The 111,573-nt window shown below is 70.7% G+C and carries 102 protein-coding genes, 5 tRNA genes, 1 other RNA gene and 4 pseudogenes (1 of these 112 cut by a window edge); 56 read left to right on the top strand and 56 right to left on the bottom strand.

Annotated features, from left to right (window positions below; translation table 11 throughout):
• Together ACZ4TV_RS05625 and ACZ4TV_RS05620 are read right to left on the bottom strand one after the other, a co-directional pair.
• Positions 1-673, bottom strand: the start of a protein-coding gene (locus ACZ4TV_RS05625; RefSeq protein WP_468131450.1) for a metallophosphoesterase. Its footprint begins 695 nt before the window's first position; 673 of the gene's 1,368 nt are visible here — the first part of the coding sequence; the start codon lies at positions 671-673; its stop codon lies off the left edge, out of view.
• Positions 674-889: 216 nt separating this feature from the next.
• Entirely contained in the window at positions 890-2,005 is a 1,116-nt protein-coding gene (locus ACZ4TV_RS05620; protein ID WP_030028209.1) for a LacI family DNA-binding transcriptional regulator, read from the bottom strand.
• A 361-nt stretch (positions 2,006-2,366) separates the two neighbouring features.
• On the opposite strand from ACZ4TV_RS05620, the gene hisC reads away from it, so the two are divergent.
• Positions 2,367-3,446 carry a histidinol-phosphate transaminase gene (gene hisC / locus ACZ4TV_RS05615; RefSeq protein ID WP_468131007.1) on the top strand — a complete coding sequence of 360 codons (1,080 nt, stop codon included), beginning with the start codon at positions 2,367-2,369 and terminating at the stop codon, positions 3,444-3,446.
• Between the two features lie 72 nt (positions 3,447-3,518).
• Here the strand turns inward: hisC and ACZ4TV_RS05610 are convergent, their stop codons facing one another.
• Positions 3,519-3,887, bottom strand: coding sequence for a cyclophilin-like fold protein (locus ACZ4TV_RS05610; protein ID WP_468131005.1), 369 nt, complete (start codon positions 3,885-3,887; stop codon positions 3,519-3,521).
• Positions 3,888-4,077: 190 nt separating this feature from the next.
• Here ACZ4TV_RS05610 and ACZ4TV_RS05605 point away from each other — a divergent pair, with 190 nt between their 5' ends.
• The 4 genes from ACZ4TV_RS05605 (at position 4,078) to ACZ4TV_RS05590 (ending at position 12,005) form a co-directional block, all read left to right on the top strand.
• Positions 4,078-5,583, top strand: a complete 1,506-nt coding sequence (locus ACZ4TV_RS05605) for a cytochrome ubiquinol oxidase subunit I (RefSeq protein ID WP_468131003.1) — start codon at positions 4,078-4,080, stop codon at positions 5,581-5,583.
• A gap of 18 nt (positions 5,584-5,601) precedes the next feature.
• Entirely contained in the window at positions 5,602-6,603 is a 1,002-nt protein-coding gene (gene cydB, locus ACZ4TV_RS05600) for a cytochrome d ubiquinol oxidase subunit II (RefSeq protein ID WP_468131001.1), read from the top strand.
• Positions 6,604-6,683: 80 nt separating this feature from the next.
• Complete coding sequence (gene cydD, locus ACZ4TV_RS05595) at positions 6,684-10,220, top strand: thiol reductant ABC exporter subunit CydD (RefSeq protein WP_468130999.1); 3,537 nt, start codon at positions 6,684-6,686, stop codon at positions 10,218-10,220.
• Between the two features lie 72 nt (positions 10,221-10,292).
• On the top strand, positions 10,293-12,005 hold the full coding sequence (locus ACZ4TV_RS05590; protein ID WP_468131448.1) for a sensor histidine kinase: 1,713 nt from the start codon (positions 10,293-10,295) through the stop codon (positions 12,003-12,005).
• 50 nt (positions 12,006-12,055) lie between these two features.
• Here the strand turns inward: ACZ4TV_RS05590 and ACZ4TV_RS05585 are convergent, their stop codons facing one another.
• Positions 12,056-12,943: a Cof-type HAD-IIB family hydrolase gene (locus ACZ4TV_RS05585; protein WP_468131446.1), complete on the bottom strand. Its 888-nt coding sequence runs from the start codon at positions 12,941-12,943 to the stop codon at positions 12,056-12,058.
• A gap of 107 nt (positions 12,944-13,050) precedes the next feature.
• Between ACZ4TV_RS05585 and ACZ4TV_RS05580 the strand changes: the two genes are divergently transcribed.
• Complete coding sequence (locus ACZ4TV_RS05580; RefSeq protein WP_468130997.1) at positions 13,051-13,956, top strand: LLM class flavin-dependent oxidoreductase; 906 nt, start codon at positions 13,051-13,053, stop codon at positions 13,954-13,956.
• Between the two features lie 84 nt (positions 13,957-14,040).
• Here ACZ4TV_RS05580 and ACZ4TV_RS05575 read toward each other — a convergent pair whose 3' ends face one another.
• The 3 genes from ACZ4TV_RS05575 to ACZ4TV_RS05565 all read right to left on the bottom strand — a co-directional run bounded on the left by ACZ4TV_RS05575 (position 14,041) and on the right by ACZ4TV_RS05565 (position 19,601).
• On the bottom strand, positions 14,041-17,064 hold the full coding sequence (locus tag ACZ4TV_RS05575; protein ID WP_468130995.1) for a tetratricopeptide repeat protein: 3,024 nt from the start codon (positions 17,062-17,064) through the stop codon (positions 14,041-14,043).
• Positions 17,061-18,917, bottom strand: coding sequence for an HSP90 family protein (locus tag ACZ4TV_RS05570; RefSeq protein ID WP_468130993.1), 1,857 nt, complete (start codon positions 18,915-18,917; stop codon positions 17,061-17,063). Before ACZ4TV_RS05570 ends, ACZ4TV_RS05575 begins: the two co-directional genes overlap by 4 nt.
• A 144-nt stretch (positions 18,918-19,061) precedes the next feature.
• Positions 19,062-19,601, bottom strand: coding sequence for an RNA 2'-phosphotransferase (locus ACZ4TV_RS05565; protein ID WP_468130991.1), 540 nt, complete (start codon positions 19,599-19,601; stop codon positions 19,062-19,064).
• A gap of 131 nt (positions 19,602-19,732) precedes the next feature.
• On the opposite strand from ACZ4TV_RS05565, the gene ACZ4TV_RS05560 reads away from it, so the two are divergent.
• The gene (locus ACZ4TV_RS05560; protein ID WP_468130989.1) at positions 19,733-20,530 is read left to right on the top strand and encodes an aquaporin; all 798 of its coding nucleotides are present in this window, start codon (positions 19,733-19,735) and stop codon (positions 20,528-20,530) included.
• A 133-nt stretch (positions 20,531-20,663) separates the two neighbouring features.
• On the opposite strand, the gene ACZ4TV_RS05555 is transcribed toward ACZ4TV_RS05560, so the two are convergent.
• From ACZ4TV_RS05555 to ACZ4TV_RS05540, 4 genes are read right to left on the bottom strand one after another with little or no spacing between them, the layout of a single operon-like run.
• On the bottom strand, positions 20,664-21,596 hold the full coding sequence (locus ACZ4TV_RS05555; RefSeq protein WP_468130987.1) for a MerR family transcriptional regulator: 933 nt from the start codon (positions 21,594-21,596) through the stop codon (positions 20,664-20,666).
• A 10-nt stretch (positions 21,597-21,606) separates the two neighbouring features.
• The gene (locus ACZ4TV_RS05550) at positions 21,607-22,512 is read right to left on the bottom strand and encodes a metal-dependent hydrolase (protein WP_468130985.1); all 906 of its coding nucleotides are present in this window, start codon (positions 22,510-22,512) and stop codon (positions 21,607-21,609) included.
• Positions 22,509-24,308: an SDR family oxidoreductase gene (locus tag ACZ4TV_RS05545; RefSeq protein ID WP_468130983.1), complete on the bottom strand. Its 1,800-nt coding sequence runs from the start codon at positions 24,306-24,308 to the stop codon at positions 22,509-22,511. Before ACZ4TV_RS05545 ends, ACZ4TV_RS05550 begins: the two co-directional genes overlap by 4 nt.
• Positions 24,305-25,174 carry a M24 family metallopeptidase gene (locus ACZ4TV_RS05540; protein WP_468130981.1) on the bottom strand — a complete coding sequence of 290 codons (870 nt, stop codon included), beginning with the start codon at positions 25,172-25,174 and terminating at the stop codon, positions 24,305-24,307. The genes ACZ4TV_RS05545 and ACZ4TV_RS05540 overlap by 4 nt, the downstream gene beginning before the upstream one ends.
• A gap of 216 nt (positions 25,175-25,390) precedes the next feature.
• Here ACZ4TV_RS05540 and ACZ4TV_RS05535 point away from each other — a divergent pair, with 216 nt between their 5' ends.
• The 5 genes from ACZ4TV_RS05535 to ACZ4TV_RS05515 all read left to right on the top strand — a co-directional run bounded on the left by ACZ4TV_RS05535 (position 25,391) and on the right by ACZ4TV_RS05515 (position 29,634).
• Entirely contained in the window at positions 25,391-26,380 is a 990-nt protein-coding gene (locus ACZ4TV_RS05535; RefSeq protein ID WP_468130979.1) for an ABC transporter ATP-binding protein, read from the top strand.
• Positions 26,370-27,257 (top strand): ABC transporter permease subunit, encoded by an 888-nt coding sequence (locus ACZ4TV_RS05530; RefSeq protein WP_468130977.1) that lies wholly within the window; start codon positions 26,370-26,372, stop codon positions 27,255-27,257. The genes ACZ4TV_RS05535 and ACZ4TV_RS05530 overlap by 11 nt, the downstream gene beginning before the upstream one ends.
• A complete protein-coding gene (locus tag ACZ4TV_RS05525) occupies positions 27,254-28,165 on the top strand; it encodes an ABC transporter ATP-binding protein (RefSeq protein ID WP_468130975.1) in 912 nt (303 codons plus the stop codon). The genes ACZ4TV_RS05530 and ACZ4TV_RS05525 overlap by 4 nt, the downstream gene beginning before the upstream one ends.
• Before the next feature lie 15 nt (positions 28,166-28,180).
• Complete coding sequence (locus tag ACZ4TV_RS05520) at positions 28,181-28,900, top strand: ABC transporter permease (protein ID WP_468130973.1); 720 nt, start codon at positions 28,181-28,183, stop codon at positions 28,898-28,900.
• A gap of 83 nt (positions 28,901-28,983) precedes the next feature.
• Positions 28,984-29,634: a rhomboid-like protein gene (locus ACZ4TV_RS05515; RefSeq protein WP_468130971.1), complete on the top strand. Its 651-nt coding sequence runs from the start codon at positions 28,984-28,986 to the stop codon at positions 29,632-29,634.
• Positions 29,635-29,786: 152 nt separating this feature from the next.
• Here the strand turns inward: ACZ4TV_RS05515 and ACZ4TV_RS05510 are convergent, their stop codons facing one another.
• The 9 genes from ACZ4TV_RS05510 to ACZ4TV_RS05470 all read right to left on the bottom strand — a co-directional run bounded on the left by ACZ4TV_RS05510 (position 29,787) and on the right by ACZ4TV_RS05470 (position 39,548).
• Positions 29,787-30,599 carry an HAD family hydrolase gene (locus ACZ4TV_RS05510; RefSeq protein ID WP_468130969.1) on the bottom strand — a complete coding sequence of 271 codons (813 nt, stop codon included), beginning with the start codon at positions 30,597-30,599 and terminating at the stop codon, positions 29,787-29,789.
• Positions 30,596-31,873 (bottom strand): serine--tRNA ligase, encoded by a 1,278-nt coding sequence (gene serS, locus ACZ4TV_RS05505; protein WP_468130967.1) that lies wholly within the window; start codon positions 31,871-31,873, stop codon positions 30,596-30,598. Before serS ends, ACZ4TV_RS05510 begins: the two co-directional genes overlap by 4 nt.
• A 526-nt stretch (positions 31,874-32,399) precedes the next feature.
• Positions 32,400-33,335 carry a prephenate dehydratase gene (pheA, locus tag ACZ4TV_RS05500; protein WP_468130965.1) on the bottom strand — a complete coding sequence of 312 codons (936 nt, stop codon included), beginning with the start codon at positions 33,333-33,335 and terminating at the stop codon, positions 32,400-32,402.
• A 42-nt stretch (positions 33,336-33,377) separates the two neighbouring features.
• Positions 33,378-34,736: an iron uptake transporter deferrochelatase/peroxidase subunit gene (efeB, locus tag ACZ4TV_RS05495; RefSeq protein ID WP_468130963.1), complete on the bottom strand. Its 1,359-nt coding sequence runs from the start codon at positions 34,734-34,736 to the stop codon at positions 33,378-33,380.
• Positions 34,661-36,652, bottom strand: coding sequence for a copper resistance CopC/CopD family protein (locus ACZ4TV_RS05490; RefSeq protein WP_468130961.1), 1,992 nt, complete (start codon positions 36,650-36,652; stop codon positions 34,661-34,663). Before ACZ4TV_RS05490 ends, efeB begins: the two co-directional genes overlap by 76 nt.
• A 22-nt stretch (positions 36,653-36,674) precedes the next feature.
• Positions 36,675-37,154 carry a copper chaperone PCu(A)C gene (locus ACZ4TV_RS05485; protein ID WP_468130959.1) on the bottom strand — a complete coding sequence of 160 codons (480 nt, stop codon included), beginning with the start codon at positions 37,152-37,154 and terminating at the stop codon, positions 36,675-36,677.
• Complete coding sequence (locus ACZ4TV_RS05480; RefSeq protein ID WP_468130957.1) at positions 37,151-37,804, bottom strand: SCO family protein; 654 nt, start codon at positions 37,802-37,804, stop codon at positions 37,151-37,153. The genes ACZ4TV_RS05485 and ACZ4TV_RS05480 overlap by 4 nt, the downstream gene beginning before the upstream one ends.
• A gap of 68 nt (positions 37,805-37,872) precedes the next feature.
• The gene (locus ACZ4TV_RS05475; RefSeq protein ID WP_468130955.1) at positions 37,873-38,595 is read right to left on the bottom strand and encodes a YcnI family copper-binding membrane protein; all 723 of its coding nucleotides are present in this window, start codon (positions 38,593-38,595) and stop codon (positions 37,873-37,875) included.
• A 110-nt stretch (positions 38,596-38,705) separates the two neighbouring features.
• Positions 38,706-39,548: a hypothetical protein gene (locus ACZ4TV_RS05470; protein WP_468130953.1), complete on the bottom strand. Its 843-nt coding sequence runs from the start codon at positions 39,546-39,548 to the stop codon at positions 38,706-38,708.
• A 266-nt stretch (positions 39,549-39,814) separates the two neighbouring features.
• Here ACZ4TV_RS05470 and ACZ4TV_RS05465 point away from each other — a divergent pair, with 266 nt between their 5' ends.
• A complete protein-coding gene (locus tag ACZ4TV_RS05465; protein ID WP_468130951.1) occupies positions 39,815-40,258 on the top strand; it encodes an ATP-binding protein in 444 nt (147 codons plus the stop codon).
• A 114-nt stretch (positions 40,259-40,372) separates the two neighbouring features.
• Here ACZ4TV_RS05465 and ACZ4TV_RS05460 read toward each other — a convergent pair whose 3' ends face one another.
• Complete coding sequence (locus ACZ4TV_RS05460; RefSeq protein ID WP_468130949.1) at positions 40,373-41,839, bottom strand: aminopeptidase P family protein; 1,467 nt, start codon at positions 41,837-41,839, stop codon at positions 40,373-40,375.
• A gap of 138 nt (positions 41,840-41,977) precedes the next feature.
• Positions 41,978-43,531 (bottom strand): PP2C family protein-serine/threonine phosphatase, encoded by a 1,554-nt coding sequence (locus ACZ4TV_RS05455; RefSeq protein WP_468130947.1) that lies wholly within the window; start codon positions 43,529-43,531, stop codon positions 41,978-41,980.
• Between the two features lie 394 nt (positions 43,532-43,925).
• Here ACZ4TV_RS05455 and ACZ4TV_RS05450 point away from each other — a divergent pair, with 394 nt between their 5' ends.
• Positions 43,926-44,678, top strand: coding sequence for a bifunctional DNA primase/polymerase (locus ACZ4TV_RS05450; RefSeq protein WP_468130945.1), 753 nt, complete (start codon positions 43,926-43,928; stop codon positions 44,676-44,678).
• Between the two features lie 110 nt (positions 44,679-44,788).
• Positions 44,789-45,364, top strand: coding sequence for a hypothetical protein (locus ACZ4TV_RS05445; RefSeq protein WP_468130943.1), 576 nt, complete (start codon positions 44,789-44,791; stop codon positions 45,362-45,364).
• Between the two features lie 180 nt (positions 45,365-45,544).
• On the opposite strand, the gene ACZ4TV_RS05440 is transcribed toward ACZ4TV_RS05445, so the two are convergent.
• From ACZ4TV_RS05440 to ACZ4TV_RS05430, 3 genes and pseudogenes are all read right to left on the bottom strand, one after another.
• The gene (locus tag ACZ4TV_RS05440) at positions 45,545-46,519 is read right to left on the bottom strand and encodes a DUF5926 family protein (protein ID WP_468130941.1); all 975 of its coding nucleotides are present in this window, start codon (positions 46,517-46,519) and stop codon (positions 45,545-45,547) included.
• 166 nt (positions 46,520-46,685) lie between these two features.
• Positions 46,686-47,287, bottom strand: a pseudogene (locus tag ACZ4TV_RS05435) (ATP-binding protein).
• 85 nt (positions 47,288-47,372) lie between these two features.
• Positions 47,373-48,161 (bottom strand): glycerophosphodiester phosphodiesterase, encoded by a 789-nt coding sequence (locus ACZ4TV_RS05430; protein ID WP_468131444.1) that lies wholly within the window; start codon positions 48,159-48,161, stop codon positions 47,373-47,375.
• Between the two features lie 240 nt (positions 48,162-48,401).
• Here ACZ4TV_RS05430 and ACZ4TV_RS05425 point away from each other — a divergent pair, with 240 nt between their 5' ends.
• The 8 genes from ACZ4TV_RS05425 (at position 48,402) to ACZ4TV_RS05390 (ending at position 56,022) form a co-directional block, all read left to right on the top strand.
• Complete coding sequence (locus tag ACZ4TV_RS05425) at positions 48,402-49,964, top strand: S1C family serine protease (protein ID WP_468130939.1); 1,563 nt, start codon at positions 48,402-48,404, stop codon at positions 49,962-49,964.
• Between the two features lie 89 nt (positions 49,965-50,053).
• Complete coding sequence (locus ACZ4TV_RS05420) at positions 50,054-50,959, top strand: LysR family transcriptional regulator (protein ID WP_468130937.1); 906 nt, start codon at positions 50,054-50,056, stop codon at positions 50,957-50,959.
• Between the two features lie 79 nt (positions 50,960-51,038).
• On the top strand, positions 51,039-51,587 hold the full coding sequence (locus ACZ4TV_RS05415; protein ID WP_468130935.1) for a cysteine dioxygenase family protein: 549 nt from the start codon (positions 51,039-51,041) through the stop codon (positions 51,585-51,587).
• On the top strand, positions 51,587-52,633 hold the full coding sequence (locus ACZ4TV_RS05410; protein ID WP_468130933.1) for a YeiH family protein: 1,047 nt from the start codon (positions 51,587-51,589) through the stop codon (positions 52,631-52,633). The genes ACZ4TV_RS05415 and ACZ4TV_RS05410 overlap by 1 nt, the downstream gene beginning before the upstream one ends.
• Positions 52,634-52,843: 210 nt before the next feature.
• The gene (locus tag ACZ4TV_RS05405) at positions 52,844-53,791 is read left to right on the top strand and encodes a trypsin-like serine peptidase (RefSeq protein ID WP_468130931.1); all 948 of its coding nucleotides are present in this window, start codon (positions 52,844-52,846) and stop codon (positions 53,789-53,791) included.
• A gap of 50 nt (positions 53,792-53,841) precedes the next feature.
• Positions 53,842-53,926, top strand: a tRNA-Ser gene (locus ACZ4TV_RS05400).
• A 137-nt stretch (positions 53,927-54,063) separates the two neighbouring features.
• Entirely contained in the window at positions 54,064-54,237 is a 174-nt protein-coding gene (locus ACZ4TV_RS05395; protein ID WP_468130929.1) for a hypothetical protein, read from the top strand.
• A 567-nt stretch (positions 54,238-54,804) separates the two neighbouring features.
• Entirely contained in the window at positions 54,805-56,022 is a 1,218-nt protein-coding gene (locus ACZ4TV_RS05390; protein ID WP_468130927.1) for a helix-turn-helix domain-containing protein, read from the top strand.
• A gap of 129 nt (positions 56,023-56,151) precedes the next feature.
• Here the strand turns inward: ACZ4TV_RS05390 and ACZ4TV_RS05385 are convergent, their stop codons facing one another.
• Entirely contained in the window at positions 56,152-56,508 is a 357-nt protein-coding gene (locus ACZ4TV_RS05385) for a GntR family transcriptional regulator (protein WP_468130925.1), read from the bottom strand.
• Between the two features lie 163 nt (positions 56,509-56,671).
• On the opposite strand from ACZ4TV_RS05385, the gene ACZ4TV_RS05380 reads away from it, so the two are divergent.
• The 5 genes from ACZ4TV_RS05380 (at position 56,672) to ACZ4TV_RS05360 (ending at position 60,297) form a co-directional block, all read left to right on the top strand.
• On the top strand, positions 56,672-57,097 hold the full coding sequence (locus tag ACZ4TV_RS05380; protein ID WP_468130923.1) for a hypothetical protein: 426 nt from the start codon (positions 56,672-56,674) through the stop codon (positions 57,095-57,097).
• Positions 57,098-57,198: 101 nt separating this feature from the next.
• Positions 57,199-57,495 (top strand): XRE family transcriptional regulator, encoded by a 297-nt coding sequence (locus tag ACZ4TV_RS05375; protein WP_468130921.1) that lies wholly within the window; start codon positions 57,199-57,201, stop codon positions 57,493-57,495.
• The gene (gene repSA / locus ACZ4TV_RS05370; RefSeq protein ID WP_468130919.1) at positions 57,492-58,913 is read left to right on the top strand and encodes a replication initiator protein RepSA; all 1,422 of its coding nucleotides are present in this window, start codon (positions 57,492-57,494) and stop codon (positions 58,911-58,913) included. Before ACZ4TV_RS05375 ends, repSA begins: the two co-directional genes overlap by 4 nt.
• The gene (locus ACZ4TV_RS05365) at positions 58,913-59,128 is read left to right on the top strand and encodes a helix-turn-helix domain-containing protein (protein WP_468130917.1); all 216 of its coding nucleotides are present in this window, start codon (positions 58,913-58,915) and stop codon (positions 59,126-59,128) included. The genes repSA and ACZ4TV_RS05365 overlap by 1 nt, the downstream gene beginning before the upstream one ends.
• On the top strand, positions 59,128-60,297 hold the full coding sequence (locus ACZ4TV_RS05360) for a tyrosine-type recombinase/integrase (protein WP_468130915.1): 1,170 nt from the start codon (positions 59,128-59,130) through the stop codon (positions 60,295-60,297). Before ACZ4TV_RS05365 ends, ACZ4TV_RS05360 begins: the two co-directional genes overlap by 1 nt.
• A 359-nt stretch (positions 60,298-60,656) precedes the next feature.
• Here the strand turns inward: ACZ4TV_RS05360 and ACZ4TV_RS05355 are convergent, their stop codons facing one another.
• The 5 genes from ACZ4TV_RS05355 to ACZ4TV_RS05335 all read right to left on the bottom strand — a co-directional run bounded on the left by ACZ4TV_RS05355 (position 60,657) and on the right by ACZ4TV_RS05335 (position 64,248).
• Entirely contained in the window at positions 60,657-61,124 is a 468-nt protein-coding gene (locus ACZ4TV_RS05355; RefSeq protein WP_468130913.1) for a peptidase inhibitor family I36 protein, read from the bottom strand.
• Between the two features lie 293 nt (positions 61,125-61,417).
• Positions 61,418-62,425, bottom strand: a complete 1,008-nt coding sequence (locus ACZ4TV_RS05350; RefSeq protein ID WP_468130911.1) for a CU044_5270 family protein — start codon at positions 62,423-62,425, stop codon at positions 61,418-61,420.
• Positions 62,422-62,988, bottom strand: coding sequence for an RNA polymerase sigma factor (locus ACZ4TV_RS05345; protein ID WP_468130909.1), 567 nt, complete (start codon positions 62,986-62,988; stop codon positions 62,422-62,424). The genes ACZ4TV_RS05350 and ACZ4TV_RS05345 overlap by 4 nt, the downstream gene beginning before the upstream one ends.
• A 267-nt stretch (positions 62,989-63,255) precedes the next feature.
• Positions 63,256-63,717, bottom strand: coding sequence for an SCO4225 family membrane protein (locus ACZ4TV_RS05340; protein ID WP_468130907.1), 462 nt, complete (start codon positions 63,715-63,717; stop codon positions 63,256-63,258).
• Between the two features lie 192 nt (positions 63,718-63,909).
• The gene (locus tag ACZ4TV_RS05335) at positions 63,910-64,248 is read right to left on the bottom strand and encodes a hypothetical protein (protein ID WP_468130905.1); all 339 of its coding nucleotides are present in this window, start codon (positions 64,246-64,248) and stop codon (positions 63,910-63,912) included.
• A 166-nt stretch (positions 64,249-64,414) separates the two neighbouring features.
• Here ACZ4TV_RS05335 and ACZ4TV_RS05330 point away from each other — a divergent pair, with 166 nt between their 5' ends.
• From ACZ4TV_RS05330 to ACZ4TV_RS05290, 9 genes are all read left to right on the top strand, one after another.
• Positions 64,415-64,855, top strand: a complete 441-nt coding sequence (locus ACZ4TV_RS05330; protein WP_468130903.1) for a DUF6344 domain-containing protein — start codon at positions 64,415-64,417, stop codon at positions 64,853-64,855.
• Positions 64,856-65,338: 483 nt separating this feature from the next.
• Entirely contained in the window at positions 65,339-65,650 is a 312-nt protein-coding gene (locus ACZ4TV_RS05325) for a hypothetical protein (protein ID WP_468130901.1), read from the top strand.
• A 191-nt stretch (positions 65,651-65,841) separates the two neighbouring features.
• A complete protein-coding gene (locus ACZ4TV_RS05320; protein ID WP_468130899.1) occupies positions 65,842-66,993 on the top strand; it encodes an acyl-CoA dehydrogenase family protein in 1,152 nt (383 codons plus the stop codon).
• Positions 66,990-67,919 carry a bifunctional MaoC family dehydratase N-terminal/OB-fold nucleic acid binding domain-containing protein gene (locus ACZ4TV_RS05315; RefSeq protein WP_468130897.1) on the top strand — a complete coding sequence of 310 codons (930 nt, stop codon included), beginning with the start codon at positions 66,990-66,992 and terminating at the stop codon, positions 67,917-67,919. Before ACZ4TV_RS05320 ends, ACZ4TV_RS05315 begins: the two co-directional genes overlap by 4 nt.
• Positions 67,919-68,950 (top strand): acyl-CoA dehydrogenase family protein, encoded by a 1,032-nt coding sequence (locus tag ACZ4TV_RS05310; RefSeq protein ID WP_468130895.1) that lies wholly within the window; start codon positions 67,919-67,921, stop codon positions 68,948-68,950. The genes ACZ4TV_RS05315 and ACZ4TV_RS05310 overlap by 1 nt, the downstream gene beginning before the upstream one ends.
• On the top strand, positions 68,947-69,330 hold the full coding sequence (locus tag ACZ4TV_RS05305; protein ID WP_468130893.1) for a MaoC family dehydratase: 384 nt from the start codon (positions 68,947-68,949) through the stop codon (positions 69,328-69,330). The genes ACZ4TV_RS05310 and ACZ4TV_RS05305 overlap by 4 nt, the downstream gene beginning before the upstream one ends.
• Complete coding sequence (locus tag ACZ4TV_RS05300) at positions 69,327-70,493, top strand: lipid-transfer protein (protein WP_468130891.1); 1,167 nt, start codon at positions 69,327-69,329, stop codon at positions 70,491-70,493. The genes ACZ4TV_RS05305 and ACZ4TV_RS05300 overlap by 4 nt, the downstream gene beginning before the upstream one ends.
• 135 nt (positions 70,494-70,628) lie before the next feature.
• Positions 70,629-71,162, top strand: a complete 534-nt coding sequence (locus ACZ4TV_RS05295) for a SigE family RNA polymerase sigma factor (RefSeq protein ID WP_468130889.1) — start codon at positions 70,629-70,631, stop codon at positions 71,160-71,162.
• A gap of 172 nt (positions 71,163-71,334) precedes the next feature.
• Positions 71,335-72,984, top strand: a complete 1,650-nt coding sequence (locus tag ACZ4TV_RS05290; RefSeq protein WP_468130887.1) for a long-chain fatty acid--CoA ligase — start codon at positions 71,335-71,337, stop codon at positions 72,982-72,984.
• A gap of 13 nt (positions 72,985-72,997) precedes the next feature.
• On the opposite strand, the gene ACZ4TV_RS05285 is transcribed toward ACZ4TV_RS05290, so the two are convergent.
• The 3 genes from ACZ4TV_RS05285 to ACZ4TV_RS05275 all read right to left on the bottom strand — a co-directional run bounded on the left by ACZ4TV_RS05285 (position 72,998) and on the right by ACZ4TV_RS05275 (position 77,512).
• The gene (locus tag ACZ4TV_RS05285; RefSeq protein ID WP_468130885.1) at positions 72,998-73,573 is read right to left on the bottom strand and encodes an antibiotic biosynthesis monooxygenase; all 576 of its coding nucleotides are present in this window, start codon (positions 73,571-73,573) and stop codon (positions 72,998-73,000) included.
• Positions 73,574-73,586: 13 nt separating this feature from the next.
• Entirely contained in the window at positions 73,587-76,967 is a 3,381-nt protein-coding gene (locus ACZ4TV_RS05280) for a response regulator (protein WP_468130883.1), read from the bottom strand.
• A 119-nt stretch (positions 76,968-77,086) separates the two neighbouring features.
• Positions 77,087-77,512: an SSI family serine proteinase inhibitor gene (locus ACZ4TV_RS05275; protein WP_468130881.1), complete on the bottom strand. Its 426-nt coding sequence runs from the start codon at positions 77,510-77,512 to the stop codon at positions 77,087-77,089.
• 186 nt (positions 77,513-77,698) lie between these two features.
• On the opposite strand from ACZ4TV_RS05275, the gene ACZ4TV_RS05270 reads away from it, so the two are divergent.
• Both ACZ4TV_RS05270 and ACZ4TV_RS05265 read left to right on the top strand, forming a co-directional pair.
• Positions 77,699-77,789: transfer RNA gene (locus ACZ4TV_RS05270), tRNA-Ser, on the top strand.
• 218 nt (positions 77,790-78,007) lie between these two features.
• Positions 78,008-78,080: transfer RNA gene (locus ACZ4TV_RS05265), tRNA-Arg, on the top strand.
• A gap of 87 nt (positions 78,081-78,167) precedes the next feature.
• Here ACZ4TV_RS05265 and ACZ4TV_RS05260 read toward each other — a convergent pair.
• Positions 78,168-78,441, bottom strand: a pseudogene (locus ACZ4TV_RS05260) (site-specific integrase); the annotation flags it as partial.
• A gap of 980 nt (positions 78,442-79,421) precedes the next feature.
• Here ACZ4TV_RS05260 and ACZ4TV_RS05255 point away from each other — a divergent pair.
• Positions 79,422-79,787, top strand: coding sequence for a PH domain-containing protein (locus ACZ4TV_RS05255; RefSeq protein ID WP_468130879.1), 366 nt, complete (start codon positions 79,422-79,424; stop codon positions 79,785-79,787).
• Between the two features lie 17 nt (positions 79,788-79,804).
• Here the strand turns inward: ACZ4TV_RS05255 and ACZ4TV_RS05250 are convergent, their stop codons facing one another.
• On the bottom strand, positions 79,805-80,716 hold the full coding sequence (locus ACZ4TV_RS05250; RefSeq protein WP_468130877.1) for an SMP-30/gluconolactonase/LRE family protein: 912 nt from the start codon (positions 80,714-80,716) through the stop codon (positions 79,805-79,807).
• 107 nt (positions 80,717-80,823) lie between these two features.
• Here ACZ4TV_RS05250 and ACZ4TV_RS05245 point away from each other — a divergent pair, with 107 nt between their 5' ends.
• From ACZ4TV_RS05245 to ACZ4TV_RS05210, 8 genes are all read left to right on the top strand, one after another.
• Positions 80,824-81,258, top strand: coding sequence for an Lrp/AsnC family transcriptional regulator (locus tag ACZ4TV_RS05245; RefSeq protein WP_468130875.1), 435 nt, complete (start codon positions 80,824-80,826; stop codon positions 81,256-81,258).
• Positions 81,255-82,139, top strand: coding sequence for a DUF2797 domain-containing protein (locus ACZ4TV_RS05240; RefSeq protein ID WP_468130873.1), 885 nt, complete (start codon positions 81,255-81,257; stop codon positions 82,137-82,139). Before ACZ4TV_RS05245 ends, ACZ4TV_RS05240 begins: the two co-directional genes overlap by 4 nt.
• Positions 82,140-82,245: 106 nt before the next feature.
• Complete coding sequence (locus ACZ4TV_RS05235; RefSeq protein ID WP_468130871.1) at positions 82,246-82,584, top strand: antibiotic biosynthesis monooxygenase family protein; 339 nt, start codon at positions 82,246-82,248, stop codon at positions 82,582-82,584.
• Positions 82,568-83,449 carry an amidohydrolase family protein gene (locus ACZ4TV_RS05230; protein WP_468130869.1) on the top strand — a complete coding sequence of 294 codons (882 nt, stop codon included), beginning with the start codon at positions 82,568-82,570 and terminating at the stop codon, positions 83,447-83,449. Before ACZ4TV_RS05235 ends, ACZ4TV_RS05230 begins: the two co-directional genes overlap by 17 nt.
• Before the next feature lie 116 nt (positions 83,450-83,565).
• The gene (locus ACZ4TV_RS05225; protein WP_468130867.1) at positions 83,566-84,333 is read left to right on the top strand and encodes a response regulator transcription factor; all 768 of its coding nucleotides are present in this window, start codon (positions 83,566-83,568) and stop codon (positions 84,331-84,333) included.
• On the top strand, positions 84,333-85,877 hold the full coding sequence (locus tag ACZ4TV_RS05220; protein ID WP_468130865.1) for a sensor histidine kinase: 1,545 nt from the start codon (positions 84,333-84,335) through the stop codon (positions 85,875-85,877). The genes ACZ4TV_RS05225 and ACZ4TV_RS05220 overlap by 1 nt, the downstream gene beginning before the upstream one ends.
• 25 nt (positions 85,878-85,902) lie before the next feature.
• On the top strand, positions 85,903-87,264 hold the full coding sequence (locus tag ACZ4TV_RS05215) for a bifunctional glycosyltransferase family 2/GtrA family protein (RefSeq protein ID WP_468130863.1): 1,362 nt from the start codon (positions 85,903-85,905) through the stop codon (positions 87,262-87,264).
• Entirely contained in the window at positions 87,261-89,372 is a 2,112-nt protein-coding gene (locus tag ACZ4TV_RS05210; RefSeq protein ID WP_468130861.1) for an ArnT family glycosyltransferase, read from the top strand. The genes ACZ4TV_RS05215 and ACZ4TV_RS05210 overlap by 4 nt, the downstream gene beginning before the upstream one ends.
• A gap of 83 nt (positions 89,373-89,455) precedes the next feature.
• On the opposite strand, the pseudogene ACZ4TV_RS05205 reads toward ACZ4TV_RS05210, so the two are convergent.
• A pseudogene (locus tag ACZ4TV_RS05205) lies at positions 89,456-91,051 on the bottom strand (MDR family MFS transporter); the annotation flags it as partial.
• Positions 91,052-91,163: 112 nt separating this feature from the next.
• A complete protein-coding gene (locus tag ACZ4TV_RS05200) occupies positions 91,164-91,595 on the bottom strand; it encodes a MarR family winged helix-turn-helix transcriptional regulator (protein WP_468130859.1) in 432 nt (143 codons plus the stop codon).
• A 116-nt stretch (positions 91,596-91,711) separates the two neighbouring features.
• On the opposite strand from ACZ4TV_RS05200, the gene ACZ4TV_RS05195 reads away from it, so the two are divergent.
• Positions 91,712-91,951 carry a hypothetical protein gene (locus ACZ4TV_RS05195; RefSeq protein WP_468130857.1) on the top strand — a complete coding sequence of 80 codons (240 nt, stop codon included), beginning with the start codon at positions 91,712-91,714 and terminating at the stop codon, positions 91,949-91,951.
• A 25-nt stretch (positions 91,952-91,976) separates the two neighbouring features.
• Here ACZ4TV_RS05195 and ACZ4TV_RS05190 read toward each other — a convergent pair whose 3' ends face one another.
• The 10 genes from ACZ4TV_RS05190 to ACZ4TV_RS05145 form a co-directional block, all read right to left on the bottom strand.
• Positions 91,977-92,747 carry a hypothetical protein gene (locus tag ACZ4TV_RS05190; protein WP_468130855.1) on the bottom strand — a complete coding sequence of 257 codons (771 nt, stop codon included), beginning with the start codon at positions 92,745-92,747 and terminating at the stop codon, positions 91,977-91,979.
• Positions 92,748-92,797: 50 nt separating this feature from the next.
• Positions 92,798-93,640, bottom strand: coding sequence for an RNA polymerase sigma factor SigF (locus ACZ4TV_RS05185; RefSeq protein ID WP_468130853.1), 843 nt, complete (start codon positions 93,638-93,640; stop codon positions 92,798-92,800).
• A gap of 230 nt (positions 93,641-93,870) precedes the next feature.
• Positions 93,871-94,797, bottom strand: a complete 927-nt coding sequence (locus ACZ4TV_RS05180) for an RNA polymerase sigma factor SigF (RefSeq protein ID WP_468130851.1) — start codon at positions 94,795-94,797, stop codon at positions 93,871-93,873.
• Between the two features lie 228 nt (positions 94,798-95,025).
• Positions 95,026-95,187, bottom strand: a complete 162-nt coding sequence (locus tag ACZ4TV_RS05175; RefSeq protein ID WP_184791566.1) for a hypothetical protein — start codon at positions 95,185-95,187, stop codon at positions 95,026-95,028.
• Positions 95,188-95,534: 347 nt separating this feature from the next.
• The gene (locus tag ACZ4TV_RS05170; protein WP_468130849.1) at positions 95,535-95,825 is read right to left on the bottom strand and encodes a hypothetical protein; all 291 of its coding nucleotides are present in this window, start codon (positions 95,823-95,825) and stop codon (positions 95,535-95,537) included.
• Positions 95,826-95,946: 121 nt separating this feature from the next.
• Positions 95,947-96,031: transfer RNA gene (locus ACZ4TV_RS05165), tRNA-Ser, on the bottom strand.
• An 84-nt stretch (positions 96,032-96,115) separates the two neighbouring features.
• A complete protein-coding gene (gene tadA, locus ACZ4TV_RS05160; RefSeq protein WP_468130847.1) occupies positions 96,116-96,604 on the bottom strand; it encodes a tRNA adenosine(34) deaminase TadA in 489 nt (162 codons plus the stop codon).
• Positions 96,604-97,152, bottom strand: a complete 549-nt coding sequence (locus tag ACZ4TV_RS05155; RefSeq protein ID WP_468130845.1) for a tRNA adenosine deaminase-associated protein — start codon at positions 97,150-97,152, stop codon at positions 96,604-96,606. The genes tadA and ACZ4TV_RS05155 overlap by 1 nt, the downstream gene beginning before the upstream one ends.
• Positions 97,153-97,543: 391 nt before the next feature.
• Entirely contained in the window at positions 97,544-97,723 is a 180-nt protein-coding gene (locus tag ACZ4TV_RS05150; RefSeq protein WP_468130843.1) for a hypothetical protein, read from the bottom strand.
• Between the two features lie 82 nt (positions 97,724-97,805).
• Positions 97,806-98,747, bottom strand: coding sequence for a universal stress protein (locus ACZ4TV_RS05145; RefSeq protein ID WP_468130841.1), 942 nt, complete (start codon positions 98,745-98,747; stop codon positions 97,806-97,808).
• A 162-nt stretch (positions 98,748-98,909) separates the two neighbouring features.
• On the opposite strand from ACZ4TV_RS05145, the gene upp reads away from it, so the two are divergent.
• On the top strand, positions 98,910-99,545 hold the full coding sequence (gene upp / locus ACZ4TV_RS05140; protein WP_329381989.1) for a uracil phosphoribosyltransferase: 636 nt from the start codon (positions 98,910-98,912) through the stop codon (positions 99,543-99,545).
• Positions 99,546-99,552: 7 nt separating this feature from the next.
• Here the strand turns inward: upp and ACZ4TV_RS05135 are convergent, their stop codons facing one another.
• Both ACZ4TV_RS05135 and ACZ4TV_RS05130 read right to left on the bottom strand, forming a co-directional pair.
• Entirely contained in the window at positions 99,553-100,227 is a 675-nt protein-coding gene (locus ACZ4TV_RS05135; RefSeq protein WP_468130839.1) for a LytR C-terminal domain-containing protein, read from the bottom strand.
• Between the two features lie 92 nt (positions 100,228-100,319).
• The gene (locus ACZ4TV_RS05130) at positions 100,320-100,616 is read right to left on the bottom strand and encodes a type II toxin-antitoxin system VapB family antitoxin (protein WP_468130837.1); all 297 of its coding nucleotides are present in this window, start codon (positions 100,614-100,616) and stop codon (positions 100,320-100,322) included.
• 88 nt (positions 100,617-100,704) lie between these two features.
• On the opposite strand from ACZ4TV_RS05130, the gene ACZ4TV_RS05125 reads away from it, so the two are divergent.
• Both ACZ4TV_RS05125 and opcA read left to right on the top strand, forming a co-directional pair.
• Complete coding sequence (locus ACZ4TV_RS05125) at positions 100,705-102,393, top strand: helicase HerA-like domain-containing protein (protein WP_468130835.1); 1,689 nt, start codon at positions 100,705-100,707, stop codon at positions 102,391-102,393.
• Positions 102,394-102,413: 20 nt separating this feature from the next.
• Complete coding sequence (gene opcA / locus ACZ4TV_RS05120) at positions 102,414-103,346, top strand: glucose-6-phosphate dehydrogenase assembly protein OpcA (RefSeq protein WP_468130833.1); 933 nt, start codon at positions 102,414-102,416, stop codon at positions 103,344-103,346.
• On the opposite strand, the gene ACZ4TV_RS05115 is transcribed toward opcA, so the two are convergent.
• A complete protein-coding gene (locus tag ACZ4TV_RS05115; protein ID WP_468130831.1) occupies positions 103,295-103,768 on the bottom strand; it encodes a cupin domain-containing protein in 474 nt (157 codons plus the stop codon). The genes opcA and ACZ4TV_RS05115 overlap by 52 nt on opposite strands.
• A gap of 61 nt (positions 103,769-103,829) precedes the next feature.
• The gene (locus ACZ4TV_RS05110) at positions 103,830-104,453 is read right to left on the bottom strand and encodes an HhH-GPD-type base excision DNA repair protein (protein ID WP_468130829.1); all 624 of its coding nucleotides are present in this window, start codon (positions 104,451-104,453) and stop codon (positions 103,830-103,832) included.
• Positions 104,454-104,560: 107 nt separating this feature from the next.
• Between ACZ4TV_RS05110 and ACZ4TV_RS05105 the strand changes: the two genes are divergently transcribed.
• On the top strand, positions 104,561-105,373 hold the full coding sequence (locus ACZ4TV_RS05105; protein WP_468130827.1) for a VOC family protein: 813 nt from the start codon (positions 104,561-104,563) through the stop codon (positions 105,371-105,373).
• Positions 105,374-105,481: 108 nt separating this feature from the next.
• On the opposite strand, the gene ACZ4TV_RS05100 is transcribed toward ACZ4TV_RS05105, so the two are convergent.
• The gene (locus tag ACZ4TV_RS05100) at positions 105,482-106,057 is read right to left on the bottom strand and encodes a hypothetical protein (protein WP_468130825.1); all 576 of its coding nucleotides are present in this window, start codon (positions 106,055-106,057) and stop codon (positions 105,482-105,484) included.
• Between the two features lie 325 nt (positions 106,058-106,382).
• Between ACZ4TV_RS05100 and ACZ4TV_RS05095 the strand changes: the two are divergent.
• Positions 106,383-107,282: pseudogene (locus tag ACZ4TV_RS05095) on the top strand (tyrosine-type recombinase/integrase); the annotation flags it as partial.
• An 89-nt stretch (positions 107,283-107,371) separates the two neighbouring features.
• Here ACZ4TV_RS05095 and ACZ4TV_RS05090 read toward each other — a convergent pair.
• Positions 107,372-109,015, bottom strand: a complete 1,644-nt coding sequence (locus tag ACZ4TV_RS05090) for a hemopexin repeat-containing protein (RefSeq protein ID WP_468130823.1) — start codon at positions 109,013-109,015, stop codon at positions 107,372-107,374.
• Between the two features lie 252 nt (positions 109,016-109,267).
• On the opposite strand from ACZ4TV_RS05090, the gene ACZ4TV_RS05085 reads away from it, so the two are divergent.
• Positions 109,268-110,530, top strand: a complete 1,263-nt coding sequence (locus ACZ4TV_RS05085) for a competence protein CoiA family protein (RefSeq protein WP_468130821.1) — start codon at positions 109,268-109,270, stop codon at positions 110,528-110,530.
• A gap of 127 nt (positions 110,531-110,657) precedes the next feature.
• Here the strand turns inward: ACZ4TV_RS05085 and ACZ4TV_RS05080 are convergent, their stop codons facing one another.
• Together ACZ4TV_RS05080 and ACZ4TV_RS05075 are read right to left on the bottom strand one after the other, a co-directional pair.
• Positions 110,658-111,002, bottom strand: a complete 345-nt coding sequence (locus ACZ4TV_RS05080) for a hypothetical protein (protein ID WP_468130819.1) — start codon at positions 111,000-111,002, stop codon at positions 110,658-110,660.
• A gap of 265 nt (positions 111,003-111,267) precedes the next feature.
• Positions 111,268-111,352 (bottom strand) — tRNA-Ser (locus tag ACZ4TV_RS05075).
• Between the two features lie 107 nt (positions 111,353-111,459).
• On the opposite strand from ACZ4TV_RS05075, the gene ffs reads away from it, so the two are divergent.
• Positions 111,460-111,558, top strand: an RNA gene (gene ffs, locus ACZ4TV_RS05070) — signal recognition particle sRNA small type.
• Positions 111,559-111,573: the final 15 nt, after the last annotated feature.

Genomic DNA, 111,573 nt, shown 5'->3' with positions numbered 1-111,573 from the left:
CGAGGAACCAGAGCCGGGCGTTGCCGGCGGACCAGCGGCGTTCCGCGTCGATCAGGCCCTGGGCGTGGAGTTCGGTGACGAGCTCGTCGAGGTAGCCGTGGACGTCGCCGACGACGTAGAGCGGGCCGGGACCGGCGGCCGGGTCGTCCTGGGGGACGTACTGGACCTGGACCGTGTCGCCGGGGCCGCCGAGTGTGCCGCGGCCGATGACGGGCAGGTCCCGGTAGGTCGGGGTGTAGCCCTCGAGTTCGTCCGCCGCGGGGTCCTGGCTCATCGCGTGCACGGGTTCGACTTCGGGACGTCCGTCGGAACGTCCGTCACGTGGGTCCATGCGTGCGTCCGGGCGTCCGTCCGTATGTGCGTCCGTCCGTGTGTCCGTGCGTCCGTCCGTACGTGCCCGCGTGGGCGCGTCCGTACGTGCCTCGGTGCGCGCCTCGGGAAGCGGGGCCGGTGACGCGCCCGTCTGCGGCGCGTAGCCGGGCTGCGGGGGCACGGTCGGCGTGCCGTCGTCGTAGTACGCCGGGTACGCGCCGTACACGGGGGCCTCGCCGGGAAGCCCGGTGGATACGGCGTACGGGGCGGGTTCGGTGACTGGGACCCGGAAGTCCCGCAGCGTCTCCGTCCGCATCGCGGGTCCCTGACCGGCCCCCTGAGTCATCGACCCCTCCACCACCGTCGCGCTGCCGTACACCTGCGGACCCTCCTGACCTCCGGGGAGGAGGGTCCGTGATGTCGTGCGCCCATCATAGGAATGCGGCTCGCGCTCTGTGACGCACCAGGGGTGGTGAATCCTGTGCGGAGCCGATCGTTCCTGCCGCTTTCTCCCGATATCGGTGTTGCTGAAATCCTCGGCCGGCCCACTGAGCAGGCCGACCGGACGGTCTGGCGGTCAGTCCTGGGCCGGGGAACGGGGCGGGCTGACGGTCGTACGGGGCTGCCTGCGCTGTGACGAGGTGCGGATGATCAGCTCGGTCGGGACGACCTGTTCGACGGGGCGTCCGGTGTCCACTCCCTCGATCGCGTCGATGAGCAGCTGCACGACGGCGGTGCCGATGCGGCGCGGTTTGAGGGAGAGGGTGGTGATGGGCGGTTCGGTGTTGGCGTAGACGGTGGACTCGCTGCAGCACACGAGCAGCAGGTCCTCGGGGACGCGCAGGCCGTAGCGCCGGGCGGCGGCGAGCAGGTCGGTGCCGTTGGGGTCGAAGAGGCCGTAGACGGCGTCGGGCCGGTCGGGGCGGGCGAGGAGCCGGTCGGCGGCGACGGCGCCCGCGCACGGATCGTGGGCGGGGTAGGACTCGTAGACGGGGTCCTGGCCGACGCGCTCGCACCAGTTGAGGTAGGCGGTGGTGGAGAGCCGGGTGTAGGTGTCGGTGGTGGTGCCGGTCAGCAGCCCGATCCGGCGGGCGCCGGCGGCGGCGAGGTGGTCGAGCAGGCCGAGTACGGCGGCCTCGTGGTCGTTGTCGACCCAGGCGGTGACGGGGAGGGAGCCTGCGGGGCGGCCGTCGGAGACCACGGGAAGGCCTTGGCGGACCAGTTCGGTGACGACGGGATCGTGGTCGGAGGGGTCGATGACGACGGTGCCGTCGAGGGCGACGTTGGACCACACGTCGTGGCGGGAGGTGGCGGGGAGGATGACGAGGGCGTATCCGCGGGCGAGCGCGGCGGAGGTGGCGGCTCTGGCCATCTCGGCGAAGTAGGCGAATTCGGTGAAGGTGAAAGGTTCATCCCCGTACGTCGTCACGGTCAGGCCGATGAGGCCGGACTTGCCGGTACGGAGGGTGCGGGCGGCGGCCGACGGGCGGTAGCCCAGCCGGTCGGCCACTTCGCGAACGTGGCGGCGGGTGGCGTCCGGCAGCCGTCCCTTGCCATTGAGCGCGTCGGAGACGGTCGTGATGGAGACGCCCGCCGCGGCGGCCACGTCCCTGATGCCGGCCCGGCCCTGTCGGCCGGCGGCCCGCCGGGTGGTCTCGGTCCGGCTCACCTGATGCTTCCCTGCTGCTGTCATGGCGAGCCGATAGTAGGGCTCGGTGGGGTGGGTGGTCCGGGTGCATATGCACGCGTTGACAGGCACGATTCTGCACGGTTCGCCACCCCCAATGACCTTGGAAACGAAGGCAATTGATCGACCGGAGTGAGCGTGAAGCTTGTCGCCGGGTCCGGGCATGCCAAAACGGTGTGGTCTCGGGCCGGTCTCAACTCACCTGCACGAGGGATGCGCGCCACGGCGCAGGCCACCGGCGCGCGCATATATGCGCGCGCTCCCCCGCATTCCAGGCGCCCCCATTCTCGGAAGCGCGGAATCCTCATAAGGTGAGCAGTATTGAGTCGACGGCGACGTCGTACGGGACGGTCGAGGAGGACCTGCGGTGAGCGAGAAGAGCCCGAAGCTGCGCGCCGAGCTGGACGGCATTCCGACATACAAGCCCGGCAAGCCGGCTGCCGCGGGAGGGCCCGTCGCGTACAAGCTGTCCTCGAACGAGAACCCGTACCCGCCGCTGCACGGGGTGCTGGAGAGCGCGGTCGCGGCGGCCGGGAACTTCAACCGGTACCCCGACATGGCCTGCACCGGTCTCGTGAACGAGATCGCGGAGCGGTTCGGCGTGCCGGTCGAGCACGTGGCCACGGGCACCGGCTCGGTGGGTGTGGCGCAGTCGCTGATCCAGTCGACGGCCGGACCGGGCGACGAGGTCATCTACGCCTGGCGCTCCTTCGAGGCGTACCCGATCATCACGCAGATCTCGGGTGCGACGTCGGTGCGGGTGCCGCTGACCGAGGGCGATGTGCACGACCTGGACGCGATGGCCGAGGCGATCACGGACCGGACCCGGCTGATCTTCGTCTGCAACCCCAACAACCCCACCGGCACCGCCGTACGCCGCGCCGAGCTGGAGCGGTTCCTGGACCGGGTGCCCTCGGACGTCCTGGTGGTCCTGGACGAGGCGTACCGCGAGTTCGTGCGCGACGCGGACGTACCGGACGGCATCGAGCTGTACCGCAACCGTCCGAACGTCGCCGTGCTGCGTACGTTCTCCAAGGCGTACGGGCTCGCAGGGCTGCGGGTCGGCTTCGCGGTGGCGCACGAGCCGGTGGCCGCGGCGCTGCGCAAGACGGCGGTGCCCTTCGGTGTCAGCCAGCTCGCGCAGGACGCGGCGGTGGCCTCGCTGCGCGCCGAGGACGAGCTGATGGGGCGCGTCGGGGCGCTGGTGAGCGAGCGCGCGCGGGTCCACGAGACGCTGCTCGCTCAGGGCTGGACCGTGCCGGACACGCAGGCGAACTTCGTCTGGATGCGGCTGGGGGAGCGGACCGCCGAGTTCGCGGCGGCCTGCGAGAAGGCCGGTGTGATGGTCCGGCCCTTCGCGGGCGAGGGCCTGCGGGTCACGATCGGTGAGACCGAGGCGAACGACCTCTTCCTGCACACGGCGGAGGCGTTCTTCAAGGAGCTGTAGGCGGTCGCGAGCTGCCCCGTCTGCCGGAGCTGTCCTGCCGGCGGAACCGGACTGGAGTCGTCCGGACGGGCTTCAGGCGAGTTCCACGCGAATGGGATCGCCGTCGCGGATGGTGGACAGCAGGCGGGGGTCGCCGTCGAACGAGCCGAGCACGTTGCAGGGGCTCGCCAGGCGGCTCTCGCCTCCACGTGAGATGGGCGTGGGGCCGTAGGGCAGGGCGAGAGCGTCGCCCTCGGTCCAGAACGCGATCGTGCCGGGCTCGACGACCTGCTGCGCGTCGTGTTCCAGGGCCACCGAGACGCCGGTGTCGAAGTAGACCTCCTCGCCCCAGGTGTTGGCGGAGGCGGAGATCGGAAGGGCCTCGGTCAGCGCCTTGCTGGTCGGGGTCTCGTCCAGGGTTGCGGTGAGATGGCCCGCAGGCCAGGAGATTCGAATCTGCATGGGCAGTATTCAACAATCTGTTGAATTTCTTGGCTAGGGGTACCCCGCCTCGAAGGGCCGGGAACCGGTGCGCCATAATGCTTGTGAATGTGAACGCGTTCACAAGCGTGTACTGCTTCCTCCCGGTATGGAGGGAACCCGCCAGGCAGATTGCGGCTGTGACCCACGGCGACGACAAGGAGAAGACGACGTGGACCTAGCTTTGGCGCCGGAGACATTGGCGCGCTGGCAGTTCGGCATCACCACCGTCTACCACTTCCTCTTCGTTCCCCTGACGATCTCGCTCGCGGCCCTCACGGCCGGCCTGCAGACCGCATGGGTGCGCACCGAGAAGGAGAAGTACCTCAGGGCCACGAAGTTCTGGGGAAAGCTTTTCTTGATCAATATCGCGATGGGTGTCGTCACCGGCATCGTCCAGGAGTTCCAGTTCGGCATGAACTGGTCCGACTACTCGCGATTCGTCGGTGACGTCTTCGGCGCCCCCCTGGCGTTCGAGGCGCTGATCGCCTTCTTCTTCGAGTCGACCTTCATCGGCCTGTGGATCTTCGGCTGGGACAAGCTGCCGAAGAAGATCCACCTGGCGTGCATATGGATGGTGTCCCTCGGCACGGTCCTGTCCGCCTATTTCATCCTGGCGGCGAATTCCTGGATGCAGCACCCGGTCGGGTACCGCATGAATGAGGAGCGGGGACGGGCCGAGCTCACGGACTTCTGGCTCGTGCTCACCCAGAACACCGCGCTCACCCAGTTCTTCCACACCATCACGGCCGCCTTCCTGGTCGGCGGCGCGTTCATGGCGGGCATCGCCGCCTACCACCTGGCGCGCAAGAAGCACGTCCCCGTGATGCGGAGCTCGCTGCGCCTCGGCCTGATCGTCGTGATCATCGCCGGTATGGGCACGGCGATCAGCGGTGACCTGCTCGGCAAGGTGATGTACAAGCAGCAGCCCATGAAGATGGCCGCCGCCGAAGCCCTCTGGGACGGCGAGGCGCCCGCGCCCTTCTCCGTCTTCGCCTACGGAGACGTCGACAAGGGCCACAACAAGGTCGCGATAGAGATCCCCGGCCTGTTGTCCTTCCTGGCCAACGGCGACTTCACCTCCTTCGTCCCGGGCATCAACGACGTCAACAAGGCCGCGCAGGAGACGTACGGCCCGGGCGACTACCGGCCCAACATCGCCGTCGCCTACTGGGGCTTCCGCTGGATGATCGGCTTCGGCATGGCCTCCGTCGGCGTCGGAGCGCTGGGCCTGTGGCTGACCCGCAAGAGGTTCCTGCTGCCGGCAGGGCTGAGGACCGGGGAGGACGAGGTCCCGCACCTGGTCCTCTTCGCGAAGCCGCTGAGCCCCAAGTTCGGCAACCTGTACTGGATCGTCGCGCTCTGGACCATGGGCTTCCCGCTCATCGCCAGCTCCTGGGGCTGGATCTTCACCGAGATGGGCCGCCAGCCGTGGGTGGTCTACGGGGTGCTGCGCACCAGGGACGCGGTCTCGCCGCACGTCTCCCAGGCCGAGGTGCTCACCTCGATGATCGGCTTCACCCTTCTCTACGCCGTGCTCGCCGTCATCGAGGTCAAGCTCCTCGTCAAGTACGTCAAGGCCGGCCCGCCCGAGCTCACCGAGGCCGACCTGAACCCGCCCACGAAGATCGGCGGGGAAGACAAGAACCCCGACCGGCCGATGGCCTTCTCGTACTGAGGCCGAGGAGACCACACCATGCAACTCCACGACGTCTGGTTCGTACTCATCGCCGTCCTGTGGACCGGCTACTTCTTCCTGGAGGGCTTCGACTTCGGAGTCGGCGTACTGACCAAGCTGCTCGCCCGCGACCGCAAGGAGAAGCGGGTCCTGATCAACACGATCGGGCCCGTGTGGGACGGCAACGAGGTCTGGCTGCTCACGGCGGGCGGTGCGACCTTCGCCGCCTTCCCCGACTGGTACGCCACCCTCTTCTCCGGCTTCTACCTGCCGCTGCTGCTCATCCTGGTCTGCCTGATCATCCGCGGTGTCGCCTTCGAGTACCGGCACAAGCGTCCCGAGGACCGGTGGCAGACCAACTGGGAACACGCGATCTTCTGGACCTCGCTGCTCCCCGCGTTCCTGTGGGGCGTGGCCTTCGCCAACATCGTGCGCGGCGTGAAGATCGACCAGGACAAGGAGTACGTCGGCACCCTGCTCGACCTGCTCAACGTCTACTCGCTCCTCGGCGGACTGGTCACCCTCACCCTGTTCACCTTCCACGGCGCGGTCTTCACCTCGCTCAAGACCGTCGGTGACATCCGGGACCGCTCGCGGAAGCTGGCGACCCGGCTGGGTGCCGTCACCGCCGTGCTGGCACTGGTCTTCCTGATGTGGACCCAGGTCTCGCGCGGCGACGGGAAGAGCCTGATCGCGATGGCCGTCGCCGTGCTGGCACTGGTCGGGGCGCTCGGCTTCAACCTGGCGGGCCGCGAGGGATGGTCGTTCGCACTGTCCGGAGTCACCATCGCGGCGGCCGTCGCGATGCTCTTCCTGACGCTCTTCCCGAACGTCATGCCGTCCTCGCTGGACGATGCCTGGAACCTCACGGTCACCAACGCCTCGTCCAGCCCGTACACCCTGAAGATCATGACCTGGTGTGCGGGAGTGGCCACCCCGCTCGTCCTGCTCTACCAGGGCTGGACGTACTGGGTGTTCCGCAAGCGCATCGGGACGCAGCACATCGTCGATGTGCACTGAGTCGTGCACTGAGTCGTGCACTGAGTTCCGCCACGCCTGACCCGCCTGTCCGAGCGACCCTCCCCTGGGGGATGTTTCACGTGAAACCGATCGACCCGCGCCTGCTTCGGTACGCCCGTTCCACCCGCCTCTTCCTGGGGGCGGTGGTGGCCCTGGGGCTTGCCGGGGCGGGGCTGGTCGTCGGTCAGGCGATGCTGATCGCCGAGATCGTGGTCGGTGCCTTCGAGGAGGGGCTCGACGGCCAAGGGCTCCGGACGCCGCTGCTGCTGCTCGCGGCGGTGGCGCTCGGCCGCGGCATGGTCGCCTGGCTCACGGAGCTGGCCGCGCACCGAGCCAGCGCGGCGGTCAAGTCGGAACTGCGGCGCAGGCTGCTGGATCGGGCCGCGGAGCTCGGTCCCGGCAGGCTGACCGGGCAGCGGACCGGGTCGCTGGTGTCGCTGGCCACCCGGGGCGTGGACGCGCTCGACGACTACTTCTCCCGCTACCTGCCCCAACTGGGGCTCGCGGTGGTCGTGCCGGTGGCGGTGCTCGCCCGTATCGTCACCGAGGACTGGGTGTCGGCGGCCATCATCGTGGTCACGCTGCCGCTGATCCCCGTGTTCATGGTCCTCATCGGCATGGCCACCCAGTCCCGGATGGACCGCCAGTGGCGGCTGCTGTCCCGGCTCTCGGGGCACTTCCTCGACGTGGTGGCCGGCCTTCCCACGCTGAAGGTCTTCGGCCGCGCCAAGGCGCAGGCCGAGTCGATCCGCAAGATCACCGACGACTACCGGCGTGCGACGATGCGGACGCTGCGTATCGCCTTCCTCTCCTCCTTCGCGCTGGAGTTGCTGGCGACCCTGTCGGTGGCGCTGGTGGCCGTGACCATCGGCATGCGACTGGTCCACGGTGAACTGGACCTCTACACCGGACTGGTCATCCTGATCCTGGCTCCCGAGGCGTATCTGCCGTTGCGGCAGGTGGGGGCGCAGTACCACGCGGCCGCGGAAGGACTGGCGGCCGCGGAGGAGATCTTCGAGCTCCTGGAGACCCCCGCCGCGGGTCCGGCCGGTACGGCCGAGCTGCCGAGCGGCGCTCCCCTGCGGATCGAGATCGACGGGGTCGCCGTCCGTTACGAGGGCCGGGGCGAGGACTCTCCCGGGCCGGTCTCGCTGACGGTCGGTCCGGGGGAGTGCGTGGCCCTGACCGGCCCGAGCGGAGCGGGGAAGTCCACGCTGCTCCAGGTGCTGCTGGGGTTCGTGACGCCGACCGCGGGGCGGGTACGGATCGCGGGCGTGGACCTGGCCGAACTGTCACCGGCCCACTGGCGGGAGCGGATCGCGTGGGTGCCGCAGCGGCCGCACCTGTTCGCCGGGACCATCGCCGAGAACGTACGGCTGGCCCGCTCCGACGCCTCCGACACCGATGTGGCCGCGGCATTGAAGGACGCCGGTGCCTGGGAGTTCGTGGCCGCGCTGCCCGGCGGGGCGCAGACCCCGCTGGGCGAGGGAGGTGTCGGACTGTCCGCCGGGCAGCGCCAGCGCCTGGCCCTGGCCCGGGCGTTCCTGGCCGACCGGCCCGTGCTGCTGCTGGACGAGCCGACGGCGGCGCTCGACGGCGAGACCGAGGCGGGGATCGTGGACGCGGTCCGGCGGCTTTCCGCGGGACGGACGGTCCTGCTGGTCGTGCACCGGCCGGCGCTGCTCGCGATCGCCGACCGGGTCGTGGAGGTACGTCCTGCCGGACTGTCCCCCGCCGCTCCTTCCCTTCCCGCCGCTCCTTCCCTTCCCGCGGTACCGGATGTGCGCGTGGGGGGCTTCGCCTCCGGCCCCGCCGCCGGGGCACGCTCCGAGCCCGCCACGTCGTCGTGGACCGGTGCGGGGAAGGACCCGCTCGCCCGGGTACGCGCCGCCGCCACGGCGTGGCGAGGACGGTTCCGGCTCGGGCTGCTGCTGGGCGCGCTGGCCGTCGGTTGCAGCGTCGGCCTGATGGCCGTGTCCGGCTGGCTGATCTCGAGAGCCTCCGAACAGCCGCCCGTGCTCTATCTGATGGTCGCCGTCACCGCCACCCGCGCCTTCGGCATGGGCCGCGCCGTCCTCCGGTACGCCGAGCGGCTCGTCTCGCACGACGCCGTCCTGCGGATGCTCGCCGAGCTGCGGGTGTCCGTGTACCGGCGGCTGGAGCGCATCGCGCCCGCCGGGCTGCGCGAGCACCGGCGGGGGGACCTGCTGGCCCGGCTGGTGGCCGACGCCGACGCACTGCAGGACTACTGGCTGCGCTGGCTGCTGCCGGTCGGCACCGCGCTGCTCGTCGGAAGCGGCTCGGTCGCCTTCACCACCTGGCTGCTGCCCGAGGCCGGAGCGGCGCTCGCCGTCGGCCTGCTCGCCGCCGGCATCGGCGTGCCGCTGGTCAGCGGGGCCGGCGCCCGCCGTGCGGAGCGAAGGCTCGCCCCCGCCCGGGGCGAACTCGCCACTCGGGTGGCCGATCTGCTCACCGGCACCGCGGAGCTGACCGTGGCCGGTGCGCTGGAGGACCGCAAGGGCCGGGCGCGGGAGAGCGACGGCCTGCTGACGCGCATCGCCGCGCGGGGCGCCGCCGCGGGCGGGCTGGGCAGCGGGCTGTCCGCCCTCGTGTGCGGGCTCACCGTCGTGGCCGCCGCGGCCGTTGCGGCCGACGCGGTCCATGACGGACGGCTGACCGGGGTGGCCATGGCGGTCGCGGTCCTGACGCCCCTCGCCGCCTTCGAGGCGGTGAGCGGACTTCCGCTGGCCGTCCAGTACCGCCAGCGGGTGCGCCGTAGCGCCGAGCGGGTCTACGAGGTCATCGACGCGCCGGTCCCGGTCGCCGAGCCGGAGCGGGCCGCCGCTGCCCCGCCCTCTCCCTTCCCGCTGCGGCTGACGGGGCTCGCCGCCCGGTACCCCGGCCAGGATCGTGACGCGCTGCGCGGGCTGGACCTGACCCTGGAGGCCGGCCGCCGCATCGCCGTCGTCGGCCCCTCGGGCTCCGGCAAGACCACGCTGGCTCAGGTCCTGCTGCGGTTCCTGGATCCGAGCGAAGGCGCGTACACCCTGGGCGCGACCGACGCGCGCACGCTCGACAGCGACGACGTACGCGCGCTCGTCGGCCTGTGCGCCCAGGACGCGCACCTCTTCGACAGCTCGGTACGGGAGAACCTGCGCCTCGCCCGGACCGGGGCGAGCGAGGAGCAACTGCGGGACGCGCTGGCCGCGGCCCGGCTGCTGGAGTGGGCGGACGGCCTTCCCGACGGGCTGGACACGCTGGTCGGCGAACACGGCGAGCGCATTTCGGGCGGCCAGCGTCAGCGCCTGGCCCTGGCCCGGGCGCTGCTCGCGGACTTCCCTGTACTGGTCCTGGATGAGCCGGCCGAGCACCTGGACCTGGCCACGGCCGACGCCCTGACGGCGGACCTGCTGCACGCGACCGAGGGCCGGACCACCGTGCTGATCACCCACCGACTGGCCGGCCTGGAGGCGGTCGACGAGGTGCTCGTGCTGGATCGCGGCGAGGTCGTGCAGCGCGGTGCGTACGCGGAGCTGGCCGCCGCCGAGGGACCGCTGCGGCGGTTGCTGGAGCGCGAAAGGGAAACAGACGGAACTTTGGCCAACTTTCCCGTCTAATCAGGACTAACTAGTCTCAAGGGCATGCCAGTGCAGCAGTCGCAGGAATCGCCGGATCCCGTCCCCGGTCCCATGCCGGATCCGGCACCGGGCACGCCGGATCCGCTGGTGGCCGCCGGACAGGCCACAAGAAGCCTGCACGGCCTGTCCACCGAGCTCACGGCCCGGGTACCGCAACTGCTGGAGGCGATGAGGTCGGTCGGGACCGGCCTTGAGCTGCACTCGACGCTGGACCGCATCTGTGAGACCGCGGCCGAGCTGGCGGACGCCCGCTACGCGGCGATCGGCGTCGTCGACACGGAGGGCCGCGGGCTCTCGGATTTCGTCACGCACGGGATCAGTTCCGAGCTGGCCCGGAAGATCGGACACCGCCCGGACGGGAAGCGGGGCCTGCTCGGAGCGCTGATCTCGCACTCCGACACGGTACGGCTCGCCGATCTGACGAAGGATCCGCGCTCGGAGGGGTTTCCGGCGCACCACCCGCCCATGAAGACCTTCCTCGGTGTCCCGATCCGGGTGCAAGGGGAGATCTTCGGCAATCTGTACCTCGCCGAGAAGAACGACGGCGGCGAGTTCAACGACTACGACGTCCACATGGTCCGGGTACTGGCCACCGAGGCGGGCATCGCCATCGGCAATGCCCGGCTGTACGAGGCCGCCACTCAGCGCGAGCGGTGGATCGACGGCTCGGTGGCCGTGACCACCGCTCTGCTGTCCGGCGGGGACGCCGACGACGCGCTCGCGGTGGTGGCCGAGCAGGCCCGCCGCCTCGCCGACTCCTCCGCCGGGATCGTCATGCTGCCGGCGGAGGAGGGCGGGATGGAGATCGTCGCCGTCTCGGCCGAGCACCCGGCCACCACGCTCGGCATGGTGATCCCCGCCGAGAGCCCGGTGGTGGACAGGCTGCTCCTCGGCGAGCCGGTGTTCGTGGACGATGCCGCGTCGGATCCCCGCATGATCAGCAAGCTGACCAGCCAGTACGGCCCCTGCATGATGCTGCCCCTGCACAGCGGCGGGCGGGTGCTGGGCGCGCTGGTCACCCCCCGGGCTCGCGGCCGCCGCCCGTTCAGCGAGGCCGAGCGGACCCTGGCCACCCAGTTCGCGTCCCAGGCGGCGCTCGCCCTGATGATGGCCGAGGCCCAGCGTGACCGTGAGCGGCTCGCCGTCCTCGAGGACCGTGACCGGATCGCCCGCGACCTGCACGACCTGGTGATCCAGCGACTGTTCGCCACCGGGATGATGCTGGAGGGCGCCCAGCGCCGGTCCATCGTGCCCGAGGTCCGCGACGGTGTGGGCAAGGCCGTGGACGAACTGGACGTGACGATCCAGGAGATCCGCACGGCGATCTTCGCCCTTCAGCAGGGCCCGGCGGAAGCCCCGTCCGGCCTGCGCACCCGGGTGCTGCGGGAGATCAACATGGCCGCAGTACCCCTGGGCTTCAAGCCCGTGCCCCGCTTCCTCGGGCCCGTCGACACGGTCGTCGGTGAGCTGGTGGGCAAGAATCTGATCGCCGCGCTGCGTGAGGCCCTGTCCAATGCCTTCCGGCATGCCGAGGCGTCCCGGATCGAGGTGGTCGTGGACTGCACCGTCACGCTCGCCGACGGCCGGCCGGGGGTCCGGCTGGAGGTCGCCGACGACGGGGTGGGCATCCCCGAGGGCGGCCGGCGCAGCGGGCTGCGGAACCTGCGCCGACGGGCCGAGTCGCTGGGTGGCGCGAGCTCGTACGGCCCGGGCATCGGTGAGGACGGCAGCGGGACCACCCTGGTGTGGGAGGCCCCGCTCTAGCCAGGGGTATCCCGCAGATCAGGGCCGGATGGCCCTGGGGTACTTGCTGATCAGACCTGCCGCTGTGCGATGCGTTCGGCCAGGATGCGTTCGATGACGAGGGCGACCCCGTCCTCGTTGTTGGCGACCGTGCGGCCGGACGCGGCCGCGATCACATCCGGATGGGCGTTGCCCATCGCGTACGAGGTGCCCGCCCAGCTGAGCATCTCCACGTCGTTGGGCATGTCCCCGAAAGCGACGACCTCGGCGGGGGAGATGCCGCGCTCGGCGCAGCACAGTGCCAGCGTGCTCGCCTTGGAGACGCCATGCCCGCTGATCTCCAGCAGGGCGGTGGGACTGGAGCGGGTGATCGACGCGTGGTCGCCGGCGGCGGAGCGGGCCAGCGTCAGGAACTCGTCCGGGGAGAGCTCGGTGTGGTGCGCCAGCAGCTTGAGCACGGGTGCGCCAGCTCCGTCCGCGTCCTCGTGCAGCAGCTTCTCGGCGGTGGCGACCTTGGCAGCCGGATCCTTGAAGAACGGCGGGTACGTCGGCTCGTAGTTGATGCCGGTGGTGAGCTCGACCGCGAAGGAGGTGCCCGGCGCGGCGGCCCGCAGGGCATCGACGACGGTGAGTGCCGCGGCCCGGGGCAGGGACCTGACCAGGACAAACTCCCGTCCGGCGTGCAGGTCGACGACGGCCGCACCATTTGCGCAGATCGCGAGGCCGTGGCCGTGGACGTGGTCGCTGACCACGTCCATCCAGCGGGCCGGGCGTCCGGTGACGAAGAAGACCTCGATCCCGGCCTCCTCGGCGGCGGCGAGGGCGGCGATGGTGCGCGGCGAGACGGACTTGTCGTCGCGCAGCAGGGTGCCGTCGAGGTCGGTGGCGATGAGCCGTGGCGTGGGGGTTGGCCCGTCCGGGCACTGGGGAGCCGAGGTCACGGCTCCATCTTCGCCCATGGTCGGCGGCATCAGGACCATGGTCGGGAGCGGCTGTCAAAGTGGGCGATGTTTCACGTGAAACGGCGATGTTTCACGTAAACATCGGCTCACCGTAGGCTCGACGCATGAGTCTGCGTCTGAGCACGGTGATCCTTCCGGTACGTCGATGGAACGAGGGGGGCCGCGACCAGTGGCTCCGGGCTGAGCAGCTCGGATTCCACACCGCCTACACCTACGACCACCTGTCCTGGCGGACCTTCCGCGACGGCCCGTGGTTCGGTGCGCTGCCCACCCTGACCGCGGCGGCCACCGTCACCGAGCGGCTGCGCCTGGGCACGCTGGTCACCTCGCCGAACTTCCGCCACCCGGTGACCCTCGCCAAGGAGCTCATGACCCTGGACGACATCTCCGGAGGGCGGATCACCCTGGGCATCGGCGCCGGCGGCAACGGCTTCGACGCGACCGCGCTCGGCCAGGAGGCCTGGTCTCCGCGTGAGCGTGCCGACCGCTTCGCCGAGTTCGTGCCGCTGCTGGACCAGCTGCTGACCGAGGGCTCGGTGACCCACGAAGGCACCTTCTACTCCGCCGAGGAGGCCCGCACGATCCCCGGCTGTGTGCAGCGGTCGCGGCTGCCGTTCGCGGTCGCGGCGACCGGTCCGCGCGGCCTGCGGCTCGCCGCCCGGCACGGCCAGGCCTGGGTGACCACGGGTGACCCGAAGCTCTTCGAGGACGGCACGCCCGAGCAGTCCCTGGAGGCCATGCGCGGGCAGCTCGAACGGCTCGACAAGGCCCTCACGGAGGTCGGGCGGGACGCCGAGCCCATGGAGAAGATCCTGCTGACCGGCTTCACGCCCGAGGCCAACACCGTGCTGGAGTCCCTGGACGCGTTCGTCGACTTCGCCGGCCGCCACCGCGAGCTGGGCTTCACCGAGCTGGTGATCCACGCCCCGATCCCCGACTCGGATTTCGCCGCCGACGAGGCCGTCTTCGAGAAGATCGCCACCGAGGCCCTGGCCCAGCTCGACGGCTGAGCCGCCGGTCGTCTGAGCCGCCGGTCGTCTGACCCACCGGTCGCCGCCGCTTCCGGGAGGAAGCGGCGACGACCGACGCGGGCCCTACGGTGTCGTGTCGGTCAGCTGCGCGAGCAGCCGCTGCGCCGACGGCAGCAGCCAGTCGGGCGCGTCGCCCTCGGCCAGCGCCCGGGCCTCGTCGATCAGCGCGCAGACGCGCGCGGCGCCCGCGCCCACGTCGCCCCGCTCCTGTTCCGTCCAGGCCGCGTTGTTCAGGCACTGGAACCGGTCCCGCAGATGATCGGGGCCGAGATCGCCATAGGTCCGGGCGGCCCGGTCCCACAGCTCGATCTCCTCCAGGCGCAGCGCGTCCACCTCCGCGTGGCTCAACCGGGCGGAGTCGTGGACGTCCTCGTTCGTGTTGACGTACCGGTCGAGCACTTGCGCCAGCTGGTGCCAGGTTTGGGCGAGTTCGGACCGCAGCTCAGGAGCCCCGGGCTCCGCGGCCAGAGCGGCCGCCAGCACCTCGGCGGCCTCGTCCATCCGCGACCGGGCCCGCGTCACCCCCTCGGCGGTGACCTCCTCCCGCAGGCCCAGCCAGGCCAGGGAGCGCAGGACACGCACCTCGGCGACCGGGGCCCGGCCCGTCAGGCGGTGCAGCTCCAGGCCCCGCTCGTAGGCGGCGACCGCCTCCGCGGCCAGCCCCGCGTCGGCCAGGGTGTCGGCGGCCGACTGCGCGAGACTCGCCTGCGGGCGCGGATCCTCCCAGCCCCTGGTCACCTCCGCCGCCAGCAGGTACTGCTCTGCCGCCGCCCGGAGCTCGTTCAGCCCACGCAGCAGATCGCCCAGGAACTCCCGTACGAAGACCGCCTGCTGGTCGCCGTGCTCCAGCAGATCCGGCAGCGCCGACTGCAGCACCTCCGCTGCCTCGGCGGCCCGGCCCTCCCTCGCGTACGCCCGGGCCAGCAACAGCCGGGCCTGCGCACCGCCGTCGGCGCTGAGGCCGGCCCGGTCGAACCAGTGGGCTGCCGCCAGCGCGTGCGCCGCGGCCTCCGCCGCGGCGTCACCCCGTCGCAGCAGGATGTCGGCGAGGGTCAGCCGTACGGCGCCCTGCGCCTCGGCGTCGGTCAGTTCGGCCGCGTGCTCCCACGCGGACCGCGCCGCCTCCTCGGCTTCCTCGGGCCGGTCCAGGGACATCAGCACCCCGGCCCGCAGCACCAGCGGATCCACGGCCTGCCACGGCCGGCCCGCCGCCACGGCCCGCGCGGCGGATGCCGCCAGCAGGGGCACCGCCCGTTCGGGGTCTCCCTGTGTCAGGGCGACCCGGCCGAGCATCTCCTCGGCCTCTGCCACGAGGTCCGCCAGCGTGCCCTCGTAGGCCGATACGAAGGCGGTCAGCTCCGCGACGAGTTCGCCATGACCGTGGTCCTGGCCGTGGCCGTGGCCATGGCCATGGCCGTGGCCCTGCTCGTGCCCGTGGCCCTGCTCGTGCCCGTCCGCGCCGGCCGCTTCTTCGACCGAGCGCAGGTACGACTCGACGCGGATCGCCGACAGTTCCGCGAGCGCGATCCGCCGTGCCCGCAGCGGCTCGGCGCCGTCCAGTCCCTCCGCGGCCCGCAGGGCGACCCGGAGCAGTTCCCGGATCTCCGCGGGCGCGGCCCCGGACTGCGCGGCCACGCTGGCCAGCCGCAGTTCCGCGAGCGCGGCGCGCTCCGGCCTGCCGAGTGCCCGGTAGCCGTCCCGGACCGCGGTCAGCAGCTCCGGCGCCTCCTCGGCCCCGCGCCGCGCGGCTGCCATGGCCCGCTGGTCCGCGAGGTCGGCGAGGACCAGCGGATCGGGCTCCGGCTGCGCGTCCGCCCGTACGGCCACCTCGGCCCACAGCGCGTCCGCACCCGGATGCCCGAGGTCGCGGGCGTGCCGGGCCCGCTCCACCAGCTCGGTGAATCCGGTGGGCGCCACGACCGGCCCGGGCACGGCGGAGGCGGCTCCGCCCCTGACGGCCCCGCCCTGCGGCAGCTCCGCGGTACGCACCCCCAGCGGCAGGTCGTCCACCAGCGGTTCCCGGCCCACCCGCGCGAGGAACCGGTCCGAGACCCGGCTCGTACCGTTGCGCGCGTCGAACTGCCGGGCGATGTCGAGGCAGTCCGCGTACAGCACCTCGTACAGCTCGCGGACCGTGCGGGGGCTTCCGTCGTAGGGGACGGCCGGGATGTGGCCGTGTCCCAGCTCCTCCAGGCGGCGCAGCAGCACGAGGATGCCGCCGTGGAAGGCCAGCCGGTCGTCGAGATTGGCGAGCGGACCCACCTGGGCGGCGTGTTCGGCCAGGATCTCCAGGCCACGCGACTCGTTGCCGGTGAGCGCGCAGAACTCGATGTGCTTGCCGACCGAGGGCAGCAGGCTCTCGTTGCCGCGAGCCATGCGGTAGCCGCGCAGGTGGTTCGAGCGCGCCTCGTCGGCCCGGCCGAGCCGCAGCAGCGGCAGCAGCGAGGTGGCGAGTACCCGGTGCGGCTCTTCGGCGCAGGTCAGCTCCCCCGCGAGCACCGGCTGCCACAGCTCCAGGGCCTCGGCGTCTTCGCCCTGGAGCACGGCGTACTGGCCCTGGCCGTTGAGTTCGCAGGCCTGACAGTCGGTCATGTCGTCGCGTTCCGCGGCCAGCCAGCGCCGGAACGCCCGGTCGGCGCGCTCGTCCTCGCCGATCGCATGGGCGAGCCACAGCTCGGCCTCGCGCACGGGCCGCTCGCTGTAGCCCGCGATCCGGTAGCGGCGCTCCATCTCCTCCAGCCAGCCGACGGCCGATTCCAACGCAATCCCCGGCGAGTCGGAGATGGCCGTGGCCACCCACTTGAACTGCCAGAACAGCGAGTGCGCCTCCCATTCGGAGAAGGCGCCCGGGTCCTTGTCGTACTCCTGGAGCAGCCGGGCGAAGGGCACTAGGATCTTCGGTGACTCGGAGCTGTAGAGATAGGCGTTGATCAGGTTGTCCAGGGCCTCGCGGAACAGGGCCCGGTCACCGTTCGCCTCGGCGGCGCCGGCCAGGGCCTCGGCGTGCGCGTTGCGCGCGGCGCCGTTCGGTGATTCGCGGTTCTCGGCCAGGCCCCGCACGATCTCCTCGCGCGTCAGCGTCGTCACTTCTGGTCCTCCTGGGCGTCGCGGGCATCGGTGGAGTGCGTCGCCCATTCCAGGAGTCCGAGGAAGGCCCGGTTGAGCAGGGTGGAGTCGGCGGGGCGCAGGGGTCGCTGGGACATCAGCAGGGCCTGCCCGTACAGCGATTCGACGGCGGTGCCGGTCAGCGCCTCGTCGGGCAGGGCGGAGATCCGCCGGATCAGCGGGTTGTTGTGGTTGAGGACCAGACGGGCGCGGGGCGCGGAGCCCCGCAGCGCGCCGAGGATGCCGCTCCACAGGGAGTCGGCGCTCTCCAGCGCGGCGGTGCGGTCCCGCTCCTGGCGGGCCTGGCGGTCGTCGAGGTAGAGCGCGGGGACGGCGACGGGCTGGAAGGCGCGCAGCACCACGTCACAGCCCTGGGGTTCCAGTCGGGTGCGCGCGGTGGCCAGGAAGGGGGCGAGCTCGAGTTCGGCGGCGGTCGGCACCGGGTCGAGCCGCTCGGTGACGGCTCCGGCGTCCAGCTCGGTGACCTTGAGCTCCGGCCGTACGGCCGGCAGCAGGGCCAGCAGGTCCGCGTCGTAGGTGTAACCGGCGTTGATGACGCCGAGGCCGTGGGCCGCTGCGATCGGCGCGATCTGGCGGAACTCCTCGACGGTGCGGGTGAAGTGGATGTCCGTGTGGGCGGCCGCGAACTCCTGCAGGCTCATCGAGCCGTCGCTGGTCTCGAACGGCAGCCACGGCAGCATCAGCCCGAGCAGTTCGGAGTCGTGCCGGGCCATGGATTTCACACCGAGGTGGTGGACGCGCAGGAAGGCGGCCAGGCGGTCCGGTTCGCTCGCCGCGAGCTCGGCGAGCCAGCCGCGGACGCGGGCGCCGAGGGCGTCCCGTACGGCGGACAGGGTCTCGTCGTCGTACAGGTTCTCGCGCGAGGCGGTGGGCCGCAGGGTGTCCGTGTCGAGGACGGCGCGGACGAAGAACGCCCAGTCCGGCAGCAGGTTGTCGGCCCGGTCGGTCAGCAGCATGCCCTTGAGGTGGACGCGGTGTCCGGCCCGGTGGGCGGGGCTGGTCGGCTCGGGAAGGACGTACGCCACGCCGCGCACGCCGGCGACCGGCAGGTCGAGGTCGATGCTGTCCAGCGGGGTGAAGCCGAAGAGCTGCGCGCAGTGCCCGGCGAGCGCGGCGCGACGGGCGGCGGGGGTGGGAAAGGGCCGGTCCCACACGGCGGGCCGGTCGGTGACGGGGCGCGGCCCGCCGCCCTCGCCGTCGTCGAAGGTGATGGCGTACGGCAGCAGGGAGCCGTAGTCGCGGGCCAGCTGTTCGACCGTGGCCGGGACGGTCCATTCCGCGGCGCCCGGGCGGGCTTCCAGGACCACGGTGGTGCCGGGCTCCCGGCGTGCCTCGTGGGGCAGTTCGCGGACGGTGTAGGAACCGTCGTCCGTGGCCAGCCATTCGACGGGCGCCGCGTCGGGGTCGCGGGCGGAGCGGGTGACGACGCGGATCTGGCGGGCCACGACGAAGCACGCGAGCAGTCCGATGCCGAACTGGCCGAGGAATTCCCCACGGGTGGCCTCCAGGCCGCGGATCTCATCAGCGGTACCGCCGCCGCGTTTGGAGCTGCGGCCGATGGTGGCGAGGAGGGAGTGGGCCTCGGCGGCGGTCAGACCGATGCCGCTGTCCTCGATGGTGACCCGGCCGCCGGACGCCGAGAGCCGGATGCGGATCTCCGCCTCCGGGTCGAGGGCGTGGCGGGCGGTGACCGCGTCCACCGCGTTCTGCATGAGCTCGCGGACGTAGACGCGCGGGCTGGAGTAGAGGTGGTGGGAGAGGAGATCCACCAGGCCGCGCAGATCGACCTGGAAGCTGTGGGGTGTGGACGTCATAGGGCGTCACCTCGCGTACATGCACGGATGGTTCGGTGATCGCGAGGTCCCCCCTCACGGATCCCGGAGTGGGACACACATTAGGGGGATGGTCCGACAATCTCCGCGTGAATTCGGGCGCCCCTGACAGCACGCGGTGAAGCGCTACTGGAAGCGCAGGAACTGCGGCGGTACGGCGTCCACCAGCCATACCCCGTTGGCGCTGACCCGGAAGACGTGCCCGGCCGCACGCATCGCCCCGGCGTCCACGGCGAGCACGACCGGCCGGCCGCGTCGTGCGCCGACGCGGGTCGCGGTCTCCCGGTCGGGGGACAGGTGCACATGGTGGCGGGCCATCGGGCGCAGGCCCTCGGCGCGGATCGCGTCCAGGGCGGCGGCGACGGTGCCGTGGTAGAGGTACGTGGGTGGTTCGGCCTCCGGAAGGCCCAGATCCACGGCGACGGTGTGCCCCTGGCTGGCCCGGATGCGGGTGCCGTCGACGGCGAACCGCTGCTTGTCGTTGGCGGCGACCACGTGATCGAGCTCGGCGCGGCTGAAGCGGAAGCCGTGGGCGGCAGCCGCGTGCAGCAGGTCGTCGATCTCCACCCAGCCCTGCGGATCGAGCACCAGTCCGATCCGTTCCGGCTGGTGGCGCAGGTGTTTCGAGACGTACTTCGACACCTTCACGGCGCGTCTTTCATCCATGACCCCAGCGTGCCCGGTCGGGCGGTCGCGCGGCAGGGATTTTCGCGCTGCCCAGTGCTGGATGCCCTCTATCGCTATTCCAAGATGCGGAATATATTTTCCGCTGACACTTCTGTTCAGGGGGAGAAACCATGACAGCCCGTACCTCTCTTCCACGCCGTGCGGCTGCCGAGCTGATCGGTACCGCCGGTCTGCTCGTGGTCGTGATCGGCTCCGGACTCCAGGCCGCCGAGCTCAGCCGTGACACCGGCGTCGCCCTCATCGCCAACTCGTTCGCCTCGGCCATCGGCCTCGGGCTGATCATCACCCTCTTCGGGCCGCTGTCCGGCGCCCATCTCAACCCGGTGGTCACCCTCACCTCCTGGTGGGCCCGGCGCACCGGCGGCGAGGGGCTCGGCGGCCGGGAGGCGCTCGTCTACGCCGCGGCCCAGACCGCGGGGGCCATCGGCGGTGCCTGCCTCGCGGAGGCCATGTTCGGCCGGACCCCGGGGACCTTCGCCACCCAGGTGCGCGACGGCGGTCACCTGCTGATCGGCGAGGTGGTCGCCACCGCCGGTCTCGTCCTCGTGATCCAGGGCCTCGGGCGCATCGGGCGCCCCAGGCTCATCCCGGCGGCGGTGGCGGCCTACATCGCCGCCGCGATCTGGTTCACCTCGTCCGGCTCCTTCGCCAACCCGGCCGGCACCATCGGGCGCAGCTTCAGCGATTCCTTCACCGGCATAGCCCCGCAGTCGCTGCCCGGATTCGTCGCCGCCCAGCTGATCGGCGGGATCCTCGGCCTGGCCCTGGCCGCCTTCCTGTACGGGACCCGGGCCACCCGGACCGCGAAGCCCGAGCCGGTCGAGGTGACCCTCCCGGCGGCCCTGCCCGAGACCGGGCCGGTGGACGCGGCGAGCCCCGCCAAGGCGGCGTACGAGACCATTGGCTGAGACGCGGCCTCAGTTGCCCACAGGCGAGGGGTACTTGTCCACAGCCGTTTGGGTGGGTTTTGACGGCAAACGCGTGATCCGCCCTGTGGAACCTGTGGAATAAGCCCGACGGGACGGAGCCGGTCGCCCGGCGCTACCGATCGCCCCCGCGCCAGCGGTCGCCCCGGCGCGCCAGATCGTTCATCGTCCGGGCCTGGAGCTCCCGCTCCGTCGCGGCCCGGACGAACTCCGCCACGTTGTCGGCGCCCACCAGCTCCTGCACCGCCCGTACCGTCCCGGCCGGCAATGCCACCGTCGAGGCCCCCGCCGGCTGCGGTGCGCCGGCCGCCCCCAGGTGCCGCTGCAGATGCCGGGTCGCGAAGAGCCGCATCGCCCGCGCCAGCTCCGCGTCCACGGTCTGCTGGGCCAGCGGCCGCAGCCGCCGCACCATCGTCGCGGCCTCCGCCGCGTCCGCGTCCGTGGGCGGAACCTGGCCGAGGTAACGCGCGAAGACGTGCTCGGTGGTGAACTCCAGGAACCGCGAGGCGATGTGTTCCACCTGTCCGCGCAGTTCCCGCAGGTGCCCGGTGATCGCCGACAGCGGCACCCCGGCCGCGTACAGCTCGGCGGCCACCGCCAGCTCCTGCGGGGAGGGCACCAGGAACTGGTCCGGGCGCCCCGGGATCCGCTCCAGCACGCCCAGTTCGCACGCCTCGGTCACCGCGTCGTCGTCCGGCCGCCCGCCGAACCGTTCGTTCAGCTCCTCCCGGCTGATCCGGGCCGCCTCCTCGTCGGTCCACGGCCCGTGCACCTCGGCCACCAGTCCCAGTACGCCGCCCAGTCCGCGCCCTGCGTCCCAGGCCTCCAGCAGTTCCTTGATGGAGGCCAGCGTGTAGCCGCGGTCCAGCAGGTCCGCGATCTGGCGCAGTCGTGCCAGATGCGTGTCCCGGTAGACGTTGGAGCGGCCGCGCCGCTCCGGCTTCGGCAGCAGACCGCGGTCCTGGTACGCCCGGATCGTGCGCACCGTCGCCCCGCTGTGGTGCGCCAGATCCTCGATCCGGTACTCGGCTACCGCCTGATCGGACAATCCCGGCTCCCTACGACATCGCGGCTCGGCCGACCGCGCCCGCCGCGGCCCGGGCGGCAGGTGAAGCCGCGAGGTACTCGACCGCCCTGCGCAGCGAGCCCTCCTGCGAGGGATGGTACGACCGCCGGAAGTAGCGGGGTATGGCCGTGCCGAGCTCTCTCCACGTGGGCAGCAGTCCCTTGGCCACCGCCCGGTTGTGCGCGCGGAGCGAATAGCGCAGCCGGCCGCCCAGTTCCGGGTCGTTGCGTATGAGGTAGGAGGCTCCCCACACCCACAGCCACGCCAGCACGGGCGCGACCACGACCATCCCCTCGATGCGCCGCGCGTAGCGGGGCAGGCCGGCTCCCCCGCAGTGCTGGTACATGTCGAAGGCGACGGAGCGGTGCTCCACCTCCTCCGCGCCGTGCCAGCGCAACAGGTCCAGCATGATCCCGTCCGCCCCTGCCCGGTCGAGCCCCTCCGCGCGCAGCACCCAGTCCCCGAGGACCGCCGTGAACTGCTCGATCGCGGCGACCAGCGCGAGCCGGAAGCGCAGCCACTCCTGCGCCGTGACGGGCGCTCCGAAGGGCGGGCTCTCCCCGAGCAGCTTCTCGAAGAGGAAGTCCACGTACCTCGTGTACGCCTCCGTCGGCAGCCGCTGCTCGGCCAGGTGGTCCAGTACGTAGGAGTGCTGGACGCTGTGCGTGGCCTCCTGGCCCATGAACCCCTTGACGTCACTGCGCAGTCCGGGGTCCGTGACCAGCGGCAGACCCTCCTTGAAGACCTTCACGAACCATCGCTCCCCGGCGGGCAGCAGCAGGTGCAGCACGTTGATGACGTGGGTGGCGGTGGGCTCGTCCGGTATCCAGTGCAGCGGGGTGCTCTTCCAGTCGAAGGCCACCCGGCGCGGACTGATCGGGTACGAGGTCCCGCTCACAGCTTGGGCTCCAGCCTCGCGAGCCGCCGCAGGGTGCGCGGGGCGTAGCGGGACAGCCACAGCGCGCCCTTGGATTCCGGAGTCACCGGTACGACGGCCTCGTTGTGCACGACGGCCCGCAGGATCGCGTCCGCGACCTTCTCCGGCGGGAAGTTGCGCAGCCCGTACAGGCGTGAGGAGCGTTCCTGACGGCGCTTCTCCTCGGCCTCGTCCACCCCGGCGAAGCGCGAGGTGGTGGTGATGTTGGTGTTGACGATGCCGGGGCAGATCGCGGAGACACCGATCGACCTCGAGGCCAGTTCCGCGCGCAGGCACTCCGACAGCATCAGCACCGCGGCCTTCGACGTGCTGTAGGCGGGCAGGGTCCTGGAGGGCAGATAGGCCGCGGCGGAGGCGGTGTTGACGATGTGCCCGCCCTGGCCGCGCTCGGCCATCTGCTTCCCGAAGATGCGGCAGCCGTGGATGACGCCCCACAGATTGACGTCCAGGACCTTCTTCCAGTCCTCGGCACTGGTGTCGAGGAAGGCTCCGGACAGGCCGATCCCGGCGTTGTTGACCAGGACGTCCACGATCCCGTACTCGGCGGCGACCTTCGCCGCGAGCTTCTCCATCGCCTGCTCGTCGCTGACGTCCACGCACTCGGCCCAAGCCTCGGAGGCGCCGACGAGGCGGGCCATGTCGGCCGTGCGCGCCGCGCCTTCGGCGTCGCGGTCGACGGCCACCACCCGGGCCCCGGCCTCGGCGAAGGCGAAGGCGGTGGCCCGGCCGATGCCGCTGGCCGCGCCGGTGACCAGGACCAGCTGCCCGCCGAAGCGGTCGGCGTACCTGGCCGCGGCCTTGCGCTCCGGTACCCGAGTGGCCGGTTCCTCCCGGGCGGTGACGAACTCGGTGATCCAGGCGGCCAACTGGTCGGGCCGGGTCCGGGGAACCCAGTGCTTGGCGGGCAGGGTCCGCCGCAACAGGTCAGGGGCCCACCGCTCCAGGCCGTCGTAGAGCCGCTCGGACAAGAAGGCGTCCCCGGTCGGGGTGATCAGCTGCACCGGTACGTGGGCGTACGCGTCGGGGCGCGGCCGACGCAGCCGCGGCCGCACGTTGTCGCGGTAGAGCCAGGCGCCGTGCGCCGCGTCCGAAGGCAGCGAGGCCGTCGGGTAGGAGCCGGCCGGAACCTTCTCGACGCGCTGGAGGATCGCGGGCCACCGCTTGCCGAGCGGCCCGCGCCAGGCGAGCTCCGGCAGCACGGGGGTGTGCAGCATGTAGACGTACCAGGACTTGGCTCCCTGGCCGAGGAGCTGCGCCGCCGCGCGCGGGGTGGGCCGCGCCATCCGCTTCTTGATCCAGTGCCCGAAGTGGTCGAGGGAGGGTCCCGACATCGAGGTGAAGGAGGCGATCCGCCCCTCGGTGCGGCCGACCGTCGCGAACTCCCAGCCCTGTACGGAGCCCCAGTCGTGGCCGACCACATGCACGGGCCGGTCGGGGCTGACCGCGTCCGCCACCGCCAGGAAGTCGTCGGTCAGCTTCTCGAGGGTGAAGCCACCGCGCAGCGGCTGCGGCGCGGTGGAGCGCCCGTGGCCGCGTACGTCGTAGAGCACCACGTGGAAGCGAGCGGCGAGCCGCTCGGCGACCTCCGACCAGACCTCCTTGCTGTCCGGGTAGCCGTGCACCAGCAGCACGGTCGGGCGGTCCGCCTCGCCGAGCTCGACGACGCACAGCTCGATCCCTCCGGTGCTCACCCAGCGCTCGCGCGCACCCGCCAGCCCCGTCACTCCTGCTCCGCTCTTGCCGGTCATGGCGCTCATGCTGCCTTCTCCTCGGCCCAGCGCCGCACGTGCGGCAGGTCGTCGTCCAGCCAGAACGCGCTCTCCTCGGGGTCCCGGGAGTCGGTGACGACCAGGATCTCCTCGAACTTCGCGCCGGTGCCCCGGAATCCCAGATGTGGTTCCACCGCCCACAGGCCGGGCTGCGGCGGGTGGTCGGAGAAGTGGTACGGGCTCCACAGCGGGGACCAGCCCTCACGGTGTCCGTGCAGGGCGTCACTGGCCAGTCCCTTGAGGGCCTGGGTGCCGAATCCGAACGCGGTCGGGGACCAGCGCCGTTCCTTGACCCGGTCGATCTTGTGCGCGATCACGCCGAAGGGGTAGGCGCGGTGCCGGTTGGCGTACCCCTGCCGGTTCATCAGCCGCTCGACGTTCTCGTAGATCTCGCGCAGGGAGCGGCCCTCCCGCACCTGTTCCAGGATCAGCACGCGGTGCGCCTGAAGATCGGACATGAGCCGGTCCTGCACCGGATTCAGCCCGAGGCTGCCCGAGTAACCGATGTCGGCCGTGTAGCCCTTGAAGACCGGTGCCATGTCGAGGATGAAGGGCATCCCCGGCTCCAGCTTCCGGTTGGTCGGGAAGAACTGCAGCGGAATCCTGAAGTTCGCGAAGGCGGTGCGGTCCCCGAACCAGGCGAACGGCAGGTGGAACCAGTCGCGCACCCCACGCTCGCGCAGCCATGCGCGCTGCATGCGCGCGGCCTCGCGCTCGGTCACCCCCGGCCGCAGCTGGGCCGCGACGGCCTCGGCGCACTCGTACGCGAGGCGCTGTACCTCCCTGAAGCCGCTCAGATCGGCGCAGAGCCGTGCGGAGAGTCGCGCGGTGCGTTGCTTGGTGTCCCCAGCCATGTCAGCCGTCCATCCGTATAGCCGTACGCGCCCGTAACTTGACACTGATGAATGTGACAATGACCGGAGATCACGTCAAGGGTCGTGCACGGACCTGTGGACAAAGTTGTCGGGGCCACATCAGCCTCCAGTACGGGTATGTACGCCGGAAGGCTGAGACGGGATCCAGCTCCAGGTCTGACGTTTCGCGCGTGGCGCGCCACTAACGTCGAACCCGTGACTGTCATCGCGACCGAAAGCCTGAGCAAGCGGTACCCCCGAGTGACCGCCCTCGACCGGCTCTCCCTGGACATCGGGCCTGGTGTGACCGGCCTCGTGGGTGCCAACGGAGCCGGCAAGTCCACGCTGATCAAAATTCTGCTGGGACTGTCCCCCGCTACCGAGGGCAGCGCCGCCGTGCTCGGCCTCGACGTCCATACGCATGGCAGCGCCATCCGTGAACGCGTCGGCTACATGCCCGAGCACGACTGCCTGCCACCCGACGTCTCGGCCACCGAGTTCGTCGTCCACATGGCGCGCATGTCAGGGCTGCCGCCCACCGCGGCCCGTGAGCGCACCGCCGACACCCTGCGCCACGTCGGGCTGTACGAGGAGCGCTACCGCCCCATCGGCGGCTACTCCACCGGTATGAAGCAGCGCGTCAAACTCGCCCAGGCGCTCGTCCACGACCCCCAGCTGGTCCTCCTCGACGAACCGACCAACGGCCTGGACCCGGTCGGCCGTGACGAGATGCTCGGCCTGATCCGCCGCGTCTACACGGACTTCGGCATCTCCGTCCTCGTCACCTCCCACCTGCTCGGCGAGTTGGAGCGGACCTGCGACCACGTGGTGGTCGTCGACGGCGGCAAGCTGCTGCGCTCCAGCTCCACCAGCGACTTCACCCAGACCACCACGACCCTCGCGGTCGAGGTCACCGACTCCGACACCCACCCCGACGGCACCGCCGCCCTGCGCAAGGCGCTCAGCGAGGCGGGCGTCACCCTGCACGAGGGCGGGGAGCAGGGCCTGCCCGGCGCCGGCCACATCCTCCTCGTCGAGGCCACCGGCGAGCACACCTACGACACCGTCCGCGACACCGTCGCCGACCTGGGCATCGGCCTGGTCCGCATGGAACAGCGCCGCCACCACATCGCGGAGGTCTTCCGCGACGACGACCAGCCCTCCCACACCGTCCAGCAGAAGGGAGCCGGTTCCGATGGCGCCTGACACCTCGACCCAGATCCACAACATCGGCTACCGGTCCTACGACGGACCCCGGCTCGGCCGTGCCTACGCCCGCAAGTCGCTGTTCTCGCAGTCCCTGCGCGGCGCCTACGGACTCGGCCGGTCCGCCAAGTCCAAGGTCCTCCCGATGATCCTCTTCGCGGTGATGTGCGTCCCCGCGCTGATCATCGTCGCGATCGCCATCGCGGTGCCCGGCTCCACCGATCTGCCGATCAAGTACACGACGTACGCCCTGACCACCCAGGTGGTCATCGGCCTCTACCTCGCCTCCCAGGCGCCGCAATCCGTATCGCGGGACCTGCGCTTCAAGACGGTGCCGCTCTACTTCTCGCGGCCCATCGAACGCGTCGACTACGTCGTGGCCAAGTACGCGGCCATGGCCTCGGCCCTGTTCATCCTCACCGCGACCCCGCTCCTGATCATGTGGATCGGCGCGCTCCTGGCGAAGTTCGACTTCGCCGACCAGACCAAGGGATTCGGGCAGGGACTCGTGTCGGTTCTGCTGCTGTCGCTGCTCTTCGCAGGCCTCGGCCTGGTCATGGCCGCGCTCACCCCGCGCCGGGGGTTCGGCGTCGCCGCCATCATCGCGGTGCTCCTGATCCCCTACGGCGCGGTGACCGCGGTCCAGGGCATCGCCTACAGCACCGGGAACTCCGGAGCCATCGACTGGATGGGCCTGTTCTCCCCCATCACCCTGATCGACGGCATGCAGACCGCGTTCCTCAACGCCACCTCCGCCTTCCCCGGTGGCGAAGGCCCCTCGGCCGGTACCGGCTTCGTGTACCTGCTCGTCATCCTCGGCCTCATCGCCGGCTCCTACGCCGCCCTGATGGCCCGCTACCGGAAGGCCGGGCTGTGACCACCATCGACATCGACCACACCTCCCGCTGGTTCGGGAACGTCGTCGCCGTCAACGACGTGACCATGCGCATCGGCCCCGGCGTCACCGGACTGCTGGGCCCCAACGGAGCGGGCAAGTCCACCCTCATCAACATGATGGGCGGCTTCCTCGCCCCCTCCACAGGCACCGTCACCCTCGACGGCGCTCCGATCTGGCGCAACGAGCAGATCTACAAGCAGGTGGGCGTCGTTCCCGAGCGCGAGGCGATGTACGACTTCCTCACCGGCCGGGAGTTCGTCGTCGCGAACGCCGAGCTCCACGGCCTCGACGACGCGGCCGCCCAGCGGGCGCTCGCCACAGTCGAGATGGAGTACGCCCAGGACCGCAAGATCTCGACCTACTCCAAGGGCATGCGCCAGCGCGTGAAGATGGCGTCCGCCCTCGTCCACGAACCGTCCGTGCTGCTCCTGGACGAGCCGTTCAACGGTATGGACCCGCGCCAGCGCATGCAGCTGATGGACCTGCTGCGACGCATGGGCGACGAGGGGCGCACCGTCCTGTTCTCCTCCCACATCCTCGAGGAGGTCGAGCAGCTCGCCTCGCACATCGAGGTGGTCGTGGCCGGCCGGCACGCCGCTTCCGGCGACTTCCGCAAGATCCGCCGCCTGATGACGGACCGCCCGCACCGCTACCTCGTCCGCTCCTCCGACGACCGGGCCCTCGCCGCGGCCCTGATCGCCGACCCGTCCACCGCCGGCATCGAGGTGGACCTGAAGGAAGGCGCGCTGCGCATCCAGGCCGTCGACTTCGGCCGCTTCACGGAACTGCTGCCCCGCGTGGCCCGTGAGCACGGCATCCGACTGCTGACCGTCTCGCCTTCCGACGAGTCCCTCGAGTCGGTCTTCTCCTACCTCGTCGCGGCCTGAAAGGAGCTGGCACCCATGTACGACCCCACCGTTGCCCGGCTCACCTACCGGGCCCTGCTCGGCCGGCGCCGCGCGCTGATCCTCTTCGCGCTGCCCGCCCTGCTGATCGTCATCGCCCTCGCCGTCCGTGCCTTCGCCGGTGTGGACGACAAGGTCGCCGCAGACCTCCTCGGCGGCTTCGCCCTCGCCACCATGGTTCCGCTGATCGGCGTCATCGCCGGCACCGGCGCCATCGGTCCCGAGATCGACGACGGCTCCATCGTCTACCTGCTCGCCAAGCCGGTGAAGCGCCCGACGATCATCATGACCAAACTGATCGTGGCGATCGCCGTCACGATGGCCTTCTCGGCGATCCCCACCCTGATCGCCGGATTCATCCTCAACGGCAACGGTCAGCAGATCGCCGTCGCCTACACCATCGCCGCCCTCGTGGCCTCGATCGCCTACAGCGCGCTGTTCCTGCTGCTCGGCACCGTCAGCCGGCACGCGGTCGTCTTCGGCCTGGTCTACGCCCTGATCTGGGAATCGCTCTTCGGCAGCCTGGTCTCCGGCGCCAAGACCCTCAGCGTCCAGCAGTGGGCTCTGGCCCTCGCCGAGAAGGTCGCCGGGAACGGGTACGTCGACGCCACCGTCGGCCTGCCCACCGCGGCGGTCCTGCTCTGTGCGGTCACCGTCGGCGCCACCGTCTACGCAGGTCAGAAGCTGCGCCGCCTCACGCTGGCCGGCGAGGAGTAAGCCCGCCCCAGCGCTCCTTGAAGTCGTGCCCCGCCCGGCCCACCGGCCAGGCGGGGCACAGCTTTGCGCGTCATCATCGGTGCATGATCGAGCCCACCGAGCCGGAGCCGTCCAGGCCCTTGCGGTCCTGGATACGTTCCTCGCCCGGAACGCACATCTGGCTGCTGATCATCGCCGTTACGAGCCTCATCGTCGTGATCGCGCCCGATCGGATCGAGCACGTCCTGCTCCACCGCAACAGCAGCAATATTCACCAGCTCGACAAATATCCCGTCCGCGCGCTGCTCAGCAGCGCGTTCTGGATCGAGAACCCGGCCTCGCTCGCGCTGTACGCCGTGCTCTTCGAGCTGTTCCACGCCCCCGTCGAACGCTGGCTCGGCACCTTGCGCTGGCTCCTGATCGTGGCGAGCGCCCATGTCGTCGCCACCTTGGTCAGCCAGAAGGTCCTGCTGATGGCCATCCAGGACCACCGCGCCCCGCGCAGCATGACCCATGTCGTCGACATCGGCGTCAGCTACGGGCTCGCGGCCGCCATCGGCGTCCTCACCTACCGGCTTCCCCGGCCCTGGAGATGGATCTACCTGGTGGGAGCTGTCGCCTTCTTCGGGCTCCCCCTCGCCACCGGCGGCACGTTCACCGACCTCGGCCACGCCATCGCACTCGCCGTCGGCCTGCTCGCCTGGCCGCTCACCCGCCACCTTGTTTCACGTGAAACACCTGCTGGTTCCCCGTGAAACGACTCACGGCTGATGCGCGGAAATTCGCTGGTACGGGACTTCGGCCCGGGGCAGAGTGAGTCGTGCGGGGAGCAACAAAGGGTCCGGGGCAGCCACTTCGAGCGCGCCTTCTGGCGCGGGCTGCCCCGGACCCTCGTACGTCTGGCGTGTTACGCGGCGCCGAGCAGACGCTCCAGCACCACCGCGATGCCGTCCTCCTCGTTGGAGCTCGTCACCTCGTCGGCCACGGTCTTGAGCTCGGCATGGGCATTGGCCATCGCGACCCCGTGCGCGGCCCAGCCGAACATGGGGATGTCGTTGGGCATGTCACCGAAGGCGATCGTCTCCGCCGCCTTCACCCCCAGCCGGCGCGCCGCCAGCGACAGGCCGGTGGCCTTGGTCAGCCCGAGCGGCAGGATCTCGACGATGCCGGGGCCCGCCATCACGATGTCGACCAGGCTGCCCACGGTCTGCCGGGCCACCTGGACGAGCGCGTCCTCGTCCAGCTCGGGGTGCTGGATGTAGAGCTTGTTGAGCGGAGCCGTCCACACCGCGGCGGTGTCCTCCAGGTATATCGCCGGGAGGCCCTCCTGCCCCTGGTATCCGGGCCCGAACAGAACCTCGCCGTCCACTCCGTCCCGGCTGGCCGCGATGGCCAGCGGACCGACCTCGGCTTCCAGCTTCGACAGCGCCAGACCGGCCAGCTGCCGGTCCAGCGTCACCGAGGTCAGCAGACGGTGCGCACCCGCGTCGTAGACCTGCGCGCCCTGCCCGCAGACGGCGATCCCCTCGTAGCCGAGATCGTCCAGTATGTGCCGGGTCCAGGGCACGGCCCGGCCGGTGACGACGATGTGCGCCGCGCCCGCCGCGGTGGCCGCGACGAGCGCTTCACGGGTGCGTTCCGAGACGGTGCCGTCGCCACGCAGCAGCGTGCCGTCGAGATCGGTCGCGACGAGCTTGTACGGGAACGGGGCCGGGCTCACTTGGTGACCGGCTCCAGGACCTCGCGGCCGCCGAGGTAGGGACGGAGCACCGGCGGCACCCGCACCGAACCGTCGGCCAGCTGGTGGTTCTCGAGGATCGCGACGATCGTGCGCGGTACGGCGCACAGCGTGCCGTTCAGCGTGGACAGCGGCTGGGTCTTCTTGCCGTCGCGGTAGCGGATCGACAGACGGCGGGCCTGGAAGCTGTCGCAGTTCGAGGCGGAGGTCAGCTCGCGGTACTTGCCCTGGGTCGGGATCCACGCCTCGCAGTCGAACTTGCGCGAGGCGGAGGCGCCCAGGTCACCGGTGGCGACGTCGATCACCTGGAACGGCAGCTCCAGGCTGGTCAGCCACTGCTTCTCCCATTCCAGGAGCCGCTGGTGCTCGGCCTCGGCGTCCTCCGGCGCGACGTACGAGAACATCTCGACCTTGTCGAACTGGTGGACGCGGAAGATGCCGCGGGTGTCCTTGCCGTACGTACCGGCCTCGCGGCGGAAGCACGGGGAGAAGCCGGCGTACCGCAGCGGCAGCTTCTCACCGTCGATGATCTCGTCCATGTGGTACGCGGCCAGCGGGACCTCGGAGGTGCCGACCAGGTAGAAGTCGTCCTTCTCCAGGTGGTAGACGTTCTCCGCGGCCTGACCGAGGAAGCCGGTGCCCTCCATGGCGCGCGGGCGGACCAGCGCCGGGGTCAGCATCGGGATGAAGCCGGCCTCGGTGGCCTGGGCGATGGCCGCGTTGACCAGCGCCAGCTCCAGCAGGGCGCCCACACCGGTCAGGTAGTAGAAGCGCGAGCCCGAGACCTTGGCGCCGCGCTCGACGTCGATGGCGCCCAGCGATTCGCCGAGCTCCAGGTGGTCTTTGGGCTCGAAGCCCTCGGCGGCGAAATCGCGGATGGTGCCGTGCGTCTCCAGGACGGTGAAGTCTTCTTCGCCGCCGACCGGGACGTCCTCGTGGACGATGTTGCCGAGCTGGAGGAGCAGCTGCTTGGCAGCCTCGTCGGCCTCGTTCTGCTCGGCCTCGGCGGCCTTGACGTCCTGCTTCAGCTGCTCGGCCTTCTTCAGCAGCTCGGCCCGCTCCTCGGGGGAGGCCTTCGGGATGAGCTTGCCGAGCGACTTCTGCTCATTACGCAGTTCGTCGAAGCGCATGCCTGAGGACCTGCGGCGCTCGTCGGCGGAGAGCAGTGCGTCGACGAGTTCGACGTCCTCTCCACGGGCGCGCTGCGAGGCGCGGACACGGTCAGGGTCTTCACGGAGCAGCCGGAGGTCAATCACCCCTCCAGGCTACCGGGCTGGCGTTCCTGGGATCACACCGATATCACGCTGCGTGTCGCTATGTCCCAATTGCAACGAATGGATAAGTCTTGGCGGCTGACCGGAAGTGATCCCTCTTGACGCGTCAATAAAAGCGGTCCCATTCGCCGAAAAGGGGCACAATGCCGGGTCGCCGGGCAGGCCTGAGCAGGGCGGGAGAGAGTTCTTGTCCACAGGAATTGCCCGGGCCGGCAGCTTATCCACAGGCTGTGTGCTGCATCTGTGGATACAGGAATAGATCATTCCTGACCGCCGGATGGTCGAGGCGAATCAGGGTTCAAACCACCCTCACACACTCATTCGGGTGGGAATGACTCGCCCCAAAGAGTTGATCGGTGATGCGCGGGTGACACCGTTCACCTCCCGCTCCCCAGCGCGAAACCTGGGCCGCCCGACCGATTTGTCGACCTTGTCATGCCGTTCTGTCGACTTGTCCCCAGGTCCCCATCTCGCCCTGTGGATAACTCTGTGGACAGTGGACGACGCCCTACGCCCGGCCGTCGAGGCAGCGACCCAGCCAGTCGGAGGCGGCCGTGAAGTCCCCGTCGGAGGTGCCGGGCCGAGGCGCGCGGACATCACCCTGAGCGACACCGGCGCGCGGGTAGGACCCGAGGAAGCGGACCTGGGGGCAGGTCCGCTTGAGGCCCATGAGCGCCTCGCTGACCCGCCGGTCGGAGATGTGGCCCTCGGCGTCGACGGCGAAGCAGTAGTTGCCGATGCCCTGCCCGGTCGGACGGGACTGGATGAGCATCAGGTTGACGCCGCGGACCGCGAATTCCTGGAGGAGTTCAAGCAGCGCACCCGGGTGGTCGTCGCCGAGCCACAGCACGACGGAGGTCTTGTCGGCGCCGGTGGGCGCCGCCGGCCGCGCGGGGCGTCCCACCAGCACGAACCGGGTCTCGGCGTTCTCCGCGTCGTGGATCTCGGTGACCAGCGGGACGAGCCCGTAGGTCGCAGCCGCGAACTCGCCCGCGAAGGCGGCGTCGAAGCGGCCCTCCTGGACCAGCCGGGCGCCGTCGGCGTTCGAGGCGGCCGACTCCCATACCGCGTCGGGCAGGTTCGCGCGCAGCCAGTTGCGCACCTGGGGCTGGGCGACCGGGTGCCCGGTGACGGTCTTGACGTCCGACAGGGCGGTCCCGGGCCGCACGAGCAGCGCGAAGGCGATGGGCAGCAGCACCTCGCGGTAGATCATCAGCGGTTCGCCCGAGGCCAGCTCGTCGAGAGTGGCGGTGACCCCGCCCTCCACCGAGTTCTCGATCGGGACGAGGGCGGCCGCCGCCTCGCCGTTGCGCACGGCGTCCAGGGCGGCCGGGACCGACACCATCGGGACGAGCTCCCGGGTCGCGGCTTCCGGCAGGGTGCGCAGGGCGGCCTCGGTGAAAGTGCCCTCGGGACCGAGATACGTGAAGCGGGTGGCTGACATGCGATCAGCGTAATGCCGGGGTGCCGCCCACCGGGTTGCTGTTCATCCTTCGAGCAGCCTCTGGCCCACGTACTCACCGCTGCGGGGGCCGGGCGGAACCGCGTACAGGCCGCTGGACTCGTGGCGGATGAACTCCGACAGCGCGTCGCCGCGGTCGAGCTTGCGCTGAACGGGTACGAACCCACGCAGTGGATCGGCCTGCCAGCAGACGAAGAGGAGCCCGGCGTCGGGAGCGCCGTCGGGGCCTATGCCGTCGTGGAAGGAGAAGGGGCGCCGCAGCATGGCGGCTCCGCCGTTCTGCTCGGGAGCGGAGATCCGGGCGTGGGCATTGGCCGGGATGACGGGCTTGCCGTCGGCGCCGAGCTTGTCGAGCGCCATTTCGGTGGTCTCGCTGCCTCCGGTGAGCGGGGCGCCGGTGGCCTTGGTACGGCCGATGACCTGCTCCTGCTGGGTGAGGGACTGCTTGTCCCAGTCGTCGAGGAGCATGCGGATGCGCCGGACGACGGCGTACGACCCCCCGGCCATCCAGGCGTGCTCGGCGGGCCCTGGGCCTGCGCCGGGCACGAAGATCCGCTTGTCGAAGTCGGACTCCGAGGGCTTCGGATTGCCAGTGCCGTCGATCTGGCCCATGAGGTTGCGGGCGGTCATCGGGGTGCCGGTGGCGCCGGGGGACCGGTTGAAGCCGTTCATCTGCCAGCGGACGCTGGCGGCGTCCCCGGCGTCCTTCTGCAGCGCGCGCAGGGCGTGGAAGGCGACGAGACCGTCGTTCGCGCCGATCTGGATCCACAGGTCGCCATTGCTGCGCCGGGCGTCGAGCTGGTCGGAGGAGAAGTCCGGCAGCGGGTCGAGGGCGGTGGGGCGGCGAGCGGTGAGGCCGGTGCGCTCGAAGAAGGAATGTCCGAAGCCGAAGGTGACGGTGAGGGAGGAGGGACCGGCATCGAGGGCGATACCGCTGTCCGAGGTCCCTGCGGTCTCGCCCGCCATGAGCCGCCGGGCGGTGTCGGACCAGCGTCGCAGCAGCGCGGCCGCCTCCGTACGGCCCGCCCCGGTGGCGAGGTCGAAGGCGACCAGGTGTCCCTTGGCCTGCAGGGGTGTGGTGATGCCGGCCTGGTGGTCTCCGTGGAAGGGCACCTGGGTGGCGCCGAGGGAGGACAGGCTTCCGGCGGCGCCTGGGGCGGAGCCGCTCCCGGAGTCGGCGAGCGCGGTGTGCGCGAGGGCGCCGCCTGCGGCGCCGAGGGCGAGTCCGGCGGCGCCCGCGGCGCCGACGGTGCCGAGCAGCCGGCGCCGGGAGATCTCGATGTCGGGGTTGTTCTCGGTCACGCTGGTCAGCCGATCTTCACGGTCTTCTGGACAGTGGTCTGGTCGATGTCGGAGGTACGGACGGTCACGTCGATGCGCCATTCGCCCGCGAGCGGCAGCTGGACGCCCGAAGAGGTCCAGTGTCCGGGGCCGGCCTGGTCGGGGACGAGCGGCAAGGGGCCGATGTCCTTGGCGGGGAGGGTGAAGGCGACCTTGACCTCGGGGAGGTCGAAGGGCTTGCCGTCGCCGGTGTCGGCCCAGAGGTGGAGGGTGTTGGCGCCGACCCGGCCCGGGTCGAGTTCGAGCCGGATCGACCCCTTGCCGTTCTGGCCGCCTGTGTCGAAAGGCAGAGTGATTTTGACGGCGCGGTCGGGGACGGCGGTGGCGGTGGAGCCACGGCCCGCCTCCTGCTCCACGGTGCGCCCGGGCTCGGTACTGGTGAGGACCGTGGTGACGGCGAGAAGGACCACGGCGACGCCCGCCTCGGCGAGGACGGAGCGACGCAGGCCGGCGCGGTCCGGATCGGCGTCGCGGAGCTGCTTCTCGCGCGCGCTCTGGCGGGCGGCACGCTGGCGGGCGAGCTGGGCGGCACGCTCCGGGTCCGCGGGGACGGCGACGTGCTGCGGTTCTGTTTCACGTGAAACATCGGCGCCTGTTTCACGTGAAACATCGGGCGCGACGCCCACCTCGACGCCCACCTCGGCGACCTCCTTCGAGGCCGGCCCGGCGGAGGCCGGGTGGCCGTCGCCGAGCCGTGCGGTCCACTTCCGGGACAGGTAGGCGATGCCGAGGAGGAGGGCGACCAGGCCGACCTTCAGGAGCAGCAGCCGTCCGTACTCGGTGCCGGTGAGGGCGGACCAGCTGCCGAGCTGGCGCCAGGACTGGTAGACGCCGGTGACGGCGAGCACCAGGACGCTGACGAAGGCGACCCGGGAGAAGCGCTGGACCGCCGCGCGCTCGATCCCGGGAACCTTGTGGAGGGCGACGAGCAGGGCCGCGAGACCGCCGAGCCAGGTGGCGACGGCCAGCAGGTGCAGGATGTCGGCGGGCATGGCGATACCGGGCTGGACACCGGTGGAGGCGTGCTCGGACAGGGCCCAGGTGGCGGCGATACCGCCGGACACGACGGCGCCGCCGATGGCCAGGCCGAAGGTGAGGTCGCTGGTCTCCTTCGCCTCCGCCTCGGTTTCGGCGTCCTGCTGGCGGCGCGCGTAGACGCCGAAGAGGACCGCGACGAAGAGGGCGGCGGCACCCAGCAGGAGCAGCCGCGAGACCAGTGAGGCGCCTGTCTTGGTCTCCAGGACGGCCCTGAGCCCGTTGAGGTCGAAGGCGTCGGTGAACTTCCCGGACCCCGTGTAGGGGGTCCGGAGTACCAGCATCGCGAGGGTGGCGGCGGTCAGGGTGACCCAGGCGCGTACGACGAGCTTCTGGAGCGGCCGTTCGGCGGCTCCCCGGCGCCAGCACAGCAGGATGAAGGCGGCGCCGCCCACGAGGACGGTGAAGCCGGCGTAGGCGGCGTAGCGGGCGATCCCGTAGGCGATACCGACGGGTCCGCCGCCCGCCTGAGAGCTGGGGAGGGTGACCGCGGTGGCCGAGGGCGCGCCGACGGAGAAGGTGAAGGCACCGGAGATCGGATGGCTGTCGGCCGAGACGGCCTGCCAGGCGACGGTGTAGGTGCCGTTGGGCAGGCCGGCGTGCAGGGCGGTGCCGTAGCGGATGGTGTTCCCGCTGCACATGTCGCGCAGCTCGCCCGTGTCCACGCGTTTGCCCTGGGGGTCGAGGACGCGGATGGAGTCGTCGCCCATGGCGACCTGCTCCGAGAAGGAGAGCGTGACCTGGGCGGGGGCCGTGGCGACCACCGCCCCGTCCTTGGGGTCGCTCGCGGTGAGTGCGGCGTGCGCCGTGGCCGGTGAGGCCGCGGTGAACAGGGTTGCCAGCAGTGCTGCGAGGACCAGCGCGAGCCGTGGCAGGAATGCCGTGGCACCGGCGCGGGCCGTGGAGGGGGTGGTGGCCGTCATGGCGTGTGAGTTCCTCGGTCCGTCAGTGGCCGTTGGCGGCCGTGGATTTCGGAGCCTGCGCGTTGTACGTCCGTTCCTTCACGTCCAGTTCGACCTTGACGGGGCCGGCCTTCTCGAAGCGGAGTTCGACGGTGACCTTGTCGCCGACCTTGGGAGTGCTCTTGAGCCCCATGAACATGATGTGGTTGCCGCCGCGCTCCAGCTTGAGCTCGCCGTTCGCCGGCACGTTCATCGACTGGACCTGCTGCATCTTCTGGTCCTTGGTCTCGTGGATCTGGAGATCGTCGGAGAGCGAGGAGGTGGCGCCGGTGAGCTTGTCGGCGATCGCGGAGTCGTTCCTGATGACCATGAAGCCGCCGGCCATCTCGTCGTTCACGGGCTGGGGCATGAAGGCGCCGCTGACGGTCATCTTCGGCCCGCTGTCGCCGGAGCAGCCGGATATGGCGAGTGCTGCCGTCAGGGAGAGGGCGGCGGCGAGGGCGCGGGTGGTGCGGGCGTTCACGGGTTCTCTCCCTTGATGAGCTTCGGCAGGTCCTTGGTGTAGTCGTCGACGGTGGTGCCCTCGCCGTAGAGGACGTAGCCCTCGTCGGTCTTGGGCGAGAACGCGATGACCTGGGCGCCGTGCATGGAGACGACTGTGCCGTCGGTCTCCTTCTTGGCGGCCTCGATACCGATGCCGAGCGTGCGCGCGGCAGCCTGGATGGTGGCGAAGTCCCCGGTGAGTCCGATGAAGGACGGGTCCTGGGCCTTGAGCCACGCGCCGAGGGACTCGGGAGTGTCCCGTTCAGGGTCGGTGGTGACGAAGACGACCCGGAGGTTGTCCTGGTCGGCCTTCGGGAGTGCCTTCTTGGCGACGGCGATGTTGCTCATCGTCAACGGACACACGTCGGGGCACTTGGTGTAGCCGAAGTAGATGAGCGTCGGCTTGCCCTTGGTCTGCTCACGCAGGTTCCACGGCTGGCCGGTGGTGTCGGTGAGGACGAGCTCCGGCTTGTCGAAGGGGCGGTCCAGGACGGTTGCGGCCTTGGTGCTGCTCTGGCCGCCGGAGATCTGCTGGACCGAGCCGGGCTTGGCGGTTTCGCCGCCGCAGGCGGTGAGGGTGAGTGCGGCCGCCGCCAGGAGGGCGGCGACCGTCACACGTGTGGTGCGCATGGAGAGATGTCCCTGGGATCGGGGGGTGTGAGGACGTAAGGAGGCGCAGCGCCCACGGGCGCGGCGGATCAGGCGGAGCGGCGGCGCGAGGCGATGCCGAAGGCGACACCGCCGAGTCCGATGACGATGCCGGCGATGCCGAGGGCGCGTGCGGTGGTGTCGGAGCCGTGTTCGGCGGAGGCCTTGTCGTGGCCGTGCACGGCGTCCTCGTCGGCGTTCTTCCCGTCGTCGGCCTTGGCGCCACCGCCGTGGTGGTCGTCGCCCTTCGGGGCGGTCAGCTTCAGGACGGGCGCCGGGTTCTGCGGTTCCGCGGCGCCCGCCTTGGCCTCCTCGATCCAGCGGACGACCTCGCCGTTGTCGTACGTCTGGATGGACTTGAAGACCATCTGGTCGGCGCTCTCGGGCAGCTTGCCCACGGAGAGCGGGAACTGCTGGAACTTCCCGGGCTCGATCTTGCCGCCGGACCAGGTGACCTTGGTGACGGCCTCGTTGATCTGCTTGCCGTGCACCGTGAGCGGCTTGTCGAGCTTGCTCTTCTCGACCGCCACGGTCCAGCCGGGAACGTCCTGCGGCATGACGGAGGTGAGCGGCTGGTCGATCGGGAAGTTGACCTCCAGCTGGGTGGTCGACGCGTTGTCGCGCTCGTTGGGGACCTTGAAGTTGATCGTCGCGTAGCCGCCCTTGGTGGCCTCGCCGGGCTGGACGCCGACGTGGGCGGACGCAGGCCCTGAGAGGACGAGGACGGTACCGGCGGCGAGGGCGGCGGCGATGGAGACGCGAGAGGTCTTCATGGCAGAAACACTCCACGGAAGCAGTGGTGGCGATGGCCCCGCGCACGGGCGCGCGCGGAGTTCGCGGCACCGGCGCTCCCGCTGTGTGTCCCGGGGAGGAGGGTGCCGCGTCAGGCTGCGAGGGCGAGGGCCACGGGCGGCCCGCGCCTGATCACCGTGTGCTGGAGCGCTTCCCGGCCGGTGGAGGCAGCGGGGTCGGCTCCGGTCCGCGGGGCCTGCGGGGTACGGGCAGGCGCGCCCGGCAGTCCGGCACCGAGGGCGCGTGCGAAGGCCAGTGCGGCACGCAGCGGGCGTATCGGGGCGGCTTCGGCTGACAGCCGGGACAGCTCGACGAGCCGGAAGAGCGCGGCGTCGCCGCGGCTGAGGAGCCAGCCGGCGGCGAGCGCGGCCAACAGGTGGCCGATCAGCATGGCAGGGCTGAACAGGCCGGTCGAGGGTGCCGTGGTGACGGCCTGGGCCACGTGCGCGTGCGCCCCGTGGCCCTGCGCCGCGACCTGTCCGGCCTGCGCGACCTGTCCGGTCTGTTGGGCCAGGGCGGCCGGATCCAGGCCCGCGGCCTCAATGATCCGCCGGGCGTCGGCCGGGCTGAGCGGTACGGAGTTGCCCCCGCACACCAGCCGGGCGGCGAGCGCCGCGAGCGAACTGTCGGAGGCCCCGGCGGGCGCCTGCGCGGCCACGGCGCTGTGCTGGCCGAGGCCGAACAGCGCGTGCAGGGCGAGTTGTCCGGTGGTGAGACCGGCGGCGATGCCGGGCAGCGTACGCCGGCGTCCCGCGAGCGGGGCCGCGACCGCGAAGACGGCGAGGAAGCCGAGGCAGAGGGACCACCAGGGCACGGTGGCGCAGGACGCCAGGGCGTGCCCGGCCGCGGACAGCACGACACAGACCGCGGTGAACACCGCGGCCCGGATCAGCCGGAGGCCGGCTCCGGCGTGCGTCGCGTGGGGGTCAGACATGGCCGGGCCATCATCGCACTGCGCTCAGGCCCTCCATACGGCAGGTCCGGAAGGTCCCATGAGTCCCCTCTGCGAAGAGACCCGGACCAAGACCGGACCAGGACCGGACCCACCCGGAACCAGACCGGACGGCCGTGATCAGCACCGTGTGCCCCGCCGGACATACACCGCCCGCCGGGAGAGCCGCATCGGCCGAACGAGGGGAATGCGGTCTCGGACGGTCGCAGAGCGCTTACCACCCCTCGCGGGCGGCAATACGTAACCGTATGAGCATCTGGTGGTCTCTCCACTTGAGGCGCGAAGCCGCGAGCGTGCCGCTCGCCAGGCGACTGCTGCTGGGGACGATGGAGACCGCGGGGGTGGACCCGGACATCTCCTTCGATCTCTCGATGGCGCTGAGCGAGGCGTGTGCGAACGCGGTCGAGCACGGCGGGCGTGGCGATATCCCGGACGAGACCGAGGCGTACCACGTCACGGCCTATCTGGACGGGGATTGCTGCCGCATCGAGGTGACCGATTCGGGTCCCGGGTTCCCGCCCGCGACGGTGGCCCGCCGTAGATCCTCCCTGGCCGAACACGGCCGGGGCCTGCACCTGATCGCTGAACTCGCCGACCACGTCCGCTTCCGCAACCGGCCGGGCCGCGGGGCGGTGGTGAGCTTCGACAAGATGCTGAAGTGGCGCGACGACGCGCTGCTGAAGGTGTCGTAGAGACGCCGACGCGACGACAGCCCTACGCGACGACGCGACGACACGACGACGCGCGAACACGACGATGGGCGGGACCCGTAAGGATCCCGCCCACCCACGAGCAGCGCCGGAGCGTCAGCCCTTCAGACGCGCCATCCAGGCCTCGACCTCGGTCGACGAGCGGGGCAGCCCGGCCGACAGGTTCCGGTTGCCGTCCTCGGTGACCAGGATGTCGTCCTCGATCCGGACGCCGATGCCGCGGTACTCCTCGGGCACGGTCAGGTCGTCGGCCTGGAAGTACAGACCCGGCTCCACGGTGAGGCACATGCCCGGCTCCAGCGTCCCGTCGACGTACGCCTCACGGCGGGCGGCGGCGCAGTCGTGGACGTCCATGCCGAGCATGTGGCCGGTGCCGTGCAGGGTCCAGCGGCGCTGCAGGCCCAGCTCCAGTACGCGCTCGACCGGGCCGTCCAGCAGGCCCCATTCGACGAGCTTCTCGGCCAGCACGTGCTGGGAGGCGTCGTGGAAGTCGCGGAACTTGGCACCCGGCTTCACGGCGGCGATGCCGGCTTCCTGGGACTCGTAGACCGCGTCGTAGATCTTGCGCTGGATGTCGGTGTAGGTGCCGTTGATCGGCAGCGTGCGCGTGACATCGGCGGTGTAGAGGGAGTGGGTCTCCACGCCGGCGTCGAGCAGGAGCAGGTCGCCGGAGCGGACGTCGCCGTCGTTGCGGACCCAGTGCAGGGTGCAGGCGTGCGGGCCGGCGGCGCAGATGGAGCCGTAGCCGACGTCGTTGCCCTCGACGCGGGCCCGCAGGAAGAAGGTGCCCTCGATGTAGCGCTCGGACGTGGCCTCGGCCTTGTCGAGGACCTTCACGACGTCCTCGAAACCGCGGACGGTGGAGTCGACGGCCTTCTGCAGCTCGCCGATCTCGAACTCGTCCTTCACCGCGCGGGCCTCGGAGAGGTAAACGCGCAGTTCCTCGTCGCGCTCCTTGGTCACCTTGTCGGTGAGGGCGGACTCGATCACCGAGTCGTGGCCGCGTACGGCCCGGACCGGGCCCTCGGCCTCGGCGAGGGCCTCGGCGAGCTCACGGACGTCCTTGGCGGGAATGCCCAGGAGCTGCTCGGCCTCGGTGAGGGAGTGGCGGCGGCCGACCCACAGCTCGCCCTGGCCGGACAGCCAGAATTCGCCGTTCTCCCGGTCGGAGCGCGGCAGCAGGTAGATCGTGGCGGTGTGCCCGGCCGGCCCGGTGGGCTCCAGGACCAGGACGCCGTTCTCGCTCTGGTCACCCGTGAGGTACGCGTACTCGGTCGAGGCGCGGAAGGGGTACTCGGTGTCGTTCGAGCGGGTCTTCAGACGGCCCGCGGGAATGACCAGGCGCTCGCCGGGGAACCGTGCCGACAGCGCGGCGCGGCGGTCGGCGGTGTGCGCGGCCTGTGCGATGGGCTCCAGTCCGTGCAGCTCGGTGTCGGCCCAGCCGGTGCGCATGTTCTCGGCGAGTTCGTCGCTGACGCCCGGGTACAGACCGTTCTTGCGCTGCTTGTGCGTCTTCTTGGGCTGCTCTTCTTCCGGGGTCTCCGGGGTGAGCTCGTCAGCCACGTCTTCTCCTCAGCTACGACGGTACGGACCTGGGTACGGACCTGGGTGTGGACCGCATCCATCGTATGCGTGTGCGGAGAAGTGTGTCCCGAATCGCGTCGTCGGCCTCCGGTCAGGGGCCACCGTGCGTACCGCGGCTCACTCGAAGCGGGCGGCGAGCAGCACGATGTCCTCCGGGGCGTCGGCCGGCTCCCCGTCGGGCAGCACGGTGCGCAGGATGTGCTCGCACAGGGCCGCCGGGTCGTCCCGGGCACTACGGGGCACCCCGACGGCCGCCGCGTGCAGCCGGGCGTAGGCCCGGTCCATCGGGTCGCCGGTGTGGCGCAGCAGCCCGTCGGTGTAGAGCAGCACCGTTTCTCCGGATGCGGGCTCGATCTCCACGCTGGGCGCCTCCCAGCAGGACAGCATGCCCAGCGGCGCCGAGAGCGAGGTCTCCACGTACTCGGTGCGGTGCCCGCCGATGAGGAGCGGCGGGGTGTGTCCGGCGCCCGCCAGGATGATCTTCGCGCCCTGGCCGTCGGACTGAGGGCCGCCCGTGGGCTCGCAGTAGGCGAAGAGCGCGGTGGCCGAGCGCGCGGGCTCGGTGAGGCGCAGCAGCAGCTCCAGGTCGGACAGGACCGCTACGGGGTCCTCGCCCTCCATGACGGCATAGGCGCGCAGCGACGCGCGCAGCCTGCCCATGGCGGCGACGGCGCTCGGCCCCGATCCGGTGACGGAGCCGACGGCCAGTCCCAGGGCGCCCTCGGGCAGCGGCAGGGCGTCGTACCAGTCGCCCCCGCCGCGCGGCCCGGTGTGGTGGCGGGCCGCGAGCTGCACCCCGGGGATCCGGGGGAGCCGGCTGGGCAGCAGCTCTTCCGAGACGGTGGCCAGGCGTGCGCGGGAGCGCTCCACCTCCAGCATCCGGGCCAGGTGCTCGGCGGCGTGCCGTACGTACAGCCCGGCGAGGTCGCGCTGGCGGTCGCTCGGCTCGGCCTGCTCGTCGTAGAGCCAGACGACCGCGCCGAGCCGGCCGGTGGCCTCGGCGGTCAGCGGGAGCGCGTAGCTGGCGGCGTAGCCGAGACGGGCCGCGACCTCACGGTGACGGGGGTCGACGGAGGCGGCGAAACCCCCGGTGTCGGGGGGCGCGCCCGGTTCGGGAAGGACCTCGGAGCCACCCTGGGCGTCGGGCAGTCCGTCGAGGATCCGTCCGTAGGAGGTGGCGCTGCGCGGCACGGTCTCGATGTGGCCGAGTTCGGCGTGGCCGAGTCCGAGGCCGATCGTGCTGCTGGGGCCGAGCCCGTCGGAGGGCTCCAGCACGATCAGGCCGCGGCGGGCGCCGACGAGTGCGGCTCCGGCGCGCAGGAACTCGTGGAGGGAGGTGTCGAGGTCGCCGGCGCGGGCCAGTCGCTCGGTGAGCTCGTGCAGGGTGGTGAGATCCGAGACCATGCCCGCCAGCCGGTCCTGGATGAGGCTGCCCGGGGCGGGCGGAGGGGCCGGTGCGGGGGCGGTCCGGGCGGGCGTGGGCGCCGCAGTGTGCGGTGACGCCGTAGCTGCTGGATCGATTCCAGCCACTTTCGGCAGATGCGGGGCGCTCATGGCGTCCGCCTTTCCACCTGGTGCGATTCGCCAAATAGCATCGCAAACCCCCAGATCGTGCTGCGCCGCCATCAAGGAATCCACATCTACACGCACACGTGGATACATGTCCAGCATTGCCCAGGTGGGAATCCTGGTGTCCGTGGGACGGCAACTCACTGTCGGGCCAAGGCTAGAACTTGGCCGGAAAAAGCTGGAAGCAGTCGGTTTTTGCGGTCGACTGGACGGGCTGCACAGGAGGCCCGGGTACGTATTCGATGATGCCCGGGGCCAGTTGCGCCGCCGGGAACCAGCCGGCACAGGCCGTCGTCCTTAGCGGCGGCAGCCGGTTTCGGCAGTCGTGCGGGTCGTGCTCGACCCCGCCGGACGTTTGATGGACCCGTAAGAAAACTGCACGAACCGTGTGAACCTCCTTCTGGCGGACAGTGACGCGAAACCTGTACGTGTGGTGAGACACCGGTTACATGGTGTGATGTGGCCCTCGGCGTTCAACGGAAAGGAACGAGCGCTCATGCGCGAGATCCTCGGAAGGCGTCTCCAGCGGCTCCGCGATCGCTTTCAATCCCTGCGCCCCGACCCGGGACAGAGCGGCGGCACGTCCGAACTCCTCGAAGCGGCGCTCACCTGCGCCACCACATGGCAGTGGCCCGTCCTGCCCGGTGTCGGCCGGTCCGGCAGCGACGGCTCGCGATGCGCCTGCCCCGACCCCGACTGCGTCGTCCCCGGCGCGCACCCCTTCGACCCCGGGCTGCTCGCCGCCACCACCGATCCCCGGATGGTGGCCTGGTGGTGGACCAACCGGCCCACCGCCCCCGTCCTGATGGCCACCGGCGGGACCGCCCCGTGCGCGGTGAGCCTGCCGGCGGCCGCGGCCGCACGGGCGCTCGTACGACTCGACGCGCAGGGCATGCGGCTCGGGCCGATCGTGGCCACCTCCACCCGCTGGTCACTGCTGGTGGCGCCGTACTCGCTGGAGCGGCTCGGCGAACTCCTCTACGCGAAGGATCACGTGCCCTCCTCGCTGCGCTTTCACGGCGAGGGCGGCTACCTGTTGCTGCCCCCCTCCGCCGCGTCCAGTGGCGGCCAGGTGCGCTGGGAACGGGAGCCGCGGCCGCCGCTCCGGACCCAGTCGAAGCCATCGGCGGACCCGCGGTCGCGGAGCGGGGCGGCCAACCCCTGGCTGCCCGAGGTCGAGGCGGTCGTGGACGCGCTGGTCGAGGCCAGCAGCGGTGCGCCCGGCGGCGGCAGCCGACTCGCGTACTGACCCGCCGGGGCGCCGGAGGATCACTCGTACGGGTGCCGCAGGGACGAGTTTCCAAGGGAATTGGGCGCGGGGATCTCCGTGCCCCATTCCCACATCGCTATCTTCGGCGAATGAATCTCCGCCTGATCGGTATCGGCGCCGGTGTGTTGATCATCTTGTCGCTCCCGCTCGCTGGAGCGATCGCCGGGCCGGATTTCGCCGGTCAGGATGACGGAAAAGGCGGCAGCCTGTTCTCGACGCTCGGGCTTTCGGACGCTCCTCGTACCTCACCGGCGCCGCCCGCGCGCCCGCCGGCGGCGCCGCCCGAGCCCGAGCAGCCCGGCCCGGCCGAGCAGCCCCGTACGGATTCGCGCTGCGGCCCCGAACTGTCCTCGCCGCACGGCGTGGAGGCGCAGACCTGCGTGCTGGTGGCCGAGGGCCGGACGTGGGGCCGGAGTTACTACCGAAACACCAGTGGCCGCCCGCTGGACGCAGTGCTGACGGTGATGGGCCCGGCGGGGCGCACGGTGCAGATCCGGTGCACGATCGGCGCGGGCGACGAGCCGGGCCTGTGCGAGACGCCCAAAGAGGCCTCGGCCGGGGAGCCGGACAGTTACTCGGCCGTAGCGGAATTTGCAGTTCCGGATGAAGAAGGGGAGCTGTTGTTGCGGTCCGGGAGCAACTCACCGGTACCGGGTGACGGTTGAGTACCGCCGGTAATGGAAGGGCCCGGTCGCTGGCGACGGGGGATGCACCAGCGACCGGGCTACAAGAACGGTAACAAGAGATCGCCTGTTCGCAAATTCGATCTCTGATATTCAGACACCGATTTGCAGACGATTAGCGGGAGTTGTGACTCCGGTCACCGGCTCCCCGCGTGCGCGCGGTCAGCTGAGGGTGACCTGTCGGTTGGTGAGCCCACCGCGTGCCCGGCGCTCCTCCGCGGTCAGCGGGGCGTCCGTGGCCAGAGCCCCGGCCAGCCGCTCCGCGAACTCCGCCGCGGGCTTCTCGACATCGTCGGCCGTGACCCCGGTGGGCAGGTCCCAGACGGGGACCATGAGGCCGTGCGCGCGGAAGGAACCGACGAGCTTGGTGCCCTCGCCGAGCGAGGACGTGCCGGCCGCGTGCAGCCGCGCGAGGGCGTCGAGCAGCTTCTCCTCGGGGTGCGGCATGACCCAGCGCAGGTGGTTCTTCTCCGGGGTCTCGCACCAGTAGGCGGCGTCGACGCCGGTCAGCTTGACGGTGGGAATGGCGGCCGCGTTGGCGCGCTCCAGCGAGGCGGCGATCTCCGGGGAGGCGTTCTGGGCGTTCTCGGATTCCGGAATCCAGAATTCGAAGCCGCTGTGCACAACCGGCTCGAAACCGCCGTCGGTGTCCAGGAGATCCTGAAGTCGCGGACCCTCGGCAGGAACGCGGCGGGCGGGAACCGGAGTCCCCGGGTCCGCTACGAGGGCGCGCTCCAGGGTGTCGGCCATGTCCCGGCTGAGGTCCCCGGTGGACGACTCGTTCTGCAGGCCGAGCAGGACGGACCCGTCCTCGCGGCGCAGCGCCGGCCAGGCCATGGGCAGTACGGTCACCAGCGTGACGGAGGGGACGCCCTCGGGCAGGCCGCCCTTGAGGGACAGCGGGACGGTGGCCGCGGGCACCAGCTCGCGCAGCGCGACCCAGTCGCACTCGCCCGGCAGGCCCTCGAAGGGGCGCTGTACGTGCTCCGTGACGGCGTGCGCGGCGGCTGCGCCGTGGCAGGCCTTGTAGCGGCGCCCGGATCCGCAGGGGCAGGGCTCGCGGGCACCCACAACGGGGATTTCACCGCTGTTGAGCTGCGGCTTTGCAGTCTTGGCTGCGGGGCGCTTCTTGGCCATCGTGGGTGTCTCCCGGTTGCGGCGGTACGGCGTCGTGTCTGGGCGCGAGCCTAGCCGTTCGTACCGCCGAAACCGGTGGGGTGCGGCCGGGAGCACGGTCGGCGTGCGCTCCCGGACGGCCGCCTGTGCGGATGACCGGAACTGTTGTGCTGTCAGGGATCCCGGGTCATGGATCCAGATCGTCGAACGCCGTGCTGAAGTCGATCGCCGGGGGCGCAACGCGCGTAGCGAAATCCTCGTGCCGGGGCCCACAGGCAACGATCACCCAGACGGTGACCTCACCCGCCGCTCCGTCCCGGACACCCCAGTCCTGGGCAAGGGCGCTGATGATGTTCAGCCCCCGGCCGCCGTGTGCGGTGACCGAGGGCGTGGCAGGAACAGGGCGGGTGGGCCCGCCCCCGTCCGTGACCTCGACCGTCAGCCGCCCCGCGCTGTCGACGCGCCATGCGGCGCGTATCTCCCCGTCCCCGACTTCCCGCGCGCCCAACGGCCTGCCGTGTCGACAGGCGTTGCTGAGCAGTTCGGAAAGGATCAGTACGGCATCGTCCACGACCGATTCGGGCACCCCGCTGATACGCAGTTGTTCGCGCATCCGGTGTCTCGCCTCGCCCACGCCCGCAGGACCATGGCGTACGTCCATGCACGACGACGTGGGCACTTCCTGTGCCACCACCAACGCCACCCCCGGAACCTCCTTAGCCCCACGCATGGTCTGGATGCCCCAATGGCCTGGACCGGAAACCGCCGCAAGGAGCCCCTCTGACGCATTCATGCCGAACGAATGCGGAGTGGATGCGCCGGAGCACACCCTGTTACTGGCGGGTCACGGGTGGTGGGCGCGCAAAGGGGGACGTCAGCGCCCCAGCTGGGACAGAACTTGGCGGGGCCTGTTCGTGATGATTGCTTCCACGCCCAGATCAGCGCAGAGCTGAACGTCTTCCGGCTCGTTCACTGTCCATACGTGAACGGAGTGCCCAAAGTCCTGGAGCTTGCGGATGTAGCCGGGGTGGTTGCGCACGATCCGTATCCCGGGACCGGCGATCGTCACCCCGACCGGCAGGCGCCCGTCCCGCATCCGGGGCGAGATGAACTGCATCAGGTACACAGTCGGGATCGTCGGTGCGGCCGCCCGCACCCGGTGCAGGGAGCGTGCGGAGAAGCTCATGACCCGGACCGGGTGCGGGCCCTCGGCCGGCGGGGCGTCCAGGCCGAAGCGCTTGAGGAGGTGGAGGAGGCGCTCCTCCACCTGTCCGGCCCAGCGGGTCGGGTGCTTCGTCTCGATCGCGAGCTGCACCGGCCGTCCGGCGTCGGAGACCAGCTCCAGCAGGCGCTCCAGGGTGAGGACGGAGGTGAGCTCGGGATCCGCTTCCCAGTCCGGGGATTCCTCGCGGTCCTTCCAGGAGCCGAAGTCGAGGGCGGCGAGATCGGCCAGCTCCAGGGCGGAGACGGCGCCGCGGCCGTTCGAGGTGCGGTTCACCCGGCGGTCGTGGACCAGGACCAGATGGCCGTCCGCGGTGAGCCGCACATCGCATTCGAGGGCGTCGGCGCCGGCCTCGATGGCCTTGCGATAGGCGGCCAGGGTGTGCTCGGGGGCATCCTCCGAGGCGCCGCGGTGGGCGACGACCTGGATGGTGCGCGGCATTGCGTGGGTCACCGGGTCATGGTGCCACCGAGACGGCCCCGGGCGTCGAAGTCCGGCCCAGCAGGTTCGTCCGAAATGTCGGATATAAAGAATAGGAGGAGATGCACAGGTCCGGCTTACAGTGCTCTGACGGGTCATGGGAAAGGCTTTGCCCAGGAACTTGTACGGCACGTCGAACGTTCAGTCGGACCGATATCGCCATAGATTTTCTGAAGCCGTGTGTGACGAGGAGAGAGCGCTGTGAGCACCGAGAACGAGGGCACCGCGGCCCCGACACCCCCCGCGGCCCCGTCCGTACCCCCTGCTCCGGCCTCCGAGACGCAGGGGGCGGCATCCGCACCTGCTCCGCAGCAGGCCGACGCACCGCAGGCCCCGGCCGCACCGCAGGCCCCGGCCGCGGCTCCGGTTCCCGTTCCGCCCGCGGCTCCCGCGCCCGGCGCCGCCGAGACGGTGACCCAGAAGCTTCCGCCGCCGCCCGCGCCCGGCACCGAGCCGACCCAGCAGATCCCGCCCACTCCGGCGCCCCCGGCTCCGGCCCACGGCCAGGCTCCCGCCCCGGCCGCGCACGGAGCCGGGGGCTGGCCGCCCCCGCCGCCCACGGTGCCGGCGTACGGTGCGGGCAGCGGCTACGGCGGCGGAGCCTGGGGTGCCCCCCTGACCACCGACGGCGCCCCCGCGCCCAAGCGGAAGGGCAAGGGCGGCCTGATCGCGGGCGTCCTCGCGGCGGCGCTCCTCGCGGGCGGCGTCGGCGGCGGCGTCGGCTACTGGGCCGCCGAGCGCAGCAACGACGGCACCGGCTCGACGACGATCAGCGCCGCCAACACCCCCAAGGACCTCAAGCGCGAGGCCGGCTCCATCGCCGGCCTCGCTGCGGGCGCACTGCCCAGCGTCGTCACCATCGAGGCCTCGGCCGGCGACGGCGAGGCCGGCACCGGCACCGGGTTCGTCTACGACCAGCAGGGCCACATCCTCACCAACAACCACGTCGTGGCCTCCGCGGCGAACGGCGGGAAGCTCTTCGCGACCTTCTCCGACGGCAAGCGGTACGACGCCGAGGTAGTGGGCCGCGCCCAGGGCTACGACGTCGCCGTCCTCAAGCTGAAGAACCCGCCGGCCGGCCTCAAGCCGCTTCCGCTCGGCGACTCCGACAAGGTCGCCGTCGGCGACTCGACCATCGCGATCGGTGCCCCCTTCGGCCTGTCCAACACGGTCACCACCGGCATCGTCAGCGCCAAGAACCGCCCCGTCGCCTCCGGAGACGGCACCGGCAGCAAGAACTCGTACATGAGCGCGCTGCAGACGGACGCCTCGATCAACCCGGGCAACTCCGGCGGCCCGCTGCTCGACGGACGTGGCGCGGTCATCGGCATCAACTCGGCGATCCAGTCGGCCGGCAACGGCGGCTTCGGTGGCGGCCAGGCCGGCTCCATCGGCCTCGGCTTCGCCATTCCGATCAACCAGGCGAAGAACGTCGCCGAATCGCTGATCAAGACGGGCAAGCCGGTCTACCCGGTGATCTCGGTCTCCGTGGACCTCCAGTCCAAGGTCGAGGGCGCCAAGATCTCCGAGCAGGGTGCGGCGGCGAACGAGCTGGTCGACCCGAACGGCCCGGCCGGCAAGGCCGGCCTGAAGCCGGGCGACATCATCACCGAGTTCGGCGGCAAGCCGGTCGACAGCGGCCCGACCCTGATCAGCATGATCTGGACGTACAAGCCCGGCGACACCGTGAAGCTGACCTACCTGCGCGATGGCAAGCCGACCACGGTCGACATCACGCTGGGCTCGCGGGTCGGCGACAAGTAGGACCACCGGCCACCGCGGTGGCCTGATGGAGAGGGGCCGTAGGCGCGATTGTGCCTACGGCCCCTCCAACGTCCGCTTATGCTTCAGTGGTGTTCGATTCCCGGCACATACGGACGTTCCACGCGGTGGTCGCCTCCGGGTCGTACTCGGCGGCCGCCCGCGTGCTGGGGTACACCCAGCCCGCCATCACCCAGCAGATGAAGGCGCTCGAACGTGCCGTCGGCACCCCGCTGTTCACCCGCGTGGGCCGCAAGATGCAGCTCACCGAGGCCGGGGAGTCCCTTTCCCGGCACGCCGAGACCATCCTCGGCAACCTCTCCGCCGCCGAGGCCCAGCTGAGGGCCTACGCCCGCCTGCGCACCGGGCGCGTCAGACTGTGCGGCTTCCCCAGCGCCAATGTCACCCTCGTCCCGGAGGCCCTGAGCGGCCTGGCCAAGGACCATCCGGGCGTCCAGGTGGAACTGCTGGAGGGAGAGCCCCCGGAGTCGCTGCGCCGGCTGGAGCGCGGGGAGTGCGACATCACGCTGGCCTTCACCTATCCCGGCCTGCACGAGGAGGTCCCGGAGGAGGTCGCCGAGGTCAGGCTGCTCGAGGACCAGCTGACGGTGCTGCTCCCGACCGGGCATCCGCTGGCCCGGCGCCGCGCCGTGCACCTGGCCGATCTCGCCGAGGAACGGTGGATCGCGGGCTGTCCGCGCTGCCGGGCGAACCTGCTGCACGAGTGTGCGGAGCTGGGCTTCGTGCCCGACATCCGCTTCGCCACCGACGACAACCTGGTGGTGCAGAGCCTGGTCGCGCAGGGTCTGGGCGTGGCGATGATGCCCGCGCTGGTGCTGCCCTCCCTCTCGCTGAACCGGGTCTGCGGGCGGGCGCTCCAGCCAGCCGCGCGCCGGCACATCGCGGCCTACGTCTACCGGGACCATCTGCGGATACCGGCGACGGCCGTGGTGCTCGACGCGCTCAGGCAGGTGGCGGCGAACCGGGTCGGCTGCTGACCAACCCATAAGCGGTGCTTGGGATTTCAGGTCACAACTGTCGTTGGACGTGATGGAAGGACGGCAGCACGCTGCCGATATGACCACCACCACACCGGCCCGTACCACCACGAGGATGGCCGCCCTCGTCAGTGAGATCCGCACGGTCGTGGAGCGGGGGCTGGCTCCCGACCTCACCGCATACCTGGTGGGCGAACGGCTCGCCCCGCACCTGGGGGCGCCCGACCTCCTGGCGCCGGCGCAGCGGGAAGGCGACCCGGAGCGGTACCGGCAGCACATCCTGCACGCCGAGGCCGACGGCAGCTTCTCGGTGGTGGCACTGGTGTGGCTGCCGGGACAGGAGACCTGCATCCACGACCACGTGTCGTGGTGCGTGGCCGGGGTGCACCAGGGCGAGGAGAGCGAACGCCGCTTCCGGCTCGCGCCCGGCGCCGGCCCCGCCCGGCTGGTGGCCACCGAGGACGTGGTCAACGCCCAGGGTGACGTCTGCGGGTTCGCCCCACCCGGTGACATCCACAAGGTGCGCAACTCCTGTCCCACCAAAGCGATATCCGTGCACGTGTACGGCGCGGACGTGTCCCGGCTGGGCACCAGCATCCGACGTGTCTACACGCTCCCCGTCGACTGATGGCCCTCCTCCACCGCCCCCAGGGCACGGCGGTACGGCATGTTTCACGTGAAACATCCACTCCCTGGCCCGGGTTGGCGATGGCCGCGGGCGGAGCGCTGACCGCATGGTGCATCCACCGCCTCGCGCCCGCCGTGCCGATGCTGACCGCATCGGTGGTGCTCGGCATCGCGGTGGCGCATCTCCCCGGCCTACGGACTTTCGTACGCGGAACCGCGCGCCCGGGCCTCTCCCTGGCCGGCCGACGGCTGATGCGGATAGGCATCGTCCTGCTGGGCCTCGGCCTGGGGCTGGACCAGGTACTCCGGCTGGGCTGGGCCACGGTTGCCATGGTGGCCGGGGTGGTCGCGGCCACCTTCTTCGGTACCGTCTGGCTGGGCGGGCGGCTGGGACTCCCCGGAGATCAGCCGCTGTTGATCGCCACGGGGTACTCGATCTGCGGGGCCTCGGCGATCGGCGCGGTGAGCGAGGTCTCGGGCAGCAAGGAGGAGGACGTGGCGGCCTCCGTGGCGCTGGTCACCCTGTGCGGGACCCTCGCCATAGCGGTACTCCCCCTCCTTCAGGGCCCGTTGGGGCTCTCCGACCCGGCCTTCGGGCGGTGGGTCGGCGCCGGCGTCCACGACGTCGGCCAGGTGGTCGCGACGGCGCAGACCGCCGGCCCGGCGGCGCTGGGTGAGGCGGTGCTGGTCAAGCTGATGCGGGTGGCGCTGCTCGCCCCGCTGGTGGCGGCCGTGGCCTTCTCGGTACGGGCCCGGCGGCGCGGGGTGCGCAAGGCCTCGGGGCGTCGGCCGGCTCCGGTGCCGCTGTTCGTGGCCGGGTTCCTGGCCGCCGCCGCGCTGCGCGCCACGGGGGCACTACCCGATGTGGCGCTGGAATGGGCGCGCACCGCGCAGGAGGCACTGCTGGCGGCGGCCCTCTTCGGCCTGGGGAGTGCGGTGCACCTGCCGACGCTGGCCCGGACCGGTGGGCGGGCCGCGGTGCTGGGGCTCGGGGCGTGGGTGGTGGTGGCGGGGGTCTCGTACGCGGGTGTGATGCTCACCGTATGACGGCGCAACGGCCGCGAGTTGGCCAATTCCTGGCCGGAACCGACCGAACGTTCTGACTGCCCGCTGACATCGACGCGTGGCCGTGCCACTCTGCCCCGGCAAGCCGCACCACGCACCACGCACGGCCGATCCGCACCGACCGTTCTTCACCCCCACCCTGCCCTGATCCGACCGACAGGACCGGACCGGGCACGGCAGAAGGAGTCATGCGTGAATCGTCATCGCACGGCACTGTCCGTCCTCCTCTCGGCAGGCGCACTGATCGCGGGCGCCCTGACGGCGGCCACCCCCTCGATCGCGGCCGAGGCCCCCGCGTCCTTCCGGCAGCAGCACACCCAGGGCTTCTGGACCGCCGAGCGGATGCGGGGCGCCACCCCGCTCGACGTGACGGCGGTCCCCGGCGCGTCCCGCACGCCGGTCGCCACCTCGGCGGCCCCCACCAGGATTGCCCCGACGCCTGCCGCGTCCCCCACGGCGTTCCCGCAGGCGGGCGGTGCCTGGACGGGCGCCGGCGCGGTCGTGAAGACCTCGGGCCGGGTCTTCTTCACGATGGGCAACCGGACCGCTTCCTGTTCCGGCGACTCGGTCACCAGCGCCAACGGCAGCACGGTCATGACGGCCGGCCACTGCGTGAAGTACCAGGGGGCCTGGCACACGAACTGGGTGTTCGTCCCCGCCTACAACAACGGTTCCGCGCCCTACGGCCAGTGGCCGGCCACCAAGACCTTCGCCACCGACCAGTGGGCCGCGAGCGAGGACATGAACATGGACGTCGGTCTCGCCGTGGTCGCCCCGCTGAACGGGCAGACCCTCAGCCAGACCGTGGGCGCCCAGGGCATCCTCTTCAACGGTGGCTACAACAAGAAGATGTACTCCTTCGGCTTCCCCGCGGCGGCCCCGTACGACGGCACGAAGCTGGTCTACTGCAGCGGCAACAGCGGCAAGGACTTCCTGCTGACCCGGGACCACAGCCTGGCCTGCAACATGACCGGCGGCTCCAGCGGCGGCCCCTGGTTCCAGGACTTCAACGAGGCCACGGGCCTGGGCACCCAGGTCTCGGTCAACAGCTTCGGCTACACCTTCCTGCCGAACCGGATGTACGGCCCGTACTTCGGCAACGAGGCGAAGGCGGCCTACGACAAGGCCCAGACCGCCTGACCCCACAGTCGCCCCGCCACCCCCGCCTGCCCGGTACTCTGTACCGGCCAGGTGGGTTGCCCGAGCGGCCTAAGGGAACGGTCTTGAAAACCGTCGTGGCGCGAGTCACCGTGGGTTCAAATCCCACACCCACCGCAGGTGAACGGCTCCTGACCAGGATCTATGGTCGGGAGCCGTTCACGTTCATGTAGCTGTTTGTGACCGCTAGCCCCCGTGGTTCCCCGTCCGCCGGGGCACGTGAAGGGCACGCATGTAGCTGGATGGGGGACAAGGTGAACGAGGACGAGGTGGCGCGCGCTGTGCGGCGCGGGATGATCGAGTACCACAACCGTGTGGCCGCACAGCAGGCCGCAGCCCGGGAGCGGCAGGACAGAGGGTGCCTTGGCTGCATGCTCATGTTCATTGCAATCGGCGTGATCGTGATTGTGATTGCTGCCAAGGGATAGGGCTGGGAAGGCACCTTCCGCTGGGGCGGCCGCTCCAGCCACAGCGGACCCCGCTGTCATCCCGTCTGCCGTCGTCCCACACGGAGTGGTAGCAGGGCAGTCGCCAGGGGCCCAGGTGGAGCGCCCCGCTGGACGAACGACCTGGGCCCCTGGTGGCTGGTCTGCTACGGCTTGCCCTGGGACGACGGCAGGCGGGATGACAGCCTCCAACTCGAACCACAACGCAGCCGCGGCCGCACGACTGGCCCCCGCCATCCCAGAGTCAGAGCGCCCCCGCCGGAGGCATCTGTCCTGACATACGGTTCACCGATCAGGCCAGGCCCATCCCATCAAGCCCTTAGCCATTGGCGCGCGGCCGGCGCCCCGGGCTGGAGCGGGGCGCAGACAGGAGCGCAGGCCCGGGGGGACGGGCGCGCGACGCCGCCCTGGCGGCGGAAGCGCCCTTGATGAGGTAGAGAAACCTGTAACAGCCCCAGGCCCCAGGACAGTTCGTGAGCCCACTGGCACTTTTCCTGACAGTGCCTCCTAGTGGCGCGGGTACCTTCGTAGTGTCGAAGGGAGCCCATCATGGGGGCGGATCTGAGCACGGGGCAAAGGGTGGCACGGGCACGCCGCCGACTTGGCTGGGACCAGGCGCAGCTAGCCGCTGCTGTAGATCGCTCAGTGAGCTGGGTGTCCAAGGTGGAGACTGGGCGGCTTCCGCTCGACCGTATGAGCGTCGTCGGCCAGCTTGCCGAAGCCCTCGGCATCGAGGTCATCGAGCTGACCGGTCAGCCCTACCGTCACGAGTCCTCCGAACTCGACTCGGGCCACGCCGCGATTCCGGGCCTTCGTCTCGCGCTCCAGCAGGCAACCATGCCGGGCGGTGCACTCCTGCTCGGGGCCATCGAGCCGCCTTCGCTTGACGATGTCTCCGCTCGGGTGATGGCTGCTGAGCGGCTTCGCCAGGACGCCAAATTCACGGCCCTTGGGGACGTCCTCCCCCAGATCCTGCGAGACCTCATCGTCGCCTGCGACATCGCGGAGGGTGATGACCTCCGGCGGGCAGAAGCGCTCATGCTCCGCGCAAGCCACATGGCCCGGGTCTCTTCGAACCTGCTGGGTCACCACGACCTTGGTTGGAGCGCGGTTCAGCGTGAGCTGGTCGCGGCTGAGCGCGCCGAGTCCCCGACACTTCGAGCAGCCGCCCGATGGGATCTCTGCGGAGTCTGGCTGTACGAAGGGGAGGTAGCCGCGGCGCGGGACATGGCGCTCCGGGCTCTCGATGACCTCGAACCCGATCTCTCCACTGCTGATGAAAGCGTCCGCTCTTTGTGGGGTGCGATGCACCTCCGGGCCGCCGTCGCCTGGTCCCGACTCTGGGACCGCACTGAGGCGGAATCTCACCTGACGGAAGCACGTCGAATAGCGGCGGACCTGCCCGCTGACGGGAATGTCTTTCAGACCCAGTTCAACGCGGTCAACACCGAGATTCACAGCGTGGAAGTCAGCCTGGAGCTGGGGCACCCGCGCGACGTGGTGTCCCGGTCCGAACTGGTCGACGTCATGCGCATTGCGTCCGGCGAGCGGAAGTCTCACTTCTGGGTCTGCACGGCGGCCGGCCAGATGATGAACGGCAAGGCCGAGGCTGCGGCAGCGTCCATCCTTCAGGCCGACGCGGTCGCTCCTCAGCACGTACGCAACCGACCCGTAGCCCGCAACCTCGTGGACGACCTGCGGTCCACCAACAGGAACGCGCGCACGGAGGAGATCCGGCGCCTGGCCGGACACATGAAGCTCGGCTGATCAGCCCGGACGGAGAGGGGGCCGTTGTCGTGAGGGTGGCAGAGAAAGCGCGATTACTCGTGGAGCTGCACGAGATCCGGAAGAAGTTATCCGAGGCTGCACAGCGTGTGGATCGGCTGTCCACTGCGGTCACGGCAGATCGGCAACGTGCCCTTCGAGGCGATCGAGCCGCGAGTTGATCACATCCAATGCGGCCTTGATCTCGGCCAGCTCGCTGGCCAAGGTCGCGGCCTGCTCCACCTCGACGCTCGGCGGGTCGCTGGCGACGAAGGTCCCACGTCCCTGCTGACTCACAATCAAGCCTTCATCGCGAAGGATGTCCAATGCGTGCCGAACGGTCATGGCTGCAACGCCATACCGCTCGGCCAGCTTGGCGTTCCCGTCCAGCCGCTGGCCGGCCGTCAGCACGCCGCGCGCGATCTGCCTCCGAAGGTCGTCGGCAACCTGCGCGTAGGCGCTGCGGGGATCATCTGGGCTCACGGTCACAAACCCAGGTTATCTAAGTGATCTAAAGAAGTCTCCCCAAAGGGCTTGTGCTCTTCGCCATCACTACTAATCTAGGTAACACAAGAGAAGTTAGAGATGTCGAGAGCGGCGCCCTACCGCCAAGCAGTCCGCCGCTCCCGTCCCCGTGAAGGGAGCTTCCATCATGCCCGCAATGCTCAAGGCCGTGCAGTCTCCGAAGGTCTTCGTCCGGGACCTGTCGACCATGGAACGGGCTGTCGCGCTGTACGCCTCGGACATGCCCACCACCTACCGCCACCGCGTGGCCGACGACGCGAAGCTGTGCGACTGGATCGTTCAGGGCGCCTCTCGGCTGGGTCTGGATGAGCTGTACCGCTCGGCGGCCTTCACCAGCGGCTACCTGAGGCTCTGGATCGAGGACGGCGCCACTCTGGGGCAGGCTGCCGCTCACCTCGCGCGCTTCGCTGACCAACCGCGATTCAACCTTGCCCAGCGGATGGCATCCTCGGTCTCGCTGTGGATCGTCAAGGAGATCAGCCCTGCTGCTCGCGCCCGTGCTGACCGGCCGATGGTCGAGACGGCTGACGTGGTCTCGGCGGTGGCGGCGTGACGACTCCGAGTCTGGCCCCGCTGCCGGGTCTGCCTACTCCGCCGGTACAGCCTCTCCGGAGCGCTCTTCGTGCGCCGGACTCTCCGCTCGGGCGCGCCCGTGTGGAGCGCGGTTGGTCCCAGCACAAGTTGGTGCGGGCGCTGATGCTGCTCGCCGAGTCCTGGGGCTGGGACATCGCGGCCGAGAACTCCTTGAAGGTCTACGTGTCCCGCTGGGAGAACGGCACCGCTCAGCCCGGCGAGACGTATCAGGCCCTGCTCTGTGCGGTCCTCGGCATGACCCGGGACCAGCTTGCCTTCACCCCGCCCAACGATGCGGCGGCCCTGGTCGACCGCGTTGCCGCTCTGGAGTCCCTCGTCGTCCAGCTCACCGACCGACTCTCGGCGGTGGCCGCGTGACCGTCTTCCCCGTACCTCCGGCTGCCGTCGCTGATGTGGCGGCGGCCGTGGGCACCGACCCCCTGACCCTCGCTGATCTCCTGCGGGTCGCCTCTGCTCCGGGCTTCGACCGCTGGCGTGACCAGATCCGCCGTACCGGGGGCTGCTCAGACCCGATCCACCTCTCCGGCTCCACGGTCACCCGGGACCGCCGGACCGGTGATGTCCTCTACTCGTACTCGACCGCCGCTGAGCCTGGCGGCCGGTTACGGATCGCGTGCGGCAACCGGCGAGCCTCCCGCTGTCCCTCCTGCGCCTGGACCTACGCCGGAGACACCTACCACCTGATCCGGGCCGGGATCACGGGTGATGAGCGCAAGGACGTCCCTGTGACGGTCCGCTCACACCCTCGGGTGTTCGCGACGCTGACGGCGCCGTCGTTCGGTCCGGTGCACAACCGCCCGGCCTCTGGCCGCTGCCGCTGTGGCACCGTCCACGGCGAGCAGGACCCCGTACTTGGTACGGCGTTGAACCCTGAGCGGTACGACTACGCGGGCGCGGTGCTCTGGAACAACTTCGCCGGGCAGCTCTGGCAGCGCTTCACGATCTACCTGCGCCGGGAGATCGCTGCCCGCGCGGGCCTGTCCCAGCGGGCCCTGGCCGAGTGCTGCCGGGTCTCGTTCGGGAAGGTTGCCGAGTTCCAGAAGCGCGGAGCGGTCCACTTCCACACGGTAGTGCGCCTCGACGGACCGGATGGACCCGGCACCGCTCCACCGTCCTGGGCGTCGGTCACCCTGCTCGATGACGCGATCCGGGCCGCCGCCGGCCGAGTCGCCGTGAGCGTCCCGGCCTCCGCCGACTTCCCTGCCCGCACCCTTGGTTGGGGCACTCAGGTGGACGTGCAGCCCATCGGCGGACTTGGGCATGAAGACCTGACTGAAGCAGCCGTGGCGTCGTACGTCGCGAAGTACGCGACCAAGGCCGCCGAGACCACGGGCACGGCGGACCGCCGGATCGGGGAACTCGCCGAGCTGGACAAGCTTCGGCTGCCCGGCCACACGCGGCGCCTGATCGAAGCCTGCTGGGCGCTCGATGAGGCGTATCCGGATCGGCTGTTGGCGCGCTGGTCGCACATGCTCGGCTTCCGGGGCCACTTCTCCACCAAGTCCCGCGCCTACTCCACCACCCTCGGCGCCCTCCGCCAGACCCGCGCCGACTACCGCGCCGCGCAGGAACGCCGCGAACGGGGCCTGCCCGACCCGGACGACTCCTTGGAGGACTCCACGCTCGTCCTCGCCCACTGGACCTACGCCGGACACGGACACACCCCCGGTGAATCCTGGCTCGCCGCCACCATCGCCGAGGGCATCAAGACCAACCGCACCACCGCCCGCGAAGCCCTCGCGGAGCTGGACCAGACGAATGCTGAGGGGGAGTGATGGCCGTGGACCGACTCCTCACCGTGGACCAGGTCGCCGACTTGCTCGGGACAACCGTGCGGTTCCCTCGGCGTCTGATCGAGGAGCGGCGCATCACCTTCGTCAAGGTCGGCCGACACGTCCGCATCCCCGAAGCCGCGGTGCAGACCTTCATCCAGGAGCACACCGTTAACCCCGTACCGGCTGTCCGGTCCCGGCTGAGGAGCGTGGCCTGATGGCTGGGAAGCGTAAGCAACGACGTGGGTTCGGTCGGGTCCGCAAGCTGCCCTCAGGGCGCTATCAGGTTCGGTACCCGGGGCCGGATGGAGTCCTTCGGCCGGCGGATCGCACCTTCGCCACCGTGACGGACGCTGATCTCTGGCTGACTCGGAAGCGGATCGAGATCGAGGATGGTCAGTGGCTCGACCCGGCCGAGGGCAAGACTACGGTCCGGGACTGGGGCGCCCGGTGGTTGGCGGCGGTGTCTCCGCAGCTCAAGCACAAGACGCAGGCGTCGTACCGGTCTCTCATCACTTCGCAGATCAACCCGGCACTGGGAGACCGTGAGCTGTCTAGCCTGCGGCCGATCACGGTCACGGAATGGGTCGGCTCGATGAAGACCATGGGGCTGAGCGCGTCACGGATCCGGCAGGCGTACCGCGTGCTGTCGCAACTCATGAGGTCGGCGGTGGACAACGGGCTGATTGCCCAAACCCCATGCCGTGGTGTCCGGCTGCCTCGGATGCCCGAGACGGAGCCGCACATCCTGACGCAGGCAGAGGCGTCCAGCGTCGTCCGGCACGCCGACAAGCCGCACGACCTGCTGATCGCGTTGCTGGCCTTCGGAGGCCTGCGGATCGGGGAGGCGTTCGCGCTTCGGCGGATGGACATCGACCTGGCCGGCCGTTTGGTCCTCGTGGACGAGAACCTCGCCGAGGCGAACGGCAAGCTCGTCTTCGACACCCCGAAGTCCCACCAGAAGAGGGTTCTGCGGATCGCACCTTCGCTGGCCAAGCGGCTCGGTGCTCACCTCGCCGGGCTAGCGCCTGGCGACGACGTACTTCTGTTTGCCAACTCCAAGGGCGGCCCGCTGCGCTACAACCAGTGGCGCAAGGCGTGCTTCGACCCGGCCGTGAAGGCTGCTGGCCTGACCGACGTCACCCCGCATGACCTAAGGGCCTCACACGGAACCTGGGTGGCGGACAAGTTCGGCGTCATGACCGCTGCCCGGCGCCTCGGCCACTCGAATGCCAGCGTTACCACTCGGCACTACGCCCGGCCAGTTGACGGGCGTGATGCTCAGGTGGCCGATGCCTCGGATGGTTGGCTCAACGGGCACGGCGACGGCCCTGGGGCACGGGACGGGCACGCTGCCCCCGCCGACTCCGACGAAAGTGCCTCATAGGGCCCCTGACCTGGCCTTGAGTCGGACCCACCTGGGTCGCGCAAAAGGTCTTGAAAACCGTCGTGGCAGCGATGTCACCGTGGGTTCAAATCCCACACCCACCGCCACAGGTCAGAGAACGCGCTGATCAGAAGGGGTGTCCCGAGAGCGGGGCGCCCCTTCGCCGTGTGCCTGTCTCACCTCGAATCGCCCCTGTACCGCTTTGGGTCACTGTCTGTGGACCAGGTGTGGACCACGGTCCACCGGTCCACAGGTCACTGACCTGTACTTACGCGGGTATGCGAAAGGGGCGTCCGCCCCGGGGCGCCCCTTGTGTCGACTGCTGCCACTATCTGTCGACGGTTTGAGCGGTGACGCTGTTACATGTCCATCGCGTCGGCTTTGTCGTTCCAGGTGCCACCGTGGACGTAGTTGATATTGGTCAGGTTGTGGCAGTTTGTGGCCCCAATGGACATGGTGGGGTCCACCATGAAGTCTCGGTAGTCGATCAGGGTCGCCCCGTAAGTCGGCCGGGCGACGCAGATGGAGGTCGCTTGGTCTCGGAAGCCCCAGTCAGCGAACTTCTTGTGGCCGCCAGCACTCCACTGAAGCTTGCGACCCTCGTAGTTGATGTCCTGCCAAACGCAGACCCACCCGTACCCGCAGTCGCTGGCCGCCATTACTGAGGCCGGAGCCTCTTGGGCCGCCTTCGAGCCGAGCACCTTGCGTGCTTCTTCCGTCGCCTTCTTGGCGACTGCGGCGTTGTCCTTGACCAGGACGGCGTCCGCTTCGGCCTGGCTGTCGAAACACTTGACTTCGAGGTTCAGCGTCTCAGCGCGTTTGCGCATCCTTGCGCCTGTTCATCAGCGGCGGGGCTCAGCGCCCCGGCCGAAGGTGCTACCGACGTCGGAGCAGGCGTCGTGGCACTGGCCGTCGGCGTGGTGAACGCATCGCCCCTCCCCTGATTGTCCGCCCGTTGGCGGTTCTGCCTACACACACTGCACGCGCAGTCACAACTTGTGTGGCTGCGCGTGCGGGAGGCTACGACTTGATCGGAGAGCCGTATGCGGCGAGGATCGCATGGATGTTCGAATTGGCGGCGAGTCGGACGGGATCGCAGGGCTTTTGACCTGAACACCCATCATTCGCGGGGTAGTTGTCCGGCGCGATCCGTGACTCCCTGGGCGACGATGGCCCGCGTGGACAGTGTCTCGCCGGCCTTGCCCCAAGTGCTGTCCTTGAGGGCGACCGTGCGGGAGCCGAGGAGCCGCAGGCTCTGCTTGTCGAAGATCCACTCGGTGCGCTCGTTGTTGTGGACCCGTGCGACCGCAACGCCCGTTCGACCCGCGGCGTCCTTCGCCTCAGGGACCAGGACGACACCCGGAATGCGCGCCGCCGCGCGGTAGAGCGCCGCGCTCAAACCGGGCGGGGCCTGGAACTGCCGCAGAAGATCGCCGATGGCGACGAACGCCTGCTGATCGGGTCCGGTGGTCGAACCGGACCCGGCCCCGTGTTGCTTGCGCGTGTCCTCGTAGATCAACTTCAACAGCCGGTCGGGATCGGTCGGCAGCGATTCGAGGAATCGATAGGTGGGGTTGTTGAGATTCGGCGAACCCTCGGGGGGGAACGTCTCGGACCCTCGCACGGTACGCATCGTCCATCCCGCCGAGCCGTCGACCGAGAACCAGCGTTCGGCCGAATCGTCTGAGGGGATCGCCTCCATCTTCCCCCCTCCGCCCGGGATCTCGGAGAGGGTGACGGACCGTCCGACGGACTTCGTGTACAGGAACTGCCCGTCGCGCACCACCGGGGCTGGCGCGGATCCGGCCGCCAGGGCGACGCGGTCCAAGAGCTGCACGGCCGCAGGCTCAGGGCGGGCGGCCTTGGTGGGTTCCTCCGGACTGTTGCCGCTCAGGGTGAAGGTGACGGCCACCGCGCACGCTGCCGCCACCACCCCCAGGGAAAGGAACAGAGGGCGCCTGGACCGCCGGCGCGTGGTCTGCTCCGCTTGTGCGATTTCACGCATCAGATGCTCCTTGATCGGGCGCTGGGCGCGGAAGGGCAGGTCCCCATCGGAGATCCCGTCCAGGCGCCGCAGGAGTTCGTCGTGCTCGGATCGTTCGGTCCGTGCGTCATCAGCGGCGTTCACAGGTGTCCCTCCCGTGCGGTGCGAGACGTGGACACACGCCCCGCGGCTGGGTCCGCGGCCAGATTGGCGGTGGTGAGTTTGCGAAGGCGGCTGCGTGCCCGTGACAGCCGGGAGCGAACGGTCGACTCACTGACACCGCACGCCTTTGCCACTTCGCCATGGCTGAGCCCGGACCAGACGGACAGGACGATGACTTCACGGTCGGCACGTCGGAGCTGATCCAATGCGGCCAGGGCGGCCGCCGCCTCCGCGGTGTCCGTGATCCGGGACACCACTCGGTCGGCCGGGTCCGGGACGGCATCCGGTAGGGGTAAGCGCGTCAGCGCCTCGCTGTGTCGCCGTGCGGCCCGACGGGTGTTGCGTATGACATTGCTGGCGACCCCGAGCAGCCAGGCGCGGTGACTTGTGACTTCGTCGAGCTTCCCCCGCAATCGCCAAGCTTCGAGGAACGTGAGGGAGACGATGTCATCCGCCCCCGCACGGTCGGAAGTCATGCGGACGACATGCGCGTACACCGCCTGGGCGTGCGCGTCATAGAGTTCCGCGAACAGTTGCTGGTCCACACTGAGTAATGTCCGTTAGCTGCCTCTCGTTGCATGTGACGTCGGTCATGCAATAAAGGCGGGGGGCGACCGTCACTCGGCTACCCGGCTTCTGGCTGGCCCGTACGCAGCTCCAGCGGGGCAAGCTCGACCAGGCGTGCAAGCAGGTCAGAGGGCGGGCACCCGATCAGGGTGCCCGCCCTCTCTGCTCATGCTGTCTCACCTTGTGCACCCGTATCCCGCTGTTGACCAGCGCGTATGGGCCATCTGTGGGCCGGGATCATGGCGCTAGACCTGCGCACTCCTGGCGTCGCGCCGCCGTGCCACGTAGCGGAGCAGGGCCCAGATCGCCGCGGCGTTGACCAGGGCGCTGACCAGGACCGCGCCGTAGAAGCCGAATTCGGACCACATGTCGAGCTTGGTGTCGAAGGACGTGTCCGGTGCCACCCAGTCCGAGGGGCGCGGGGCGGACTCCGGTACGAACTCCGTGGGCAGCGGCTCGGGAGGCGGCTCCGAGCGGTGGTAGGTGGGCTCCACGACCGGGGCCGACTCGTCCAGGGCATCCGCCGCGGGTACGAACGTGCTCAGCAGCAGGACGCTGACCGGCGCGGTGGCGAGGATCGGGAAGGCTGCGAAGAGCCCGATGTCCCCGGTTCGGCTGCCGACCGCGACGTAGACCAGCATCGCGACCACCAGGGCCAGGTATCCACCGGGCACCCACATCTCAGGCTTCGACCAGCGCCGCACCATGACGTTCCCCGTTCCGTTCCGCTTCGTTCGACCTGCGCCCAGTCTCGAAGCCGCCGAGGACCGCCACCTGAGTACGCCTACTCATCCTGCTCGGCGCTGAGTACCTGGTCAGAGCCGTGCACGGCAAGCACGCCGGGACACCCCGCAACGTATCCCCCTTGTCCGGCACACGGCGCCGGAAGGATTCCGCGACTAGCCGCCGTTGAGGCCCCGCTCGATCAGTTCGTTCGCACGCGTCTGCTGTCCCCTGAGGATCTTGGCGAAGAACCGGAACAGAACCGTCAGGCTGTGCCCGGCTCGGCGGGCCACTTCCACCGGGTCGACCCAGCCGAAGAACCCCGCCATCTGCTCCCCGCGTGTGCTGAGCCGTCGTACCGCAGCGATCAGCTCCGCTGCCTGCTGAGGGTTCGGGACATAGCGGAAGTCGACCTCGTCGTCCTTGGTCGGCGCGCTCCAATTGATGAGGCCAAGCGGGTTGGTGGGCAGAATCCCGCGCTCCACCGCGTACCGCGGCGCGTTGCTCAGGACCATGCGCTTGCGGACACAGCGTCCCTCCGGTCATCCGCGGCCTTGGGCCTTCCGAGTGGTGTTTGTCGGAAGATCGGCGCGGGCGGTGGGGGTGGTGCGGTTGCGGCCACATCATGACGAATGTATGCAGATCCGCCCTTCGGAACATCGCGAATCGAGGCACTCCGTCATGGCTCACCGCAGCGTCCTCACGTCGATCTGGACCTCCCTCCTCGCTGTCCTCATGGCCCTCCTCTCCTCCCTCCGTCCCGGTGGGAAGGCCGCGGCCGCCGCCTCCGTCTCGGCTCCCGTCGTTCCGGCCCCCGCGGCCGCCTGCCCGGCCCGGCCGGCTTTCGCGGTCCGGCGGACCTGGCGGGCGATGATGCGGGGTGGTTCGCTGCCGCCGACCCTCAAGCAGCGGATCCGCGCCGAAGCCCACGGCAAGAGCCCCTCCGTCCGCCGCTCGACCACCGCCGCGGCCATGGGCGCCGGAGTGGGGACCGCTGCCCGGCCCCTGACCTCGGTCGCGGCCACCACCGAAGGCTCCCCCGCCCGTACCGCAGCCCGTACCGCTGCCCGCGCCGGGGCGAGCGCCGGTCCCGCCCGAGAAGCGCTCGCGCTCGCCGCGTAGCCCCGTAGACGCAGTCCGGCAGCGCCGAGAGCAGGCGCTGGAGCCCGGTCGGTCGCTCGTGACCGTGGATCGCGCCGCGTGGTGCCCCGGAGCGGGGCACGGATAGACAGTACCGGCGTGCGCCGGGCGTGCAGGTGGGCGTAAGGCTTGGTGTTGCAGGGCCGCAGGCCCGGGAGACGGTGGGGTTCCCGGACGGCGCGGCCTTTTCGGCATGTCCGGACGCGGCGGTCTGGAGGAACGATTCATCCCTTGTGTGGCGCGGGTGCCAGCCGGTTCCAGAGTGCTGATCTGGGGCTCCAGGGGCGCGAATCAGGTTTATCCGATGTTGGTCATACTTGCGGGGGAATCGGGGACTCCGGGGTGGTTCGCCGGGGATTCGGTGGGCAATTCTGATCTCGCGACGTCGTCACCACACGGAACGACCGAGGCGGTCGGCCAACTGCCTTGGAGCAAGTCCCACTTCGGTTTCTGGAGGATAAAGACATGGCAAGCATCCGTACCGCCCGCGCCATCGCCGCCGTCGCCGCTCTCCCCCTCGCCCTCGCACTCTTCGGCGGGGTCGCATCGGCCGACAACGGCTCCTTCGCGAACGACGGATCGAATGCGAGCGTCGCCAGCATCATCGGCAGCGGCGTGGGCGGTGGCAACCACGGCAACTCGTCCACCTCGCAGCAGGTGGCCACCGGCTCCGGTGCCTCCAACCAGAACAACACCGCGCAGGTCAACGGCTCGGCCTTCACGGCTATCCACCAGGACAACTCGAACGTAGAGGTCAATTTCTACCCCTGGTGGTAGCCGCGGCCTGAGCCGCTCCGATTCTTGAGGGCGTCTGTGCGACCGGACCGGCTGGGGTCCGGTAGCGCAGGCGCCCTCGCGCATGCCCGCGTACCCGAGGTGCACGGCGCTGCCTCCCGACCTTGACACCACGGGCAAATCTGACGGACAGTCAGGTTCCCTCGATGTTGTGATGCCGGGAGGCCAGCGCCGTGCACCTCGCCCCGACCGAAGGCCAGTTGCGGCTCCGCGCCGAACTGCGGGAGTACTTCCACGATCTGCTGCCGGACCCGGTCCCCGAGGACCCGGCCCGCCAGCGCGAACTGCTGCGCCGCATCGGCGCCGACGGGCTGCTCGGCCTCGGCTGGCCCGTCGAGTACGGCGGCCAAGGCCGCGGCGCCGACGAACAGTTCCTCTTCTTCGACGAGGCCTACCGGGCCGGCGCCCCCGTCTCCATGGTCACGCTCAACACCGTCGGCCCGACCCTGATGAAGTACGGGACCCGGGAACAGAAGGACTACTTCCTGCCCCGGATCCTCACCGGCGACATCGTCTTCGCCATCGGCTACTCCGAGCCCGAGGCCGGCACCGACCTCGCCTCACTGCGCACCCGCGCGGTCCGCGACGGAGCCGACTGGCTGATCGACGGACAGAAGATCTTCACCTCCAACGCGCAGAACGCGGACTGGATCTGGCTCGCCTGCCGCACCGACCCGCAGGCCCCCAAGCACAAGGGCATCTCGATCATCCTGGTGCCCACCGACTCCCCCGGCTTCGCGTGGACCCCCATCGACACCGTCGGCGGACTCACGACCACGGCGACGTACTACGACTCCGTCCGCGTACCCGCAGGCAACCTCGTCGGCCCGGAGCACGGCGGTTGGAGCCTGATCACCAACCAGCTCAACCACGAGCGCGTCGCCCTCGCCGCCATAGGCATGCAGGCGGAGGACTTCTACACGGGTGCGCTCAGCCATGCCCGCACCCCCGACCCGGTCACCGGCGACCGGCCCGCCGACCTCCCCTGGGTGCGTTCCCGGCTTGCCGAGGCGCACGCCCGGCTGGCCGCCGTACGCCTCCTCAACTGGCGTCTCGTCCAGGACGTGGCCGACGGCACCCTGGCCCCCGGCGACGCCAGCGGTGTGAAGTTCCTAGGCACCGAGTCCGCCGTCGAGGTGTACCGGATGTGCCAGGAGGTGGTCGGGGAGGAAGCCCTGATACGGGGACCCGCGGCCTTCGCGGGCGGCGAGCTCGAGCGGATGAACCGGTCCGCCCAGATCAACACCTTCGGCGGCGGGGTCAGCGAGGTCCAGCGGGAGATCGTCGCCATGATGCGGCTCGGCATGAAGGGGAGGAAGCGATGACGGCGGACGCAACCGGCACCGCCGAGGAGGCAGCCCGGTTCCACGCGCTGCTCCTGGCCTTCGAGGGACAGCCGGCCGCGACCGGCGGCCGGGGCAAGGACGCGGTCAACGCGCCGATGATCCGCCACTGGTGCGAGGCGATGGGCGATGCCAACCCCGCCTACACCGGGCCGGACGCCATCGCTCCACCCACCATGCTCCAGGCCTGGACGATGGGCGGGCTCTCCGGCCACTCGGACCGCTCCTCCTCCTACGACGAGCTCTTCGCCCTCCTCGACGGCGCCGGCTTCACCTCAGTGGTCGCCACCGACTGCGAGCAGGAGTACCTCCGCCCGCTCCGGCCCGGCGACGAGATCACCTTCGACGCCGTCATCGAGTCCGTCTCGCCCCGCAAGACGACCAAGCTGGGCACCGGCCACTTCGTGACGACCCGGATGGACGTCCAGGTGGACGGGGAGCCCGCCGGCACCCACCGCTTCCGGATACTCAAGTACGAGCCCACCGCCAGGCCGCAGAAGAAGCCCCCGGCGCGGCGCCCCCGCCCGGTGATCAACCGCGACAACCAGGGATTCTGGGACGGCGTCCGGGACCACAAGCTGCTGATCCAGCGCTGCACTTCCTGCGCCACCCTCCGCTTCCCGTGGCTCCCCGGCTGCAACGCCTGCGCGAGCCCCGACTGGGACACCGTCGAGGCGTCCGGCGCGGCCACGGTCTTCTCGTACGTCGTCATGCACCACCCGCCCTTCCCGGCCTTCGACCCTCCCTACGCGGTCGCCCTCGTCGAGCTCGTCGAGGGGGTCCGGATGATCAGCAACATCACCGGTGTCCCGTACGACAAGGTGCGCATCGGCCTGCCCGTCCAACTGGAGTTCCTGCGCGTCGACGACGACCTCGAACTCCCCGTCTTCCGCGGGAGCGAGGGCTGATGGACTTCCACCCCACCGAGGAGCAGGCCGCCGCGGCCTCTCTCGCCGCCCGGATCTTCTCCGATCTCGCCACCCACGAACGCCTCGCCGCGGCCGGCACCGGCAGCGACGCCGAGTTGTGGAAGGCACTCACCACGGCCGGACTGACCGCCGCCGTCGAGGAGGTCGGCCTGCTCGGGCTGGTCCTGCTGCTGGAGGAGCAGGGCCGCACCACCGCGCAGGTCCCGTACGCCGCCACCTGCGCGTACGGGATCCTCCCCGTCGTCGCGCACGGCAGCCCCGAACAGCGCGCCCGCCTGCTGCCCGCCCTCGGCAGCGGCGAGGCGGTGGCCACCGGCGCCTTCCCGGCCCGGGGCCGGATCACCTCCGACGCGGGCCGGCTCACCGGGACCGCGCCCGCCGTGCCCTGGCTGCGCGACGCCACGCACGTGCTGGTCCCGGACGCGGACCGCGCGCTGTGGCTCGTACGGACGGACGCGCCCGGCGTGCGGACCTCCCCGGTGGAGACCACCGCCCCCTGGTCGGCGGGCCGGCTGACCCTGACCGGAGCCGAGGCCGAGCGCATCGGGTCCGACAGCGCCTACGAGGACACCCTCGCCGCTGCCCGCACCGCCTTCGCCGGGCTCCAGGCGGGCGTCTGCGCGGGCTCGCTCGCCCGGGCGGTGGAGTACACCTCCACCCGTGAGCAGTTCGGCCGGCCGCTTTCCACCAACCAGGGAGTGATGCTGCGCGCGGCCGACGCGTACATGGACACCGAGGCCATCCGGGTCACCGCGTACGAGGCGGCCTGGCGCATCGACCAGGGCCTTCCGGCGCGCGAGCACGCACTGACGGCGGCCTGGTGGGCGTCGGAGGCGGGCAAACGGGTCGTGCACGCGGGCCAGCACCTGCACGGCGGCCTGGGCGCCGACCTCGACCACCCCGTCCACCGGCACTTCCTGTGGGGGCGCCAACTGGACGCCTACCTGGGCTGCGGGAGCGAACTGCTGGCCGAACTGGGAGCTTCGATAGCCGAGGGAGAGCAGGCATGAACGTCGGCGACACGCTGCCGCCGCTGGAGATTCCGGTCACCCGCACCCTGATCGTCGCGGGCGCGATCGCCTCCCGCGACTACCAGGACGTGCACCACGACGCGGCGCTCGCGCGGGAGAAGGGCTCCCCGGACGTCTTCATGAACATCCTGACCACGAACGGCCTGGTCGGCCGGTACATCACCGATCACCTCGGGCCGCACGCCATCCTGCGCAAGGTGGCCATCCGCCTCGGCGCACCCAACTACCCGGGCGACACCATGACCCTCACCGGCACCGTCACGGCCGTGTACGCCAGCACCGTCGAGATCCGGGTCGTCGGTGCCAACGGCATCGGCCACCACGTAACGGGGACGGTCACCGCGGAGGTGCCGGCATGAGCGTTCGCACCCGGGACGAGCTGGGCGGCCGGGCCGCCATCGCCGGCATCGGCGCGACCGAGTTCTCCAAGGACTCCGGCCGCAGCGAGCTCAAGCTCGCCGTCGAGGCCGTGCACGCCGCACTCGACGACGCCGGGCTCACCCCCGCCGACGTCGACGGCATGGTCACCTTCACGATGGACACCAGTCCGGAGATCACCGTCGCCCAGGCGGCGGGCATCGGGGACCTGTCCTTCTTCTCCCGCGTCCACTACGGCGGCGGCGCCGCCTGCGCCACCGTCCAGCAGGCCGCCCTCGCCGTCGCCACCGGGGTCGCGGAGGTCGTGGTCTGCTACCGCGCCTTCAACGAGCGCTCCGGGCGCCGCTTCGGCGCCGGAGTCCAGCAGCGGGAACCCTCGGCGGAGGGGGCGGCGCTCGGCTGGTCGCTGCCCTGGGGGCTGCTGACCCCCGCCTCGTGGGTGGCCATGACGGCCCAGCGCTACCTGCACACCTACCACCTCACCCCCGAGGCCTTCGGGCACGTCGCGGTCACCGACCGCCGGCACGCCGCGAACAACCCCGCCGCCTACTTCCACGGCAAGCCCATCACCCTCGCCGACCACGCCGCCTCGCGCTGGATCGTGGAGCCGCTGCGGCTGCTGGACTGCTGTCAGGAGACCGACGGCGGCCAGGCCGTCGTCGTCACCACGACCGAGCGGGCCCGGGACCTGCGGCACGCGCCTGCCGTGATCACCGCGGCCGCGCAGGGCGCCGGACGCCGCCAGGAGGGCATGACCTCCTTCTACCGCGACGACCTCACCGGGCTGCCGGAGATGGACGTGGTCGCGCGCCAGCTGTGGCGGACCAGCGGACTGCGCCCCTCGGACATCGACGTCGGCATCCTCTACGACCACTTCACTCCCTTCGTGCTGATGCAGCTGGAGGAGTTCGGCTTCTGCAAGCCGGGTGAGGCCGCCGATTTCGTGGCCGCGGACGCGCTGCCGCTCAACACCCACGGCGGCCAGCTCGGGGAGGCGTACCTGCACGGCATGAACGGCATCGCCGAGGCCGTCCGCCAGCTGCGCGGCACCTCCGTCAACCAGGTCGCGGGGGCGGCGCACGCGCTCGTCACGGCCGGTACCGGGGTACCGACCTCCGGACTGATCCTCGGCGCCGACGCCTGAGATCCGGTCGCTGTGGGCCCTCGCCCCCTCCACCTTCAGGGGGTGGGGATGGCCCTACTCCTACAACCTGAGATGGATCCCCCATCGGCACCTGCGGCCGATTCCAGGGCGGGCGGGCGCTCCTAGCGTGGAGACATGACCACGCCTGTGTGCACGCTCGCCTCGAATCCGACGCCGTACCCGTCGTTCTCGGCGTACGTCCGGACCCGCGGCACGGTCCTGATGCGCACCGCGCGCTCCCTCACCGCCAACCCGTGCGACGCGGAGGACCTGCTCCAGACGGCCCTCACGAAGACGTACGTAGCCTGGGACCGCATCGAGGACCACCGTGCCCTGGACGGCTATGTCCGACGGACCTTGGTCAACACCCGCACCTCCCAGTGGCGCAAGCGCAAGGTCGACGAGTTCGTATGCGACGAGCTCCCGGAGACGGAGGAGGCCCCGGCCTCCGACCCGGCGGAGGCGCAGGCGCTGCGCGACGCGATGTGGCGTGCGGTGACCCGGCTGCCCGACCGGCAGCGGGCCATGGTCGTCCTGCGCTACTACGAGGACCTGAGCGAGGTGCAGACCGCGGAGCTGCTGGGCGTCTCGGTCGGCACGGTCAAGAGCGCTGTCTCCCGAGCCCTGGGCAAGCTCCGCGAGGACCCGGAACTCACGCCGGTCCGCTGAGACGGAGCATGTTTCACGTGAAACCAGAGCCTGTTTCACGTGACCAGAGCATGTTTCACGTGAAACACGAGCGGGTTTCTACCCCCGGGTAGTGACATGCCGACTGGTACGTGCGCAGAATCGGCAGCATCCGTAGCCGCCGCAGCGCCGCAGCGCTCACCGGGAGGACGCTTTGCTCAGCACCATGCAGGACGTACCGCTCCTCGTCACCCGCATACTCCGACACGGAATGACGATCCACGGGAAGTCCCAGGTCACGACCTGGACCGGGGAGGCTGAGCCGCACCGCCGCAGCTTCGCCGAGATCGGCACCCGCGCCACCCGCCTCGCCGGCGCCCTGCGCGACGAGCTCGGAGTGCAGCAGGACGACCGGGTCGCCACCCTCATGTGGAACAACGCCGAGCACGTCGAGGCGTACTTCGCGATCCCCTCCATGGGCGCGGTTCTGCACACACTCAACCTGCGGCTCCCTCCTGAGCAGCTGGTCTTCATCGTCAACCACGCCGCCGACCGGGTCGTGCTGGTCAACGGCACCCTGCTGCCCCTGCTCGCGCCGCTGCTGCCGCACCTGCCGACCATCGAGCACGTCGTGGTCTCCGGCATCGGCGACCGTTCCGCGCTCGATGGCCTGAACGTGCGCGTGCACGAGTACGAGGAGCTCCTGGAAGGCCGCTCCGACAGCTACGACTGGCCCGAGCTGGACGAGCGCCAGGCAGCCGCTATGTGCTACACCTCCGGCACCACCGGGGACCCCAAGGGCGTCGTCTACTCCCACCGCTCGCTCTACCTGCACTCCATGCAGGTCAACATGGCCGAGTCGATGGGGCTGACCGACAAGGACACCACCCTCATCGTGGTCCCGCAGTTCCACGTGAACGCCTGGGGGCTGCCGCACGCCACCTTCATGACCGGTATCAACATGCTGATGCCGGACCGCTTCCTGCAGCCGGCCCCGCTCGCCGAGATGATCGAGCGGGAGAAGCCCACGCACGCCGCGGCCGTCCCCACCATCTGGCAGGGGCTGTTGGCCGAGGTCACCGCCAACCCGCGCGACCTGACCTCGATGAAGCAGGTCACCATCGGCGGAGCGGCCTGTCCGCCCTCCCTGATGGAGGCCTACGACAAGCTCGGCGTCCGCGTCTGCCACGCCTGGGGCATGACCGAGACCTCCCCGCTCGGCACGATGGCGCACCCGCCGGCCGGTCTGAGCGCCGAGGAGGAGTGGCCCTACCGGATCACGCAGGGTCGTTTCCCGGCGGGTGTCGAAGCCCGCCTGGTCGGACCCGGCGGCGACCACCTGCCCTGGGACGGCGAGTCGGCGGGCGAGCTGGAAGTGCGCGGCAACTGGATCGCGAGTGCCTACTACGGCGGTGCGTCCGGCGAACCCTTCCGCCCCGAGGACAAGTTCAGCGCCGACGGGTGGCTCAAGACCGGGGACGTCGGCGTCATAAGCACCGACGGCTTCCTCACGCTCACCGACCGCGCCAAGGACGTCATCAAGTCCGGCGGTGAGTGGATCTCCAGCGTGGAGCTGGAGAACGCGCTCATGGCGCACCCCGAGGTCGCCGAGGCCGCCGTCGTCGCCGTCCCGGACGAGAAGTGGGGCGAGCGCCCGCTGGCCACCGTCGTCCTCAAGGAAGGCGCGACCGTGAACTACACGGGGCTGCGCGACTTCCTCTCGCAGTCCATCGCCAAGTGGCAGCTGCCGGAGCGCTGGACGGTCCTCGAAGCCGTGCCGAAGACCAGTGTCGGCAAGTTCGACAAGAAGGTGATCCGCAAGCAGTACGCGGACGGCGCACTGGACGTCACCAAGCTCGACTGACGCCGGCGCCGGCCTAACCGCGGGTGAGCCATGGCCGCAGCAGCTTGCTGACGGCGGGCATGGCCACGTAGGTCATCAAGGTGCTGAAGACGACGGCGAAGGCGGCCGTCCGCAGCACGAAGTGCAGATCCACCAGGTACGGCCCGAGCACCGCGTTGCCGATCAGCGAGATCGGGAAGATGGCCAGCCCCGAGCTGATCGCCATCTTCCACCGCGGCGGCGCGGGCCGGGTCGTACCCGGCTTGGCGAACCAGGTCTCCATGCCGTGCAGTTCCCGGCGGGCTATCTCCGTGTGGTGGTGGCCGAGGCAGTTGGAGAACCACTCCGCCCTCTCCGCGGAGTCCTGCCAGCGCTGGAACGCCGCCTGGTTGCGGAACCGGTGGACCAGGAACCACGGCCCGCCCTCCGACGCGGGGCGGAAGAGCCCGTACCCGAGGTGGTCCGGGAAGCCCGCGGCCGTCTCCAGGATCCCGTGGGCCCAGGCCTCGAAGGTCTCCTCGTGCCCCGGCTCCACCTGCCGAGCGATGAGCAGGTTCACCTCCCCGTTGTCGGCGGGGACGGTGTGCTCGGTCGTGTTGATGATGGCCATCCGGCCAGGATTACTAGTTGGTGCCGATCTTGGCGAGCAGGTCCACGATGCGGCCCTGTACGTCCGTCGTGGTGGCACGCTCGGCGAGGAAGAGCACGCTCTCGCCGGATGCCAGCCGGGGCAGTTCCGCCGGGTCGATGCCGGTCGCCGTATAGACGACCAGCGGGGTGCGGTTCAGCTGCCCGTTGGCGCGCAGCCAGTCCACGATCCCGGCCCGCCGACGGCGTACCTGCATCAGGTCCATGACGACGAGGTTGGGCCGCATCCGCGTCGCCAGTTCCACGGCATCGGTGTCGGCGCCCGCCCGGGCGACCTGGAGGCCGCGCCGCTCCAGGGCGGCGGTCAGCGCGGTCGCGATCTCGTCGTGCTCCTCGATCAGCAGCACCCGGGAGGGGTGCTGCTCGCTGTCGCGCGGAGCCAGCGCCTTGAGCAGGACGGCCGGATCGGCGCCGTACGCGGCTTCGCGCGTGGCGTGCCCGAGCCCGGCCGTGACCAGTACGGGGACCTCGGCGGCCACCGCGGCCTGGCGCAGGGACTGGAGGGCGGTCCGGGTGATCGGCCCGGTCAGCGGGTCGACGAAGAGCGCGGCGGGGAACGCGGCGATCTGCGCGTCCACCTCCTCGCGGGAGTGCACGATCACCGGTCGGTAGCCGCGGTCGCTGAGCGCCTGCTGCGTCTGCACATCGGGCGCGGGCCACACCAGGAGCCGGCGCGGGTTGTCCAGGGGCTCCGGCGGAAGCTCGTCGTCCACGGGCGCGGGCACGGGCCGGTTGACCACCTCGACGGCGCCGCCCGGGCCGTCCAGCGGCTCGGGACCCTCGTCGGAGCCCGCCTCGGGGGCTCCTATGGCGAAGGCCCTGCCCTGCGGGGCGGGCTCGGCGAGCCGGCGACGTCGGCCGGAGCCCGAGCCGGTCGGGTCCACGGAGATGCCCTGGCCCAGGGTGCCGAGGGCGCGCACGCTGATCGGCTGCGCGGCCGGGCCCTCCGCCGGGGTGTCCTGCGGCTGGCGCGCCCCGGGGACCGCGACCTGGCCGGAGGCGTCGTCCTCGGGAGCGGTACGGGCCGCCGGAACCGGCCACGCCGGGGCGCCGGACAGTGCGCGCCGCCGCCCGGTCGGATTCTCGGCGGACTCTGCGGGCTGCGCCGCGGCCGCTTCGGGCTCACCTACCGGGGCGCCCAGCACTCGGCGCCCGCGCCGCCCGGCCGGGGCGTCGGTGTCGCCCTCGCCGGGAGCGGCGGCCGAGCCGGCCATCGCGGGGGTCTGCGCAGCGGAGGGAGCCCGGGTCGGCCCGGCGGGGAGCGCGAAGCCGCCCTCGGGGGCGATGGGCCGCGCGGGCGCGGGCGTCGGCCCGAGCCCGGTCGCCGGGACGGGACCGCCGGGCTGCGCCGGACCGGCCGGCCCCAGTGCCCGGCGCCGCCCGGCGGGATGCTCGGTCACCGGAACCGGGGGCACCGCGGGCACGGGCGGGAGGGCGGCCATGGCGGTGCCCTGCGGGGGTACGGGCCGCCCGGGGCCACCCTGGCCCGCGGGACCCGCGGGACCCGCGGGACCCGCGTGGCCGTGCGGACCGCCCGGGCCCCCGATGGCACCCGGACCACCCGTGGCCCCGCCGCTGTCGTCGCCGGCCCGGCCGCGTCGGCGACCGGTGCCGAGTCCCGCCGGGTTCACCGGGGACTGCGCGAGCTCCGGACCCGCACCCGGGAGGCCGTCGGCCTCGCCCCCACGCCGTCGCCCGGAAGGCAGTGCCAGCGCGCCGCTGCCCTGGGCGGCCTGAGCCGCCTCCGGGCCGGCGGCCTCGTCGTCCAGGAAGGCATCCACCCCGCGCCGGGCCCGCCGACCACCGGAGACCTTGCCGGGGGCGGCGCCACCGGCCGGCCCGGCGCCGTCCGTGCCCGGCCCCGCCGGGGGCTCCTCCGGCGGCTCCGTCAAGGTCACCGTCCCTGCGCCCGCGCCGAGCGGGAGCTCCAGCACGTACGCCCCGCCGGGCGCGCCCGGCACCTCCACCGTCTGCAGCACACCTCCGTGCGCGGCCACGATCCCTCGGACGATCGGCTCGTGGACCGGGTTCCCGCCTTCGTAGGGACCGCGCACCTCGATCCGTACGACATCGCCCCGCTGCGCCGCGGCCACCACGATCGTCGAGTCGCTGTACCCGCTGCCCTGGCGGGTCTTGCCGGTGGCGTCCACCCCGGCGACGTCCGCGACCAGGTGGGCGAGCGCGGTCGCGATCCGGTCCGCGTCCACCTCGGCCTCGATGGTCGGCGCGTGGACGGCGAACTGCGCGCGCCCCGGACCGATCAGCTCGATCGCGCCGTCGACGCCGGCCGCGACGACGGTGTTGATCAGGACTTTCTTCTTCGTGAGCCGGTCGCCGCCGGAGTCCAGGCGCTGGAAGGCGAGCACGTTGTCCACCAGTGTGGTCATCCGCGAGTACCCGGCGGCCAGGTGGTGCAGCAACTGGTTGGCCTCGGGCCACAGCTGTCCGGCGTCGTCGGCGGCCAGTGTCGCCAGCTCACCGCGCAGCTCGTCGAGCGGACCGCGCAGTGATTGACCGAGGACGGCCAGCAGCTGCGCGTGCCGCGCGGCGAGGGCGTCGTAGGGCCGCCGGTCGGTGAAGGTCATGACGGCGCCGACGAGCTGCTCCCCGTCCCGTACGGGCGAGGTGGTCAGGTCCACGGCGACCGGCTGTCCTGCTTTGTTCCACAGCACCTGCCCGCGGACGCGGTGCTTGCGCCCGCTGCGCAGGGTGTCGGCGAGCGGGGACTCCTCGAAGGGGAAGGGAGAGCCGTCGGCGCGGGAGTGCTGGACCAGGCCGTGCAGTTCGCGGTTGCCGAGGTCGGTGGCGCGGTAGCCGAGGATCTGGGCGGCGGCCGGGTTGACCAGCACCACTCGCCCCTCGGTGTCGGTGCCCACCACGCCCTCGGCCGCGGCGCGCAGGATCATCTCGGTCTGCCGCTGGGAGCGGGCCAGCTCGGCCTCGGTGTCCACGGTTTGCGAGAGGTCCCGGACCACCAGCATCAGCAGCTCGTCACCGGTGTACGAGGGTTGCGGCTCGCGGTAGGCGTCGCGTCCGTCGAGATGGGCGCTGGTGACCTCGACGGGGAACTCGGAGCCGTCGGTGCGCCGCGCGATCATCCGCGTGGGCTTGGTGCGGCCGCCGTCGTCCTCGCCGGGCCGGCGCATGGAGCCGGGGATCAGCTTGGAGTCGAACTCGGGCAGGAGGTCGAGCACGCCGCGGCCGACGAGCCCGGTGCCGGGGCTCTCCATGACCTCGAGGGCGATCGAATTGGCGTTGACGACCGTGCCGTTGGCGTTGACGAGCAACAGCGCGTCCGGAAGAGCGTCGAGTATTGCTGCGAGGCGAGCAGCGCCTCGGGATGGCCTGCTGCTCACGACGAGCTTCCTCCCTGACCACAACTACCGGCAAGTCACGGGAGGAGTCTAAGGCCACAGGCCCGCGGCGGGGTGGCCGATGAGGGGTGGATTCCGCCCATCCCGCGCATCCTCCCAGGTCAGGAACGCCCACTCGGAAGCAGAGGTTCCAACTCGTCCCAGCGGCTGATTTCGCATCCGTTCGTCCGCCGGAAGGTGGCGTCCACCTTGTGTCCGTTCCAGGTTCCGGTGATGCGGGCGGTGGCCGGGCCCCCGTGCTGCATGCTGCAGATCCGCCGCTTGGAGACGGGTGCGAACGGGTCCTTCCCCTGCTGGGCGAGCTCGTTCAGCTTCGCGCAGGCCTGCTCCTTCTCGAGGTGGTCACCGCCGACGGGGTTGCACTGGAGATGGAACTCGCGGTCCAGCAGGCGGTTGCCGGTGTGGGCCATGGAGATGGTGAGGCGGTCGGGTGTCGCCAGCAGCCGTCCCAGGGGCAGCGGGGGCAGGGGCCCGGCGGCCGCGGCGGCCAGGGCGGAGGTGACGGCGAAGGCGGCGAGACGCAGCATGGGGCACTCCAGGTCGTCCGTACGTCGTACGCCTGACCAACGACGTGGGACCGCCGACGTTGCGTGCCGCGGGGGCTTTAAGGCTTTGCTCTCCGCCCGTCCCTCCTAGTACCGTGGGAGCAGATTGGTGAGGGGCCCTGCGCCTGTGTCATCATCTGCACGCACCCTTGTACGCGAGGGTGTGCTGGAGGCGTCGCCTAGTCCGGTCTATGGCGCCGCACTGCTAATGCGGTTTGGGTCTTACCACCCATCGAGGGTTCAAATCCCTCCGCCTCCGCACCTCATCGAAGCCCCGGTCCTGACGGACCGGGGCTTCGGTGCGTTCCGGGGCAATCCGGTCCGCCCCGACCTTTGTACGAGCCCATCCGGACGATCTTCGTCCGGCTCGTTTCCGCAGGTCAGCAGCGGTTTGGGTAATGGATTTCGCGTCCCGGCGAGGTCCATGTATTGTTGTTCTCGCAAGGCCAACGGGGCGCAAAACCCCGCGAAGCCCAAGCACTCGTAGCTTAACGGATAGAGCATCTGACTACGGATCAGAAGGTTGCAGGTTCGAATCCTGCCGAGTGCACAGCAGCCAGAGGCCCCGGACGAAAGTCCGGGGCCTCTGGCGTTTAGGCCGTACAGCAGCGAAGTACCGCAACCGCGTCGACCGCTGCTAGCCGGTGCCGCCCATCGCCTCGGACAGCTTGCCGATCGCGGCACGCACCTGCTCCTCGCTCGCCTCGGCGTAGACCTCCATCGTCATGGCGATCTGTGAGGAGGCCGGCCCCGAGCTGCTGAGCGTGGCGCATCCGGAGCGCCTTGAGGCAGAGCGCCGGCAGGGGAAGGAAGTCGTCGTAATCCTCCGTCTCGGTCTCGCGGTGCAGGATCTGCCGCCCGGCCCGCTGGATCTGGTGGTCCACGTACAGCTCGCCCGTCTGGAAATCGATCTTCGTGTCGAGGTGCGGCGCTGACGCGTTCTTCGGGTACTACCCGATCCGCCCCGAAAGGGTCGTCGCCCAGGGCCAGACGATCGAGATCTATGACCTTGTGGGCAAGGACGCCACACGTCGTCTTCTTCGCCTTCGACGCCCCCATGTGCGACGTGTTCGCCGGGTTGCCCGCCCCCAGTCACCGAGCAGCTCACAGCGGGGCGCGCTGTGATGAAGCAGGTTGGCGCGAGTTTCGGCCAATTCATGCCCATGCCTGCACCGATGATTTACCCGTATTGCCCAGATCGTCCAGCGCATGAAAGGGTCCTTGGCATATGACGCCAGGGCCTTTCGGGACACCTCTGGCATATGCCGGGAGAATATTCGCAGCTCAGCTAGGTTCACTTACGCTTTGGCTTTGTAATCCGTGAATGATTTCGCGGTGGCGAATAGCTATTGCCGACGACGTGCCGGATTACATGTCTGCACGCCTGGCTGATGCCCACGCGCTGTTAGGTTCGCTCACGAAAAGTGGCCCCGCCCCAGTCTGGCGAGACGTGAGGGGGCGAGGCCGATCGACGCGAGCCCATTGGGTGCGCCAACAGTAAGGAGGTCCTTATGGCTAAGCCGGACACACCTACCGAACCTGAGCCTAGCGACCGGAGCGCCAGCGTCAACACCCGATCCCTGGCACCTCTCTTGACAGCCATCGGGACACTCCTCCTAGGAGCGGGGGCAGTCGTGGCAGCCTTGCGGTAGAGGTACAGCAGAGGCGTACCGTGCAGGTTCGAATCCTGCCGAGCACAGCAGGACAGAGGCCCCCAGGAGAAATCCTGGGGGCCTCTGTCGTATGGCCTGACGGGGGGCGTCCTCCTTGGTGGGGAGGGGGTCCCCCGGAGGAACTCAGGGGTGGAATGGCTCTGGCGGGGGACGCGGACTACACGGCGGCCTCGGTACGGTTTTTAAAGATCGTTCGAAGCTGGAAAACGGGGGCAATCATGGGACTGTTCGGGAACGCGCACACCGTCGACCCTGTGTCGGCGCAGCGGGACTACGCGCGGCTGCTGGGGCAGGGGGAGCAGGTGCATGCCGCGTACCTGCTGATTCGGGACACCATCCTGTTCACCGACAGGCGGCTGGTGCTGGTCGACAAGCAGGGGCTCACGGGGAAGAAGGTGGAGTACCACTCCATCCCGTACCGGAGCATCACGCACTTCGCCGTGGAGACCGCCGGCCATTTCGATCTCGACGCCGAGCTCAAGATCTGGATATCCGGCAGCTCGGTGCCGATCGAGAAGACCTTCACCAAGGGTGTCGACATCTACGAGGTGCAGGCGATCCTGACGCAGTTCGTCGCCCGGTAGCCGGAGAGCGGCAGCCCTCAGAGGACCCGGGGGAGGCCGGTCACCGACATCACCAGGGAGTAGAGGGAGGTGGTGGCGGTGATGAAGAGGCGGTTGTTCTTGGCGCCGCCGAAGGCGATGTTCGAGACCGGTTCGGGGACGCGGACGCGGCCGATCAGGGTGCCGTCCGCGGCGTAGCACTGGACGCCGTTCTCCATGGCGGCCGCCCACAGCCGGCCCTGATCGTCGAAGCGGATGTTGTCGACCTTGGGACAGGTGGTGAAGATCCGGTCGTCGGTGAGGGTGCCGTCGTCGGTGACCTTGAAGGCGCGGATGTGGCCGGCCCGGGTGTCCGCGGCGTAGAGCTCGCTCTCGTCGGGGGAGAAGACGAGGCCGTTGGGGCCGAGGAAGCCGTCGGCGACCATCCGGACTGAGCCGGTCGAGGGGTCGGCCCGGTAAAGGTTGCAGGCTCCTATCTCGCTGGGTGCGCGGTGGCCCTCGTAGTCGTTGGTGATGCCGAAGTCCGGGTCGGAGAACCAGACGGAGCCGTCCGAGCGGACGACCGCGTCGTTCGGGCTGTTGAGCCGCTTGCCGTCGAAGCGGTCGGCGATGACGGTGAGGCTGCCGTTCGGTTCGGTGCGGGTGACGCGCCGGTTGCCCTGCTCACAGGTGATCAGGCGGCCTTCGCGGTCCAGGGTGTTGCCGTTGGAGTGGCCGGCCGGAGAGCGGAAGACGGAGACAGCGCCGGTCGCTTCGTCCCACCGCAGCATCCGGTCGTTGGGGATGTCGCTCCACACCAGTTGCCGCCAGGCGGGGAGGTACAGCGGGCCCTCCGCCCATCGGCAGTCGTCGTAGAGCCGGTCCAGCCGGGCGTCGCCGTTGGCGCAGCGGCCGGTCTGGAAGCGCTCGTCCAGAATCTCGTACAAGGTGAGGTCGGCTATGCCTGACATGGTTCTCCCCGAGAGCATGTCGCCGAATTTTGTTCGGTTCGAGAGTGAGATTGCAGGATCAGGTACCGTCTTCGCAAGGGTCGACAGGCCCAGGAGAGGAAGATTGCGTGGACGACATCGACCGGGCGCTCGTCCTGCGCCTGCAGCAGGACGCCGGCCAGTCGTACGCCGCTCTCGGCACGGCCGTCGGGCTCTCGGCCGGGGCCACCCACGAGCGCGTACGCAAACTGCGCGAGCGCGGGGTGATCCGGCGGACCACCATCGACGTCGATCCGGCCGCCGTCGGCAGTGGGGTCCTGGCCTACGTGATGGTCGACTCCAACGCCTGGATGGGCGAGTCCAGCGCCGACTTCGCCGCGATCCCCGAGATCCAGGAGGCGCACATCATCGCGGGCAGCGCGTCCGTTCTGGTCAAGGTGCGCACGGCCTCGACGGGGCAGTTGCAGGACGTCCTGCGCCGCCTCTACGCCATCGAAGGCGTCAGCGGTACGCACGCCACGGTCGTCCTGGATACCTTCTTCGAGCGGCCGCTCCCGCTGTGACCTGGTGGTGCACCGGGATCCGGTGGAAGGACGGCCGCCCGGCCATCGGGTGGTACGCGGAGGGGCGCGGCGAGCGGACGAGCCTGCTCGCGTACGGGCAGCGGCTGGCCTTCGCCGCCAGCGGGGAGCGGCATTGTCTCGGCGTGCGGCGGGCCGGGAAGCGGACGTCCTGTCCCACCGCCGCCACTGTGCCCGGCCGCGCCGGGAACGCGCAGTGTCCCGAATGCGCCCGCCTCGACCGGTCGTTCTCCGTGGCCGCCGACACCAACGCCGCCGATCCGCGCACCTACCGGGTCTACCTGGCCTGGTTCGGGCCCGGCATGGTCAAGGTCGGGATCACGGCTGAGGAGCGCGGTTCCGCCCGGCTGCTGGAGCAGGGGGCGGTGGCCTGGGCCTGGCTGGGGCGCGGTCCGCTGATGGCCACCCGGCGCACGGAGGAGCTGCTGCGGGCGGCGCTCGGGGTGCCCGACCGGATCGCGTACGCGCGCAAGCGCGCGGTGCGGGCGCATCTGCCTCCCGGGGTGGAGCGGGCGCGGGAGGTCGCCGAGCTGCACGCCCGGGCGGCGGCGCTGCCCGGGTGGCCCGAGTCGCTGGAACGGGTGGGGTGCGAAGTCACCGACCACGCCGGGGCGTTCGGGTTGGACGGGCTGCCCGCGCCCGCGCGGGTGCTCACCGGGATGGTCCCCGGCAGCGTCGTGGTGGGGCGGCTGGCGGGCGCGGCCGGTCCTGATCTGCACCTCGCGGACGGGCTCGTGGTGGACACCCGGCTGCTGGCCGGCTGGGAGCTCACCGCCCCGGGGGACGAGGCGGTGACATCGGCACCGGTGGCGGAGATCCCGTCCGTTGCCGGCGCCCCCGCCGAGCAGGACGGGCTGTTCTGAGGAGCACCCGGCGACGACGGTGTCCATGGTCAAAACTTGGATCCCTTTGGCCTTCCGGGGCCGATTGTGGTGGACATGCTGGGGGCGTTCCGCCGAGGGTGGGGGCATGAACATTCAGCCGGTACCGCCCTTCGAACCGCCGTACGTGATGGCCGTTTTCAGCAATGTCCGAGTCGCAGACGACGCCGGATACCCCGAGACGCTCGCCCGGATGAACGAGATCGTCAGTGCGAATCCTGGCTTCCTCGGCTACGAGTCCGCGCGCACGCCCGGCGGCCTCGGCATCACCGTCGCCTACTTCCGCGACCACGAGTCCCTCACCGTGTGGCGGGAGGACCTGGAGCACCAGGCGGCCATGAAGAAGGGCCGCGCCGACTGGTACGAGAGCTACACCCTGCACGTCGCGACCGTCGAGCGGAGCCACGGCTTTGCCCGCAACGGCTGAGGCGGTGCGGGCCTTCCGGGAGCGCCTCGGGCTGCCCGGACTGGTCGACGTCCACACCCACTTCATGCCCGAGCGGGTCCTGGACAAGGTGTGGGACTACTTCGACGCGGTCGGCCCGCTGACCGGCGTGGAGTGGCCCATCACCTACCGCCACCAGGAGGAGCAGCGCGTCGCGCTGCTGCGGGAGTTCGGCGTCCGGGCCTTCACCGCCATGCTCTACCCGCACAAACCGGCGATGGCCGCCTGGCTCAACGCCTGGTCCGCCGATTTCGCCGCCCGCACTCCCGACTGCCTGCACACCGCGACCTTCTTCCCGGAGGAGGGCGTGGTCCCGTACGTCCGCCAGGCCGTCGACTCCGGGGCCCGGATCTTCAAAGCACACCTTCAGGTCGGCGGCTACGACCCGAACGACGACCGGCTCGACCCCGTCTGGGGGCTGCTCGCCGAGGCCGGGATCCCGACCGTGATCCACTGCGGCTCCGGGCCCGTCCCGGGCAAGTACACCGGACCCGAGCCGATCGCCCGGCTGCTCGCCCGCCACCCGCGGCTGCCGCTGGTCATCGCCCACATGGGCATGCCCGAGTACGCCGATTTCCTCGACCTCGCCGACCGCTACGCCACGGTGCGCCTGGACACCACCATGGCCTTCACCGACTTCTCCGAGCAGTTCAGCGGCTTCCCGCCCGGGGACCTCGGACGGCTCGCGGATCTGGGCGACCGGATCCTGTTCGGCACCGACTTCCCGAACATCCCCTACCCGTACGAGCACCAGCTCGCCGCCCTCGAACGGCTCGGCCTCGGGGACGACTGGCTGAGGGCGGTCTGTCACGACAACGGCGTCCGGCTGTTCCGCCTCGACGGCTGACCGTCCCTTTCATCGGGGCCGTTTCGTTTCTCAGGTTCGTTTCTCAGGCTCGTTTCTCAGGAAATTCACAGGTAGGGACAAGAACGCTCTCAGAGGTACCGGACAGCGTGGTCGGTATGACTGCGACGACCACCTCCCCCGCGTCCACGTCCACCAGCAACCCCACGGCCCTGGTGCGGCCCGACGGGGGACCCTGCCGGGTGCTCGTCGTCGACGACGAGGCCTCGCTCTCCGAGCTGCTGTCCATGGCCCTGCGCTACGAGGGCTGCGAGGTCCGCAGCGCCGGCGACGGAGCCGGCGCGGTGCGGGCGGCGCGTGACTTCCGGCCGGACGTGGTAGTCCTCGACATCATGCTTCCCGACATGGACGGCCTCGCCGTCCTCGGGCGGCTGCGCCGGGAGATCCCCCACGTCCCCGTCCTGTTCCTGACCGCCAAGGACTCCGTCGAGGACCGCATCGCCGGCCTGACGGCGGGCGGCGACGACTACGTCACCAAGCCCTTCAGCCTGGAGGAGGTCGTGGCCCGGCTGCGCGGCCTGGTCCGGCGCGCGGGCGCGGCGCAGGCGGCCCGCGGCGGTTCGGTGCTGGCCGTCGGCGATCTGCGGCTCGACGAGGACAGCCACGAGGTGCTGCGGGGCGGCCGGGAGATCCACCTGACCGCCACCGAGTTCGAGCTGCTGCGCTACCTGATGCGCAACCCGCGGCGAGTGTTGAGCAAGGCGCAGATCCTGGACCGGGTGTGGTCGTACGACTTCGGCGGCCAGGCCAATGTGGTCGAGCTCTACATCTCCTACCTGCGCAGGAAGCTGGAGAGCGGCCCCGGCATGCCGCCGATGATCCACACCCGGCGCGGCGCCGGGTACCTGATCAAGCCGGCCGAGTAGTGGCCTTCCGCGGGAAGCGGCGACCGCGCGCCCGCCGGCCGTGGTCGCTGCGGACCCGGCTCGTCGTCTCAGCGGTGGCGCTGATCGCGGTGGTGGGCGCGGCCATCGGCACCGTCACCACCCTCGCCCTGCGGTCGTACCTGGTCACCCAGCTCGACGAGCAGCTGATCACCTCCGTGAAGATGGTCTCCCGGATGCCCGGCGGGAAGGCGGCCCGGGAGAGCGGCGGCTTCGTCATGCCGCCCGGCAGCCCGCTGGACGCCGCCGGGATCCGCCTGGATCCCACCGGCGCGATGCTCGGAACCGCCCGCAACACCCGCGTCGAGGGCTGGTCGCCCGACCAGGCACCGCCCCTCCCGGAAAGCCAGAGCGAAGCCCTCGCGCGGGCTGCCCGGAAGGCCGCCAAGGGCTCGCCCGGACCGGTGGACACGGACCTCCCGGGCCTCGGCGCCTACCGCGTGCTGACCTCCTCCGACGGGAGCCTCGTCCTCGGCTTTCCCCTTCGCGAGGTCGACTCCACCGTGCGCACCCTGGTCGTGGTGGAGGTCTGCGTCACCCTGGCCGGGCTGATCGCGGCCTCCCTCGCCGGGCAGGCCATGGTCGCAGTCGCCCTGCGCCCGCTGCGCCGGGTCGCCGCCACCGCCACCCGGGTCTCCGAACTGCCCCTCCACAAGGGCGAGCCCGCCCTCCACGAGCGGGTCCCGGACGCCGAGGCCGACCCCCGCACCGAAGTGGGCCAGGTCGGCGCCGCCATCAACCGGATGCTGGGCCACGTCTCCTCCGCCCTCACCGCCCGTCAGCAGAGCGAGACGCGGGTCCGGCAGTTCGTCGCCGACGCCAGCCACGAGCTGCGCACACCGCTGGCCTCCATCCGTGGTTACGCCGAACTGACCCGCCGCGGAAGGGAGGATCCGGGGCCGGACACCCGGCACGCCCTGGGCCGGATCGAGTCCGAGGCCATCCGGATGACCGGCCTGGTCGAGGACTTGTTGCTGCTGGCCCGGCTCGACGCGGGCCGCCCGCTCTCCACCGGCGAGAGCGACACCGACCTGGCCCCGCTCGTCGTCGACGCCGTCAGCGACGCCCGCGCCGCCGGGCCCGAGCACCACTGGCGCCTGAGCCTGCCCGAAGAGCCCGCGCCCGTCCGGGCCGACCCCGCCCGGATCCAGCAGGTCCTGGTCAACCTGCTCGCGAACGCCCGTACGCACACCCCGCCCGGCACCACCGTCACCGCGCATGTTTCACGTGAAACATCCGCCGTCCGGCTGCGGATCGAGGACGACGGCCCCGGTATCGCGCCCGGCCTGCTCCCCCACGTCTTCGAGCGCTTCGCCCGCGGTGACGCCTCCCGCTCCCGCGCGGCGGGCTCCACCGGCCTGGGGCTCGCCATCGTCCAGGCCGTGGTCACGGCGCACGGCGGGCAGGTCGGCGTGCGGAGCGAACCCGGGCGGACCCGTTTCGAGGTCGTTCTGCCGCTCGCCCGGTCCGCGGGCGCGGCGCAGCCGGGCTCACAGACGGACCACAGCCTCAGCACACACCGGTGACAGCCCGCACCGCGAGGGTCGGGACATGCGAACCGACACCTCTTCCGGGGCCCTCCCGGCGCGGGCGCCCCTCGCGCCCGTGCCCGGCGAGCCCGTTCTCGACGTGGTGATCCCGGTCTTCAACGAGGAGACGGATCTCGGCCCGTGCGTGCGCCGGCTGCACGAGCACCTCACCCGGACCTTCCCCTACCCCTTCCGGATCACGGTCGCCGACAACGCGAGCACCGACCGCACCCCCGAGGTCGCGGCCGGGCTCGCCGCCGCACTGGACTGCGTACGCAGCACCCGGCTGGAGGAGAAGGGCCGGGGCAGGGCCCTGCGCACGGTCTGGTCCGGCTCCGAGGCACCCGTCCTCGCCTATATGGACGTGGACCTCTCCACCGACCTCAACGCTCTGCTGCCGCTGGTGGCACCCCTGATCTCCGGTCACTCCGACCTCGCCATCGGCACGCGCCTGGCCCGTTCCTCACGGGTGGTGCGGGGAGCGAAGCGGGAGTTCGTCTCGCGCGCCTACAACCTCCTGCTGCGTTCCTCGCTCGCCGCCCGGTTCAGCGATGCCCAGTGCGGGTTCAAGGCCATCCGGCGCGAGGTCGCGGAGCGGTTGCTGCCGCTGGTGCAGGACACGGGCTGGTTCTTCGACACCGAACTGCTCGTGCTCGCCGAGCGGGCCGGGCTGCGGATCCACGAGGTGCCGGTGGACTGGGTCGACGACCCCGACTCCACGGTCCACATCGTCAGGACCGCCACCGAGGACCTCAAGGGCGTCTGGCGCGTGGGCCGGGCACTGGCCGCCGGAGCGCTCCCGCTCGACCGGCTCGCCCGCCCCTTCGGTGACGATCCGCGCGACCGCACCGCACTGCCCGGGGTGGACGGCGGACTGGCGCGCCAGCTGCTCGGCTTCTGCGCCGTCGGAGTCCTGTCCACCCTGCTCTACCTGCTGTTGTACTCCGCCTTCCGCAGCGGAACCGGCCCACAGCTCGCCAACGGCGCCGCCCTGCTCCTCTCGGCCGTCGCCAACACCGCGGCCAACCGCCGGCTCACCTTCGGCGTCCCCGGCCGGGACCGGGCCGTGCGCCACCAGGCGCAGGGGCTGGTGGTGTTCGGCATCGGGCTGGCCTTGACCAGTGGCTCCCTCGCCGCGCTCGGAGCGGCCACGGCCGATCCCGCGCGCGGTACCGAACTGGCCGTCCTGATCACCGCGAACCTCGCCGCCACCGTGCTGCGGTTCCTGCTCTTCCGCGCCTGGGTCTTCCCCGAGCGGCGCGGTACGGACCCCAAGACCCCGGCATCCGCCACCCCGGCATCCGCCACCCCGGCATCCGCCACCCCGCCATCCGCCACCCCGACACCGACACCCACGACACCGATGTTCAAGGAGGGCCGATGACCACGGCAGCACTTCCGTTCCTTCCGGCCGCCGCGGCCAGCGCCCGTACCGACCGGCCCCGCTGGGAACGACCCGCCCTCGCCGGGCTGCTGATCGCCACCGCCGCCCTGTTCCTGTGGGACCTGAGCGCCTCCGGCTACGCCAACTTCTTCTACTCGGCCGCCGTGCAGGCGGGCAGCGAGAGCTGGAAGGCCTTCTTCTTCGGCTCCTCCGACGCCGGGAACTCCATCACCGTCGACAAACCCCCGGCCGCCCTGTGGCCGATGATGCTGTCGGTCCGGCTCTTCGGGCTCGGCGCCTGGCAGATCCTCGTCCCCCAGGCCCTGATGGGCGTCGCGACCACCGGCGTGCTGTACGCCGCCGTCCGCCGCCAGTTCGGGCCCGGGGCCGCGCTGCTGAGCGGCGCCGCCTTCGCGCTGACACCCGTCGCCGCGCTGATGTTCCGCTTCAACAACCCCGACGCGCTGCTGACCCTGCTGTTGACCGTCACCGTGTACTGCGTACTGCGGGCCCTCGACGGGGCGCACACCCGGTGGCTGCTCTGGGCCGGGGTCGCGGTCGGTTTCGCCTTTCTCACCAAGACCCTGCAGGCCTTCGTCATCCTGCCGCCGCTCACCCTGCTGTACGCCGTCTGCGCGCCCACCCGGCTGCGCAGGCGGCTCGGCCAGCTGCTGCTCGCCGGGTGCGCGATGGTGGTGGCCGGCGGCTGGTGGGTGGCGATCGTCGAACTGTGGCCCGCGGCCTCCCGCCCGTACATCGGCGGCTCCCAGACCAACTCCTTCCTGGAGCTGACCCTCGGCTACAACGGCCTCGGCCGGATCAACGGCAACGAGACCGGCAGCGTCGGTGGCGGGCGTGGAGGTCCCGGTGGAGGCGGCGGTGGCGGCAGCTGGGGTGAGACCGGCATCGATCGCCTGTTCTCGGCCCACGTCGGCGGGCAGATCTCCTGGTTGCTGCCGGCGGCCCTGGTGCTGCTCGTGGCCGGGGTGGTGGTCACCTGGCGGGCGCGCCGGGCCACCGACTCGCTGGACAGCATGGCCCGGGCGGCCTTCCTGGCCTGGGGCGGCTCGCTGCTGATCACCTTGCTCGTCTTCAGCTACATGCAGGGCATCTTCCACGAGTACTACACCGTGGCGCTGGCGCCGTTCGTGGCCGCGCTGATCGGCATGGGCGTCGCCGTGCTGTGGGAGGAGCGGGGCGCCCTGGCCGCCGCGATCACCCTGTCCGGCACGCTCGCCCTGACGGCGGTCTGGTCGTACGTGCTGCTCGGCCGCGCCACCGGCTATCTGCCGTGGCTGCGCTGGGCGGTCCTGGCGGGCGGACTGCTCGCCGCTGCCGCACTGCCGTTCGCCGCGCGGGCCGGCAGCCGGATGCTGCGGGGGACGGTGGCGCTGGGACTGGCGGCGGCCCTGGCCGGGCCGTTCGCGTACTGCCTGACCACCATCACCACGGCGCACAGTGGTTCCATCGTGACCGCCGGACCAGCGGTGGCGGGCGGCCGGGGCGGGCCCGGCGGCATGATGAGCGGCCTCGGTGCTGCCGGGGGGCCCGGCGAGTTGCTCCAGCGCGGCCCGGGCGGGCAGCCGGACGGTGCACAGCTGGGCGGTGGCCGGCCGAACGGCGGCCAGCCGGGCGGTACCCCGCCGCAGGGCCAAGGAGGACAGGGCGGTACGGGCGCACGCGGTGCCGAGCCCGTCGGCGGCGGCCAGCGCGGGCCGGGCGGCGGCCTGCTGAACGGTGCCCGGGTCGGAGCCGAGGCCAAGGCGGCCCTCACCACCGACGCCGACCAGTACACCTGGGCGGCGGCCGCCATCGGGTCGCAGAACGCGGCGAGTTACCAGCTGGCGTCCGGTGCACCCGTCATGGCGATCGGCGGCTTCAACGGCAGCGACCCCTCGCCGACCCTGGAGCAGTTCAAGAAGTACGTGCGGGACGGGAGGATCCACTGGTTCATCGGCCAGGGCGGTTCCACCGGCGCCACCGAGGGCGGCGCGCGCGCTGCGGGTGTCCCGGGCGGGGGCACCAGCACGGAGATCGAGACGTGGGTCAAGGCCACCTTCGAGGCATCCACGGTCGGCGGAGCCACCTTCTACGACCTCACGTCCTAGCGGCAAGAGGGCGGACCGGGCATTCCGGGCTGACCCACACATGTCGTGAGGAGGGTGCCGGCGACCGCTCAGAGCTTCACAACGGCCCCGGCGGCCTTGGCATCCTCTGCGGAGGCCGCCTCCCCGGCCGCCACGGGGCCGGCCGCCACGGGGCCGGCCGCCACCGGGGCGTGCGCCGCCGGCTTCGACTTCAGCGCGACCTCCTTGATGAACACCACCAGCACCAGTCCGAGGAGCGCGAACGGGGCGGCGTAGAGGAAGACATCGCCGACGCCGTGCCCGTACGCGGACTCGATGACCTGGCGGACCGGCGCGGGCAGCTTGTCGAGGTCGGGGATCCCGCCCCCGGCGGTGCCGCCGTGGCCCAGGGCCGCGGCCTTCGGACCGAGTGCGGCCAGCCCGTCCTGGACGTAGTGCGTGACCCTGTTGGCCATGACCGCGCCCAGCGCGGAGACGCCCACGGCGCCACCGAGGGAGCGGAAGAAGGTGACGACGGAGCTGGCCGCGCCCAGGTCCTCGGGGGCCACCTGGTTCTGGGTGGCGAGCACCAGGTTCTGCATCATCATGCCGAGACCGAGGCCGGTCACCGCCATGTAGATCGCGATGTGCCAGTACGGGGTGTCGTACCGCAGGGTGCCCAGCAGGCCCAGACTGGCCGTCAGCAGCACACCGCCGGAGACGAGCCAGGCCTTCCACCGACCGGTCTTGGTGATCACCTGACCGGAAACGGTGGAGGAGACGAAGAGCCCGCCGATCATCGGAATCGTGAGGATTCCGGACATCGTGGGGGACTCGTCGCGGGCCAACTGGAAGAACTGGCTGAAAAACACGGTCCCCGAGAACATCGCGATGCCCACGAACAGCGAGGCCGCCGAGGCCAGGGTGATGGTCTTGTTGCGGAAGAGCCGCAACGGGATGATCGGGTCGCTCGCGCGGGACTCGACGAGGACGAAGAGCAGGCCGAGCGCCACCGAACCCCCGGTCATCGCCCAGGTCTGCCAGGAGATCCACTCGTAGGAGTCACCGGCCTGCGTGACCCAGATCAGCAGCAGGGAGACGGCCCCGCTGATCAGGAAGGCGCCCAGCCAGTCGACCTTGACGTCGCGCCGCACCACCGGGAGCCGCAGCGTCTTCTGGAGCACGATCAGCGCGATGATCGCGAAGGGCACGCCGACGTAGAAGCACCAGCGCCAGCCGAGCCAGTCGGTGTCGGTGATGACACCGCCCAGCAGCGGACCGCCGACGGTGGCGACGGCGAACACCGCGCCGAGGTAGCCGCTGTACCGGCCGCGCTCGCGCGGGGAGATCATCGCGGCCATGACGATCTGGGCGAGGGCCGACAGGCCGCCGACACCGATGCCCTGCACCACGCGGCAGGCGATGAGCGTGCCGGTGTTCTGGGACAGGCCCGCGACCACGGAGCCGAGGACGTAGATCACGAGGGATATCTGGACCAGCAGCTTCTTGCTGAAGAGGTCGGACAGCTTGCCCCACAGCGGGGTGGCCGCGGTCATCGACAGCAGGGCCGCGGTGACCACCCAGGTGTACGAGGACTGGGTCCCGCCGAGCTCGCTGATGATCTGGGGCAGGGCGTTGGAGACGATCGTGGAGGACAGGATCGCCACGAACATGCCGAGCATCAGCCCGGACAGCGCCTTCATGATCTGCGGATGGGTCATGGTCACGGACCCCGCCGCGGATGTCGCCGCGGAGGGGGCCGTAGAGGAGGATGCCGCGGACGTGGGCGGGTGGTCGGTCGTCGTCTCCGACTGGGCCATGTCTTTCCTTCGTCTAGAAGCTCGATCGGAGTCGGGCCAGCAGGGTGTTGAGTACGTCGATGTCCTGGGCGGACCAGTCGCGGAGGGCTCTTTCCAGCGCTACCGTGTACCGGGCGCCGATCTCGGTGAGCAGCGCCCGTCCGGCCGGGGTGAGCCGCAGGATGCGGCAGCGCCCGTCGCCCGGGTCGGTCTCGCGCTCGATCCAGCCGCGGTCGGCGACGTGCGTGATGTGCCGGCTGGTCACCGAGATGTCCACGGCCATGAGCTCGGCCAGCCGGCTCAGCCGCACCTCTCCCTGCCGGTCGAGCACGGTGAGGACGGCGGCGGCGCCGGGCGGGCAGTCCGGGGGCAGGTTGCGGGCGAGCTCGCGCTTGACCGCGCCGATCCCGGTGAGCCGGCGGGCCAGCTCCTCGTGCGGTGTGGTCCGAGTCGTCTCCACGGTCACCGGGCGGCCCCCATCTTGTTGCTTAAGGCAACCATAGGAGCGAATGGTTGCTACAGGCAAATGAATCCCTGGGTGGGGCGGTAAAGGAATCGGAAAACCGGCTAGGGTCCTGCTCCATGGCTGACAACCACAACTCACAGGTCCCCGAAGGCAACTACGACCCCGCGGGCAGCACTCAGATGTTCCGGGCGTTCGTCGACGAGGCCGCACCGGCCCGGCAGGCGGGCCCGGGAGCCCGTCAGCAGCGCCGCGCGGAGCAGGAGCGGTCCGGGTCCTCGAACCCGGCCGTGAAGCTGGGACTGGCCCTCGCCCTCGTGCTCGTGATCGGCGCGGCCGCCTGGGTGGTCCTGCGCTGACGACCCCGGCAGGGGTCCGCGGGCCTCAGCTCCAGGTGGCGGTGACCTTCTGGGTGTCCACGTGCATGCCCAGCGGTACCCGCCAGGACTCCACGCACACCGTGTAGGTCTGCGTCTTCGCGGCTCCGCCCGCGATGGGCGCGGGAAGCGGCTGGGTCGTGGTGATCGTGGCCCAGTCGATGCCGAGGGCGCCGATGATGTGCGTCGCGAAGCTGACGGTGCCCGAACGCGCCGCCGTGGTGCCCAAGTTGGTGAAGGTCACGGTGACCCGCTCGCACCAGCGGTCGGCCGCGGCCGCCCTGATCGGCGTGGACAGCGTCAGCCGCGCCGGAGTGACGGGCGGGGCCGGCGGCGTCGTGCCGGGTGGGGTGGCCGGGCTCGTCGGCGTATGCGGAGCCGGAGGAGGGGCCGGCGTGTCCGGCGTGTTCGGTGTGCCGGGTGCCGTGGTGGTCCGCCCGGGTCCCGCCGGGGTCCCGGGGGCGCTCGCGGAGCCGCCGGGGCCGGTGGTCGCGGCTCCGCCGTGCGTGGGGCCGCCCGGGGGCTCGGATCCCGGGGGACCAGTCGACGTACTGGATGACACGGAGGATCCGCCCGCCGCGGACGGGCCGCCGAGCTGCTGGAACTCCACCGGGCCCTGCGGTGCCACGTTCTCCCCCGCGCCCCGTTCGGGGCCCGGGGCCGCGGCGCCCACGGCGACGTAGCCGTCCCGCGCCGGGCCGCCGCAGCCGATGAGGCCGGCGGCGGCCGTGCAGCACAGGGCGAGGAGGGTGGTGGCCGCTCGCGATCCCTTTGGCATCGCGCCAGTTTTCCTGACGACGCGTCAATTGGGAAGCGCGCGGCGCCCGGTCACTCTCCGATGAGGCCTACGCGCAGCTGCGCGAGGGTACGGGTCAGCAGCCGGGAGACGTGCATCTGGGAGATGCCGACCTCCTCGCCGATCTGCGACTGCGTCATGTTCGCGAAGAAGCGCAGCATGATGATCTGCCGTTCCCGTGGCGGGAGTTTGGCCAGCAGCGGCTTCAGGGACTCGCGGTACTCGACCCCCTCGAGCGCGGTGTCCTCGTAGCCGAGGCGGTCCGCGAGGGAGCCCTCGCCGCCCTCGTCCTCCGGGGAGGGCGAGTCGAGCGAGGAGGCGGTGTAGGCGTTGCCCACGGCGAGGCCGTCGACGACGTCCTCCTCCGAGACCCCGAGCACGGCGGCGAGCTCCGGCACGGTCGGCGAGCGGTCCAGTTTCTGGGCGAGCTCGTCGCTGGCCTTGGTCAGCGCGAGACGGAGCTCCTGGAGCCGGCGCGGGACGCGGACGGACCAGGAGGTGTCCCTAAAGAATCGTTTGATCTCGCCCACGACGGTCGGCATCGCGAACGTGGGGAACTCCACGCCGCGTTCGCAGTCGAACCGGTCGATCGCCTTGATCAGGCCGATCGTGCCGACTTGGACGATGTCCTCCATCGGCTCGTTGCGGCTGCGGAAGCGGGCGGCCGCGTACCGGACCAGGGGCAGGTTCAGCTCGATCAGGGTGTCGCGTACGTACGCCCGGTCGGGGCTGTCCGCGTCCAGGGCGGCAAGTCGCTGGAAGAGGGAGCGGGAGAGGGTGCGGGTGTCGATGGCTTCCGAGCGGTCGGACACTGCCGGCGGCGTCACGCTCTTGACGAGCGTGAGCACCTTGGAGCTGCCCTGGTCTACGGACATGCCACCCCCTTGAGGTCGCGGACGGTCGCGTACGGCGCGCCCGTCGGAGGAACGCAGCCTCCACCTGAATACCGGAGGCGGGGCTGCGGCAAACGCGGTTCAAGCAGAATGTCACATGTCGGCAACGCGCTGTAGCGCCATGTCGACATATATCTCCAGCGACAGAAGAGGTCGGAAGGCGATCAGCCCGTTCTGTCGGGAAACGCGTGAATGATCTCCACTCGTTCCGGTTACGCCTCGATCCTGTTTGCGGATCTCAGTCGGGCGAAGCTCCGGGCGAGGAGTCGGGAGACGTGCATCTGGGAGACGCCGAGTTCGGCGCTGATCTGCGACTGCGTCAGATTGTTGTAGTACCGCAGGAGCAGGATCCGCTGCTCGCGTTCGGGCAGTTGTACGAGGAGATGGCGGACGAGGTCGCGGTGCTCGACCCCGGCCAGCTCCGGGTCCTCGTAGCCGAGGCGGTCCAGCAGCCCGGGCATGCCGTCGCCCTCCTGGGCGGCCTCCAGCGAGGTCGCGTGGTAGCTGCGCCCGGCCTCGATGCAGGACAGCACCTCGTCCTCGGTGATGCGCAGCCGCTCGGCGATCTCGGCGGTGGTCGGGGTGCGGCCGTGGAGGGTGGTGAGGTCCTCGGTGGCGGCGTTGACCTGGACCCACAGCTCGTGGAGGCGGCGCGGCACGTGGACGGTGCGGACGTTGTCGCGGAAGTACCGCTTGATCTCGCCCACGACGGTCGGCATCGCGAAGGTCGGGAACTGCACGCCGCGGTCCGGGTCGAACCGGTCGATGGCGTTGATCAGCCCGATGGTGCCGACCTGGACCACGTCCTCCATCGGCTCGTTGCGGCTGCGGAAGCGGGCGGCCGCGTACCGGACGAGCGGGAGGTTGGCCTCGATGAGGGCCCCGCGCACCCGGGTGTGCTCGCTGGTGCCCGGCTCCAGGCCCTTCAGCTGACCGAAGAGGACCTGGGTGAGGGCCCGGGTGTCCGCACCCCGGCTCGGAGGTCTCGGCGGGGGCGGGGGCTCCTCGGGCGGCTCCTGGGGGGCTTCTTGGCGGGCTTCCTGACGGTCTTCCCGGTGAGTTTCCTGGCGCGGGTCCTGGCGCGGCTCCTGACGGGGCTCCTGCTGGAGCGGTACCTGGGGGTCCTGTTGGGGTGGCACTTGAGGCGCAGTACTGGCCGGCACGGTCACGCCACCCCTTCAGTCAACTCATCCGTCAAAAGCGGTCATAGCATCACAAGACATGTGCACTGTGTGCAAGCACCGTATATCGCCGTGTTGAGGGCAAGTTGGGCATATCGGGGCATTATGCCCAGTGATGGGTATGCAAAAACCCCCCACCCGTCGGAGTGGGGGGCCGGAAGTCCGGGAACCGCTTCAGCGTACGGGTCAGCGCACCAGTTCGGTCATGAACTCGCCGATGCCGGAGGCGGCATCCGATATCCCCTGGAAGCCGATTTCCACGATCTCGGCAGCCCTCTTCGGCTGGGTGATGATCACGAAGAGGACGAACACGGTGAGGGCACCCGTGATGAGCTTCTTGGTGTCCACGAGCGGGCGGCCTCCCCAACCGGTCCTTGTGAGTCGGGTGAGTCTAACCGGTCAAGATTGGACACTCACCTGTCCTTTAAGGACCAATGACCCGGTACTCCGGGTCCTTTGCCGCTGGGTCCGCGCGTGCGGTGGGCGCAGGATGGGTGTCAGTCCACCGGTTCTGGCAGGAAACCGGTGGGTGAGGACAGGAAGTGGCGTTGTCCCCCCGATGCCACTGCCCCCGTCCCACGCCGAGAAGGCCCCGACCCCCCCGGTCGGGGCCTTCTCGGCCTTCTCGGCGTTCTCGTACGGGGGCGAGTGGCGAGGGGCGAGGGCAGGCGGGGCAGCGGGGCCGGCCGGCGAGGTTACTCGATGCCGCCGGCCAGGTCCGTGAGGGGCTGTACGGGGGCGATCACGGGCGCCAGGTGGTTGGGCAGCTCCATGAGCGCGTTGAGCTGGTTGGCGCCTTCGCTGAGCTTCGACCCGATCTCCTGTACGGAAGCGGGCTGGGCCCCCGCCGGCATCCCCGGGGCGGCCGACGGCAGGTCCGGAAGGGTGAGGGGGGCGATCGGGGAGGCCGAGGCGGCGGGCGCGGCGAGGCCCGCGGCGGCCCCCGCGAGGGCGAAGGCGGCGAGCATGCGCTGGGTCTTGGTCATGCCGTGACAACGGCCGAGCGGCCGGGCGGTCACGCGGCGGTACTCCGGTGAGCGGTGCGGAGAACGCGGCGGAGAACGCCGAGAGCCCCGACCCTTGCGGGGCGGGGCTCTCGATTCGGAGCGGTAGTGGAGGGATTTGAACCCCCGATGGGTTGCCCCATACTCGCTTTCGAGGCGAGCTCCTTCGGCCACTCGGACACACTACCGAGATGGATCCTAGCCTAAGGAGGTGCATTCGCCGAAATCGGTATCCCGGGGCGGCTGGCGGCCGCCCCTCCCGGCCGCCGTTGTCACAGGTCCCGGAAGAAGTCCGTCAGCTGCCGGGCGCATTCCTCGGCGAGAACGCCGCGGACCACTTCGGGGCGGTGGTTGAGCCTGCGGTCCCGTACGAGGTCCCACAGCGAGCCCGCCGCGCCCGCCTTCTCGTCGTCCGCGCCGTAGACGACCCGGGCGACGCGCGACTGCACGAGCGCGCCCGCGCACATCACGCACGGTTCCAGGGTCACCACCAGGGTGCATCCCGGAAGCCGCCATTCCCCGAGCTGGGCGGCCGCCCGGCGCAGCGCCAGTACCTCGGCGTGCGCCGTGGGGTCGCCGGTCGCCTCGCGCTCGTTGTACCCGGTGGCGAGGAGTTCGCCGGCCGGGCCCAGCACGACGGCGCCGACCGGCACATCGCCGGCCGGCACCGCCCGGGCGGCCTCCTGGAGCGCCAGGCGCATGGAGTCCCGCCACGGGTCCCGTACGGGATCGGTGGTGTGCGCGTCGTGCGTGGGGGTCACTAGCGGACGGCCTCCAGGACCTCGGTGGCGCCGAGGGACTCGGCGATCTCCGAGAGGGCGTCCCCGTCCAGGGTCATCAGTTGTTTGTTGGTCACCCCGAGATCGTCCAGCAGCCGGGGGTCGCCGAGCGGACCGGCCGGTACCGGCTCCGCGCCGGTCCCGCCCACCTCGTCCTCGTCGGCGTCCTCGTCCGTGAACGCGGCGACGGCTTCCTCCTCGCCGTCCTCGGTGCCGTCCAGGTCCAGCTCGTCGAGTTCGTCGTCCTCCTCGTCGCTGCCCAGCAGCTCTTTGGTCAGCATCGAGCCGTAGGAGCTGCGGGCGGCCGCGGCGGCGTTGGAAACGAAGTACCGCGGGTCCTCCTCGCCGTCCACGCGGACGACGCCGAACCAGGCGTCCTCCTGCTCGATGAGGGCGACCACCGTGTCGTCGTCGACAGCGGCGGAACGGGCGAGATCGATCAGATCACTGAGGGACTCGACGTCGTCGAGTTCCATGTCGCTCGCTTCCCACCCGTCTTCGGTGCGCGCGAGCAGTGCGGCGAAATACACCGTGACTCTCCCACTGGTCATAGGCGTGCCGGTTGGAGGTCCCCCCGGCCGGAGGTTGGGGCCAAAGCGGCCGTGGTGCTCGCCGCCCGTACCCCGCCCAATCGGCATCGTGGCAGAAACAGCGGCTTTGCGAGAGGTCTTCCGCGCTTGCGTCGTGCCGCGCCGTGCCGTGGCGGGGGCCGTGCGGGGTTGTGGGGGCGGGGTGTCCCGGGGTCGGCGGGGCCGTGTCGGTTGCCGTGCGGGCCGCTCGTGTCGCGCCGGTGCGGGTCCGCTGCCGGGGCTCCGCCCCGGACCCCGCGCCTCAAACGCCGGCGGGGCTGGGTTCGTGCCGGCGGGGCTGGGTTCGTGCTGGTGAGGCGGGTTCGTGCTGGCGAGGCTGGAATGGGCGGTGCTACCAGCGGAAGGTGCGCATGCGCATTTGTTGGCGCATGCGGGCCGCGCGGGCGCGGCGGGGCTGGACGCGGTCGCGCAGCTCGCGCGCCTCCATCAGGTCGCGCAGGAACTGCGCGCGGCGTGCTCGGCGCTGCGCCGCGGTCTCCGGCACATCGTCGCTCGGCTGCGTGTCGGGCATCGGCCACCACCTGGGCTGGTCGGTCGTCCCCCCTGCACCCACCTTCCCCCGGACGGGCCGTTTGATGCCACCCCGTCGCAGGTCAGGCGTCGTCCTTGAGGGTCGGGACGATCGCCACCGGGCCGTGCGCGTGCTGGAGCACCGCATGGGCCACCGAGCCGATCAGCAGCGACATGGCGGTGCGCCGGGGGTGGTGGCGGCCCACCACGACCAGCGCCGCCGACCGGGAGGCGGAGACCAGCCGCCCCGCCGGGTCCCCGGGCACGGCGGCCTGCTCGACCGGGACGTCCGGGTACCGGGCGCGGAAGGGCGCCAGCCGCTCCGTCTGGGACCGCAGCATCTCCCGCTCGGCCGGTACGCCGTCCCCCTCGTCGGCCAGTCCCTCCGGCGGGATCACCGTGAAGGGGCTGTCGATCACCATGGTGGGCGCGGGCGGGATGGCGTACGCGGACACCACCTGGACGGTGGTCCCCCGCACGGCGGCCTCCGCGAACGCGAAGGCCAGTACGTCGTCGGGCGTCTCGGCGGCGTGCAACCCGAGCACCACCCGCCCTGCGGACTCGCCGGAGGCGGTGGCCTCCGCGCTCCGCTTCTCGTGCGGGACCACCACCACCGGGCACGGCGCCGTGGTCGCCACCGCCCGGCTGTTCGAGCCGAGCAGCAGGCTGGCGAAGCCGCCGCGGCCCCGGGAGCCCATCACCAGCATCAGGGCCTCCGCCCCGATCACCCGCAGCGCCTCGGGGACGGAGCCCTCCAGGGCCTCGTACCGGACCCCCTCCGGCAGCGTGGAGCCGCCGCCGAACATGGCCCGGATCCAGTCGCCCACGGGGTCGGCGAACTCCTCCGGCTGCGAGGCGTCGTGCAGGGCCGACCGGCGCCCCGCATACAACTGGGCCTCATCGGGCAGTACATGGGCGATCAGCAGCCCCGTATCGTGCCGGATGGCCGCGGCCCTTGCCCACTCCAGGGCCTTGAGGCTGTGTTCGGATCCGTCGACGGCTGCGATCACCGGTGCGTTGCTCATCAGTCCAGCCTGCTCGGCGTCGGCGCGGGTCGCATCCCCAGGCGGCTGCGGCGTGGCCGCGGCTTCGGACACGAAGGGGCCGCGTCACCGCGTAGCCTTTTGGGTGCAGGTCGCGTCGTGCGGCCGTTTTTGCTGGTCGCAGGCTCAGTTTTGGAGGATGTTGTGCGTTTGCAGGTCGTCGATCACCCCTTGGTGGCGCACAAACTCACCACCCTGCGCGACAAGCGCACCGACTCCGCCACCTTCCGGCGGCTCGCCGACGAGCTGGTGACCCTGCTCGCGTACGAGGCCACCCGGGACGTGCGCACCGAGCAGGCCGACATCGAGACCCCGGTCGGCCCGACCACCGGTGTGAAGCTCTCGCACCCGCGGCCGCTCGTCGTCCCGATCCTGCGCGCCGGCCTCGGCATGCTCGACGGCATGGTGCGGCTGCTGCCGACCGCCGAGGTGGGCTTCCTGGGCATGGTCCGCAACGAGGAGACCCTGGAGGCCTCCACGTACGCGACGCGCATGCCGGAGGACCTCTCCGGACGGCAGGTCTACGTCGTCGACCCGATGCTCGCCACCGGCGGCACGCTGGTCGCGGCGATCCAGGAGCTGATCAAGCGTGGCGCCGACGACGTCACGGCCGTGGTGCTGCTGGCCGCGCCCGAGGGCGTCGAGATCATGGAGCGCGAGCTGGCGGGCACGCCGGTGACGGTGGTGACGGCCGCGGTGGACGAGCGGCTCAACGAGCACGGCTACATCGTGCCGGGCCTGGGTGACGCGGGCGACCGGATGTACGGCTCGGCCGAGTAGCCGACGGTCAGCAGTTCTTGGCGGGCGCGGGCACGGGGTTGGCCAGGAGGGCCAGCGCCTTGTCCGCGTCCTGCTTCGTACTGAGCTCCTTGAAGGCGTCGCCCAGGATCAGGTCGATGTCCGCGGTCTCACGGGTGTCGGTCTGCTGGGTGGTGCCGACGAGCTGTGTGCCGAGTACGGAGAAGGCGGCCTTGTCGGTCGTGGGGGAGCCCAGCAGTATCCCGGTGCCGGGGACCTTCTTGTCGAAGTCGGGCGGGGCGTTGCCGACCTGGCCGATGACGAAGCCGCGCTTGGCGAGCTCGTCGCCGACGGCCTTGGCCAGGCCCGCGCGCGGGGTCGCGTTGTAGACGTTGACGGTGATCTCGCCGGGCGGGGGGAGCACGACCGCCGGTTTGGCGGGTGCCGAGGCGGTGGAGGCGGCCGCGGGGCCGCCCTTGACAGCGGCCTTCGGGGGCGTCGTCGGGCAGTCCTTGGCGCCCGCAGCCGTGTTCCGCTTGGGGCTGTCGCCCCGGAACACGTCGATGAGCTGCAGTGCCCCGTAGCCGACCAGGGCGAGCGCGAGGACCGAGCCGAGCACGGCGAGGACGATCCGACGTCGGCTCCGCTTACGGCTCATGCGGGGGTAGGCGGCTCCCGTGACGCGGTACTTTCCGCCCATGCCGGGGGGAGTGAGCATGCTCATGGGCGCAGCGTAGTGCGGCCCGGTGGCGATGCCTACTAAATGATCTGCTGATAGGTCAATGGTGACCCGAAAGGCGCAATCTACGCGTAGCGTCAGTCCATTTCGAGGACGCGGGCGTGCAGCACCTGGCGCTGCTGCAGGGCGGCGCGCACGGCGCGGTGCAGCCCGTCCTCCAGGTAGAGGTCGCCCCGCCACTTCACGACATGGGCGAAGAGGTCGCCGTAGAAGGTGGAGTCCTCGGCGAGCAGCGTTTCGAGGTCCAGCTGTCCCTTGGTCGTCACGAGCTGGTCGAGCCGGACCGGGCGCGGCGCGACGTCCGCCCACTGCCGGGTGGTTTCCCTGCCGTGGTCGGGGTACGGCCGGCTGCTTCCGATGCGCTTGAAGATCACACGGAAAGCCTACCGGGCCGGTGCGTGCGGGCGCAGCCTCGCGGCGGTGGTGCAAAAGTGGCGAACAGCGCTAATTGGGGAGCCATGCATGAGCGAGAGCACCGACCCTGCCGTCCCGGCGGACTCGACGGACGCTGCCGTCCCGGCGGACCCGGCGGATGCGACGGACCCGGCGGACCCGGCCGGGCAGATCGCCGCCGGGTACGCCTTCACCGGACCCGCGCTCGACCTCGGCGCCCTGCTCTGGGACGGCACCTGCCTGCCCGACCGCCAGATCCGCATCCCGCTGGCGATGCTCAACCGCCACGGGCTGGTCGCCGGCGCCACCGGCACCGGCAAGACCAAGACGCTCCAGCTCATCGCCGAGCAGCTGTCGGCCGGCGGGGTCCCCGTCTTCCTCGCCGACATCAAGGGGGACGTCTCGGGGATCTCGGCGCCCGGCACGGCCAACGGGAGGATCGACGAACGGGCCAGGGACGTGGCCCAGACGTGGGAGCCCACCGGATTCCCCGGCGAGTTCTACTCGCTCGGCGGGATCGGCCCCGGAATCCCGATCCGGTCGACCGTCACCAGCTTCGGACCGGTGCTGCTGTCGAAGGTGCTCCAGCTCAACCAGACGCAGGAGCAGTCCCTCGGCCTGATCTTCCACTACGCCGACGCCAAGGGTCTGGAGCTGATCGACCTCAAGGACCTGCGCGCGGTCGTCGCCTTCCTCGTCTCCGACCAGGGAAAACCGGAACTCAAGGGCATCGGCGGACTGTCCACGGTGACGGCCGGGGTGATCCTGCGGGCGCTGACCGCCTTCGAACAGCAGGGCGCCGCGCAGTTCTTCGGCGAGCCGGAATTCGACACCGCCGGATTCCTCCGCACCGCCGCCGACGGGCGCGGAGTGGTCTCCGTCCTGGAACTCCCCGCCGTCCAGGACAAGCCCCAGCTCTTCTCCACCTTCCTGATGTGGCTGCTGGCCGACCTCTACCACGACCTGCCGGAGGTCGGCGATCTCGAACGGCCCAAGCTCGTCTTCTTCTTCGACGAGGCGCACCTGCTCTTCAAGGGGGCCTCGAAGGCCTTCCTCGCGTCCATCACCCAGACGGTGCGCCTGATCCGTTCCAAGGGCGTCGGCGTCTTCTTCGTCACGCAGACCCCCAAGGACGTACCGGCGGACGTGCTCGCCCAGCTCGGCAACCGGGTGCAGCACGCGCTGCGCGCCTTCACCCCCGACGACGCCAAGGCGCTGAAGGCGACCGTGAAGACCTTCCCGCACTCCGCGTACGACCTGGAGGAGCTGCTCACCCAGCTGGGGACCGGCGAGGCGGTCATCACCGTGCTCAGCGAGAAGGGCGCCCCGACCCCGGTCGCGGCGACCCGGCTGCGGGCCCCGCAGTCACTGATGGGGCCCCTGGAGGCGTCCGCCCTGGAGCAGGCGGTGAAGTCCTCGCCGCTCCACCCGCGCTACGCGGAGCCCGTCGATCGCGAATCGGCGTACGAGAAGATCAGCGCCGAGCAGGCCGCGGCCGAGGCACGGGCGGAGGCCGCCGCGGCCGCCGCCCAGGCGGAGAAGCAGGCGGAGAAGCAGGCCGAGGAGGCGCGGAAGGAGGCCGAGGAGGCGCGGAAGCAGGCCGCGAGGGCCGGGCGCGGCGGCCCCGGGCCGGAACCCTCGCTGGCCGAGCAAGTGGTGGGGAGCGGACTGTTCCGCTCGCTGGCCCGGTCCATCGGGACCCAGCTGGGCCGGGAGATCTCGCGCTCGATCTTCGGGACGGCGCGCAAGCGCAGGTGACGCGGTGACAGACTCGGTACATGCGGACCGAACTCACCGACACCACGTCCAGCAAGATCAACCGGGCCCTGCTCGAAGCCCGCCGGGCCATAGGCAGCCCCACCATGGGTCTGGTGCTGACCCTTGTCGTCGTCACCGACGAGGAGAACGCCTACGACGCCGTACGCACGGCCTCCGAGGCCTCGCGCGAGCATCCGTGCCGCGTCATCGCGGTGATCAGGCGGACCTCGCGCGGCCCGCTCAAGCTGCGCCCGAACCGGGTGGACGCCGAACTGCGGGTCGGCTCGGACGCCGGGACCGGCGAGCTGGTGCTGCTGCGCCTGCACGGGGCGCTGACCGAGCATGCCGGTTCGGTGGTCCTGCCGCTGCTCGTGCCGGACGCGCCCGTGGTGGCGTGGTGGCCGGCCGACGCCCCCGCCGACCTGGCGCGGGACCCGCTGGGAGCACTCGCGCAGCGCCGGATCACGGACGCGGCCGCCGCCTTCGACCCGGTCGGCGTGCTCGACGAGCGGGCCGCCGGCTACCAGCCCGGCGACACCGACCTGGCCTGGACCCGGCTCACGCCGTGGCGGGCCCTGCTGGCCGCCGCCCTGGACCAGAAGCCGCTGCCGGTGACCGGCGCGGCGGTGGAGAGCGAGCCCGACAACGCGAGCGCCGAGCTGCTGGCGCGCTGGCTGGAGGACCGGCTGGAGGTCCCGGTGGCCCGGGTGGCGACCGACGGCCCGGTGATCACCGGGGTCAGCCTGCTGACCACGGCCGGGGAGATCCGGGTGGACCGGCCGGCGGGCGTGCTGGCCACCTTGACCCTGCCGGGCAGCCCGGACCGGAAGGTGGCCCTGAAGATCCGCAGCGGCGCCGAACTGATCGCGGAGGAACTGCGCCGCCTCGACGCGGACGTGGTCTACGGCTCCGCGCTGCGCCGCCGGCCGCTCCAGGCGGGGCTCTCCGCGTAGTGGTTGTCGTAGGTCGCCGAGCTGTCCTTGATGTCCTGCACGGTGGCCTCGCCCGCGTGGACCCGGCCGAGGAGCCGGTAGTAGTCGAAGCGGCCCATGCCGGGGGTGAAGCCGACGAAGACGCTGGCGGTGTGGCCGGCGGCGGGGGCGAAGGCGTGCTTGACGCCCGGCGGGATCGCGATGAAGTCGCCGGCGCCGAGGGTCTGGATCTCCTCGCCGACGAGGACGTCGAGCTGCCCGGCGGTGACGTGGAAGAACTCGGTGGCTTTGGTGTGGAAGTGCACCGGGGCGCCGGCCGCGCCCTCGTCGAAGGTGGCGGTGTTGCAGGTGAGCTCGGCGGTGTCCGTGAGCAGGGTGATGAGGCTGCCGGGAGCGTCGTTGATGGCTTCGGCGGTGGCGGCGCGGGTCGCGATCTTTGTCATGTCCATCAATCTATGCGCCGGACAGACGGCCACACGGGCCGATCGACATGAGCGTGGCCGGTCAATCCGAATCTTTGGCAGGCTTGGCAGGCTTGGCAGGCTTGGCGGCCTTGGCGGCGGCCTTCATCTCCTGCTTGTGCGCCCGCACCTTGGCCAGGGACTCCGGGCCGGTGATGTCGGCCGCCGAACGGTAGACGTCCGCCTCGCCGTACCCGCCCGCCGCCTCCCGCCAGCCCGTCGGGCGCACGCCGAGCCGCTTGCCCAGCAGGGCCAGGAAGATCTGCGCCTTCTGCTCCCCGAAGCCCGGCAGCTCCTTGAGGCGCTTCAGCAGCTCCCGCCCCGTCGCGGCGTCGGCCCAGACCGCCTCGGCGTTCCCGCCGTAGTGCTCCACCAGGTACGCGCACAGCTGCTGGATCCGCGTAGCCATCGACCCGGGGTACCGGTGCACGGCGGGCTTCTGGGAGAGCAGGGCGGCGAAGGCCTCCGGGTCGTACGCGGCGATGGCGTGCGCGTCCAGATCGTCGGAACCCAGCCGCTGAGCGATCGTCCACGGCCCCGAGAACGCCCACTCCATCGGCACCTGCTGGTCCAGCAGCATCCCGACGAGCGCGGCGAGCGGGCTCCGGCTCAGCAGCGCGTCGGCCTCCGGCTGCTGTGCCAGCCGGATGGTGATGTCCTTGTCCATGGCTCCAGCGTCCCGCGTGGGCGCGCTCCCCGCGCGGTCGGCACACCGCGCGCCTAGCGTGAGTACGACGACACGTACGAGTCGAGGAGTCGAGGAGTCGATCGATCATGCATGAGTTCTCCGAGGGCGCGCCGTGCTGGGTGGACGCGATGTTCACCGACGTGGAGGGGGCCAAGACCTTCTACGGCGACGTGCTGGGCTGGACCTTCGGCGAGGCCAGCAGTGAGTACGGCGACTACACGCAGGCCTACTCCGACGGCAAGGCCGTCGCGGCCGTCGTCCCGCCGATGCAGGGAGCCGACGCCCCTTCGCAATGGTGTCTGTACTTCGCCTCGCCCGACGCGGCGGCCACCGCGCAGAAGGTCACCTCGAACGGCGGAGACGTGCTGATGGGCCCGATGCAGGTGGGCACCTTCGGCACGATGCTGATCGCGAAGGAGCCGAGCGGCGCGGTCTTCGGCGTATGGCAGCCGGGCGACCACAAGGGCTTCGAGAAGATGGGCGAGCCGGGCTCGTTCGCCTGGGCGGAGGTCTTCACCCGGGAACCGGCCAAGGCGGACGCGTTCCTGCCGAAGGTCTTCCCGTACGCCGCCCAGCAGATGGACCCGGGCGACGACCCCGAGACGGCCGACATGGATTTCAAGGTCTTCAGCGTCGGCGGCCCCGAGAACCCGGTGCTGGGCCGGATGAAGATGGACGACGACTTCCCGCCGGACATGCCGCCGTACATCCAGATCTACTTCGGCGTCCCGAACTGCGACGAGGCGGTCGAGAAGACGAAGAAGCACGGCGGGAAGCTCCACTTCGGCCCGATGGACAGCCCGTTCGGCCGCTTCGCGGCGGTGACGGACCCGCAGGGCGCGGCCTTCGCGGTGATCGACCTCTCGACGACGGTCGGAGAGATGCCGACCTTCGGCTGAGCCGGGCATCCGCCGCCCTCCCCCCTCGCTGGAGGGTCGCAGTGCGTACGGGCGGTCCGGGAGGCCCGGACCGCCCGTACGCAGCGCCGCAGTTCGCCGTCCAGGCCGTCAGCGGAGGCCGGACCAGAAGGCGTACTGGTGGTCCCGCGCGAAGTCCGCGCGCGTCCAGGCGCCGGAGGCCAGCGTCTGTACGTGGCCCTGCTCCGCCTGCTCCGCCCGGAAGGCGGGCCAGGGGGTCCTGCCCGAGCGGGCGAAGTCCACCCAGGTGTGCGCCATCCGCCGGCCGAGCCGTACCTGCTCCTTCGTCAGCTCCTCGAAGAGCGCCAGGTGCAGCCGGGCGGTGTCCAGCGTCGGGACCGACCAGGCCTGGTCGGTGCGGACCGTCGCCAGGGCCTCGCCGGCCGAGCCGAAGCGGCTCAGCGGGTAGCGGGCCAGTACCGCGTCCGCCCGGGCGCCGAACTGCTCGCGCAGGGCCGGCTCGTAGGCCTCGGGCGGCATCGGGGTACGGCCGGGGGCGCTCTGCTCCTGCCCGAGGATCCGGCCGCGCTCCTCGTCGTGGTTGACCCCGATGAGGACCGGGACGCGGTGGAGCTTCCCGGTGCGCAGCGCCTCGCCGGGGCCAGCGGCATCAGTTCGGTGCCGGCGATCGGACGGGGCTCGTCGGCTGGGGCTCTTAGGAGCCAACCGAGACGGAGAGACGCGAAGAGCCCCGCTCTAAGCAGCGGGGCTCTTCGACATCGTGCCCGGTGAGGCACTGGCGGAGGATACGAGATTCGAACTCGTGAGGGGTTGCCCCCAACACGCTTTCCAAATGTTCGTACGCCCGTCCGGTGAGGGTCGTGGGCGTCCTGACCTGCGGCGGAGAGGTTGATCTGCTGGCTGGCGGACGGCCCCGGACGAGGGCGAATGCAACCAGAACTGCAACCAGCACTGGCGGTCCCCTACAGCACTTCACCCTCGCCAACTCGAACCACCCCAACCACACGGAACAGACCCGCCCTGCACCTACCTGCGCTGGCGCAAGGAGGAGCAGGCCCGCGAGCGCGTCCTCGCCCGTGACCTGTGGACGGAGAAGGGGTACGTCTTCACTTCGCCGACCGGCGAGCCCCTGAACCCGAACACCGACTTCCACAAGTGGAAGGACCTGCTGAAGGCGGCGGAGGTACGCGACGGCCGCCTCCACGACGCCCGCCACACGGCAGCGACGGTTCTACTCATCCTCGGCGTGTCGGACGCGGTCGTGGACGCGATCATGGGCTGGGAGCCTGGCAAGTCCGCCCGGATGCGCCGGCGCTACCAGCACCTGACCAGCCGCGTCCTGAAGGACACCGCCGACAAGGTCGGAGGCCTCCTGTGGGGAACGGACCCGATGCAGCCCTCCGTGGGTAAGGTGCCCGGCGTGAGCCACAGTCCGGTCCCGGCCGAGTTGATGGTCCACGTCGCCCGCCTTGGGGAGCGGCGGGTGCCCTTCCTCCACCGAGGGCACGCCGACGAGGTCGTCGCGCAGTGGAGCGAAGACTGGCCCGACCACACCGCCGAAGTCGAGGAATGGGACCGGTGGCGCTGGGAGCACGAGGCCCCCGGCGGCATGCGCTCCCTTCGCGACGGGATGCCCGAGCGGACCGTGGTCTTCCACGCCCGAGCGGCGTTTCTCCCCGGCGGCGAGCGGCAGGCGACCGGTCTGCCCGAGGAGTGGTCGGTGCCGGCCTGGGACTTCGAGACCGATGCCCACACTGACCGACCCGCAGTCTGGCGTACCGCCCGCCGCCTCGGCTCGGCGCAGGAAGTTGTAGCCCAGGTTCGCGGCATCGACAAGGAGGCCGTCGAGGCTGCGTTCGCTGAGGCGTGTGCACAGGCTGTGGACCGCGCGCAGAATCCGGGGAAGTACGGCGACACCGACGAGTGGTGACCTCACGCATGGCCCGGCCCCGCTGGATGGGCAGGCCATGCACGGTCAGGTACAGGGCAGCGTCTCGCGCCCAAGCCTTCGGGTCGGCTTCAGGCTGTCGGGCGGGCCTGCGAGGTGTTTGGGGGGAAGGAGAGAGGCTGGGGTTCACCAGCGGGGTAACCGGCCTCATCCACGTGGAGCATTTCCACGCGACCAGGGGTGGCGACGTACACCTGGCGGGTGTAGGGGTTGACGGCGATTCCGACGCACTGGGTGTACTTGCCGGGCAGGGACGTCGGCGCGGCCCCCTTTTGGACGGTTCCATCGGCGGCCAACGGGAGCCGGTGCAGGGTGTGCTTGTCGCGGTTGGCGTAGTAGAGGAACGTTCCCTTGGGGTCGATGGTCAGGGGGCCGGGCTTGTCCTTGATGCTCAGCTCCGGCAGCCTGCCCACGTTGGCGACAGTTCCGTCCTTGGCCATATCGAGGACGAACATCCCCCCGCGCGGGTCGGCGCAGTAGAGGACAGCGCGACGAGGGTGGGCGGCGAGGCCGAACTGCTGCGTGGGTCCATCTTTCCAGGTGATCGTCATGCCCGCGGAAGTACCGCTCATGCCCCGGGGGTATTTATACAGCGGCGCCATGCCGCCCATGGCGGTGATGTACAGGCTGTCTCCTGAGTCGAAGGCGAGCGCGCCGGGGTTCTTGGTCTTCGTCAGGGTGATGGTGTGTTCCACCGCACCCTCCTGGGGCTTGCCGCTCACGGTGAGGGGGAACGACTTCAGCTCGTTCCGTCCACGGTGGGTGATGTAGAGGCAGTCCCCCTTGGGATCGACGACGAGCCCGTTCGCCGCCAAGGCGTCACTGCCGGCGACGGTCACCCACTGGTTCGCCGGCTCCGGGCGGCCGTCCGCGCCCAGTGGGATGCAGCGGATCACACCCTTCCCGGCCGCGTAGAGCCACTGGCCGTTGGGGTGGATCGCGAGCGTCTGCTCGACGATCCCGTCCAGGGCCGGCTCGCTCTCGCCGCCGCCCGCGAGGGGGACGGCCGCGGCGCCGCGCGGGGCCCTCCACAGCGACAGGACGCGGCGCACGTTCAGGCGGGCGAAAGCCTTCCAGTGGTCGGTGATCTTGCGCGGGTATCCGGGGTCGACGCGGTCGGCGGGGATGTCGTAGCGCAGGTAGAGCGGGCCCTTGAAGAAGTACATCTTCTGGTCGGTCGAGCGTAGGGCGGCGTCGATGCCGCTGTCGAAGCCGGCCTCCTTCATCCCGCCCCAGTACGCGGGGATGGATTTCGGGAAGCCCTCGTCGACCTTGTCCGCCTTGAGGTTGTAGCGCGCGTACTGCCCGCCCTTGAAGAAGTAGGCGAGCTCGTCGCTCCACCACAGCCCGGCGTCGACCCCGTCCGCGTACCCGGCCTCCTTGGTGCCCGGCCAGTACGAGCTGATCGTCTTCGGGAAGCCCGCGTCGACGGTCCTGGTCGACAGTGTGATGCGCAGGTACTCCGCGCGGTGCATGAGGTACAGCTTGTCGGTCTTCGGCAAGTACAGCGACGGGACGGGGCGCCCGGAAGCCTCCGCCTCCGCCAGCCACTTGAGGGCGTCCGGGGGCCCGTCGAAGGCCTGTCGGAGCGGTCGGGTGAAGGCCTCGTCGAGTTCGTCGCCGCTCTCGGAGAAGCGGATGAGGAGGTGTTTGCCGTCTCCGTCCTCCACGTACGCCCATCCGTACATCGCCTGCGCCTCGTCGTCCTGACTCACTGGCCCTCCAGCCGTCGTCCCGTAGCCCCAGCCCTCCCAGAGGTAGTCATCTTGCCGCCGCGTCGGGGCACACCGCGCGGCCAGGTCACCCGGGCTCCCCCGTTCACGCTCCGCCAACCGGCCCAGGACAAGCGCCAGCGATGGCGCTCTCGCCGAATGGCTTTGTGGTTGGCCGGGCCTCGTGGTGTTCGCTGTCATCTCCCTTGATGCGTAACCCTGTTGTGTGTCGGTGGCCGTTTCTATGGTGGAGAAATGGCAAATGGGGTGTGGCACACCGGATATGGCATAGAGATCAATCTGTCCCTGCCCGACCTCGGTCACCCGGGGCGTCCCGATCTGCTCCGGGAGATCACCGCGAGCGTCTCCGAGCGCGACCCGCAGCTGCTCGAATGCCTTGCTCACCACGAAGGGCGCGAGTGCATGTCGGAGACCGGTGGGAAGTCTCCGTGGATGTTCATCCGCCGAGGCCGCGTCGGTGGCCGACGGCCACTCGTCGCCTCGCACCTACCCATCACCCACAAGGCGACGCCGGCGGAGAGCGAGCAGCACAAGGCCACGAAGGAGCGGATCGTCGAGACCGCCTCCCGGTACGGCCTGGATGCCGAGGCGGAGGTGCCCACGGCGAACCGGCGGAGCATCTCCGACGCCCTCGTCACCGGCCCCGGGGGCATACGGATCGGCTGGGAGATCCAGTACCACCACCTCAGCCCCAGCAGCGTGCATCGTCGCTCGGTCAACGCGGTGCAGCACGACATCACGCCCCTGTGGGTGGCCAAGGACCGCACGGCTTCGCTGATCGACCGCGCCCCCTGGGCCCGCGTGGACGACATGCCGTGGAAGGAGATCGCCAACGGCAAGGAGATGGTGATCCGCGGCGGGTACCGCTATCTGCAGGTCTGGAAGTGCGTGCCCAGCAGCGACCGGCATTGCCTGCTGTCCGACGGCGCCGGTCATTGTGACGGGATCCACTCCGACTGGTTCGTGCCTGCGCTGTGCGAGCCGGAGAAGAAGGCGGTCCACCTCGAAGACCTCGTCCTGTCGAGCGCGACGGGGGAGAGCATGCCGGTCTATGTGCCCAACCGTGGGAGTGGCCGGGCTGGACGGCACATGTGGGTGCCGGCGGCTGACTGCGAGCGATGGCGGGAGCTGATTGGCGAGAGGGCCCAGCTTCCCGATGCCCCGGCGCAGGAGGAGGACGACGAGATCACCTTCGCCGAGCAGGAGATCGACCGGACTTGCCGGGCCGGCCAGGAGGGCTGGTTCGCCAGCGACGCCCGGCCCGTGCGCGATCTCGGTCAGCCGACCGGTGGCTTCACCCTCCCGCGGATGCCGGCGCAGCGGTCCCGCAACCCGATGCTGATCACTGCCATCGAGCGGACTGCTGCCTCCGCCGCGCTGGGCTGCCCGGTCTGGGAACTGGGGCCGTGCGCCGAGTGCGGGCAGCTGATGCGGCGGTACGGCCGTGACGCGGCCATGGTGTGCAGTATCTGCCGCACCCTGCTGAACCACCGCTAGGGCCTGTGGGATGTTGGGATCACGAGGCGGGGCGGAGGCTGCGGATCCAGATGATCGCTGCGCGTCAGTGGAGTGACAGCTCTCGGGTGTCTACTCGTAAACACCGGGACGGGCGCCGGAGCGGCCGTCACCTGTCCGTGTCCGGGGGCGGCGCGGAGGCACCCAGGGTCCGCCGGGCGTCCAGCCATACCCTCTCGAACTCCTCGGCCGAGATCGCGCCCGCGTGCGGCGTTTCCTCCCATCCCGTGAGCCTGCCCTCGGCGACGAGGCCATACCAGTGCTCGTACCGGCTCATGGTGGCGATGTCCGCGTGCTCCTGGTACCGGAGAACCTCCTCCAGGGAGGCGGCGGTCACCGGGGTGCCGTCATCGTCTCGCAAGTCCACTTGCCGGAGAACCCACCCCTCCTCATCACCCTCGAAGTACTGCCACAGGCCTCGGGCCTCGTCATATGTGCGGATCCACATCGCCATGGCACCACGCTCGCGTGTGCAACAAGGCTGCTCCGGTACGGCACGCGCACGGCTGCGAGCGGCTCACCCCGTCGCCGAGCACCGGGCCTGTTTTTGATCTGGACCGACGACCTCCTGCCAGCGACTGGCTGATCACAACATCACACAGGACCTATCCCCGCCGAGCGTGCCTTCGCGGCAACTGCAACCAGAACTGCAACCACGGAACGACGAAGGACCCGGCCGCGATGCGGTCGGGTCCTTCGTTTGCCCTGGTGGGCGAGTGCGGAGGATACGAGATTCGAACTCGTGAGGGGTTGCCCCCAACACGCTTTCCAAGCGTGCGCCCTAGGCCACTAGGCGAATCCTCCGCCGCAAACAATACAAGACGTTGAGGGGTGCTCGCGAACGTGATCGTCGGCCGGAGGGCAGGTCGGGGTCCGGCTCGATTCCGGGGGCCTTCATCCGCTAGGGTGGGGCCAGCCCCTCACGTGGCGCTATCTCACCCAACTCCCCCAGGGCCGGAAGGCAGCAAGGGTAAGTGGGCTCTGGCGGGTGCGTGGGGGGCGCTTTGCGTTCCGGGGGCCTGGAT

This window comes from Streptomyces sp. NPDC028910 (assembly GCF_055564955.1).
Note: the sequence above shows the minus strand (reverse complement) of the source record. Positions and strands in the feature narration are given on the sequence as shown.

What these genes read in the sequence shown, in the direction of transcription:
- ACZ4TV_RS05225 (WP_468130867.1), top strand. Translation starts at nt 83,566, where the DNA reads ATGACTGCGACGACCACCTCCCCCGCGTCCACGTCCACCAGCAACCCC.
- ACZ4TV_RS05145 (WP_468130841.1), bottom strand. Translation starts at nt 98,747, where the DNA reads ATGAGCAACGCACCGGTGATCGCAGCCGTCGACGGATCCGAACACAGC.
- ACZ4TV_RS05415 (WP_468130935.1), top strand. Translation starts at nt 51,039, where the DNA reads ATGACCACCACCACACCGGCCCGTACCACCACGAGGATGGCCGCCCTC.
- ACZ4TV_RS05515 (WP_468130971.1), top strand. Translation starts at nt 28,984, where the DNA reads ATGATCGAGCCCACCGAGCCGGAGCCGTCCAGGCCCTTGCGGTCCTGG.
- ACZ4TV_RS05565 (WP_468130991.1), bottom strand. Translation starts at nt 19,601, where the DNA reads ATGGATGAAAGACGCGCCGTGAAGGTGTCGAAGTACGTCTCGAAACAC.
- ACZ4TV_RS05110 (WP_468130829.1), bottom strand. Translation starts at nt 104,453, where the DNA reads ATGGACAAGGACATCACCATCCGGCTGGCACAGCAGCCGGAGGCCGAC.
- ACZ4TV_RS05210 (WP_468130861.1), top strand. Translation starts at nt 87,261, where the DNA reads ATGACCACGGCAGCACTTCCGTTCCTTCCGGCCGCCGCGGCCAGCGCC.
- ACZ4TV_RS05105 (WP_468130827.1), top strand. Translation starts at nt 104,561, where the DNA reads ATGCATGAGTTCTCCGAGGGCGCGCCGTGCTGGGTGGACGCGATGTTC.
- ACZ4TV_RS05380 (WP_468130923.1), top strand. Translation starts at nt 56,672, where the DNA reads ATGCCCGCAATGCTCAAGGCCGTGCAGTCTCCGAAGGTCTTCGTCCGG.
- ACZ4TV_RS05295 (WP_468130889.1), top strand. Translation starts at nt 70,629, where the DNA reads ATGACCACGCCTGTGTGCACGCTCGCCTCGAATCCGACGCCGTACCCG.
- ACZ4TV_RS05125 (WP_468130835.1), top strand. Translation starts at nt 100,705, where the DNA reads ATGAGCGAGAGCACCGACCCTGCCGTCCCGGCGGACTCGACGGACGCT.
- ACZ4TV_RS05135 (WP_468130839.1), bottom strand. Translation starts at nt 100,227, where the DNA reads ATGAGCATGCTCACTCCCCCCGGCATGGGCGGAAAGTACCGCGTCACG.
- ACZ4TV_RS05520 (WP_468130973.1), top strand. Translation starts at nt 28,181, where the DNA reads ATGTACGACCCCACCGTTGCCCGGCTCACCTACCGGGCCCTGCTCGGC.
- ACZ4TV_RS05190 (WP_468130855.1), bottom strand. Translation starts at nt 92,747, where the DNA reads ATGCCAAAGGGATCGCGAGCGGCCACCACCCTCCTCGCCCTGTGCTGC.
- ACZ4TV_RS05085 (WP_468130821.1), top strand. Translation starts at nt 109,268, where the DNA reads ATGGCAAATGGGGTGTGGCACACCGGATATGGCATAGAGATCAATCTG.
- ACZ4TV_RS05455 (WP_468130947.1), bottom strand. Translation starts at nt 43,531, where the DNA reads ATGCTGGACATGTATCCACGTGTGCGTGTAGATGTGGATTCCTTGATG.
- ACZ4TV_RS05390 (WP_468130927.1), top strand. Translation starts at nt 54,805, where the DNA reads ATGGGGGCGGATCTGAGCACGGGGCAAAGGGTGGCACGGGCACGCCGC.
- ACZ4TV_RS05150 (WP_468130843.1), bottom strand. Translation starts at nt 97,723, where the DNA reads ATGCCCGACACGCAGCCGAGCGACGATGTGCCGGAGACCGCGGCGCAG.
- opcA (WP_468130833.1), top strand. Translation starts at nt 102,414, where the DNA reads ATGCGGACCGAACTCACCGACACCACGTCCAGCAAGATCAACCGGGCC.
- ACZ4TV_RS05530 (WP_468130977.1), top strand. Translation starts at nt 26,370, where the DNA reads ATGGCGCCTGACACCTCGACCCAGATCCACAACATCGGCTACCGGTCC.
- ACZ4TV_RS05430 (WP_468131444.1), bottom strand. Translation starts at nt 48,161, where the DNA reads ATGCCGCGCACCATCCAGGTCGTCGCCCACCGCGGCGCCTCGGAGGAT.
- ACZ4TV_RS05250 (WP_468130877.1), bottom strand. Translation starts at nt 80,716, where the DNA reads ATGTCAGGCATAGCCGACCTCACCTTGTACGAGATTCTGGACGAGCGC.
- ACZ4TV_RS05560 (WP_468130989.1), top strand. Translation starts at nt 19,733, where the DNA reads ATGACAGCCCGTACCTCTCTTCCACGCCGTGCGGCTGCCGAGCTGATC.
- ACZ4TV_RS05590 (WP_468131448.1), top strand. Translation starts at nt 10,293, where the DNA reads ATGCCGGATCCGGCACCGGGCACGCCGGATCCGCTGGTGGCCGCCGGA.
- efeB (WP_468130963.1), bottom strand. Translation starts at nt 34,736, where the DNA reads ATGGCGCATCGACGTGACCGTCCGTACCTCCGACATCGACCAGACCAC.
- ACZ4TV_RS05355 (WP_468130913.1), bottom strand. Translation starts at nt 61,124, where the DNA reads ATGCGCAAACGCGCTGAGACGCTGAACCTCGAAGTCAAGTGTTTCGAC.
- ACZ4TV_RS05275 (WP_468130881.1), bottom strand. Translation starts at nt 77,512, where the DNA reads ATGCTGCGTCTCGCCGCCTTCGCCGTCACCTCCGCCCTGGCCGCCGCG.
- ACZ4TV_RS05475 (WP_468130955.1), bottom strand. Translation starts at nt 38,595, where the DNA reads ATGAAGACCTCTCGCGTCTCCATCGCCGCCGCCCTCGCCGCCGGTACC.
- ACZ4TV_RS05310 (WP_468130895.1), top strand. Translation starts at nt 67,919, where the DNA reads ATGGACTTCCACCCCACCGAGGAGCAGGCCGCCGCGGCCTCTCTCGCC.
- ACZ4TV_RS05330 (WP_468130903.1), top strand. Translation starts at nt 64,415, where the DNA reads ATGGCTCACCGCAGCGTCCTCACGTCGATCTGGACCTCCCTCCTCGCT.
- ACZ4TV_RS05315 (WP_468130897.1), top strand. Translation starts at nt 66,990, where the DNA reads ATGACGGCGGACGCAACCGGCACCGCCGAGGAGGCAGCCCGGTTCCAC.
- ACZ4TV_RS05445 (WP_468130943.1), top strand. Translation starts at nt 44,789, where the DNA reads ATGAATCTCCGCCTGATCGGTATCGGCGCCGGTGTGTTGATCATCTTG.
- ACZ4TV_RS05185 (WP_468130853.1), bottom strand. Translation starts at nt 93,640, where the DNA reads ATGTCCGTAGACCAGGGCAGCTCCAAGGTGCTCACGCTCGTCAAGAGC.
- ACZ4TV_RS05080 (WP_468130819.1), bottom strand. Translation starts at nt 111,002, where the DNA reads ATGGCGATGTGGATCCGCACATATGACGAGGCCCGAGGCCTGTGGCAG.
- ACZ4TV_RS05490 (WP_468130961.1), bottom strand. Translation starts at nt 36,652, where the DNA reads ATGACGGCCACCACCCCCTCCACGGCCCGCGCCGGTGCCACGGCATTC.
- ACZ4TV_RS05440 (WP_468130941.1), bottom strand. Translation starts at nt 46,519, where the DNA reads ATGGCCAAGAAGCGCCCCGCAGCCAAGACTGCAAAGCCGCAGCTCAAC.
- ACZ4TV_RS05620 (WP_030028209.1), bottom strand. Translation starts at nt 2,005, where the DNA reads ATGACAGCAGCAGGGAAGCATCAGGTGAGCCGGACCGAGACCACCCGG.
- ACZ4TV_RS05480 (WP_468130957.1), bottom strand. Translation starts at nt 37,804, where the DNA reads ATGCGCACCACACGTGTGACGGTCGCCGCCCTCCTGGCGGCGGCCGCA.
- ACZ4TV_RS05365 (WP_468130917.1), top strand. Translation starts at nt 58,913, where the DNA reads ATGGCCGTGGACCGACTCCTCACCGTGGACCAGGTCGCCGACTTGCTC.
- ACZ4TV_RS05585 (WP_468131446.1), bottom strand. Translation starts at nt 12,943, where the DNA reads ATGGGCGAAGATGGAGCCGTGACCTCGGCTCCCCAGTGCCCGGACGGG.
- ACZ4TV_RS05465 (WP_468130951.1), top strand. Translation starts at nt 39,815, where the DNA reads ATGAGCATCTGGTGGTCTCTCCACTTGAGGCGCGAAGCCGCGAGCGTG.
- ACZ4TV_RS05360 (WP_468130915.1), top strand. Translation starts at nt 59,128, where the DNA reads ATGGCTGGGAAGCGTAAGCAACGACGTGGGTTCGGTCGGGTCCGCAAG.
- ACZ4TV_RS05340 (WP_468130907.1), bottom strand. Translation starts at nt 63,717, where the DNA reads ATGGTGCGGCGCTGGTCGAAGCCTGAGATGTGGGTGCCCGGTGGATAC.
- ACZ4TV_RS05540 (WP_468130981.1), bottom strand. Translation starts at nt 25,174, where the DNA reads ATGGCTGGGGACACCAAGCAACGCACCGCGCGACTCTCCGCACGGCTC.
- ACZ4TV_RS05285 (WP_468130885.1), bottom strand. Translation starts at nt 73,573, where the DNA reads ATGGCCATCATCAACACGACCGAGCACACCGTCCCCGCCGACAACGGG.
- ACZ4TV_RS05570 (WP_468130993.1), bottom strand. Translation starts at nt 18,917, where the DNA reads ATGACGTCCACACCCCACAGCTTCCAGGTCGATCTGCGCGGCCTGGTG.
- cydB (WP_468131001.1), top strand. Translation starts at nt 5,602, where the DNA reads ATGCAACTCCACGACGTCTGGTTCGTACTCATCGCCGTCCTGTGGACC.
- ACZ4TV_RS05170 (WP_468130849.1), bottom strand. Translation starts at nt 95,825, where the DNA reads ATGACCAAGACCCAGCGCATGCTCGCCGCCTTCGCCCTCGCGGGGGCC.
- ACZ4TV_RS05305 (WP_468130893.1), top strand. Translation starts at nt 68,947, where the DNA reads ATGAACGTCGGCGACACGCTGCCGCCGCTGGAGATTCCGGTCACCCGC.
- ACZ4TV_RS05545 (WP_468130983.1), bottom strand. Translation starts at nt 24,308, where the DNA reads ATGAGCGCCATGACCGGCAAGAGCGGAGCAGGAGTGACGGGGCTGGCG.
- ACZ4TV_RS05300 (WP_468130891.1), top strand. Translation starts at nt 69,327, where the DNA reads ATGAGCGTTCGCACCCGGGACGAGCTGGGCGGCCGGGCCGCCATCGCC.
- ACZ4TV_RS05195 (WP_468130857.1), top strand. Translation starts at nt 91,712, where the DNA reads ATGGCTGACAACCACAACTCACAGGTCCCCGAAGGCAACTACGACCCC.
- ACZ4TV_RS05325 (WP_468130901.1), top strand. Translation starts at nt 65,339, where the DNA reads ATGGCAAGCATCCGTACCGCCCGCGCCATCGCCGCCGTCGCCGCTCTC.
- ACZ4TV_RS05235 (WP_468130871.1), top strand. Translation starts at nt 82,246, where the DNA reads ATGAACATTCAGCCGGTACCGCCCTTCGAACCGCCGTACGTGATGGCC.
- ACZ4TV_RS05450 (WP_468130945.1), top strand. Translation starts at nt 43,926, where the DNA reads ATGCGCGAGATCCTCGGAAGGCGTCTCCAGCGGCTCCGCGATCGCTTT.
- ACZ4TV_RS05470 (WP_468130953.1), bottom strand. Translation starts at nt 39,548, where the DNA reads ATGTCTGACCCCCACGCGACGCACGCCGGAGCCGGCCTCCGGCTGATC.
- ACZ4TV_RS05580 (WP_468130997.1), top strand. Translation starts at nt 13,051, where the DNA reads ATGAGTCTGCGTCTGAGCACGGTGATCCTTCCGGTACGTCGATGGAAC.
- ACZ4TV_RS05610 (WP_468131005.1), bottom strand. Translation starts at nt 3,887, where the DNA reads ATGCAGATTCGAATCTCCTGGCCTGCGGGCCATCTCACCGCAACCCTG.
- ACZ4TV_RS05410 (WP_468130933.1), top strand. Translation starts at nt 51,587, where the DNA reads ATGGCCCTCCTCCACCGCCCCCAGGGCACGGCGGTACGGCATGTTTCA.
- ACZ4TV_RS05335 (WP_468130905.1), bottom strand. Translation starts at nt 64,248, where the DNA reads ATGGTCCTGAGCAACGCGCCGCGGTACGCGGTGGAGCGCGGGATTCTG.
- pheA (WP_468130965.1), bottom strand. Translation starts at nt 33,335, where the DNA reads ATGTCAGCCACCCGCTTCACGTATCTCGGTCCCGAGGGCACTTTCACC.
- ACZ4TV_RS05115 (WP_468130831.1), bottom strand. Translation starts at nt 103,768, where the DNA reads ATGACAAAGATCGCGACCCGCGCCGCCACCGCCGAAGCCATCAACGAC.
- ACZ4TV_RS05215 (WP_468130863.1), top strand. Translation starts at nt 85,903, where the DNA reads ATGCGAACCGACACCTCTTCCGGGGCCCTCCCGGCGCGGGCGCCCCTC.
- ACZ4TV_RS05255 (WP_468130879.1), top strand. Translation starts at nt 79,422, where the DNA reads ATGGGACTGTTCGGGAACGCGCACACCGTCGACCCTGTGTCGGCGCAG.